Source organism: Devosia sp., assembly GCF_028290625.1.
Taxonomy (GTDB): domain Bacteria; phylum Pseudomonadota; class Alphaproteobacteria; order Rhizobiales; family Devosiaceae; genus Devosia.
Genome location: NZ_JAQGJM010000012.1, coordinates 1 through 114,089, shown reverse-complemented (window position 1 = coordinate 114,089; position 114,089 = coordinate 1). Strand labels below are relative to the sequence as shown.

The following is a 114,089-nucleotide window of genomic DNA, read 5'->3' as shown; positions in this document are numbered from 1 at the left end:
ATTGAACTCCGAATGCGGGCCGACATTGCCCTTGTCGTCCACCACCCCGCCCATGACGATCAGCCGGCCGATACGGCGGGCGGCGTCACCATGGTCGCGCAGCAAGAGGGCAATATTGGTGAGCGGTCCCAGCGCCAGGATATCCACGCTGCCGGCGTGACTGGCGCGAAGCTGTTCGGCCATCCAGAACGGCGCATAGCCATGCGGCTTGGCGAGCGGCTCGGGAAGCACGACGCCACCCAGCCCGTCATTGCCGTGAATGGCGGCCTCGTCGATGCCCGGTCGGGCCAGCGGCGCGGCGGCTCCGCAGATGACCGGAATATCCTGCCGGCCCAGCAACCCCAATAGCCGGCCGGCATTGCGCGTGGTGATATCGATGCCGATATTGCCCGCCACCGTGGTCAGCCCGAGTACATCGAACCGCCCGCTATTGAGCGCGAACAGGATGGCGACTGCGTCATCGAGCCCCGGATCGGTATCAATGATGACGCGATGGTTAGTCATAGAGCGGCACCAATGCCATTTCGGGGACCTTGACCAGACCCTTGTCGGTGATGCGGATTTCGGGGATCACCGACAACGGGATCAGGTTGAACCCCATATAGGGAATGGTGCAGCCGGCGGCGTCCCAGGCGGTCTTGAGCAAGCGGTTTTCGGCCGCCACCTCGTGTACGCGCTTGTCGGAGAGCAGGCCGGCGACCGGCAGACCGACAAAGGCCGTCACCTTGCCATCCTGCACTACGACAATGCCGCCCTTGGCCGCCTGGATGGTGGCGAGGGCCAGGGCCATGTCGGCCTCATTGGTGCCGGCGAGCAGGATATTGTGGCTGTCATGGCCAACGCTGGAGCCGACGGCGCCATTGCTCAGGCCAAAATCCTGCAGCAGGCCATGAGCAATGCCAGCGTTCGATTTGCCATGGCGCTCGATGACGGTGACGAAGCTGAGATTGTGCTTGGTGAGGATGCTCGACCAGTCATTGGCCGGCTCGATGGCGACCTTGCGATGCGGCAGGATGATGCCGGGCTTTTCGATGCCGATGGCATTGGCGACGACCGGCGCGGTGGGCAGCTCCGGGATCAGCTTGAGATTTTTCGGTGTGTGGACAGTGTTATAGGCCGCGTCCGGGTAGCGGTAGCGCTGGTTGAGCGTGTCTTCGAGGATCGGGGTGATCCGGCGGTGATCCACCACAAGTTCTCCGCCATACCAGGTGCTTTGCGGCTTCATGGAATCGTCGAGCAGCACCAGGTCGGCGCGGCGGCCACCACCCAGGCCGCCGATCTCGTCGCCCATGCCGAAGCGGGTGGCTCCGTGCAGCGAGCCCATGGCCCAGGCCTGTTCGGGGCGCATGCCGAGGCGCATGGCTTCGCGCGCCACCCAATCAAGGCCGAAATTGAGCAGGTCATCGGCGTCGCGATCATCGGTGCAGACGCAGAAGCGCTTGTGGCTGGCGCCGCGCTCGGTAATCGGCTTGATCGCCTCGACGATGGAATTCCACGGCGTCGCCGGATTGCCGCCGCGCAGGAACACCCAGATGCCGGCATCGACGAAATCGTCGGCAATATCGGCGTCGATGGCTTCATGGGTATCTGTGACGCCCGAGGCCGCATAGGGAGCGACGAATTCGCGGCCATAAATGTGGCCCGAGACCGGGCGGCCGCGCTTGAGCGCTTCCGCGATGATGGCATGGCTGCGTGGGTCGCCCATGGCGACGGGCACGAAATCCATCTTCTCGCCCAGCGCCACGGCTTCGGGCCAGTTGTCGAACAGGGCGCCGATCTTGTCGGGGGTCAGGTCGCCACCGGCGGTTTCCAGCTCCGGCGAGGTGGCAGGGACAGTGGAGGGCACGGTCAGGAAGATCGACAGCGGGGCAAGCCGCGCGTCTTCCAACATGGCTTCGACGCCGGCCACGTCCATGACATTGCCGATCTCGTGGCTGTCGCAGAAAATCGTGGTCGTGCCATTGAGCAGCGCCGCCTCGGCATAGGCGCAGGCGGTGACCATTGAGCTTTCGATGTGAATATGCGGATCGACCAGGCCGGGTGCGATGATGCCGCCCTTGGCGTCATAGACGGATTTTGGCGCGGGGCCCTTCTTGTAGGTGCCGGCCGGATGGACGGCGGCGATGCGACCGCCGACCAGCCAGATTTCCTTATCGGTGCTGATGCGCTCCGAATACGTCGAGAGCATGCGGGCGCCGGTGATGACCGTATCGGCTGGGGCGCGTGCGGCGGCGACGGCGGCGAGCGCTTGTGTCTGTTGCCAGAGTGGCGCGACGGAGAAGCGGGTTATCGGCATCAGATATGCTCCGGCTGCTGTCTTATCCACGGTGTCATCCCCGCGAAGGCGGGGACCCATCCTGAGATCTCGGGATGGGCCCCGGCTTGCGCCGGGGTGACATCGTGGGTGGGGTTGGCTGGATGATTGAGCTGCGTCATTCGGCAAACGCCGCCAATATGCGCACCCAGCTGCGGATGCCTTTGTGAAAGCTCGACAGGTCGTATTTTTCGTTGGGGCTATGGATGCGGTTGTCGAAGCGGGCGAAGCCGATCAGCAGCGAATCCATGCCGAGCCGCTTCTTGAATTCGCCCAGAATGGGGATCGAGCCGCCAGTGCCGGCGAGCGCGGTCTCGACGTTCCATTCCTCGGTCAGCGCGATGCGCGCCTTGGCGAGCAGCGCGCCATCAAGCGGCATCATTTCGGCCGGGGCGCTGGCATAGGCGCGAAAAGTCACCGAGCAATCGGCGGGCAACAGGCTTTGCACGAAGGCGCGGAAGATGGTGCAGATGCGGTCGGGGTCCTGCCCCGCCACCAGCCGGAACGACAGCTTGGCATGCGCCTCGGCGGGGATCACCGTCTTGATGCCGTCGCCGGTATAGCCACCCCAGACGCCGTTGATCTCGCAGGTGGGGCGGGCCCATACCTGTTCGAGCACCGAGCGGCCGGTTTCGCCGGCGGGGAGGGAGAGGCCGACATCGGCGAGGAATTTTTCCGCATCGAAGGGCAGGCGGTCCCATTGGGCCTTGATGGCTTCGGGCAGTTCGGTCACGCCATCGTAGAAACCTGGAATGGCGACGCTGCCATCGTCGGCGCGAAGCTTGCCGATAATGGTGCTCATCAGTTGCACGGCATTGCGGGCGGCGCTGCCGAACATGCCCGAATGCAGGTCGCGGTCGCCGGCGGTGATGGTGAACTCTTCCGAGACGAAGCCGCGCCACATGGTGGTGATGGCGGGCGTGTCGTGGTCCCACATATCGGTGTCGCAGACCAGGATCGTATCGGCCCGCAGGTCCTCGGCATTGGCCTCAAGGAACGGGGCGAGCGATGGGCTGCCGGCCTCTTCTTCGCCCTCGAACAGCATGGAAATGCGGATCGGCAGGGTGCCGGTCACGGCCTTCCAGGCGCGGCAGGCCTCGATAAAGGTCAACAACTGGCCTTTGTCGTCCGAAGCGCCACGGCCAAGGATGAAAGTCTCGCCATCGGGTTGTGGCGCGAGCGAAGGCTCGAACGGCGGCGTGGTCCACAGTGCGAGCGGATCGACCGGTTGCACGTCGTAATGGCCATAGAACAGGACATGAGGACCGGGGACTTCGGGGCCATGGGCCACGACCATCGGATGCCCCGCGGTGTCGCGGACGAAGGACGAAAAGTCCAGCGCGCCCAGCTCGTCGGCCAGCCAATGGGCGGCGCGGCGGCAATCGGGCGCGTATTGCGCTTCGGTCGAGACCGAGGGAATGCGGATGAACTCGAACAGCCGCTCGAGGCTGCGGTCGAGATTGGCATCGACGAAGGCCAGGGCGGCGGGAACGTCGCTCATTGCGGCGCCGCGTCGATGCGGGTCATTTCGACCTTGAACTGGTGGGCAATCTGGAGCGCGTCGCTTAGGGCCTTTTTCGGGTCCAGCGTCTGCATCTGCCGCTCGCGCAGCAGCCAACGGCCGGCCACCATAGTGCCTGTCACGTCGGTCGGCAGGGCGGCAAAGACCAGCATGGCGTAGGGGTCGTAAATGGGATGCAGGCGCGGCGCCGCGAGGCTGATGCGGATCAGGTCGGCCTGCTTGCCGGGCTCCAGCGAGCCGGTCTTGTGATCCAGACTCAGCACCTTGGCCCCCTCGATGGTGGCCATGCGGACCACGGCTGCCGCAGGCAAAGGCAGGCGCGATTTGCCGCGCAGCTTGGCAAACATCGACAGCGGCGCGAGCTGGGAAAACAGGTCCAGCGTATTGCCGCTCATTGGCCCGTCGGTTCCGATGCCGACGGGAACGCCGGCCTTGCGCAGCGACTCGATGCGGGGAATGCCGCGGCCGGCCTTGCCATTGGAGCGCGGATTGGTGGCGATGCGCACGTCCGCCTCGGCAATCAGCTCGATATCGCTGTCGCTCAAATGCAGGCAATGGGCTCCGACCAAGCCCGATTTCAACAGGCCCGACTGCTTGACCAGCTCGGTCGAGGAGGCGCCATAGGTCTCGCTGGCCCACTTCACCTCCATGTCGCTCTCGGCCAGATGCATCTGCACCACGACCTCGGGATGGGCATCCGACCAGCGCGCGATCTGCCCCATCATCTTGACGCCGACCGAGTAGGGCGCGTGCGGCGCGATCGACGGGGTGACCAGGGGATGGCCGGAGAACTCATCCACCAGGCGCTCGACCTGCTCAAAACCCTCGTCGAAGGTGGCATGGTCCGGCGCGTTGAAATCGGCCAGAGTCTGCCCAACCACGGCGCGCAGGCCGGATTCTGAAGTAACGCGGCCGACCTCGGTTTCGAAATAATACATGTCGGCGACAGTGGTGACACCGCCCTGGATCAGTTCCAGCGCCGACAGCGCCGAGCCGGCGCGCACCATGTCGGGCGTCACATATTTGCGCTCCAGTGGCAGGATATAGCGATAGAGCCGGTCGTCGATATCCTCCGCCAGCCCGCGGAACACCGACATTGCCATGTGACAATGGGTGTTGACCATGCCCGGCATGACGACATCGCCGCCGCAATCGATGACCTCCACACCGGGGAGCGTAGGCGGCGTACCGGAGCCGAGCGCGGTGATCGTGCTGCCATCGATCTGCAGCCAGCCGGTCTGGTGGGTGGTCATGGCTGGGTCGATCGTGAGCAGCCAGGCGTTGGTGAGGATTATGGTCATTCCGGCGCCAGGATTGTGCACTGCTCGGGGACCGGCACGAGCTTTGCCGCAGCCCCGATCTCCAGCGGGCGGGTCAGAGGGCCGTTGGCGGTGAGATGACCCGCGGGGGTGTCGCACTGATACTGGTATGCGCGGCCCAAATAGGTGCGCAGGCCAAGGGTGGCAGGGATGCCGTCTGCACTGGTCGTGACGGCGAGGCCATCGGCGCGGCAGGCGAGGGTGAAGGCATCGGGGATCGCGCCGAACTGGTCTTGCGACAGCGTCAGGCGCACGCCTCCGGCGGCTTCGGCGGTCACGCCCGCGCCACCACGGGCGACGACCGTCATCGGGATCAGGTTCTCGAACCCAACAAACCGCGCCACGAAGGCGTTGGCGGGGCGCTGGTAGAGGGTCTCGGGCGTATCGAGCTGCATGATGCGGCCTGCATGCATGATGGCGACGCGGTCGGAGATCGAGAATGCCTCCTCCTGGTCGTGCGTGACATAGACCGAGGTCGTGCCATTGGCGCGCTGCAGCTGGCGGATTTCCACCCGCATGTCGACGCGCAGCTTGGCATCGAGATTACTGAGGGGCTCGTCGAACATCAGCAGGGGTGGCTCGATGACCAAGGCACGGGCGAGGGCCACGCGCTGTTTCTGGCCACCCGACAGGGCGCCCGGCAGGCGGTCGCCGAACGGGGCGAGGCCGACGCGCTCCAGCATGGCGTTGACGCGCTTCGTCTTGGCGTCGCCCGAAATGCCGCGCTGCTTGAGGCCGAAGCCCACATTGTCGGCGACCGACAGATGCGGGAACAGCGCATAATTCTGGAACACCAGGCCGATATTGCGTTGATGGGCGGGCAGGCGGGTCAAGTCTTTGCCGCCCAGCTCGATCTTGCCCGAGGTAGGTTCGAGGAAACCCGCCACCAGCCGCAGCGTCGTGGTTTTGCCGCAGCCGCTGGCGCCCAGCAGGGACACCAGTTCGCCCTCGGCAACTTCGAGCGACAGGTCTTCCAGCACTTTTGTAGTGCCGTAATGCGCGGTGATCGACTGGATGGATAAGGCTTGGGTCACAGGATCACTCTATTTGGCAAAGAAGGTCAGGCCCAGCGTCCGCTCGACGGCGGCCATGACGGCGACAGTCAGCCCCATTAGCAGCACCGAGACCGACGCCACGGTCGGATCGAAGAACTGCTCCATATGGGCCAGGATCTGGATGGGTAGGGTGGAAATGCCCGGCCCGGTCAGGAAAATCGAAATCGACACGTCGTTGATCGAGGTGATGAAGGCCAGGATGAAGGCGGCGATGACGCCGGAGCGCACATTGGGCAAGAGGATCGTGAAGAAGGTTTTGAGCCGCGGCGAGCCCAGGCTGATCGCGGCTTCCTCGATGGAAAAATCGAACGCCGCCAGCGAAGCGCTGATGACGCGCACCACATAGGGCAGCACCAGCAGCGAATGGCCGAGCACCAGCGAGACGAAAATCGGCGCGTGGAACTGCGTGGCGACATTCTTGAGGAGCGAAAATCCCAGCACCAGCTCGGGAACCAGCACCGGCAGGATGAACAGCGTCGAGAGCCAGCCGGGCAGTTGGATGCGGTAGCGGTTCAGCGCATAGGCGGCCGGCACGCCCACCACCAGCGCGATGCCGGTGGAGAGAAACGCGATTTCGAGACTAGTGACGATGGTGCGGCGGAACGCCTCGATTTCGAAGATATTCTCGAACCAGCGCAGCGACAGGCCCTGCGGCGGAAAAGTCAGATAACTGGTGTCGCTGAGGGCGGCGCCCAGCACGATGACCAGCGGGCCGACGAGGAAGATGAACACCAGCACGGTCAGCGCGATCAGGACGGGGTGAATGGAGCGGGTCATCAGGTGGCCATCGGATTGAGGCGGCGGGCGACGCGGGTCATCAGCAGCACGATGGCGATGGTGATGACCACCATGATAGCCGCGATGGTGGAGGCCGAGACCCAGTCGAAGGTGACCATGGCCTGCTGATACATCAGCGTGCCCATCACCATCTGCGCTTCGCCGCCGAGCAATTGGGGGGTGGCGTAGGCGGTGAAGCTGCCGGTGAACACCAGCACCGCGCCGACGATCAGGCCGGGGACCGCGAGGGGCAGGATGACCTGCATGAAGGTGGCCGATGGCCTTGCGCCGAGTGAGGCCGAGGCCTGCAGGAGGTCATCGGGAATGGCTTCGAGCACGCCCACAAGGGTCAGCACCATCAGCGGTACGAACAGGTAGACCATGGCGGTGATCACTGCCCCCTGAGTGTAGAGCATGCTCAGCGGCTCCGCGATCAGGCCGGTCGACAGCAGCGCCGAATTGAGGATGCCGTTCTTGCCAAGGATGATCAGCCAGGCGAAGGAGCGCACGACCACCCCGGTCAACAGGGGAAACACCGCCGCGATGATCAGGATGGATTTGAGCCAGCCGGGCGAGCGCGACACCACATAGGCGGTAAGAAAACCGATGATCACCGATATGGCGGTGGTGGCCAGCGATACCTGGATGGTGCGCCACAACACGGTGCGGCGGAAGCCGCTGCCGAAAAAGCCGAGATATGGCGCGAAGGGCCCGGCGGCGGTGGCGAAGGTCGTCACGATGGTGGCGAGGACGGGCAGGATGAGGAAAACCACGACCAAGAGGGTCGCGGGAGTGCTCAAAGTCCAGCCGGCGAAGCGTTTCATGAAAAGACCTTACGTGATCGCCTGGGCATGTGGCCCGTAATTTTCACCGGGTCATCCCCGCGCAGGCGGGGACCTCCGTTTTCTTGTGGGCATCGGCTAACAGAGGTTCCCGCCTGCGCGGGAATGACTGCGTGGATGTGCGAAGCGCGGGGTCACAAGGTTACCCCGCGCCTTACGAACTAGCCGCCCAACAGCTCATTCCACTTTTCGATCCAGCCGGCCTTGGCGGCGTTCATTTTGACGTAGTCGACGCGCTGCAGGCCTTCGATCATATCGGCCCCATAGGTCCAGATCGCCGCCTGTTCGGGCGTCAGCGTCACCGACTTGACGGCGGGGGCATCGACGCCTTCCTCGGCCAACTTCTGCTGGATTGCGGGCGTCAGCAGGAAGTTGATGAACTGGTAGGCCAGCTCCGGCTCTGGCGCGCCGACCGGGATATTGACCGTGTTGACGGTGGCGATAGCGCCCTCCGACAGATCAGCCCATTTGGCGGTCGGCACGGCCGCCTGGATCTGCGCCAAGGTGAAGTCTTGCGCGATGGCGGTGGTGATTTCCCCGGTCGAGAACAGGTTGATCATCTCGGAGCCCGTATTGTAGTTTTTCACCACATTGGGCTTGAGCTCTTCGAGCGCCTTGAAGGCCCCGTCGGCGTCCGCATAGGCATCGACGCCCGCATGGTCGCCCGCCTTGATGACCGTCATCGGACCAGCCGTGGTGGTGATGCCCGGCAGCGAGATCGAGGAGGCGAGATCGGCGCGCCACAGGTCGTTCCACGATGTGATCGGGGTCGTCACCTTGGCGCTGTCATAGACGATGCCGACGCGGCCCAGCGTATAGGCCGGGCCATAACCGCCCTGCGGGTCCTTGGCGAGATCGTAGAGGCCGGCCAGGTTCGGGATTTTGGCCGGATCGATCTTCTGGAACAGGCCGGCCTCGATGCCGGTCTGGCTGAAGCTGTCGGACAGGTAGATGACGTCGACGCCTTCGCCATTGCGAATCTGCAGCTTATTCAGGCGCTCGCCGGCATTGCCGGTTTCGAACACTACTTCGCAGCCGCATTGGGCCTTGAACGGCTGGATCAGCAGCGCATCGAGCTTTTCACCATTGAAGCCCCACCAGGAGATGGTCAGGGTCTTGGTTTGAGCGAACGCGGGCGCGGCCATCAGCGCGGTGGCGGACAGCGCCAGCGCGATTGCATTGACCAGAATCTTCTTCATTGCGATTTCCTTTGCAGCCCGGCGGGCAGGCCAGGGCGATGCGGATTACGACGGCTTCCCGAACCCAGCCTATTTTTGTGGCGGCCCCCATTCAAGCCCAATAGTTGTGCTTTACAGTGCTACTAAAGCTCAAACCAAAGCCTGGATCACGCCATGACCGACGCCTTGCCCCCCGACCTGCTGATCACCGCTGACGACGAAGTGCGGATTCGCCAGCATCTGGCGCTGGTTGCGCTTGGCAAGGCCAAGGCGGACCGGTCATTGCGGGTGGGGCGGCTGCTCGATGTGCATGGGCGGCGTTGGCATGAGGATCAGGAGATCGTCATCTCCGGGCGACGAATCGCCTGGGTGGGTCCGGCGGGCGCCTATCCGGGGGAGGTCGGGGAACGATTCGAGGAGTTGTCGCTGGCGGCCGTTCCGGGGTTCGGCGAGGTGCACAAGCATATCGAATCGAGCCACCTGACGCCCGAATGGGAGGCGGCGCTAGTCATGCCGCGCGGCTGCACCTGGGTGTGCGAGGCCAGCCACGAATTCTCCAACGTCAATGGGCCCAACAATCTCGAATTCTGGCTGACGGCGCGGCTTGCCGGCTCGCCGATGAAGATTTTCCCGCTGCCCGGTTCGGCCGTGCCGCCCACGGCCTATGAGTGGGGGGGCGGCCATTTCGGCTATGACGAGCAGAAGAGTTTCCTCAAGCAAAGTCTGATGGTGAGCGGGCTCGACGAGGTCATGGATTGGCCGGCGATGTGGAACCCGGAGAACCCCTCGCATGAGCGGCTGTGGGGCATGATCCGCGCCACCTTCGAGCAGCGCGGCGTGGTCGAGGGCCATGCGGCCGGGATGCGAGGGATTGACGATATCAATGCTTTTGCGGCGGCCGGAATGGCGTCGGATCATGAAGCATGGACGCTGGATGAGGTCGAGGACAAACTCCGGCGCGGATTGTTCATGGAGATCAGGCCGCACTCATTGCCCGATATTGTGAGTGGATTGTTAGCAAAGGGGCACACCGATTGGTCGCAATTCGCGCTCTGCACCGACGACCGTTCCTGCACCGATACGCTCAAGCTCGGTGCCACCGATCACAATGTGCGGTTGGCAATCGAAGCAGGGCTGGCGCCCGAAATCGCCATCCAACTGGTGACGATCAATCCCGCCCGGCACATGCGGCTAACCCCCTGGGTCGGCTCGATCGCGCCGGGCCGGTTCGCCGATATGGTGCTGCTGGACGATGTGCCGAGCCTGTCTATCGCCAAGGTGTGGGCCGATGGCGAGCCCGTGTCGGAAGGCAAGAGTTTTTCAGGGCCGGTGCCGAAGATCGACTGGCCTGATTGGGCAACGAAGACGGTCAAAATCGATCGGGAAATGACCGCCGCCGATTTCGGCATTGCCGCAGAACCGGGCCGCGAGACCATGCAGGCGGCGGTGCTGCGGCCGTTCCATTGGGCCGATGACTTCATCACCATGGAATTGCCGGTTCATGACGGCCAAGTGCAGCGAGACGAGACGCGCAACGTCACCAAGTTCGCCATTGTGGATCGGTTTTCCGGCGAGGGAAAGACGTCAAAAATGTTCTGGCTCGGCACCGGGCCGCGCACGCCCGATACGGCGCTGGCGGCCTCGCTGGGGCATGACAAGCACAATATCTGGGCCGTTGGATCGTCCGACGCGGCGATGGCGACGGCGGTCAATGCCCTGCGCGATATCCAGGGTGGTTGGGCGCTGGTGCGCGAGGGCAAGCTGGTCGCCACGGTGCGCTATGAGGTCGGCGGGCTGATGAGCTGCCGCCTGGCGGAAGATCTGGATGCCGAAATGCAGGCGCTTTATGCCGAGGGCGCGAAAGTAGACTGGATGTATGAGCCGACCTTCTCGCCGCGGTGGTGGCCCGGTTTTCCTGAGCGGCTGGCATTTGCTACGCTGACCTGCGCGCCATGGCGCTGGGTGCTGGTGGCGCCATCGCCGCTGGCGCCGGAGGGGTTCGTGAACGTGGCGACGGGGCAGACGCATAAGATTGTGTGGTGAGGGGTCTCGTGCCACGCCCTCGTGGTTCGAGGCTCATAAGAATTCGCACCTCACCATGAGGACTACTAGATACTCACTGGTCTCTCAGCAGCCCTCATGGTGAGGTGCGAGCCCTTCGCGAGCCTCGAACCACGAGGGCGTGCCACGATGATGAGTAGGGCCCCGGCCTGCGCCGGGGCGACACCGAGTGTGGAGATATATCGCGGTTCTAGAACCGCCCAATCTCCGCTCGAACCTTCTCGATGAAGCCGGTCAGTTGCGCGGCGGAGTTGTTGTTCATGTCATAGAGCGCCAGATATTTCGGCGGCGTCGGCGTGCCAAACGTCACCCAGGCCCAACGCCTCGCCAGTCGGCGCGGCGGATCGCCCATCAGCATGGTGCGCCAGCGATTGCCGCCGTAGGTGGTGACGAAGGCGACTTTCTTGATGTGCTTCAGGTTGGGCAACAGCTTGCCGCGGTCGCCGCCGCCTTCGAGGATGAAGGAGACGCCGGGCAGGAAAACCCGGTCGAAATAACCCTTGAGGATGGCGGGATAGCCGTAATTCCACACCGGGTGGACGAACACCAAAGCCTCCGCCGCCATCAGCCGATCGACATAGGGCTTGATCGCAGGGGTCACATTGCCTGGCACCTCATGATAGTTGAGGCGCTCTTCGCGGCTGAGGACGGCGGAGAAATCCTCGTCATAGAGGTTGAGCGCGTCGACCTCATGCCCGTTGGCGGTCAGCGTTTCAACAACGGTGTTGAACAGCGTGCGGTTATAGCTGGTCTCGACGGGGTGGGCATGGATGACATGGACCCGCATCAGGCGGCATGGACCGGATTGAGGCCGTCGAACAGCCAGGCCTTGCCTGCGTTGAAATCGAAATCAGGATTCTCCCAGGCGATCATCTTGCCGGGATTGAGCATGCCCTTGGGATCGGCCTCCTGCTTGAAGGCAAGCTGCTTGCGGTCGGTCTTTTTCATCCCGCCTTCTTCCAGCGTATAACGGTGCGGATTGAACACCGCGCAGCCATTGTCCTCGTGGATGCGCACGATTTCGTCCAGCCGCGCCTCGGTGGTGTAGCGCACCATGGGGAGGCCGGCGAAGGTCACTTCGCCATCCTGCCGCGTCATCTCGATATGCATCGGCAATTCGTCGCCGAGCAGCGCGACAATCTTTTCCACATGCGCCAGCGTCGGATAGCGGGTCTGGAGGTACGTAATGCTCGGATCGGCCTTGAGCGCACGCAGCGTGGTGTGGTTCCAGGCCAGCTCGTAGATGGGGGGCAGGCGCTTGAGTTCTTCGGGCGACGCCTCATCGGCGCGATAGAGCATCTCGCCCTTATGGTGGCTGACGAACAGCGTCATCGCCTCGACCGCGACCGGCGCGACCATCAACAAAACGACCGACTGCCCATCCCTGATATACGGCTTGTGCCGGTTGAAATACGCCTCTGGGATTGGCGCGGCGCAAGGCGAAACTTCCTTGACGAGCAACCCATCCTGCAAGGCCACGGCCTGGCCGAACCGGCAGGCGTCGATGAAATCATCGAACCCCACCAGCATGTCGATCCATTCATAGCTCGTGGTCAGCGGCATTTCGGCTTCGACGATAATGCCATTGGTGCCGTAGGCGTGGGCAACCTTGAGAATGTCCTCGCCCTTGAGGTCCAGCTCACGCGGCTCCGCCTCGCAGGTGATCACCTTGAGGCCCAATATGCTCCCCAGCGCTCGCAACCCGCCCCAACGCACCGAGCCCACGCCGCCCGAGCCACCGGCGATGAAGCCGCCCAGGCTTGCCATGCGATAGGTCGAGGGATGGAACCGCAATTCGCCGCCGACGGCAGCCTTGGTCTGGTGGTCAATCTGTTCCAACACGGCGCCGGCTTGGGCGCGCACTCGATCCGGCTTGATCTCGAGCACCTTGTCCATATTCATCAGGTTGAGCATGGCGCCGCCCGCCAACGGCATCGCTTGCCCATAATTGCCGGTGCCGGCCCCGCGCGGCGTGATGGCGACATTGTGCTTATAAGCCGCCGCAAGCACCGTCTTGACCTCGTCATTGCTGCGCGGCGAGACGACGATCTCAGCGGTGACGTGATCGAGCTTCGCTTTCAGGATCGGCGAATACCAGTAATGGTCGCGGCTACGCTGCTGCACGATGCGGGGATGGTCCTCGACCGGGATATCGCCAAGGTCGGCGCGGAAGGCGGCAATGCTCATTGTGATCGTCCCATCAGGTCGTCGAGTTCGCGATAATCGGGCAGGGTGGTGTCGATCGGCATGCCCTTGCGGATGACGATGCGGTCGCTCTGCGGGCGGCTCATCAATTCGCTCCAGGCGCGGGCGCGGAAAATGACGAAATCGGCCGGCTGGCCAACGGCAATCGTCGCCTTGTAGCCGAAGTCGCCATGATCGGCTGGCGATGCCCCAACCGCCCGCACCCAGTCCCAGGCCTGCTCCTGCGGATGATCGAACTGCAGGATGCGCGCGCCCTCGCGGAACACTTCGGCACCATCCAGATCGCCATAGGCATAGAACGGGTCGCGCGTATTGTCCGACGCGATGGCCACCGTGGCGCCGGCCGCCTTGAACTCATTGAGCAGGGTGACACCGCGCCGGATCGGCGTGCGCACCGCGCCATTGCCGTTCTCGCGATCCTGCAAATAGATATTGCACATCGGCAGCGAGACGATGGCGATGCCCGCCTCCACCACCTTGTCGATCGTGGTTTTGACCGTCCGCTCGTCCTGAACCGTCAACACGCAGCAATGCCCGGCCATGACCTTGCCCTGGTAGCCGGTCTCCAGCACGGCTTCGGCCAGGTGCAGCAGGGCATGGGCGGCAGGGTCGCCGGTTTCGTCAGTGTGCAGGTCGAGATCGAGGCCAAGCTCACCGGCCTTGTTTACGACGTCCAGCATGGCTTCCTTGGAGCGATCAAACACCGCGACCGAACCGCCGAGCAGGCCGCCGGACGACTTGACCTGCCGGGCGATGGCATCCAGCGCCTGCGGATCGACCATGGTATCGGGGCCAATGATGGCGACCGCCTGCAGTTCGATGCGATCGGCCCATTTGTCGCGCATTTTTTCGAACAGCGCCCAGCTGATCTCGTGCTGTGGCGGCGCGGAATCCAGATGCGTGCGGATGGCGACGGTGCCGTGGGCATAGGCGCAGCGCAGGGAAAAATCCATGCGGCGCTCGACGTCTTCGGAGGCCCAGAGGTTTTCGCGGTCGGCGTGGACTGCCAGGAGAGCGCCCAGCCAGGTGCCGTCTGGGTTTTCCTTCCGCGGCCAGATATGGCCCTTGTCGAGATGGGTATGAATATCGACGAAGGCTGGCAGCACGAGGCCATTGTCGCAATCATAAACCGTGCCGCCACCCGGCGCGTCGATGCTGGGTTCGATGGCGGCGATTACGCCATTGACCACCGAAATATCACGCTTTTCCACGCGTCCGCCGCGCTGGCCCATGGCCGCGACCGGAATGGTCGCATTCTTGAGCACAAAGGTGCCGGTGGCGGAAAAAGACGACTTATCGGCCACGCTCAGTTCTCCCGCCGGATGGCGCTTTCGTGCCAGCGATGCAGCGTCAGCCAGGCGATGAACGAGGTCAGCCCATAAATGGCGATGCCGGTGCCGCACAACATAATCAAAGCCGCAAACATGCGCGGCAGGTTAAGCCGATACTGACTTTCCAGCAGCCGGAAGGCCAGCCCCGAACCTTGTCCTGCCGAGCCCGCGGCGAATTCCGCCACCACCGCCGCGATCAGCGACAGGCCGCCGGCGATCCGCAGGCCGGCCATGAAATACGGCATCGAGGCCGGAACCTTGAGAAACAACAGCGTCTGCCAGCTATTGGCGCCATAAAGCTCGAACAGGTTGAGCAGGTTATGATCGACGCTTTTCAGCCCTTGCACCATGTTTGAGAGGATCGGGAAAAACGCCACGAGGAAGGCGCAGATCATCAGCGCCGTTTGCGTGTCCGGCGCATAAATCAGGATCAGAGGCGCGATCGCGATGATCGGCGTCACCTGCAGGATGACGGTGAACGGCGACAGCGCCAGCTCCAGCCATTTCGATTGCACGATGATGATGGCCAGCGTCACCCCGCCGATCAGCGCAATCGCCAGCGCCATGACGGTGATGCGCAGCGTGACCCAGAGCGCCGGCCACAGCGTCGCCGAGTCGGTGAACAGCGCCACCGCCGCATCGCCGGGCCCGGGCAGGATATATTTGGGAATGCCATTGGCGGTGACGATCCACTGCCAGATCGCAATACCCACCGCCAGCGCCACCAGCGGCACCACTACCTGCAGCACTTTCTCGTTGTTCGACATGCGCGGTAGCAGCACGGCGACGGCGCTGTCCGTGCCTTTCTCGGCCGTGGCTTTGAGGTCGCTCATGGCTCAGCTCTCCGCCGATTGAATGGCGCCTTGCAGCGCGTCCGACACCTTCTGGCAATTGGCGCGGTAGAATTCGGAAACCCGATAAGCTCCGTCGCGCAAGGCCGGCTGGGCGATATCCAGATCGGTGAACACCTGCCCCGGCCGGGCTCGCATCACCACGATCCGGCTCGAAAGATACGCCGATTCATAGACCGAGTGGGTCACGAAGATCACCGTGATCCCGGTCTGCTGCCACAGCGCCAGCACATCGTCGTTGAGCTTCTGGCGGGTGATTTCATCGAGCGCCGCGAAGGGTTCGTCCATCAGCAACAGCTTGGGGCGGGTGACCAGCGCGCGGGCGATGGAGACGCGCATCTTCATGCCGCCGGAGAGTTCGCGAGGATAGGCGTCGGCAAAATCCGCCAGCCCGACGCTGGTGAGGTTTTCCATCACCTTGTCGCGCGCCTCGCCCTTACGCACGCCGCGCAGCTTGAGCGGCAGATACACATTGCCGAACACCGTTTCCCACGGCATCAGCGTCGGCTCCTGGAACACGAAGCCCACATCGCCCTCGGGCAGGCCGTGCGAATTGATCTTGGAACTGGGCCAGTCGATGCTGCCCGAACTGGCGGCGCCGAGCCCGGCAATGATGCGCAAAGCGGTGGATTTCCCACAACCCGAAGGCCCCAGCAGCGAGATGAACTCGCCACCGCGCACATCCAGCGACATGCCCTTGAGCGCCAGCGTGCCGTTGGAAAACACCTTGCTGACATTGTTCATTGCGACGACGAGGCGGCGCTGCGGAACGGCGGCCGAAGCCTCGGCTTCGGGGAGAGTCAATGTGGTCACAAGCAAACCCGTGTTAGGGCTAAAACGGCGCGGACAGGATTACCCGCGCCGATGGTTGGCAGATTATTTGGCGACAGCGAGGTCCATGCCGACGCCCTTGCAGACGAACTGGGTCGTATAGGCCTTGCTGATGTCGATGCCGGCCTCGTAGACGCCCGCCGCCACCATGGCGTCGTAGAATTCCTTCCACCGCGCGTCGGTCATGCAGCCAATGCCCTTGGTCTCGGCGTCGCCCGATACCACGATGCCGTATTCCTTCATCTTGGCGATGGAGAACTCGATCTGACCGTCGGTCATCTCGGGATTGTCCTTCTTGATCAGGTCATTGGCCGCCGTGTTGTCGCCGTACAGATAGTTGTACCAGCCGATGGCGGTGGCATCGACGAAGCGCTGCACCAGGTCGGGATTCTTGTCGACGATCTCCTGGCGGGTCTCGATGGTAGTCGAGTAGGGCGCATAACCACTGTCCGCGAGCAGAAAAATCTTGGGCGCCCAGCCGGTCTGCTTTTCGATCTCATAGGGTTCGGAGGTCAGATAACCCTGCTGTACCGCCATCGGATCGGCGATGAACGGCGCTGGATTGAACGTATAGGGCTCATACATTTCGTCCTTGAAGCCGGGGAACTTGGCCTTCATCCATGGCCAATAGCCGGCAAAGAAGCTGTCCTTGCCCATGATCAGCTTGGTGGCGGCCGTCAGGCTGCCCAGGTCGGTGAATGGCGCTTCGGGATGCGCCAGCAGCACCTGCGGGTCCTTCTGGAAAATCGAGGCGACGGTAATGCCGGGAATGCCCTGCTTGACGTCATCGATGGTGGACATGCCGCCCATGTAGAAATCGAGCTGGCCGGCAATCAGCAATTGCCCGTTGGGGGCCTGCGGTCCGCCCTGGCGGATGGTCACGTCCAGATTGTACTTGGCATAGGTGCCGTCGGCGACGGCCTGGTAATAGCCACCATGTTCGGCCTGGGCCAGCCAGTTGGTTCCGAAGGTGACCTTGTCCTGCGCGGTGGCTAAGCCCGTCAGGCCGCCCAGGACCATGGTGGTCGCGGCGGCCAGTGTCATGAACTTCATCTCGATCTCCAAAGCTCCCGGACTGCACCGTCCGGTCGTGGTGAATTCTTGTGCGCCTTTGAGGCATGCCCATTCTTTGCGTTATCTCAGGAGGATGGAAAGCTAAAAATGCGGCATTCAAAAATATTGCCTGTGTGGCGTGCAATTCGTCCGCAATGGGCTTGCAATCGATTTTAGTGCAGCTAACATTCCCGCCTCAAGGAACCACTCCTCATGGCCACGCCCCTCTCCCCGATAGATATTCACCCGCCCTTCGCCCCCTATAGCCACGGCATCAGCGTGCCTCCGGGCCAGCAACTGGTCTTCGTGTCCGGTCAATTGGGGATTGATGCCTCGGGCGTCGTGCCCGTCGATTGCGCCGGCCAGGCGCATATCTGTTTCGACAATATCGCCGCGGTGCTGCGCGAAGCGGGGCTCGGGCTGCAGCATGTTGTGCGCATCAACGCCTATGTCAGCGGCCGCGAGCACCTGCCGGCCTACATGGGCGTACGCAACACCCTGTTTGCCGCGCCGTTTCCGGCCTCGACCTTGATGATCGTCAGCGGCTTTGCCCGCCCCGAATTTGTCGTCGAGATCGAAGCCGTCGCCGCCGGTCCAATGAAGGAATGAGCATGCCGCGCAAGATCTGGTGGACCGACTTTTCCGCGTCCGACTTCGAGAGGATCGATCCCAACAAGACCATCGCGATTCTGCCGATCGCGGCGGTGGAGCAGCACGGTCCGCACCTGCCGGTGGGCACCGATACCATCATCAACCAGTCCATGCTGGACCTACTGGTCACCAAAATCCCCGACACCATGGACGTGGGCATCCTGCCGGTGCAGGCGGTGGGCAAGTCCAACGAGCATATCTGGGCCAAGGGCACCGTCAGCCACAAAGCAGGCAACCTGATCGATGCCTGGACGCAGATCGGGCTGGAGGTGGCACGCGCCGGGATCAAGAAGATCGTTTTCATCAATTCCCACGGCGGCAATGAGGAAATCATGGGCATCGTGGCGCGCGAACTGCGCGTCCAGGCTGGCATGCTCGCCGTCAAAAGCGGCTGGCGCTTTACCCCGCCCGGCGTGTTGACCGATGTCGAACGCCGCCATGGCATTCATGGTGGCGACTCTGAAACCTCACTGATTCTGCATTTCCGGCCCGACCTGGTGGATATGTCCAAGGCTGAAAACTTCGTCTCAATCGCCGCGCGCGACGAGGCCGAGTTCAAATATCTCCGCCCCACCGGCGCCTTCGGCCACGTCTATGCCTGGATCGCCTCCGACATCAATCCCGCCGGCGCCGTAGGCGACGCCACCCTCGCCACCGCCGAAAAAGGCCGCATCATCGCCGAAGCCAACGCAGCGGGAATGCTCGAAGTGCTGGCCGAGGTCGAGCGCATGCCGCTGCCGGGGATGCACTAAACCGCTACCGGCCCGAGGCGCTGGGCAATTTGAACACCTCGATAATGCGCATCATGGCCACCAGATGAGTGTTCTCGGCCGTCTTCGGTTCGCGGCATTTGACATGGGTAACCACGGTGAATCTCGCGCCATTGCGCTCACCCGAGGCCGCGAATTCCAGCCGCTGCCATTGCTGCGAATATCGGGCCCAGGTCACCGTGAATTGCATGCCCCAGCTTTAACCACCCTCCGACCACCGATCAAGGCAGCCAACCAGATCGGGTGGGGCGATATTTGGAAAATGGAGCGGGTGAAGAATAGCGCGCTCGATTTGCCTAGACTTTCCAGCCTTCGTCCCAGTTCTGAACGATGTGGCCGGGGGAGGCGGTGGTGTAGGTGCGCTGTGGGGGCACATAGTCGGAGGACCGAATGGGGCTTTTGATCTCCTCGGTGTTGAGCTGGCGCACCTGCTTGCGGCGGGCCGGGTCAGGGATGGGCACCGCGGCGATCAGCCGCTTGGTATAGGGGTGCTGCGGCGCCTTGAAGACCGCGGCGGCCGGGCCCATTTCGACGATTTCGCCCAAATACATGACGGCAACCTTGTGGCTCATCCGTTCCACTACGGCCATGTCGTGGGAGATGAAGAGGTATGAGAGGCCGAACTTCTGTTGCAGGTCGAGCAGCAGGTTCACCACCTGGGCCTTGATCGACACATCGAGCCCGGAGACCGACTCGTCCGCCACGATCACCTTGGGATTGAGCGACAGGGCCCGGGCAATGCAGATGCGCTGGCGCTGGCCGCCCGAAAACTGGGCCGGGTAGCGATTGGCCACGTCCGGGTCGAGCCCGACCTGTTCAAGTAGCTCGGCCACTTTGGCCCGGGCCTGGTCGCGGGTTCCCAGCCGGTGGGTTAGGTAAGGCTCGGCCACCGCATCGCCGACCCGTATCCGCGGGTTGAGGCTGGCAAAAGGGTCCTGGAATATCATCTGGATATGGCGCCGCATGTCGCGCATGCGTTCCTTGTCCAGTGCCATGATATCTGTCCCACCGATGGCGATCTGGCCGCTCTGCGGCTCGATCAGCCGCATGATGGCGCGACCCGTGGTGGACTTGCCACAGCCGCTTTCGCCAACAAGCGACAACGTTTCGCCCGGCTGTAGGTCAAACGAGACGTTTTCCACCGCATGCACCCGGCCATGCGTGCCGCCAAAAAATCCGTGGCCAAGATCGAAGCGCTTGACCAGGTTCTTCACCGACAGGGCCGGTTGGGCGGCGTGGTCGACAGTATCCGGCCGCGGTGCCGGAACACGCAAGATGCCGGTCTTTCGATCGACAACCGGAAAATGCTCGGGCTGGCCATTGCCCTGCATCGATCCCAGGCGCGGCACGGCCGCAATCAGCGTCTTGGTATAGGGGCTTTGGGCAGCCTCGAAAATGGCTTCGGTTGGCCCTTGCTCGACCACTTCGCCACCCAGCATCACCACGGTGCGATCGGCGATTTCGGCCACCACGCCCATGTCGTGGGTGATGAACAACACGCCCATCCCCTCTTCCTGCTGCAATTGCTTGATCAGTTGCAGGATCTGCGCCTGAATGGTCACGTCGAGCGCGGTGGTCGGCTCGTCCGCGATCAGCAATTGGGGCTTGCAGGCCAGCGCCATGGCAATCATGACCCGTTGGCGCATGCCCCCCGAAAGATTGTGCGGCAGTTCGTTGGCGCGATCCTTGGCGGCGGGAATGCGGACTCTGTCCAGCATCCTTATGGCTTCGGCGCGGGCCGCCGCATTGTCCATCCGGCCATGAATGATCAATGTTTCGGCGATTTGCTCGCCGACGCTGACGAGTGGATTGAGGCTGGTCAGGGCCTCCTGAAAAATCATGCCGATCTGCTGGCCACGAACCGAGCGCATCTGGGCTTCGGGAAGCGTCAGAAGCTCGCGCCCGCTCAGCCTGACCGATCCTTCGATGAGGCTCGATTGCGGGTCGAGAAGCCGCATGATCGAGAGCGCGGTGACGCTCTTGCCGGACCCGGATTCACCCACGACGCAGAGCGTTTCACGCGCCCCGATCTCGAACGAAATGCCTTTGACAATCTGGATGCGCGCGGCCCTGGTCTGGAAGGACGTTTTGAGATTGTTGACCGCCAGCACGGGCTGGGCCGGAGCCTGCTGCGGCGCGATGGCGGGGGCGATGCCGAGATCACTCATGAATTGCTCCTTGGCATCGCTATTGGGATGTCGACGGGTCGAGCGCATCGCGCACCGCGTCGCCGACAAGGTTGAAGGCCAGCACCACGAGGGTAATGGCGGCGCCGGCGCCGATGATGGGCCAGGGCGAGCCGAAGATATTGTTCAGGCCATCACGAATGATGTTGCCCCAGCTCGGATTGGGAGCCTGCGTGCCGATACCCAGAAAGCTCAGCGAGGCCTCGAGCCGAATGGCCGACGCCACCCACAGCATCATCAGCACGACGATGGGCGCCATGATGTTGGGGATGATGTGCCGGAAGATGATAACCGGTGTCCGCACGCCCACCGAAATGGCCGCCTCCACATAAGGCTCGTGCTTGACCGACATGGTCTGAGCGCGGGCGACGCGGGCAAAGCCGGGCACGAAGGCAATGGTGATGACGATAATGACGTTCCAGAAGCCGCCGCCCAGAACGGCCGCAATCATGATGGCCAGCAGCAGTTCGGGAAAAGCCAGCAGCAGATCGACGATCCGCGAGATCAGCCGATCGACGATACCCCCGAAATAGCCGGCAACGACACCGAGCGTCGTGCCGATCACCGCGGCGGAGAACGGTGAGATCAGCCCGAAGATCAGCGAATTGCGCGAACCGTAAATCATGCGGCTCAGCACATCGCGTCCGAACTGGTCGGTCCCCAGCCAGTTCTCCCAGCTCGGCATGCGATTGATCTTGAGCATGGACTGGGTGAGCGGATCGTACGGCGCCAGCACCGGCGCGAAGATCGCGACCAAGGCCAGCAGAACGATGATGACCACTGCCACGATGGTGCCGGGGCGGCCGAGCAACACAGCTTTGATGGTCTGGAAGATGTTGGGCTCGGGAGCCAGCAGGTGGGGTGAAGTCTCGGTGAGAATGGTCATCATTTCATCCGGATTCGAGGATCGACGACGATGTAGAGCAGGTCCATCAGCAGGTTGATCACCACCACGAACATGGCAAAGACCACCACCCCGCCCTGGATGACCGCATAGTCGCGTTCGGCGATCGCGCTGATCAGCAACTTGCCGATGCCGGGGCGATTGAACACCATTTCGATTGCCACCGATCCCGACAGCGTCGCCAGCATGCTCAGGCCCAGTCCGGTGGTCAGCGGCAGCAGCGCATTGCGCAGGCCGTGCCGGTAGATCACCCGGTTCTCCTTGGCGCCCTTGGCACGAGCGGTGCGCACATAGTCCTTGCTCAGCACCTCAAGCAGGGACGTGCGGGTCAGCCGGCCGATGAAGGCGGCCTTGACGAAGGCCAGCGTCAGCGCCGGCAGGAAGACGTGGTACATGCGGTCCACAAACCCCTCGCCGCCACCATTGATGGGAAACCATCCCAGGTTGAGCGAGAAGGTGATGAGCAGCAGCGCGCCGAGGTAAAAATCGGGAATGGCGTAACCGATCAGCGAGAACACGCGAACGCTGCTATCGGGCAGCTTGTTGCGGTTGGTGGCCGCAAACACGCCCAGGGGAACGCCGACCACCAGACCCATGAGCATGGCGACCAGGGTCAGCTCGATCGTATAGGGCAGGTTCTGCAGGATCAGCCCGACAACGTTCCGGTTGTTCATCATCGAGGTGCCGAGGTCGAGCGTGAACACGCCCCTCAGGAACGTGAAGAACTGCAGCCACAAAGGATCGTTGAGACCCATCTTGTCGCGAAACAACTGCAGCTGCTCGGGCGTAGCCATGTCACCAAGGGCGGCAATCGCCGGATCGCCCGGCAGGATGCGCATGGCAATGAAGACCAGCAGCAGCACCAACAATACCGTGGGCACCGCGTCAGCCAGTCGAAGCAGTAGATATCTTGCCATTCTTGCCTCCAGCGTGGCCTAGCACCGCGAGCAATGGCAGCGCGCCCCGTGGGCGCGCTGCCTGCTATCAGGCGACGCGACGCGCCTTGTTGAGCGACCAATAGGCAAAGCCGCTTTCGACCGGGAAGCCCAGATCGACGCGTGGATTGCGGGCGATCACGTAGCTCAGGGTGATGATCCCCAGGATTGGCAGATCCGTCAGGAGCTTCTTTTCGATCTCCTTGACGATCACCGTCCGCTTGTCGAAGTCGGGCTCGTCCTGCGCTTGTGTCAACAGATCATCGACGCCCGGGATGGTAACGCCATAATGGCTGAAATTGCCCTGTCCGGTGCCGTCCGCCTTGACTTCCGCCGCGGCCGAAACCTGCTGCAGGAAGACATTGAGCGGGATGGGCCCATAGCTCGACGAATTGAGCGGCATCGCATTCTTGTCGAGGCGGTTTTCGGCATGGAAGGTCGTGTGATCGATGATGTCGAGCGCCAGCGTGATGCCGACCGTGCGCAACTGCTCCTGGATGATCAGCATGATCGCCGAGTAGTCTTCGCGCTGGCTGGTATAGCAGGGTATCTCGACGCCGTTCGGAAAGCCGGCTTCGGCCAGCAGGGCCTTGGCCTTTTCCGGATCATATTTGTACTGCAGCTCGGGCGGCAGCTCTTCCTTGGTCACCGAACCCTCGAACCCGGAAGCGATGATGCCGACCATGGGCTTGGCCAGCGCGCCATAGGCGGAAGCCAATCCCTCATTGTCGATGGCATAGCGGATGGCTTGGCGAACGCGGATATCGTCCAGCGGCTTACGCGTCAGGTTGAGGTGCAGCATGTTGAAGCTACCCGGCGAGGTTGCGTCGAAGATCGTTTCCGCCGAACGTTGCTGCATCGTGGGAATCCAGCCCGGGGAGCGGACGCCCTCGATCATGTCCACCTGGCCCGAAGCAAAGGCCAGCGTGCGTGCCGTGGTGTCGGCGATGAACGAGACCACCACCTTGGCCGTTGCCGGCTGCTCGCCGAAGAATTCAGGATGGGCAGTCAGCGTTATGCCCTGGTTCTCGTTGACGCTTTCGACCTGGTAGACGCCGGTGCCGATCGGATCGGTGTTGAACCCGTCGCCCTTTTCCTCGAACGCCTTCTTGCTGAGGATCGAGGCCGTGAGCACCGACACGGCCGAGCCGTTGAACAGCGGATCGGGACGCTTGAGCGTAAACACGACAGTATAGGGGTCGGGCGCCTCGACGCCGGCAATGTTGCCGAACTGCACCTTGCCGCCGGTGACGATCTCGGGATCGAGATGGCGACCGAAGGTAAAGAGCACGTCTTCGGAGGTCATTTCGCCATAGCCTTTGTGGAACTGCACGCCCTGGCGCAGCTTGTAGGTCCAGGTCTTGGCGTCCGGCGAGCTTTCCCAGCTTTCGGCCAGGCTCGGCTCGAAATCCTCGGGCCGGACGGCGAACTTGCCATCCGGATTGCGCACCAGCGTGTTGAACACCTGGTAGATCGCCCAATTGTCACCACCGGTCAGGCCGGTTTGTTGTGGATTGACCCCGGTGGGTGCCCGCGCGGCGAGCGCAATGGTGATCACGTCCTCCTGGGCAAAGGTGGGGGCCACGTGTAGCCCGATGCCGGCGGCAGCGCCGGCAGCCCCGGCATTGATCAGAAAGCTTCTTCTCGACAGAGCCATAAGGTTTCTCCTCCCTTGGTGTGGCTTATGCGGAAATTGGTATGCTTCTCCGCTTGAGTTCTTCGGCATTGAATTGGGCGCCCAGGCCGGGCGCAGTCGGCACGTGGAAGAGCCCGTCGACCGGTTCGGACGGGTTGGTGAACACACTGCCGGCCCGTTCCCATCCGTCCGCCAGTTCGACTGGCTTGTTGAGATGCATGATGGTGGACAGCACGTGCAGGTTGGCCAGATGGCCCAACGATGGCTGCGTCTGGTGCGGCACCAGATCGACGCCATGGGCGTAGGCGATGGCGGCGCATTGCATGATGCCGGTAATGCCGCCCATCTTGACGATGTCGGGCTGCACCATGCGCACGCCGGCATTGATCAGGTCCTTGAGGCCCTGGAGCGTATAGGTCTGCTCGCCCGCCGAAACGGTGATGTCGAGCCGCTGGGCCACCTCGCCCATGGCGGAGATATGGTAGTGCTGCACCGGCTCCTCGAACCAGGTAAAGCCCAACTCCTCGAGTGCCCGGCCAACCCGCATCGCCCCGCCGACCGAATAGCCATTATTGGCATCGAACCCGAGCACGAAGTCGTCGCCCAGCGCCTTGCGCACGGCCTTGGCCTTGGCGATGTCGCCGGGAATATCCACGTCGAGCTTGGTGCGATCGCCATCCCAGCGGATTTTGACGGCAGCGGGCTTTTCCTTGGCAACCCGCCGTTCAACGACTTCTACCACCTGGTCGACCGTGCGCCAGGCATTGCCGCCCACGGAGGCATAGCAGGTCAGGCTGGTGCGCCACGCACCGCCCAGCAGCTTGTAGATCGGCTGGCCGAGCAGTTTGCCCTTGAGGTCCCAGAGCGCGATATCGAGCGCGGCCAGTGCGGCGGTCGTTGCCCCTTCCGGCCCCAGCTTGATGCATTTGTGATAAAGCGTATCCAGCAAGACGGCGTGGTCAAAAATGTCCTTGCCGATCAGGAACGGCGCCATGTCGGCGGCAATGATGACGAGGGAGGCACGCCCACCCTGCATCGGGGACGCTTCCCCCATGCCGAACTGGCCATCCTCGGTTTCGATCCGCACGAAAGCGGAGCGGTTATTTGGCTTGGTCTCGTCAAAAACTAACTGAAATGTCTCAACCTTGGTAATCTTCACTGCACGTCCTCCTCAGTGCCGCGCTGCTGGCTACCAGCTCACGGCGATATATTTGGTTTCGCAGAATTCCATGATCCCGTGATGGGCGCCCTCGCGGCCCAGCCCGCTCTGCTTGACCCCACCGAACGGGGCCGCGGGATCGGACACGAGGCCTCGATTGACACCGATCATGCCGCTTTCGAGGCGTTCGGAAACGCGCATGCCGCGCCCCACGTCGCGAGTGTAGACATAGGCGATGAGCCCATACTCGGTGTCATTGGCGGCCGCGACCGCCTCGTCTTCGCTGGCAAAGCTGGTGATGGCGGCAACCGGCCCGAAGATTTCCTCGCGGCTGATGCTGGCGGTTGCCGGCACATTGCTGATCACGGTGGGCGGGAAGTAAAAGCCTTCACCACCCGAGGCCTTGCCGCCGGTCAGCACTGTCGCGCCTTGCCCCACTGCGTCGTCGACCAGCCCACCGATACGGTCCACCGCATCCTGATTGATCAGCGGTCCACACTGGGTCTGCGCATCATACCCAGCGCCCACCTTCAGCGCCGCCATGCGCTGGACAAGTCCGGCGGAAAAGGCCTCCAGAATGCCGTCCTGCACGTAAAAGCGATTGGCGGCCGTGCAGGCTTCGCCGCCATTGCGCATCTTGGCAATCATGGCGCCGTCGAGCGCGGCGTCGAGGTCGGCGTCGTCGAACACAATGAACGGCGCATTGCCGCCCAGCTCCATCGAGCAAGAAATCACGGTATCCGCAGCCTCGTGCAGCAGCTTGCGCCCCACTTCGGTCGAGCCGGTAAAGGAGAGCTTGCGCACGCGACTATCGTGCAGCATGGCGCTGACGGTGGCGCCCGAACGCGACGTCGTCAGCACGTTGACAACGCCAGCGGGAACCCCGGCCTCGGCATAGATTTCGGCCAGCGCATAAGCCGTCAGTGGCGTTTCCGTCGCCGGCTTCAGCACCACCGTGCAGCCCGCGGCCAGCGCCGGAGCAATCTTGCGGGTGGCCATGGCGGCCGGGAAATTCCATGGCGTAACCAGGATCGATACGCCGATAGGCTGATGCTCCACCACGATCTTGTTGGCCCCGCTGGGAGCGGTGTAGATGTCGCCATTGAGGCGCACGGCCTCCTCGGAGAACCAGCGGAAGAACTCTGCCGCATAGCTCACTTCGCCCTTGGCGTCGCTGAGCGATTTGCCGTTTTCGAGGCTGATCAGCTCGGCCAGCATGTCGCGGCGGGAGATCATCAGTTCAAAGCAGCGGCGCAGGATTTCGGCACGCTGGCGCGGCGCCGTGGCAGCCCAGCCGGGACCGGCCTTGTGCGCAGCAGTAACCGCCGCCATCGCGTCTTCGATGCTCGCATCGGCGACCGAGGTGATCGTCTTGCCCGTCGATGGGTCGAGCACATCGATCCGGGCCTTGGCCGAGCCAGGCCGCCACTGCCCATCGATCCACAGATCCGACGGCAGCTTGGCCGGATCGAAGCTGAGGCCAACAAAGGGTGTGTGCTTGTTCATGCTGGTTCCTTGACTGTGCCGCGCAAGGCGGCGCGATCGCCCACGAAGGCGGCATTGACGAGTTGCGTCATGGATGCCGTGTCGAGCGGGCGCGGATTGTTCTTGATAAGGCGCGTCGCGCCCAACGCGGCTTCCGCCGTCCAGGTTAAATCTTCTTCGCGGAGGCCGAGATCCTTGAGGGTTTTCGGAATGCCCACTGCGGCGAACAGCGCAGCTACCGCGTCAATGGCCGCCGAAGCCTTCTTGGCCTGGTCCATCCCTGCACTCGCCACGCCCATGGCATCGGCGATCTCGGCCATTTCGGCCTCGGCGTGGGAGCGGTTGAACTCCAGCACATAGGGCATCATGACCGCCACCCCGGCCCCGTGCGGCGTGTGGGTCAGCGCGCCAACCGGATATTGCACCGCATGGGCGGCGGCGGTGCCAGCTGTGCCAAAGGCGAGGCCGGCAAGGGTCGCACCCATCATCAGCCGCTCACGGGCGCCATGGTCCGCGCCGTTATCATAGGCGGCCTTGAGACTTCCAGAGATCAGCCGGATCGCCTGCAGCGCGTACTGATCGGAGAACGCATTCTTGCCGACGAAGACATGCTCATGCACGGTCTGCGCATCCGCCGCGCGGCGCAGCGTGGTGAACGCTTCGATCGCGTGGGTCAGCGCATCGGCACCCGATACCGCCGTCAGTCCGGGGGGGCATGTATAGGTCAGCTCCGGATCGCAGATCGCCGTATGGGGAATGAGATGGGGGCTGGCAATTCCCACCTTAACGGCGCGGTCCGGATCGGCGATCACTGCGACGGGCGTGACTTCCGACCCCGTGCCTGCCGTCGTCGGCACCGCCACCAGCGGCAGGATTGGTCCTGGAATCTTGAACTCGCCATAGTAATCGGACGGCTGTCCGCCATGGCTGAGCAGCAGGGCAATCATCTTGGCCGCGTCGAGGCAACTGCCGCCGCCAACGCCCACGACGACATCGGCACCAAAGCGCTTGCCATGCTCGAGACCGTCGAGAATGCAGGAAGCCGGCAGTTCCGCGACGGTGCGGTCATAAACATCCACCGCAATACCCGCCTGCCGCAACTGATCGACCATGGTGTTGAACTCGACCGCGCCGGCGAACCGTTCGTCGGTCACCAGCAGCGCCCGCTTGCCGAGCGGTGCCACGTAGCCCGCCAACGCGGCCCGCTGGCCGGCGCCGAACACGAGATTGCGCGGCAAGCGCGATGCGGCAAAAATAGGGGTCATGATAGGACGTGCTGCTGTTGTTGAATGGGGCCATCGGCCAGTTGCTGAAGCCGCGCCCAGACGGGATCGGCGATGACTACGCCGTCCGTCAGTCGGGCGGCACGATTGGCCCGGCCGCGCTCACCGGGCACCAGCACCGCGTCGAACCCGGCGGCCGGTTCAGCCGAGCGGATAATGTCGAGATAGGCCGAGAGACCCGCCACGCGGGGCCCGTCGATGACGATGAACACATCGCCCTTGTTACACAGCCGAGTGGTGTCGAGCGTCCCATGCACATCGGTGCCCAAAGCGGCGCCCGAAAGGCTGGCCACCAACAGCTCGAAGGCCAGGCCCAGCGCATAGCCCTTGGCCTCGCCGAATGGCGCAATGGCGCCGCGTTTGGCCGCCTCGGCGTCGGTGGTAGGGTTGCCGTCGGCGTCGAGCGCCCAACCTTCGGGAATGGCCTGTCCCCGATTGGCGCGGTCGTGGATTTCCCCCATCGAGACCACGCTGGTTGCGGTATCCATCACGAACGGATCGGTTTCGCCGGTCGGAATGCCGATGGCTATGGGATTGGTGCCGACCAAGGCCTTGCGCCCACCCCAGGGATGAACCAGGGCCTCGCTGGTCGACAGCACGATCGCGGCCTGACCCTCGCGAGCCACCCGCTCGGCATACCAGGCGAGCATGCCGATATGCTGCGCATTGGCGACTGCCGCTATGGCAATGCCCGAATGGCGCGCCCGTTCCTGTATCCGGGCCAGCGCGGCGTTGGCAACGATCGGGCCCAGGCCCTGCCGCCCGTCGACGGCCAGATAACTGCTACCCTGCCAGGTGTGGATGCCCGTCACATGTGGATCGGCCAATCCGGCCTCGATCCGCTGCACGATGCGCTCCAGTCGCAACAGGCCATGCGAGGGCACGCCGCGCAGTTCCGCGTCGAGCCAGAGATCGACCTGGACCACCGCGCTGGGCGCAGGCACGCCCGCCCTGACCAGGGCGCGCTCGGCGGTTTGACGGATTTGATCGGCGGCAAGAAGCGGCAAGATATAAAATCCGATCGGATATCTGATTGAACCGGGCGGACTATGGTGCTATCGCAAAGGCACGTCAATAGCTGGTATGGAAGAAGCGATTTTGGTCATCAGTGAGAAGCGAATGGTGCCGTCGACACAGCTCAAGCGTCCCACGCGACTGGGCGATGAAGTCTACAACGCCATCTATTCGCAGTTGATGTCGCGCCAGATCACGCCCGGTGGCCGCATTTCGGTGGACCGGCTGGTGCGCGAACTTGGCGTCTCGCAAACGCCGATCCGCGAAGCCCTATCACGGCTTGAAGCCCAGGGCCTGGTGGTCAAGGCCCACCTCATCGGCTACAGCGCCGCCGACCAGCTAGACAGTGCGCGGCTTCATCAACTCTATGAGTTGCGCCTGCTGCTCGAGCCGTTTGCCGCGGGCCGGGCCGCACTGAGCATGACCGAGGAGGCGCACGCCGCCCTGATCAAGCTTGCCGGCGAAATGCAGGCCGGCGAAACCGGGCCACAAGTGGAGGCCTATAGCCGCTTCGCCCAACTCGATAGCGAGTTTCACGACCTGATCGCCCACGCGAGCGGCAATGAACTCGTGCAGGAGACGCTGGCAAACCTGCATACCCACGTCCACCTGTTCAGGCTGTTCTACCACGCCCGCGCCACTGCCGATGCCATTCAGGAGCACCAGCAGATCATCGAGGCGCTGATCCGCCGCGACCCGCAGGCGGCCGAAATCGCAATGCGCCACCACATCGAGCGCTCCCGCGGCCGCTTCGCCAGCGCCTTCTCGCGCTGATCGCCGACTGCCTCGCGCAGTCTCATAACAGCGGCATCTTCGTCAGCTATAAAGACCGTTCGACTTAGGGTGTCCGTCTCGCCGCCGCCCAGGCCGGAATTTTGCTTGCCGCCCGAGCGCCCACGATGGCATCCGCTAGTCCCGCCGCAATCACCGGACCAAGCTTGAAGCCATGGCCGGAACAGGCGCTGAGCACCCATCCGGCGCCGCCCATGGGCACCGGCTATGCGGTCTGGACCGGCATCGGCGCCGCCGGCAGCGCAATCCTCGGCACCGCCGTCCTGGGCGATTTCGCCGCGCCAATGCAGATCTGCTGCATTCTTCTCATCCTGGGCAGGGTCATTGGCCTGCGGCTGGTTTCTGCAGGCTGATCGACAATTCCAGGATGGCCTATCCCTCAGACGGTCCCGCCGGGGTCACTGTGATCAACTCCAACCCCGGAGATTATGAAGCGCGATAGCGCCTCCAAATAACCGGCATCGGCCTTCTCGCGGGGAAACCATCGGCCGGGCTCCGGGCTCGTTCGAAGCCTTCGTGGCGAAAAACGCCGCGCTGTGGAAGGTCTCATGATCGAGAGGCGCCGGCGCCGAGGCGGCTCTCGACGCTAGCGCGTTCCCGCAAGGACGTTCAGTTGATGCTGATGCGCCGTGTTACCTGACCGTTGCTTTCCCAATAGGTATGCTTTTTCGCAATGATCGGATCGTCCATCGCCGGCTGGACCATTCCGGCCGTGTCGAACGCCCGCGAGGTCACGGTGTGTTCGCCCGACGGTGGGCTGGGCCAGTCGAGCGACCAGATTTTCCAGGCATGGTCTGCCGTTTCGCTCTCATCCACAGTCGCGGGTGACCATGGTCCGTCATCGATTTGGACTTCGACATGATCGATCGGCGCGCCCCAGGCCGCCCCGACGATCCGATAGTCCGAACCGACCTGGGTGACCCGTGCCGGAGCCGATTTCAGGCGGGCGCGGCCGACCGAGGTTTCGGCCCATACGGATTCGCCGTTATGCTCCTCCTCGCGGATGGTGACATAGTCGCGGCCCATCAGCAGGCTGGTGAAGCGCCGGTCGCGCAGTTCGATGCGTTTCAGCCATTTGGCATTGGCGATCCCGTACCAACCCGGCGCGATCAACCTGAGCGGAAACCCGTTGGCTGCGGGCAGGGCCTCGCCGTTCATTTCGTAGCAGAGGATGTTGTCGGGGCTCATGGCATCTTGCAGCGACATGCTGCGGGCGAAATTCTGGGTGAATTTCATGTCGCGGATTTCGATCTCGCCGGCATCCGCGCCCCAGAACACCACCTCGATGCCCTCATCGAGTACCCCTGCTTCCTCGAGAATCGGGGCGAGCGGTGTTCCAGCCCATCGGGCATTGCCGATGCCGCCGGTGAAGAAGGGAAACCCATGATTTCCCGAGCATTCGACGGTGAACACAACCTCCTGGCGCGGGCGGGCCATGATGTCCTCCAGCGTCAGGCTCAAGGGCTTTTTGACCAGCCCGTCCACGTCCAGCTTCCAGGCGGCCTGATCGATGATCGGCCGGTCGAAGTGGGAGATCGAGAAAAACTTGTCATTGGGGGTGATCCAGGAATCCAGATCCTCCCAGACCAATTGCGTCTGTACGCCTATCGGCTCGAGATTTTCCGTGGGCTGATCGAGCCAGGGAATGACGGTTTCGCCTTGCCGCAGCGGAAACGCATAGGCTTGGGACGACTGCAGCAAGGCCACGGCCGTCAGCGCGGCGCTACCCTGGATGATAAAATCTCTACGTGCGATGTCATGCATGATTGCGTCTCCTCCGGTATCGATGATCCAATTTGCGATGCCCCGGCGAGCGTTGCTAATGGGCCGGTCGAACGTTCTGGTTCACGCGGAACAAGTTCCGTGGATCGAACTTGGCCTTCAGCATGGCGAGCCTGGGATAGTTGTCGCCATAGGTCGCGCGCAGCCGCTCCTCGCCTTCGTCGTCCATCATGAAGTTCGGATAGCCGCCATCAAGGTTGTATTGGTGGACGTCCTGCCAATAGGCCCGAGCCCAGGTCTTGAGGGCACCGGCTTGGCCTGCGTCGGGGGCGATCGCGGCGATCACCATCGACCAGGTGGCGTCGCGGCAGTTCCAGGCCGTGTCGCCCTTCGCCTTGCGATGCACCGCGCCGTCGATCGGATAGAGGTGCATGAGGCATTCGTCGGTGGGTGCCTGCGCAATATGGGCGATATGAGCCTCGATGGCCGCATCCGGCAGCGCTTTGACGAAGTCCCCTTTCCAGTACCATTGCAGGCCCTTGGGATAGAGGGCGTCGAACATGCTCTGCAGGGCAGGATATGGCATCGGTCCAGCCCAGTCGAACAGCGGCGTTGGCAGGGCCTGGCGTACCGCGTCGACGGCGGCCTTGGCCTCATCGCCATTATGGGCGGCAAGGAGGATGCACATCCGCTTGCCCCAATGCTCGCGCGGAAACGGCTCCCCGCTCGGGATCGTCTGCAAGCCCAGCCAGATGCAGAAGTCCTCGGGTGCGCTGGCCTGGAACTGGCGATACCAGGCCATGACGGTGGCGGCTTCGGACAGGTCGAAAACGATGGGTCCGCCATACACATCCTGGGCTGGATGGGTGCGGAACAGAAAGCTGGTCACCACGCCGAAATTGCCGCCACCACCGCGCAGCGCCCATAGCAGATCGGTATTCTGCGCCTCGCTGGCCGTCACGAAGCTGCCATCGGCAAGCACCACATCGGCCTCGATCAAGCTGTCGATCGTCAATCCATATTGCCGGCTGAGATAACCGTGGCCGCCACTCAGCGTCAGGCCGGCTACCCCGGTGGTCGAAATGATGCCGAACGGTACGGCCCGGCCGAATGCATGGGTCGCGTGATCGACGTCGCCAGTGGTGCAGCCCGGCTCGACGCGGACCGTGTTGTCGGCGGGGTTCATGCGCACGCCCTTCATCATCGACAGATCGATCACCAGCCCATCATCGACACTGCCAAAGCCTGGTCCATTGTGGCCACCGCCCCGGATGGCAATGGCGAGTTCGTTGTCGCGGCCAAAATTGACGGCCTCGATGACGTCGCCGACGTCCGAGCATCGGGCGATCATCAATGGCCGCTTGTCGATCATGCCGTTATAGAGCTTGCGGGCCTCCTCGTAGTCCGCATGCCCGCCATCGAGCACCGCACCGCGATGGCCCGCTGCAAACCTGTTGATCGTTTCGGTGTCCATGGCCTTTCCTCCTCCTCCGGCAGGCTCTCGCCGGCGTGATGCTAGGCCCGGGGCAGCGGCCGCAAAATGCCCGATCGTCCCGTTTCATTGCTCCGGCGTCCTGCCCTGCGGCAGTGCCGGGGAGGCTGCGCCTTGTCCCGGGACCCATTGGGGGATAGTTTGCTAGGGTTGGAGGGGTTGGCGCGTCAGAAGCCGGGGCCCTTCCATCGGAGGCCGGAGACCATGGATGTTCTCTCCGATGTACTCGCGGCGGTGCGGCTGACCGGCGCGATCTTTTTCGACAACACTTTTCGCGAACCCTGGGTGGCCGAGACGCCCAAGGCCTCTGCGGTTGCGGCTTCTGTCATGCCGACTTCGCAATATGTCTTCTTTTTTCACACCGTCATCGAAGGATCATGCTGGGCCGAGCTGATCGATGGCCCCGACGAGCCGCTTCGGCTTCATGCCGGCGACATCGTCGCCTATCCCATGGACGATGCGCACGCTCTGTGCTCGACGGTCGGGATGCGGGCCAAGCCGGACCTGGCGGTCTATCATAATCCGATCGACAGGCAGCTTCCCTACATCGTCAATGATGGCTCGGGCGCCGGCACATGCCGCTTCATCTGCGGCTATTTGGGCTGCGATATCAGGCCATACAATCCATTCATCAGGTCGTTGCCGCGGGTCTTGCACGGGCGGGGGACGGCCGCGCAAGGCTGGCTCATCGATCTGGTGCACCACGCCGTTTCGGAAACCCAGGGCCCCCGCCCTGGGGGAGAGATCGTGCTGGCCAGGCTTGCCGAGCTGCTTTTCGTCGAGGTGATCCGCCAGTATGTCGATACCCTGCCGGCGGAGTCGCGCGGCTGGCTTTCGGGCCTGCGTGACCCGCAAGTCGGTCACGCCCTGCGCCTCATCCATGGACAGCCCCTGGAGAACTGGACCCTGGAAAGCCTGGCGCGGGCCGTCGGTTCGTCCCGCTCGGTCTTTGCGGATCGTTTCGCCCACTACACGAGCGACACGCCGATGCTGTACATCGCGCGCTGGCGCATGCAACTGGCGGCCCGGCGGTTGGAGAACCCGGCGATCAGCATTGCGCAGGCGGGCGCCGAAGTGGGATACGAATCCGAGGCCGCATTCAACCGCGCCTTCAAGAAGCTGGTCGGATTACCGCCCGGCACATGGCGAAAGGGCCGCCTTGCTTTGGCTGCGGTCAGCCCGGTGCTGCGGTCTCGGCCCGATTAGACATCAAGGGGTTCGACTGGCCTTGGCTCTACGCTGGTTGGCGGCGAGCAGGGCCAGTGCGACACCGCCGAGAATGCCCGCCGAGGAAAACAGCAGCCGGCCAGTCAGCTGTTCCCCGATAAACACCACGCCGCCAGCAGCGGCAATTGCCGGCACGGTCAGTTGGATAAACGCGGCGCTGGTCCGGGTTAAACCGGGCAGCACGGCGTACCATATTGCATACCCCACCCCGGAGGCGACGGCTCCCGAAGCGATCGCGTGGGCTAGCCCGGCCGTTGTGCTTGTGTGCGTCATGTTTCCCGCGATTGCCAGCACCACGGCAATTGGCAGGCATCGGATGAAGTTCCCCGCCGTATCATCCAGCGGTGCCCGCGAGCCGCGGCCCATTACCGAGTAAGCCGCCCAGCACAGCCCCGCCCCAACCATCAACACAGTGCCCAGCAATGGAGGCGCCACCAGTCCGGGAGCCACGAGGAACACAAGGGCCACAAGGGCGACGCCCAATCCGAGCCACTCCGGCACACTCGGCCTGTCGCCTTTCAGAATAGCCCAGGCCAGCATGCCGATCTGTACACTGGCGAACAGGATGAGGGCGCCGGTTGCCGCGCCGAGCATGAGATAGGCGATCGAGAAGGCCAAGGCATAACCAAGCAAGGCCGCGGCGCCCCACCAACTGCCGCTAACCACCATCGCGAAACGGCCGGTCTTGGGCCTCCGAACATAGACGATTGCGGCCAGTGTGACGGCCCCGGATATGAGACGCACGCTGGTATAGCCCATGGCGCTCATATCGCCCGCTCCAAGCGCCAGCCGCGCCAGGACCGAATTGGCCGCAAACGCAATCATAGCCACCGTCGCGAGCACTGCGACTCTCAACGCTTGGTTCCTTTGCTGGCCCGAACCGCAGCATAGCTCGGCGATACAAACGGGGCCAGCAGCAGGCCGGTTTGAACTGCGGTCGGCGCAACGGCGCTCATTGCTGCCGCGGCGACTATTGGGCCGGCGGCGGGGAGAAGGTGGCGAGATAGGCGATGACGTTGGCAACATCGTCGGGGTTGCGCAGCCCGGTGAAGCCCATGGTCGAGCCATTGACCACGCTGCGCGGCTTGGTGATGAACTTGCTGAGCGTCTCGATATTCCAGACCACGCCAGCCAGGCCGGCCTCAATCATGGCGTCCGAATACTTGAACCCCTCGACCGAAGCCGCGGGCCGGTCGATCAGGCTGGCGAGCCCAGGGCCTTGCTTGGTGCTTTCATCCACAGTGTGGCAGCCGGCGCATCTGTCGCCGAACATCTGCTCGCCCAGCGTCACGTCGCCCTGGGCCAACGCCCCTCCGGCACTCACCATGAGGGCGGCAATTGCGATCGCAGTCCGAACCATCTCACGACCTCCCTGATTGGCCTCGCGACCGAAATCAGCTCCCGGACCGTCGGGTCATCACGGAGCAATATAGAACAACCCGGCACAGTCACCAAGACCGCGTTGCCAGGGCCGCACCGCCTCGGGTGTCCTCCCCCGAGGGCCAAATCGCCCCATGTCGTCCGCGCGCATGACAAGCAAGGCCGCAGGTCCGTGACAGGATGCGTCAGATGCCAATGTCAGGAGGACGCAATGGACATGTCCAGCCTCATCGCCGCCAACATGCCAGCCAAGTCCACTCCGCCGCGGATGGATGCCAAGGCTGAGGACCGGTATTACGCCAGCCAGCTTGAGCTGCCGCAGCCGAATTTCAGAGTGCTGGGGTCAATCGCCATGACGGCGGTGGCGATCCTCATCGTTATCGGCACCTGAGCCAATCCATGCAGCGCCAGACCGGCAGTGCTATGGTGGGAGCCGACATTTTCGGAGGTCGCGGCATGGACGGCAGCGAGGATGACAGGGCCGCGATCCTTGCAGTGCTTCGCGCCGAGACTGAGGCCTGGCTGCAGCGGGACTTCGAGGCCCTGGCCAGCCATTGGGTGCAGTCGCCACAAACCCGACGGATGGAGGCGTTTGCTTCCCTCGGTGTCCGCGTTGATGAAGGCTGGGACGCCATCGCCGCGCGGCTAAAGAAAATCGTCGAGCGATTTCCCGAGCAGCAGCCCTTTGCCGGTCGCGTGCGCTGGGAAAAGGTCAATGTCGTGGTCAATGGTAACATGGCCTGGGTGACCTATGACCAGATCGGCAGCGATACCGGCGAGGATCGCAAGCGCCAGCTCAAAATTCTCCACCGGATGGATGGCACCTGGAAGATCGCCTGCATGGTGCTGATGGAAAGCAATATCGAGGAGCAGACTTGTCCACTCATCGAGGTCGACGCCGATGCGCGCATCGTCTGGATCAACCGTATGGCACGCGAACGCATCGGCGACCACGAGGGGCTCGTCATCTCCGCCGACCATCTGCGCGCCCGCCGGCGCGACCGCGATCCAGCATTACGGGAGGCGGTGCATTTAGCTTTTGACGAATTGCAGAGCCAGCGTCCGCTCAGCGTCGTACCAAAGCAAGCCTGGGCCGTGGCACTGGGCGAGGATACGGCAGGCGTGCCGCTCCATTGTTGGGTTTTGCTTGAGGACGGCAAGACGTTAGTGTCGTTCGACGATGCCCAGACTTTGACCCGCCGGATCGAGAGAGCGCGGGAAATCTACGGTCTCTCCCCGGCCCAGGTCCGGCTCGCCCGGCTCATCGTCGAAGGTCACGACCTCGCTGTCGCGGCAGATCACCTATCCGTCAGCGTCAATACGCTCCGGACCCAGTTGCAACGGATCTTCGACAAGACCGGCGTCCGCAACCAGGCGGCGCTCGTTCGCAGCCTGCTCAGCGTTGACGTACCAACTGGGTAGCGTCGACGCCCCTTCCTAATCGCCGCTTCGCCAGCCGGATCAGACTTGCGGGGCGGCGTCGATCAGCTTTGTGCGGATGCGTCGGGAGAGGTTGTCGATCACCGCCACTGTCACCAGGATCATCAGGATGATGAAGGCGGCCTCGTCCCAATTGTTGATACGGATGCGGTCGGAGAGTTGCAGGCCGATGCCACCGGCCCCCACAATGCCAAGGATCGTCGCGGAGCGGACATTGCCCTCGAAGAAATAGAGCAAGTGGCTGAGCATCACCGGGAAGACCTGCGGAAACACGCCCAGCCGCAGCGTCTGCACCGGGCTGGCCCCCGCCGAACGGACACCCTCGATCTGCTTGCGTTCGACATTCTCGATAGCCTCGGCAAACAGCTTGGAGAACACCATCACATCCGACACGGCGATCGCCAGCACGCCCGCAAAGGGGCCCATGCCCACGGCGCTGACGAAGATCAGGGCCCAGACCAGGCTATCGATGCCGCGCAAGGTATCGAAGCCGCGCCGCAGCGAGAAATGAAACAGCCAGTTGGGAACCACGTTCTTGGCGCCGAGAAAGCCGAGCGGCAGCGCCACCACGGCCGCCACGACCGTGCCCAAAAAGGCCATGGCCAGCGTTTCCATCATCGCATAGGCGTGCTCCCAGAAGACGCCGCCATCGCTGGGCGGCCACATGAAGCGGACGAGGAAACCGAGCTTGCCCAACCCATCCCAGATACGGGTCGGCGAGGCGTTGATCCACCAGAGGCCGAAACCCAGCAGGGCGAAGCAGGCGGCCCACAGGCCCCAGTCGCGCAGCCGCGCCGCGAGTGGGCGGGTAAACACCTGAGGGTGGGCCTGCTGGAGGGCCTTGAGGCGGTCGGCGGAAATGGCGGTGGTCATGGTCATTGCCCCTTGCCCAGATCGTGCCCGATCAGGCGATGGCGGATGGATTCGCAGGTGATGTCGATCACCGCGGTCGTGGCGATCAGCAGCAGCATGATGGCGCTGATATCGGGATATTCGAACTGGCGGATGGCGAGGTAGAGATCCTCGCCGATGCCGCCGGCCCCGACCACGCCGAGCACCGCGGCGCCGCGCACATTGATCTCGAAGCGCAGCAGCAGATAGCTGGCATAATTGGGCAAGGCCTGTGGCACCACGGCCAGGCGCATGATCATCGGCCAGGAGCCGCCCGCGGCGCGCACACCGTCGATCGGGCGCTCATCGACGTTCTCGTTGACCTCGGCAAAGAGCTTGCCCAGCGAGCCGGCAGTATGGACGGCGATGGCCAGCACGCCGGCGAAGGGGCCGAGGCCGAAGGCGTAGACAAAGATCAGCGCGAACACCAGTTCGGGCACCGTGCGCAGGAACTCCAGGGTGCGGCGGCTGATGAAACACAACGCCTTGTTGGGCGCCAGATTGCTCGAGGCGAAAAAGCAGAGGGCGAGCGCAACCACGCCGCCAAGCACGGTGCCGACAAAGCTCATCAGCACGGTTTCGACCAGCAGGCGCAGCCAATAGCGAATGCCCCAGTACCACTCGGCGATATCGGCGCCCAGGGTTTCCCAGCGTAGGGTGGGGAAGGTGCCGTAGATATAATTCCATGCCTTGGGCAGGCCGTTCATAAGCTTGGACGGGTTGAAGTCGCTGACCTGCATCGAGCCAACCACTGCACCGGCGAACAGCACGAGATAGAGCAGCGTCCAGAGCCCCCGCGTGCGGCGTTCGGTCTGGTAGCGGTGCTCGAAATCGGCGATCCGGCTGCTGCTGGTGCCGGCCAGGGCGTGGGCATGGGTCATTGCGTACACTCCAATAAGCAATCGGCACGGAACCGCTGGGGTCCGTGCCGATCGAGGGTTTGGCTTAGTTGGCGTTAGCGCGACGCTGTTTAGCGTTGTATTCGGTGATAGCGATCACATCGAGATAGTCTTCGTGCTTGGCCGGGGCATAACCCTTGGAATTGCCCGAAGTGTAGGCTTCGAACGCTGCCGGATCGGCCTCGGGGAAGGCGAAGACGGCGTTGGTGAACGCGGTCTTGAGCTCTTCGGGCAGGTCGGTGCGCATCACCGTCGGCGAATTCGGAATGAGCGGCGAGGTCCAGATGATGCGGGTGGAACCGGCCGGGATCATGCCCTTTTCCACCATGCGGGGAATATTGCCGCTGTGATCGTTGGTCTGGTGGGTCGCAACAGCCTCGAAGGTGCCGGCGAGCAGGGCGATGACGCTCTGCTCATGACCGCCCGAGAAGGCGGTTTCGCTGAAATATTCGTCGGCGCTCGTACCCAGCACGGTCGAGAGATAATAGGACGGAACCGCATAGCCCGAGGTCGAATTCGGATCGGCAAAGGCGAAGGATTTGCCCTTGATGTCTTCGAGCGTCTGGTAAGGACTGTCGGCACGTACGGCGATCACCGAATAGTAGCCGAGGGCACCTTCCTTATCGCGCTGCACCGCGACGGGAGTCACGAGGTCGCCCATCACTTTGCGAGCGAGGGCATAGTTGGCCGGGCCGATCGAGGCGAACTGGATCTGGCCGGCGCGCATGGCTTCGATGACCGCCGCATAGTCGGTGCCGCGCACGATGCTGACCGGAACGCCGAGCGTGCGGCTCAGGTAGTCGGCATATCCCTGGGTGCGGGCGATGGCGTCGGTCTCGTTTTCGCCCGAGGAAATGCCGATGCTGAGTTCGGGATACTGCTGCTTCCAGTCCTGGGCGAGGGCAGGGGAGATGATGGCAGCCGCCATCACTGCGGCCGCAATGGTGCGGCGCATGAACATGTTCATGATCGTAGGCTCCGGGGGTTTATGTCGTCGGGTTATGACCGCCGCTAGTAAGCAGCGTCGGCCAATTGGGGTTGCTTGGCCGCTGCCGGGATTGGCAAATGTGCGCCCAAGGTCGAAGTCAGGCTTTCTTCCACGTCGGCATCGCCGGCGTCGCCATAGATGCTCTGGACGGCCTGCCGCGTCAGCGTGTCGGGCGAACCGTCGAACACGACCTTGCCCTGCGCCATCCCGACGATGCGATCGCAATAGGCGCGCGCCGCATCCAGAGTGTGAAGATTGCAGATGACCGTTATCCGGTCCTCCTGGTTGATCTTGCGCAGGGCCTCCATCACGAAGCGGGCATTGCGCGGATCGAGCGAGGCGATGGGTTCATCGGCCAGGATCAGGCTCGGGTTCTGGATCAGGGCCCGGGCAATGGCGACGCGCTGCTGCTGGCCTCCCGAAAGGGTATCGGCGCGCTGCAGTGCCTGCGGCAACAGATCGAGCCGGTCGAGCGCCAAGGCGGCGGCGGCACGATCCTGCGCCGAAAAATGCTTGAACATCACCGGCAAGGTCTTGGCGGTGCCGATGCGCCCGATCAGCACATTGGTCAACACGTCGAGCCGGTTGACCAGGTTGAACTGCTGGAAAATCATGGCGCAGCGGGCACGCCAGGCCCGCAGGTCGCGACCGGCGAGCGTGCCGATATTGGTGTTCTCGAACAGGATATCGCCCTGCCCGGTGGTCGCCAGACGATTGATCAGGCGCAGCAAGGTCGACTTGCCGGCGCCCGAGCGACCGATGATGCCGACCATCTGGCCGGGTGGGAAATTCAGGGAGACATTGTTGACCGCGATGGTCTGGCCGAATGTCTTGGTGATCTTCCGCAATTCAAGCATGGCTCCACCTTCCGCAAGATAGCTGTTCTTCAGGCTTGGAGGTCCGTTCCTATGAGCGGACGATAGTTGGCTTGGATGACAGCGTTAACTCATTCGAATGACATCATGGTGACGAACCGGATTGCCGGGAGCCACGCTACCATCGGAATAGACCATGACGCCGTTGCAGAAGGTGGCGCGGATATGGCCGACGCCGGAGCTGTCGGCAACGATGAGGTCGGCGCGCAGGCCCACGGCGATTTCGCCGCGATCCTCAAGACCGAGCGCTCGCGCCGGATTGCGCGTGGCGAGGCGCGCCGCACCCGGAAGCCCGTCCGGGTCGGTTTGAGCCAGGACGAGCACGGCCGGCAGCATGGCCGAGGGGTGATAGTCGGCCGCGAGGAGGTCGAGCAGGCCCGCGGCATGAGCTTCGCGGGCGGACAGATTGCCCGAATAGGAGGTGCCGCGCAGCGCATTGGGTGCGCCCATGGCGTTGACCATGCCGCGGGCCTTGGCTTCGCGGGCGGCGTCCAGCGTCACCGGGAATTCGCTGATGCTGGCGCCCAGCTCCTGCATCTGAGCGACCTTTTCCACGGTGTCGTCGTCATGGCTGGCGAGCGGCACGCCGTGCAGGGCGCAATATTGAGCCATGGTCCGCAGGGTTGCGGTGAGATCGCCGGCGGTTTCCTTGCGATCGCGGATGCGCTGTTCGAGATTGGCCTGCGCCTGCTCGAGCGTAATGCCCTTGGACTTGGCGAGGTTGGCCGCCTGCAGCGGCATGTCGCGATATTGGCCCTGGCCCGGCGTATGGTCGCACAGCGAAATGAGATCCACCGAGCCTTCGGCGATCAATTCCTTGACCACCGACAAGGCGGCGGGAAACGTCACTTCGAAGCGGGCATGGACGCGATGATCGATCAGCAGGTTCGCCTTGTGGGCGCGGATCGCCCGGATCATTTCGCTGGTGAAATCGTAGGACCGCATGTGGCCATAGGTCGAGCCCGGGCTGAACGATACGGCGGCATAGGCCGTGGTGATGCCGGAATTGGCGAGCTTGCGGTCAAGATCGCGCAGACCCATTTCCATCGGCATGCGCACACCCGGGCGGGGCTCGATCTCGCGTTCGATCATGTCGCCATGCATGTCGATCATGCCGGGCAGCAGGATGAGGCCATTGCCCACGATATCGGCCTCGGCCACGGGGGTTTCGCTGATCTCGGCGATCAGGCCATCCTCGATGCGCAGGGCACCATGCGGGATCAGGCGGTCGGCAAGGACAATGCGAAAATCAGACAGCCACATGGGTCAGCTCGTTGTCAGCGGAAACGGGATGGGTTGCGAGGTCAATCTCACGATCGATAAGGTCGGTGACGTCGCCGGGGTGGTGGAAGACGCCGATGATGGCGACGCCGGCGGCCTTGAGATCGTCGAGGCGCCGCACCAGCGCCCGGCGCGCGCCGACGTCGAGCGAAGCGGTCGGCTCATCGAGCAGCAAAAGGCGCTGGGGTAGGATCAGCGCGCGGGCCAGATTGACCTTCTGCTGTTCGCCGCCCGAGAAGGTGCTCGGATAGGCGCGCCACAGTTCTTCGCGGACGCCGAATTCGCCCAGCCAATGGCGAGCCTGATCGAGCGCCTCAGCCTGCGACTGACCGGCGAGACGCAGTGGCTCAGCGACGATATCCTGCGCCGCGACGCGCGGGCGGGCGTTGAGGAACTGAGTGACGAAGCCCATTTCCTGGCGGCGCAGCAGGGCGATATCGACATCGGCGGCTCGGGCCAGGTCGATGGTGCCGAGCTTGGACTGATACCAGATATGGCCGCCCACCGGCAGGTAGCTGCGCCAGAGTGTGCGCAGTAGCGTGGACTTGCCGGCGCCGTTGCGGCCCTTGAGCAGCAGAAATTCGCCGGCGCGCAGGTCGAAGCTGATGCCCTCGAAGGCATGCAGCATGCTGTCGAGATGGAACATGCGGAAGGTCTTCGTCAGGCCTTCGACGCGCAGCAGCGGTAGGGTTTCTGGCGTTTGCATCGTGGGTCCCTAGAGCTTGGCGTGAACGAGTTGCTGGGTATAGGGGTGCTGGGGATCCTGGAACACCTGATCGGCCAGGCCCCGTTCCACCACCTCGCCATGGCGCATGACCAGCACGCGGTCGGCCATGGTGCGGATGACGCCCAGATCGTGGCTGACCAGTACCATGGTGATGCGACGATCCCGCTGCAGGCGCTTGAGCGTATCGAGCACCAGTGCCTGCACGCTGACATCAAGCCCGGTGGTCGGCTCGTCGAGCAGCAGCAGCGCCGGTTCGAGCGCAATGGCCTTGGCCAGCTGCACACGCTGCTGCATGCCACCCGAGAGTTCTGCGGGCCGCGCATCCATGCGGGCCAGCGGGAATTCGGAAGCGTCGAGCGCGTCCCGCGCCTTGCTGCGCAGCACGTCGAAGCTGCGTTCGCCGGCGATCAGCAGCCGTTCGGCGACATTGCCGCTCGAGCTATGGCGCATCAGCAGGCCCTGATGGGGATTCTGGTAGACAATACCGATGTGATGCGCGCACAGCATGCGTCGCTGGTAGCGATCGAGAGCGAAGAGGTTGTCGTCATCCTTTCCGGGGAGTTGCAGGCGATAGTCGCCCTGGTCCGGCGTGTCCTCAAGGTTCATCATGCGCAACAGGGTCGATTTGCCGGAGCCGCTTTCGCCCACTATGCCCATGACTTCGCCGGGATAGACGGTGACATCCACATTGCGTAGCGCCCGCACGCTGCCGTAAGTCTTGGACAGGCCGCTCATGGTCAACAGCGCTTCGGTGCGCATCAGTTGTGGTGGCAGCAGCGCGGCTGGCGCAGAGGTCATATCGATGCTCATGCCGAAAACTCCCCGTCCTGATACCAGGTAGCGCCGATTTCCACTGGTTCGCCCTCAGCCCGGCGGATGGCCTTGATGCCCAGATTGCTGTCGGACACTTCGAAGGCCGAACCGCCGTGATCCTGCGGAATCTCGTTCATGAAATAGCCCGATATGCCCGAGCGGCGGCAGACCAGATCGGCGTGATCTTCGACCCGGTAGGGCCGATCGGAGAAGACCAGCGGCTCGACGCGGGTATAGGGCGGTACGGCATGCAGGCGCTTTTCGCGGCCAGCCGAAAGGAACGTCAGGTGCTTGGCCATGTGCAGCTTGGGCACGTCCCAGCGCGGAATCGGCGATGGCGTCATCACGTGGCGGCCATTGACCAGGCTCGGATAGGCGGCGCCCTGCATGATGCGGCCCTTGCGAACGATCTGCTCGTAAAGCGTCAGCCACAGCCGGCCGTAGTCGGCATCGGCATGCATCTGCCGGGCGATCGACATATTGGGTTCAACGCCGCGCAAAGGTTCCGGATTGGGCACCTGCAGCACGAGAATCTGGTCGGCGCCGAGGGTTTCCTCGGGCACGCGATGGCGCGACTGGATGATGGAGGCCCCGAGGGTATCCCAGGTTTCGGTGGCGCCCGAGACGCGGCTGATGAAGCGGCGGATCGAGGCGGCGTTGACACCGTCATCGGCGCCCTGGTCGATGACCTTGATCGTCGAGGCCGGATTGACCAGCGTCAGCGTGACCTGCAGTCCACCCGTGCCCCAGCCGCGCGCCATCGGCACTTCGCGGCTGGCATAGGGCATCTGGCAGCCGGGCACGGCGATGGCCTTGAGCATCTTGCGGCGCAGTTCGCGCTTGGCGGAGGCGTCGAGAAAGCCATAGCTGGTCGCGGCCCAGGGCTTGGTGAGTGCGGAAAGGCTCATTCTGCGGGCTCCGTCTGGCGTTCGGTTGCGGCTTCCGGCGCAGGCTGGGCGGATGCGGCCTTGGCCTTCGCATCGCGCATGGCGTCGAGTACGGACTGGAAGGTCACATAATGGGGCAGCTTGAAGTGGATGCAGAAGCCGGAGGCTTCGACTGGCTCCGTGTGATAGAGGTAGAATTCCTCGTGCACGGGCGAGCCGACCGGCGCTTCTGCCGAATTGAGATCGAGCGTCGCGGCGGCGATCACCTTGACCTCGTTCCAGCCGAAGGTCGCGGCAAAGCCCAGCTCCAGATAGCCGCCCTTTTCCTTGGACGTCACTTCGGCCTGGCTGACCCGCACCCTGCCTGCCGAGAACGGCGTGCCGTTTGGGTGGCGGACCACCACTTCGGCTTCGGCGAGGCGCAGTTCGTTGACCGTGGGATGGGCGTTGCCATAGCCGCGCATGGCCGCATATCCGAGGGCCAGCACGCCGCCGGTTTCCGCGCGTGCCAGGCTTTGCAGCCGGTGTGCACGCGAGGCAGGGAACAATAGCGGTTCGCGGGTAAGATCGGGGATGTCGTCGGGCGCAATGGTCGGCTCGGTGGCAGGCGCCACCAGGCCCTGTTGCCGCTGCCAATCGGCGAGCGACGGCTGCCGGGCCGGCGCAGGCGTCGCTGCCGCCTCGACCGCGGGCGGAGTGTAGGGCTTGCCTTCGAGCACGTCGGTTGCCAGCAGGCGATGGGAATAATCCAGCGTCGGCCCGAGAATCTGACCGCCAGGAATATCCTTGAAGGCGGCCGAGATGCGGCGTTGGGTGAGAAGGTCATCCTGCCGCACCGGCGCTGCCACGGCGAGGCGCGGCTGGGTGGTGCGCCAGGCGCGCAAGACCAGCACGGCTTCGGAAAGTTCGCCGCCGGTCTGGGCCAGCGCCAGGGCGGCCAGTTCTTCACTGTAGAGCGAGGCTTCGCCCATCACGCGATCGACCAGATAGGGCATGGATTGCTGGATAGAAGCAACGCGCGCGGCGTCGATGGTGCCCAGGTCCTGGCGGAACAGGCGCTCGGCCTGGTCGATGGCCTTTTCGCCACCGCGGGTTGCCACATAGGCCATCAGAGCACCTCTATCTGGGTCGAACGGGGAATGCCGATGACCGCTTGGCCATCGACGAGCAGCAGGTCGAACCCTTCGGGATAGGCGCAAAGCCGTGCCCGCATGGCCCAGAATTCGGGGGGAAGAGCGATCATCATGTCGCGGGCGCCGTCGATGCCGGGGCCGGTGAAGCGCAGCCGCTGGCCGGCGCCATGGGCGACCTGTGCCACCAGCGTGGCGCCGTCGTCGGGATAGAGCGCGCTGCCGCAGCGGATGGCGTCCAGCTCGGAGGCCGCCCCGGTTAATTCGCCAAGAAACAGATGATCGGCCATCGCCAGGTCTACGGCCAGTACCGCGCCGGTGTCGGCGATCATCGACGCCAACTCGACGCTATCGGTATAGGCCGCGCATTCGCGGTCGATCAGGGCCTCGACGATCGGCGCCAGGCCCGGTTCGGGCAGCTCGCGCACCTCGCCGGGGCGGGCCATCGACCACATCAGCGCTTCGAAAGTGGCATTGCACCGCGCTTCGGCGGCGTCGGGAGCGGCTACGGTCAGCATCAGAAAGTCTCCATTTCGACGCGCGTCGCCTCGACCCGGCGCATGCGCTCCGCATCGAGTTCGGCCAGATGCATCCGCTCGGTTTCGATGAAACCCTGGATTGCGTCCGCGTTCGGTTCTGCGGCCAGCGCAAGGTCGACCACGGCCATCGCCATGGCGCGTTCAAGATCGCGGCCGGTGATCATGCCGTAGCCAATGCGGCCCGTGGCGTCGGCGATGTGGGCCTCGCTCACCAGCACTTCACCGAGGTGAAAATCGACATTCTCGACCGTGTCGCGCATCGGCACCATGACCAGACCGGTGCGGTTGGCGATCACCGTGATCTCGCCCAGCCCATCCAGCAGGCCCTCGGCCAGCGCCTTGAGCCGCTCCGGCCGTGCCCGCGCCAGCAGGCTGAGGGCATCGCCATGGCCGGGCCGATCCTGCCCGTTGCCGCCATTCGCTTCGTTAAACATCGTCGGTCCTTTCGCTCGGCATGCCGCGGGCTTCGGCATTCTCGAAGGTGAATTGCACGCGATCACCGGCCCAGGCCGCCTCGGAAAAACCGATGGGCGCGCCATTCATGTCCACGTCGGTCTTTTGCACGATCAGCACCGACTGGCCCGGCCGCATCATCAGCAACGAGGTCTCGTGCTCATTGGCGATGCGGGTGAAAATCGTCGTGCTCTGCCGGCGATAATCCTCGATGCCATAGGTCTTGTAGATCGCGGTGAGCGAAGGGGTAGTCTTGCGGCGCTCCGAGATATCGGGAAAGCGCTCGACGTCGTGATAGGTCCAGCCCAGGCTGATCGGCAGGTCATTGGCAAAGCCGCGCCAGGACCGCGCCGTCACCAGAGCATCCGGCGCCAGCTTGAGCGCGGCGGCCACGCGCGGGCTGGCCGGTATCTGCATTTCCGAAATGGCCTGGCCGGAACCGGTCAGGCCTTGCGCCATCAGGTTTTCGCGGAACCGGGTGCGTGGGCCGACGACATAATTGATCAGCGGCGCGCGCTCGACGAAGGTGCCGCGACCGTGCTCGACACGCAGCTTGCCTTCCGCCACCAGCGCAGCCAGGGCGCGGCGCAGCGAATGCCGTCTGGTATTGTAGAGCAGGCAGAGTTCGGGCTCGGACGGCAGCTGTGCGTCCGGCGCCAGATGACCGGCAGCGATTTCCGCGCTAATTCTGTCCCGCGTGGTTTCCCACGACTGTCCACGACTATGCATAACGCCCGCTTCACTCATTCGGATGAGTTGGAAACTAGACGCGGCGGGTGACACTCAAATGACGGGAAGAGGCGTTTTTGAAAATTGCGGCGCGAAACGCCGAGCGGAGACACGCGACGTCCGCGCCGCGACGCAAATAGCGAGCGTTCGGCTTTCTCACGACCGGTAGGGGGCTGCCGTTACCGCCAGGTCCAGGTCATGCTGGCGGTCAGGGGCGCGCCCGGGCCGATGACCTTGGGATTTGGCATGTTGATCGAATTTGGCGGCGCGGTCCAAGGCTCGATACAGACCCCGGCCTCCTCCATGTCGTAGATGATCCAGTCCTGGCAGTCCGAACTGACCGTCAGCTCCAGCTCGCCCGGCCAGCGCACGACCGGATCGGCACGCAGATCGCGGAAGCAATAGTCCCAGGGCCGCGGCGCCGGGGCAGTCATGGCGCCGCTCGGCAGGCCGCTCTCGTCATTGGCCCACATCGTGCCCGGCTGCACATCGAGCTGCAACTCCGCCGAAGCGGGCGTGCCGGCGAGACGCCGCACGAACCAGGGGTGCCAGCCGATAGCCACCGGCATCCGCTCGCGGGCATGAACCTCGATCTGGAAATCAGCGCGTCCAGCGCTGAGCTGCGTCCGCTGCACCACCCGGCACGGCCAGGGCCATAGCGCGCCGAGCTCGATGCTCATCTCGCCATCTCCGGTCACCTGCCAGGGCTTTTCCGTGACCAGGCCATGCAAGGCATTGGGGCCATTATTCGCCACGAACGGATAGCTATTGCCCTCCCAATTCAACTGCGCATTGCGCAACCTGCCGACCCAGGGGGCCATCACGAAACTGCCGAAATGGAACACGTCCGCGCCGTGCTGCACCATCAGTTCATGCTCGCCCACGCGGAACGACGTCAGCCGCCCGCCATCCTCGGGATCGAAGGAGGCCGAGCATCCCTCGGCTGTCAGATGCATCTTGTTGCTCATTGCGCCGTCCATCCTCCATCGATCACAAGCACCGTTCCGGTCACCATCCTGCCCGCCTCCGAGGCCAGGTAGACGATCGCCCCGGCAACGTCATTGGTCAGCGCGAATTTGCCGAGTGGTATCTTGGCCAACACCGACTCCTTCATCGCCGGCTCGTCGAGGATCGGGGCGGTGCCGGGCGTATAGATGAAGGTCGGCGCCAGGGCATTGACGGTGATGTCGTGCTTGGCCCATTCGACGGCGAGCGTCTTGGTCATCATGTTCACCCCGCCTTTGCTGGTGCAGTAGACTGCGGCATCCGGCAGGGCGACCAGGCCGCCCTGCGAGCTGATATTGATGATGCGCCCGCCCTTGCCTGCGGCGACCATGGTGCGCGCCACCGCTTGGCTCATGAAGAACATGCCCCGCAGGTTCACGCCCATCATCTCGTCCCAATCGTCCTCGCTGACGTCGAACGCCGCACGGGCAAAGCCCAGCCCGGCATTATTGACCAGAACGTCGATGCGGCCATGCTGGGCGGTGATTGCCTCGACCGCGGCATTGATGGAGCCGACATCGCTCACATCCAGAAGCCGCGGATGGACGGTGTAGCCGCTCTCCCTGGCTTCCGCCGCGATGGCGGCCAGATCGGTATCCGTTCGCGCGGTGGGCACGACTACGGCGCCGGTTTCCGCCAGCAGGATCACGAGCTCCCGCCCTATGCCCTTGGAGGCGCCGGTGACGACCGCCACACGGCCACGAAGGTCGAAACGCGCCGCTGCGCTGCTTCCCGATACCAAGTCTGTCAAGATAAGCCCTCTAATGAAATGGCGATGCGAACGGCCCGGTCAGCCCTGCGCCACGAGCTGGGTGATGTGCTCGATATCTGCGTCGGCGCTTGAAAACTGCCCCATGACCCGCCCGCGGGCCAGCACCACGACTGTGTCGGCGACGGAAAGCGCCTGCGCCAGATTATGCATGATCAGGATCACGGCCTGGCCGGCGTCGCGGGCGCGCCGCACCTGGTCGAGCACCTGTTCGGTCTGTCGCACCGCAAGGGCGGCGGTCGGTTCGTCCAGGATCAGGCAGCGCGAGCCATAGGCGATGGCCCGGGCGATCGCGACCGCCTGCTTCTGTCCGCCCGACAGCGTGGCGGCCGGATCGCTGAACCGCCGGCGCAGGTCCACGCCCAGCGTTGCCAGCGCCTCGCGGGCAACGGCCTCGGCCTTCCTGGCGTCATAGATGCGGAACGGCCCAAAGCCCTTCACCGGCTCGTTGCCGAGCACCATATTGCGCGAGATCGACATCAGGTCGCAGACCGCAAGGTCCTGGAACACGGTCGAAACGCCCGCGGCCCGCGCATCATGGGCGCCGCGGAATACCACCGCCTTGCCGTCGACCTCGACGCTACCGGCGGTAGGTCGGTGGACGCCGGAAAGGACCTTGATCAGCGTGCTCTTGCCCGCGCCATTGTCACCAAGCAGGGCCAGCACCTTGCCGGCATGGGCCTCGAGGGAAATGTCGCGTAGCGCCGTGACCGACTGGAACGCCATGGTGACGTTGCGCAGGGCGATGACCGCGGCGCTCATGATGCCGCTCCCTTCGAAGCTGGGCTGGGTGCCTCTGGCGGCGGCATGGAGGGGCGCATGACGAAACGGGTGATCACGGCGCGATTGATCAGCACAGCGACGAGCACCACGGCGCCCAGGAAAATGTTGACCCAATATCCCTGCAGCCCGACCAGCAGCAGCCCGTTAGTGACCATGGCATACATGATGGCGCCGAGCACAGTGCCGATCACGCTGCCATAGCCGCCGGTCAACAGCGTGCCGCCGATCACCGTCATGGCGATGGCGATCAGTTCCCAGCCGGTACCGCGATTGGCGTCGATCGAGGCATATTGCACCGCCGCAATCACGCCCGAGAGGGCGGAGGTAAAGCCCGAAAGAGTGAATAGCGTCACCGTCGTGCGCGCCACGGGAACGCCGAGATTCCTGGCCGCGGTCGGGTTCTGCCCGATGGCGAAGGCCCAGTTGCCCATGCGCGTGCGCAACAGGAACAGGGTCGCCAGGATCGCCACCACGATGAACCAGAGCAGCGACATGCGATAGCCGAACAGCAGCTTGCCGGCGATGATCTGGGTATATTCATCGGGGAATTTCACCACGACCGGGAAGCCGCTGGTCTGCATCGTCAGGATGCCGCGATAGATCAGCGAGGTCGCCAGCGTGATGATGAACGACGGCAGCCCAGTCTTGACCTGGATGATGCCGTTGATGGCCCCGAGTGCGGCGCCGAACGCCAAGGCGCAAACCAGGGTCAGCGCGGGCGGCAGGCCGAGCACATTGCCGAAATAGTAAAGCGCCCATCCGGTCAGGCCGACAACGGTGCCGACCGAGAGGTCGAAATGGCCGGCAATCATCAGGATGGTCACGCCCACCGCGACGATGCCGTATTGCCCGGCGAGGCTGGCGACATTGATGCCGTTGTCGTTGCTGAGGAACAGGTCCGGACGCAGAACGGAAAAGACCGCGAAGGCCACGACGAGCCCGGCCAGCGAGGCAAGTTCGGGGCGGCGCAAGCCGTCCCGAAGCAGGCCGGCAACCCCGCCCATGGAGCCCGATGGGGCGGATTTGGTTGGGGTCGCCTCAGCCACGATTACCGAACTCCCGCTTCAGCGAGGCCGGCGACAGCGGCAGCATTGGCGCTGTCGACGATCTGCGGACCGGTCAGGAAGTAGTTGGACTGCACCAGCCCATAGCGAATGTAGTGGACCAGTTCGAGTACCGAGATATAGCCACGCCACCAACCCTGCTGGTCCATGGTGAAGTCGAGATCGCCCGCCTGGATCATGGCGACGAGCTCGGGGCTCACGTCGAAGCCGGCGGCCTGCAGTGGCCGGTCCACGGCCTTCTTGGCGGCAACGATGCCGGCCGTCGCCGGTTGGCCGGTCGCCAGAACGGCGTCCACGTCGGGATGCGAGCGCAAATAGGCTTCGGTGATCGAGGCGGTCTTGCCCGGATCGAGGTCGCCGGCGACATGGTCGTAGGTCACGCCCTTTTCCTGGGCGATCTGTTCCATGCCAGCGCAGCGCGCCGTCTGGGTGCCGTCACCAACGCTTTCCTGCACGCAGATCAGCGACTTGGCCCCCTTTTCGATGAAGCGGTTCGCCGCCATCTGGCCGGCGGCATATTCGTCGGCGCCGACCCGCGATACATAGACGTCGTTGGGATCGCGCAACGGCTGGTCCTTGACGCTGGGAGCGGGATTGAAGGCCACCGCGATGCCCTTGCTGACGGCGTCCTTCGCCACCGCATCCAGATCGCCGATCCCCAGGATCAGGATGCCATCGGGCTTGGCCGCCATGGTGGCATTGATCTGGTCGATATAGGAGGCCAGGTCGACGCTCTGCGGATAGACGTATTTGATGTCCACACCCAGATCCTTGCCCGCCTGCTGGGCGCCATTGTTGAGCACCCGGAAGAAGCCCGAGCTTGGATCCGCCAGACCTTCGACATAGATGGTGAGCCGCTTACCGCCGGTCAGGTCGCCGGGATAGTTCGCGGTTTCCTGGCCAATTGCTCCCAGGCAGGAGGATACGATCATCGCGACTGACGTCGCGGCTAACAGAATATGTCTCTTTGACATTATGCACCTCGGAATCCGTTCGCTTGGCGCACCATTCCACGCATCTCGGTAGCATACCGGAGGCGCACGATGCGTTCCAATTTAATACCACTTCGGTACAAGGCCACGCCGATCCGGTCCCCACAAGTGCGCAATCTGGCTAATTGCACAGCAATTGGATTTGTATTGGTATATGTGTTTTGCCGTAGCTAGGTGGTGGCCTCGGCTAAGGTGCCCGGAGGGCTGCCATCGGGCGCGCCCTGCAGTTCTGGCGCCCCAGCGCTGATTGTCTGCCACCCGTGAGCGTCACGCCACGGACGGGCATCCACGATGGGCTGGGCTTTCAGGGAAATGCGGACTAGCGGGCTTCGGCTATCCGGGCCACGCAAGGCCCCGGCTACCTTGCGGGTGGTAATGCCAGATCCCGCGTTTTATCTGTGGAAATCGATCGGCGCCGGAACTGTCTTTTCGGCCGCCCATTTTGGCTCAGGTATCCCCGTCAGTGACGCCTCGGGTGTCACAGGGAGATTTTTGGAGCGGGTGAAGGGAATCGAAAGGGCATCGTAACTAGCTGAGTTAAAACAACTAAATATCATGATAGACGCTTCATACCGTGCTAGATACCGTAAACCCGCTTGACCGCCCTTTTTCGGCTAGACGTCGTGTTAAGAGCGAGGCAAATTCCAAGCGTTGTTCCACGGGAATTGTTAGTATGCCACCCCTTGGCCGTGCGATGTCGGCGATGCAAACCGAGCTTATGGTTCGGAGGTTTCCATCCTATCTGGGTCCGGTCGAGGAATACGTTGATAGCGTGAACGAAGACCAGATCGATGCATTGTCCGATAGCGATCTAGATGCACTTTTGATTGAATTCGGCGACTGGTTAGCTCCCACAAGCCGATTTCTGGATATAGTTTCTCTCGACACTGTGTCGGTGACGACAGAGGGAGAAGCAGGTGATGAAGATGCTCAGCTGCGTCGACGACTGCAAGTATTGCTTTCGCAAATGAGCATCTACAATGACGAGTTGAGCTATCTCAAGTTCGATGAGTTAAAAGTCCGGTATGACGCCCAGCGTCTATCGGACCTCGCGGAGCTCGAACAGGGCGCACTTCTTGAAGACCGCGGCCGCTTTTTTAATCATGTTGAGGCTGAGGCGGACTTCAGTTTTTGGCAGGGTATGGCGGTCTGGAGTCCTAGTGAGGCGTCTGCGCTGATTCTCGGCAAAGATCCGAGGAAAGTGAATGAAAAGGCGTTCAAACGCCAAAAGCTGGATAAAAACTCGTCGCCGTTCATCTATGAATTTTTCCGCCTGAGAGAAGCGATTTTGAGGGCCGGTCAAGCAAACAAACTTCCCGCTATGGCAGGCCCTAAAGAGGTTGCGTTGTGGGCCTCACGTAACAAAGCGCTTAGGTCGGAAGAATTTACAGTCTGGGCGGACCATTTTGAGAGCGCGCGGGCACCAAATACCGAGGCCGACGACTTAACGACCAGCGAGCGGCATAGCATGTACAAGCTTATTCTGGGTTTGGCGGCCGCTCACTACGGCTATTTGCCAAAAAATCATCTCGACGAACGAAACGAGGTCTATTCCGCGATTACGGACGACATTAACTTGTCCGGCATGGGCACCGACATAAAAACGGTCCGCGGATATCTAAAGGCCGCTGCTGAGTGGGCCTATCATCAAGAAATTAGACTGTCTCAACCTGCTCCGGAAAAGCTGCGAGGGAAATCCCGAGGGAAGCGCACAATTCCCTGAGAATGTCGTTCACTTGTGTCCCCGCCAACAAGCCGTTGGACGGAGATACACTATGAAAACCTGCATTGAGCCTACTTGCTTGCCGCCGCCGATTGCCTTGCCTCCAACTGGCTTTCTTCGCCAGTCTGTAGTGCTCGACTTGATTCCCTGGAGCAAGTCTACCCTGTGGAACCGCGTCGCAGCGGGCCAGTTTCCTCACCCGGTTCCGCTCGGCCCCCGTTTGGTTGGCTGGCGCGTGGAAGCCGTGGTTGCCTACATTCAGTCGCCCACTGACTGGGAGGCGGCCAATGCCTAAGGACACTAAGCCAAAAATTGGAGCCCCGATCAAAGCATCCAAGGCTCAGAAGCCTCCCGCGTCAGTGGAGTCTGTGTTCCTCCCGAAGTCGTCAGATTTGACCGAGGACGGTGGCCCTGTCTCTGTTTTGAAGTCAGCGAATGCGGACTTCTCGGATCTCGGTGGCAACTACCGCGCCAAGCTTCATGAGGCTCTTGCCCGCGTGTATGCAGTGGCGTTGTTCTTTGACCGTAATCCGGATGCTTGGCAGGATTTTTGCCGCGATCCGACTTGGGCGACCTTCAAGGGTAAGCCGCCGACCGTGATTGACACCACCGACAAGCTCCAACCCACGGTCAGGTTTGCGGTGGGGTTCGAGCTTCCCACTGCCAGCAAGACGGCGAGCAAGTACTACGCTGCGCTCGCATACCCTTATCAGACAGGGGTGCCAGCATCCGACATTGCTGCGTACCTGGAAACCGGCGGGGGTATCGAAGAACTCGCGGCGAAAGCGGCCAGGAAGCGTCGTAACGGCACATTGGATCTCAACGCGCCGCCGATGGTGAGCATCCTTGCGCCGCTGGACGAACCGATGCGCGAACTCTTGCGCGCCGCTCCTTCCAAAGGCGTCAAATTCAAGCTGTCCGTCATCAAGACGGATGGCATCGGCGAGATGGAAATCAAAATTCATCGCGTGTCGTCCGACAAGAAGACGTCTGCTAAACCTTTGTAATACCCAATTTTCACAAATAAACTGCGCCCCTCAGCTATTGGGCAGTCAAGCAAATTGCCTGACTGCCCAACCTGACGGCCGCGTAATAAGGAAACGAACTATGCGCCGCAATCCCCACCTGAATATGTTGGAATCTGTACGCCATCATGTAGGCCGCGATAACCAGCTCAAGAACTATATGACGACCAAGCGGGGTCGTCCCGCCATCGATGATGCCTCTGCCGACACGTTGAAAGACTCGGCCGCCCTGTCGCTTAAAGCGAATGCCACATTGGCCCGCATCGAATTTGCGCGCGCGCTCTCCCGTCAGGTGGAGAAGCATGCAAAATCGATGAGTTTTCCATCTTTTGTTACCTTGGCCCCATCGCAATTCGCTGTTCCGATTGCCGAGGCATCGCGCTTCGATGTGGGCAAGCTCATCGAGTGGGCCAAGAAGGCGTTGACGTGCCGTAACCACATCACGTTTGTGGAGGCTGCGCTCTACACCAACTACCAAGCCCAGCGCGGTGGTGCGATGGGGGCTGTGCACTGGCACACCCATTCGATTTGTTGGGGCGGTGACGAAGAGTTCGACGACGAGCAGATGTTATTTGACCTGATCGAAGCGGGCGAGCAGCCGTTCATTCCAGGTATTCGCCTTTATCATCGCCGCCTGCTCAGTGCAGCGACGGTGGTGGGGCGGACCATTTACATGGCAAAGGCCCCGTTGAGCGAATATCGCGTCTACGCTCAGACCGAGGAAAAGACCGACCCCCGTACCGGCGAAATGTTCAAGACGCCAACTGGACAGTACATCCAGAAAAAGCGGGCATTGCGGCCCGGTGATGCATCGCTGTTGTGCCGCATCATCGGCACGAAGGATTTGCCGTCATTGACCTTAGCCAAGGGCGAGGGCGAGGAACTTCTGAAGACGGCAACCGAGAAGGCGCGGCTCAAAATTGCTAAGATTCTGAGCTCGCTGTCGACGGAAGGAGCGATGGCCAATGTTGCCCCTGAAAAGTCATATTTTGACTACGCGGGCAACGGGTCTGGCTGGCGACGGGGCTAGACATTTGCATGCTCTTGATCTGATTAAGTGTTATGTTACAATGACTTAACGATGCACACCTGCAATTCAGGCGCAACGTTACTCAACCCTAGGCCACCGGTACCCCCGGTGGCCTTCTTGTTTAAGGAGATAGAAGATGACGGCCGCACATGCTCAAGCCCGCCTGCCGCTTGACGATACCGACTTGCCCGCCCTGATCGTTCTGGGCCGCGATGACACCAACAAGCCTCACGCAGCTTGGTTCGACCAGACCGAAATCAGCGGCGCGACGGCAGCTGCATTGCTCATGGCTATGATGGCCCTACCGGTGACCACCGACGACGTACGTGCTCTCGCCGACAAGCTACCCCACGGCCGCCTATTCGGGTCGGGTAAGGCGTTCGTGCCGTTCGTGAAGGCAGCGACCTATGACGCCTTGGTTGCGCACGTTCCTGTCGCCCAACAAATTCGGCCGTTGCGCATCGTGAAGTCCGAAGCTGAAGGCAACGAGTCGCCCGCCAACCCGGCTGACAGCAAGCCGGTTGACGCATCACTCGCGGCAAAGAGTGGCGACAGCCCGATTACGGTGCCGCAGGACTGGTCGAAGGTTGGCCCGGGCTGCCTCGTGCTAGCGGTGTCAGATAACAAAGCTGACGGCTGGTACGAGGCGGTGATCCTTAAGGCCAAGGGGAACACTTCGTTCACGCTGCGGTGGCGCGACTACCCCGACGAGGAACATATCGAACGGCCGCTGAGCGGCATCGCGTTGCTGCACCCGACGCGCTCGGCCACCGATTGACTTGGAGGCGGGTCGGTTCACGCTGACCCGCATACCACCATGACAGCACTCGTCCCCAGACGCGAAACTGTTGAAGTATGCCGACTGAACGACGCTCTGCGACGCACTGGAGCAGGCGGTAAAACCATGCTCACACCCGGCGTTGCGAACCTCACCGATGGGCAGCGTGATCAGATTCTAACTGCCGTGGCAGACTTTTCCGACTTTAGTGAACGCAACGATCCTTATGGCGAGCATGACTGCGCCATTGTGGACATCGACGGTCTGCAGGTGTTGTGGAAGATCGACTACTACGACCTGAGCCGCTTAGCCCATAGCCCGAACCCGGCCGATCCCGACGTGACATGCCGGGTGCTGACGATCATGTTGGCGGACGAATACTGATGCGCGGCCTACTTCGGTTTGCGGCCGGGCTTCAGGTTTTGCGGAGATTCTTCACCAACCTCAGGTTTCTGAACCAGCTCAACCAAATCAATGGCAAGCGCATCTGCCAATCGCTCGAGCAGGTCGATGCTAGCGCTGACGGTTTGGTTCTCTATGCCGCTGATGGACGTGCGGTTGACCTGCGCATCGACAGCCAAATCCTCCTGCGTCACACCCCGCAGGGAGCGCAGCCTTCGAAGATTCCAAGCAATGCGATTGCGGCCATCCATTGGGCGCAAGCGAGCAATTTCGCGCGCGGAAAACCATCGGATATATTCGACATATTGCGATCACCTGTTGTATTGGTGATCGGCATAAACCGGAAAGGCTGCAAGTGCGGGTCGCGATCATAATTCTTGGGCTATGCCTCGGCATCGGCGTTGCGGTGCAATCCTTTATCGTCGGTAGCGCCGCTTCGTTCACCCGCAACGAAGCGATGTCCGCTGCCAGTTCATCAGGGATAATTTCCGCCCTGTTGCTTGTTGTCGGGGCGGCCTTTGCTTTCAGCTTGCCTCGGGCATCAATTGGCTTGTTCGGCCTAGCGGCCTTTCTCGCGATACAGGCCGGGTCAACGTCGCAGTTCCACGACCTGCGCGTGTGGGGTTTCGTCGCCGTGGCGTTGACGGTGATGTCCTACTTCGGCGATCGTGAACTGCGCGCACGCCATCCAAAGGCATTGCAGAAGGAGCGTACCGCCTCTTTGCTGGGTGGGACGACACAGCCTTCAACTGGCGATGGCACTGGATGGAGAGGGCCACTCTTCGGTAACTACCAACAGCCGCCCGCGGACGCGGTCGAACAAGCTAACAGCACCTCGAGCAAGATCGACGCCGCTCCAGCACCGCGCCGCTCACCTACGGCGTCAACCGATGTTGTCCACACCATAGCGCCGCCGCCAGTAGCCGACGTATCGCTCGTCGATCAAATCGAGCGGCTAGCCGCGTTGAAGGCCACAGGGGCCATCGACGAGGCGGAATATCAAACCCTCAAACTGAAAGTGATTGACGCTAGTCATCATTGAACACGGACCAGGCCGATGAAATCCCAATGGAATGCGCTAATTGCCTTTTGCCTGATCGGCACGGCCGTCATGCTTGCAAGTGTGGTCACCGTATCGGCATCCCCACCATTTGCGCCGGTAGACGCGAGTTTTTCAGGGACGAGCTTTAGAGGTGTGGCGCTGGGACAGTCCAGGGCCGAAGTCGAAGCAGCGCTCGCCGCCAACGGCATGCGGTGTTATTCACCCGAAGAAATTGCTCAGGGCGGCAGTGTGCCGATTGAAAACGTTACCGGGGAATATTCTACTTGTCGTATAGGCGCGGACGAGGAGTTGACGCCGTTTAACCTGCAAATCCTTATGAACCTGCGGCTTAACGTCGATCTGGGAAACGGCAAACCGACTTACGCCGTTTCTTTCATCAACGATGTTGCATCGGAACTGGCGCTCAGCCCACTTTTCTTTAATGCCGATACGATGGCACCGTCCGATTTTGCACAAAGCATCGTTGATAACTATCCGTTGCCGGACGGATTGGGAGCGGGAACGGATGGGTGGGTGGGGCATACGGCGAATGGCGAAGTCGTTACGTTGCGCGTCGATAGCAGACACGGTGTAACCGTTTTTGTTGAGCGCGCTACCGCAGGGAATACTCCGACCTTTAACTGACCGGCGGACGGGTTCAACACCCGTATAGCGACTTCTGAAAAGCGCTTAGAAATTTCAGCGGCCAAATTTTCGACCGCTTTTGCGGACACCGACCCAAGGCATTTGAGCTTCGGCCGCTTGCTGCCGTGATAGTTGCAGCGCCGCAGCTTCTTCCATGCCCAATGGTTTGAAACCCGCGCTATGCGTTCCGGCAAACCCCGACGGCTTGCTGGCGTGCCCAAGCGAAAACGTTGGGCGATACCAACCGCAGATTGAGCAGTACAGCCGGTCCGCGAGAAGATCGCGCCCGGCATAGAAATCGAAGTGCCAGCCGACATGCAGAGCCAGCAGCTCAAGCCGCAATTGCGCATCGTGAGAGCACACCCAATAGTGGCTGCAGAACGCGGTGATGGTTCGCCCGCTGATGCGAAAGTCATCAAGGGTCGTGGCTGACGCGGGTAAGATCATGGCCGGTCAATGGAAGTTTCGGCCAACCGGCATGGCCATGGCTGCCTTGCGGGCTTGAAGCTCGGCATACTGGTCGCGTTCTCGCGTGCGGCTGCCATGGGGGCCGGTTTTGCCTTCGTCGGCGCGAGCAACCACCGCCTCGCCAATATCGTGGCCGTTGGCGATGCTGACGAGCTGGGGCGTTAGATCGATGAACTCTCGGGCAATGACGTGGACAACCAACCCTTCGCGTTGAAGCTGGCCTTTCACCGCCATGACCCGAGCGCCTAGAACCACGGCGCGGCTAGCTTCGAACACCTTGGGCCAGACAATGATATTGGCGAGGCCGGTTTCGTCCTCAAGGCTGGCGAAGATGACGCCGCTCGCCGTGCCGGGGCGCTGGCGAACGAGCACGAGGCCCGCGACAGTCACCATGCGACCCGGCGGCAATGTGCGCAGATCGTCGGCGACCACTATGCCGCGCCGCTGTAGGTCTTCGCGCATAAAGCTGATTGGGTGGGCTTTCAGCGACAGCGACAGCGCACGGTAATCGTGGATGACCTCTTCGCCCGGCGGCATGGGTGGCAGGTTGGCGTCGGGCTCATCCCGGAGGCTTTGTTCGCCTGCTGCCCGAAACAGCGGCAGCGTATCTGCGCCGAAGTTGCCGACCAGGCCCATGACGGCCCATAGCGCATCGCGCCGGTTCATGCCGATGGACTGAAAGGCATCGGCCATCGCCAAGCTTTCGAGCACCTTTGACGACAGGCCGGTGCGCAGCCAAAGGTCCCGTACGCTGTCGTAGCCGCCGCGCCGCCGCGCCACAATCATGTTGGCATGGTCGATGCTGAGACCCTTGATGATCTTAAAGCCAAGCCGCACGCCACGGTTGCCCCAGATGTCTTCTCGCATCTCGGAATGGCGCGGCGCGATGGTGTCACCAGCGATGTTGCTGTGCTCCATTACCGCCTCAAGGTCGGAGAAGTTGATATCGACCGGGCGGATATCGACACCGTGCTCCTGGGCATCGCGAATGAGCTGCGCGGGGGCGTAGAATCCCATGGGCTGGCTGTTGAGTAGCGCCGTCAGGAACACATCCGGGTAATGGCATTTGATCCAGCACGAGACATACACGAGCAGCGCGAACGAGGCGGCATGACTCTCGGGGAAGCCATACGAGCCAAATCCCTCGATCTGCTGAAAGCACCGCTCGGCAAACTCCCGCGTGTAAGCCTTTTCGGCCATGCCCTTGAGGAACTTGTCGCGAAACGCACCGACACCCCCGGTGCGCTTGAAGGTCGCCATGGCCCGGCGCAATTTGTCGGCCTCGCCGGGCGTGAACCCAGCGCCGACAATGGCAATCTTCATTGCCTGTTCCTGGAACAGCGGAACACCATAGGTTTTCTTGAGGACGTGTTCCAACTCAGGCGACGGATAGCTGGTTGGCTCCAACCCCTGCCGCCGCTTCAAATAGGGATGCACCATGTCGCCCTGAATCGGGCCGGGCCGGACGATGGCAACTTCGATTACGAGGTCGTAGAACTCGCTGGGCCGCAGCCTTGGCAGCATCGACATCTGGGCGCGGCTTTCAATCTGAAACACGCCAACCGTATCGGCGCGGTGGGTCATCTTGTAAGTGCGCGGGTCTTCCTGCGGCACCGTAGCAAGCGTCAGGGACAGGTCGTAGTGCTGCTGCAACAGGTTGAAGCTGCGACGGACGGCGCTGAGCATGCCGAGCGCCAGCACGTCCACTTTGAGGATACCAAGTTCGTCCAGATCATCCTTGTTCCACTCGATGACCGTTCGGTCTTCCATGGCCGCGTTATGAACTGGAATGAGATGGTCGAGCCGGTCGCGGGTGATGACGAAGCCGCCGGAATGTTGGGACAGATGGCGCGGAAAGCCCTGCAATTCCGTCGCAAAGGCCATAACCATTAGGATGGTCGTGTCGTACGGGTCTATTCCCCCTTGACGGATGCGCTCGGGGTCAAAGCTGCTGTCATACCAGCCCCAGCTTAAGCCGCTGAGCTTGTCGATGGTGTCGGTTGAGAGCCCGAACGCCTTGCCGACCTCGCGTACAGCCCCCTTCGTGCGATAGGTGATGACGTTCGCCGTGAGCCCGGCACGATGGCGTCCGTACTTTTGGTAGATGTATTGCATCACCTCTTCGCGGCGCTCGTGTTCAAAGTCGACATCGATGTCTGGCGGCTCGTCCCGCTCGGTTGAGACAAAGCGCTCAAACAACAGGTCTACCAGCATGGGATCGACCTCTGTAATGCCGAGACAGAAGCACACTGCCGAATTGGCAGCCGATCCACGCCCCTGACAGAGGATGCCGCGCTCTTGCCGGGCGAAGCGAACGATGTCCTGCACGGTGAGGAAATACGGCGCGTACTTCATCTCGGCGATCAGGGCCAACTCGTGCACCAGTCCCTTACTGACCTTATCAGGAACGCCATTGGGGTAGCGCCAGGACGCGCCTTCATAGGCCAGTCGCTGAAGCGTCTGTTGTGCGGTCTCGCCGCTACCAATGGTCTCTTCAGGATAGTTGTAGCGCAGCTGGTCGAGGCTGAAATCTATGCGGGACAGGAACCGAACCGTCTCGTCTATGGCTTCGGGATACTCAACAAAGAGCAGCGCCATTTCCTCGCCGGACTTAAGGTGTCGCACCTGTGCTACATCTCTACGGCGGCCGAGGTTGTCCAGCGTCACGCCCAGCCGAATGCACGTCAGAACATCATGCAACATTGAGCGGTAACCGACATGGTAGATGACGTCATTCATCGCCAGCAACGGTACGCTCGCCATCTGCGCCAGCTTGTGAAGACGGTCAAGCCGCTCTTGATCATCGCCCCCGAACGGAAAGTTTGCCCCCAGCCAGACCCGCCCCGGACATGCCCGAACAAGCTCCTTCAAAACGCGATAGCCCTCACGCCCATTAGTGCGGTTGAGCAAAACGATGCAGAGCTGGCCTTCGGCGTGACCCAGCAGATCGGCAAACTGCAATGAGCATTCGCCTTTGGGAGACCGGCGCTTACCAAGCGTTAGCAGAGCGCAGAGCCGCCCATACGCATCGCGGTCAGTGGGATAAATTACAATATCGGGAGTGCCATCGTCGAAGATGATCCGCGAGCCCACAGCAAGCTTGAAGTTAGGGAAGTCTGCCTTGATATCGCGAGCGGCGGCATAGGCCCGCACCACGCCTGCAAGCGAATTGTGGTCACAGATGCCTAGGCCACTTAGCCCCATGGCCGCAGCAGTGGCGACCAGTTCATAGGGATGGGACGCGCCGTGCAGGAACGTGAAATTAGTGGCGCAAACCATCTCGGCATAGGGTGGTGCAGTCATATTCGGGCTCTCTTGACCCCAAGCGGCCAAGAGAACATAAAGGGAACATTGCGGCAGCGAGAGTCAATGGTTGAACATGCAGAACTATAAATTTGATCCCTTGACCCTCCTCGAACCGGTCAAGGCAAGAGTGAATCAGGGACCCACCCGCGGTGGCTATGATATCGTCGTTTATGGGATCGACCCCAAGACGTTGACCGTCGAGAGTATGGTTTGCGCCTATCTTGAAATCATGTGCGGAGACGAGTCGGACGAGCTTGGCGTTTGGATACGCACCGGTTGGGAAGAAATCCGCATCTATGAAATCGAAGTTCTGGGTACCGACGATGAGCGCAGGATCATCGATGAAATGATGGGCATCGCCGCAATGATGCGCCGGGCCGCACGGTACAAATAGCAATAGCCACTAGTGGTAGCCGCACCGAGCAATGCGAGGGCAGATGGCGGAGATCAACACGGCAGATGACGACGGTGTGGGCGTGTCCGCGACAGTGCGCAAAATCGTGCACGTCGACATGGACGCCTTTTACGCCTCCGTTGAACAACGCGATAATCCCGAGCTACGCGGCAAGCCGGTGGCGGTGGGCGGATCGCGCCAGCGCGGAGTAGTGGCGGCTGCCAGCTACGAGGCGCGCGCGTTCGGTGTGCGCTCGGCCATGCCGTCGGTCACCGCTCAGCGCAAATGCCCGGACCTGATTTTCGTCAAACCACGCTTCGACGTCTATAAATCGGTATCGGCCCAAATCCATACGATCTTCGCAGAGTATACGCCGCTCATCGAACCGCTGTCTCTGGATGAAGCCTATCTTGATGTGACCGACAACCTGATGGGCATCGCGCTGGGCACCGAGGTTGCGCAGCGGATCAGGCGGAAAATATTCGAAGCCACCGGCCTGACCGCTTCGGCCGGGATCAGCTACAATAAATTCCTGGCCAAAATGGCGTCGAGCCAGCGCAAACCAAATGGTCAATTCGTCATCCCGCCCGGCAAAGGTGAGGCGTTTGTGGCCACGTTGCCAATTGGCAAGTTCTACGGCGTTGGACCGGCGACCGCCGAGCGGATGCAGCGGCTCGACATCACCAATGGCGCTGAGCTGAAAACCAAGTCGCTCGGGTTCTTGCAGCAGCAGTTCGGTAAGGCAGGATCGTACTTTTACTGGGTCGCGCGTGGCGTCGATCATCGAGCCGTCCATAATGACCGGATTAGGAAATCCGTCGGAGCCGAAAATACTTTTGCCACCGACCTGTCAACGCTGTACGAGGCGCGAGTGGCGCTGGTGCCGATCATCGAAAAAGTCAGCCTCCATTGCGACAGTAAGGGCATTGCCGGACGCACGGTAACGCTCAAGGTCAAGTATGCAGATTTCGAGCAGATCACCCGCAGTCGGTCAGTAGCGGTTGCGGCACGGACGGCAGAGGAGATCACTTTGGGCATTGAACCAGCACTCAATACCCTGTTCCCAACTCGGAAGGGGATTAGGTTGCTCGGGGTGACTCTGTCAGGGCTGGTGGACGCAGCACGCGAGGGCGCAACTCCAGATCAGATGGTTCTGGCACTCTAAGCGGCGCGCGACTTTTAATTTGCAAAAGCGTAGGTTGGCTTCGACCCAATTGCAGCCATAGACAGCCCACTCTGCCAATGACCGCCTCTGGCCCAAGCGAACATTGCAAGGCGTTGGCCAAAGTGCGACTTTAGTTATGGCTGCTAGCGCGCTATTCGCGCCGTGTTCGTTTGTCTCCTTGAGCGCAAAGGCTCAACTAGCATTGGGCACGCCTCATCAAGTTTGAGTAGTCAGGACAAGCGGGCCAACTGGCGCGAGCGCGTCAGCTTGTGGTGTGGGCATTGGCGTTGTTAGGGGGGATCTATGAATTTGGCGGTGAGTCTGCATCGGCGACCCATCTCTAGACGGTGGAATGTAGCCCCGCGCTGTTGCAAAAACATCCGGCGCGGGTAGATCTTGAGCAGGGAGCAATGATGTCACTGCTAGACGATCTCATATCTACGCCGCAGAGAGAGCAGGGTGGAAGCATCGCCACGGAGCGATTTGATTTCCAAGCCTGCTGGGGTGTGTCCCGAATCCTAACGCTGCACTCGACAGGCGACGACTACGCTGTCGCGTTCGAATTTCACGATGACATCGTCGTACTCGACAGTGCTACCGCCCCAACGTCCGCAACATTCTACCAACTTAAAACCGATGGGAAATCTACCTGGACGCTGCCGCGCATCGCGCGACGTGGGACGAAGGCGGGTCAAAAGACGGCTTCGATTGCCGGGAAGATGTACGACAACAAAGTCAAATTCGGCAGCAGCACGAAGGATTTGGTGCTCGTCAGCAACGCGGCTGCCACTTTTCCAGTCGGCCCGTTCAATGGCGCTGGCGAAAAAGAGTACAAGAAATTTCTCGCTGACATGAAAAGCGAGAACGTCTTGTTCGACGAGGCGGACGGTTCGCTATTTCGATTTGAGCAGGCGCATTTTTCGCTAAGTTCATACGAGTCCACGCTTCTAGGGGAAGTGGTCTCCTTCATTATCGAGCACGGCAAGCTGCACGAATGCAATTACAAGGCATTTTACCTGACGCTGCTCGACTACTGCAAACGGCGATCAAAGACGATGTCGGAGGTGCCTGACTTGCCTTCGCTGCTTCGCGCCAAATTCGTCACACGAAGCAATCTCACGTCTTGGATTGAGGGGTTTGTAAAAGAGAGCAGGTCGAGACCAAAGTGGTCCGACGTTGTGACCGACCTCGCCGGGTTCGCGCCAACGGCAAAAAGCGCGCTTAAGCGAGAATGGGACCGATACGAGCAGCAAAAGATGGCAGTTCTTGACCTTCCCACGTTCGAGTTCAGAGAGGTTGTTCGGCGGTGGATTGCGAGCCTAGGAAGCAGCGCGGACCCGATGGCGACAATTCTTTCCAACGCGGTCGCTGAACTCGGGGCATCGCGCCCGGCCCAAACCATCACCGCAAGCGCGGACTACATAAAAGCGGTTGTGCTCTATGAGTTCTATTCGCAATGAACAGCGATCAGTTCCGTTTCTTCATCCGCAACATGCGGCGAAAGCAATATGAAAAGCTTGAGATTCAAGGAATTAAGGCTCCTGTCGAGGTTGGAGGGCAAGGCGAGGCGCGTAGCGTTCCATCCGCGACTGACGGTGATAGCGGGAAAGAATGACACCGGAAAATCGTCGCTGATTAAGTCGATCTACTGGTCGTTCGGCGCTGAGCCTGCCGTGATTCACCCACGCTGGAAGAGCGCGAACGTTGTTTCGGCGATGACATTCTCAGTTGATGGTGAAGAGTACACGATTGTACGGTTCAGGCGTTCTTTCGCTGTGCTGAACTCAACGGGCGACCTACTATTGCGCGCGAACAGCGTAACCAGGGAGCTGGCTCCCTTCCTTGCGGAGCTACTGGATTTCGGTCTGGTGCTGACCAATCGGGAGAACGTGGCGACTATCCCTCCCCCAGCATATGCTTTCCTACCGTTCTACGTCGACCAGGATGCTGGGTGGCAGAATGCCTTCGCTTCGTTTGGCTCGCTTGCCCAGTTCCCAAACTTCCGAACTGACGTAACGCATTATCATACTGGTATCCGGCCAAACGAATTCTACCGTCTAAAAGCGCGTCAACGTGAACTGGAGTTGCAGGTTGAAGATGCTCAGGCCGAACGGAAGGCACTGCAATCCGCCGTAGACAAAGTCAACGAAACTGCGGACTCCCTCGGCCTGGAGACCCAAACAGGTCAGTTCGAAGAGGCAATTGGGCTGCTCCTAACAGAACTCGCCGCCTTGAGGGACAAACGCAGACAGGCGGCCTCCGACCTTGATGGGCTGATAGCACGGCGTACGGTTCTTGATCACGAGATAGCCATTGCTAAGCGCGCTCTCGAAGAGCTGGACAAGGATTATAAGTGGGTAGGGAAGGTCGATGAGGACCAGATCATATGCCCAACTTGCGGAACGGTTCATGAGAACTCGTTTCTTAGTCGGTTTGCAATTATTGACGACCGTGAATCTTGTCGTGACTTCATCCTCACCACCACCCAGGAATATGAGCGCCTAGGACGCGACATAGCCACAGCGAGAAAGGTGGTCGCGGACGTCGAGCGCGATTTGACGAAGGTGGCCGAAGCTCTGAGTGTTCGTCGGGGTGACGTGCAATTGGGTGAGGTGCTGCAATCTGAGGGGCGTCGAGTAGCCGGAGAAATCCTCGTGCAGCGAGTTCGCGACTTTAACCAAAGCATCGCGGACCTGAACGATTCCCTGACGTCCATAGCCGAGCGGCTCAAAGCGATCTCCGACAAAAGCAAGCGGCAGGAGATTGAGCAGTATTACTTCACCCGGATGAGCGCGAACTTGACTCGTCTCAACGTAAAGACGGTGCCACTGAGCACCGTCGAGAAGATCGATTGCAAGGTCAGGGACACGGGCAGCGATCAACCGAGAGCGCTGCTGGCATATGATTTCGCCGTGTTAGACACGATACGACGATACTCCACCTCATTCATCGCGCCGATGGTAATCGATAGCCCGATCCAACAAGATCAGGATGATCAGAACGCTCGGTCAATGTTAGAGTTCATTGCCGAAAAGGCTACTTCAAATGAGCAGGTGGTGCTCGGAACGGTCTCCATGCACGGTGTTGATATCGGCGATGGTTCCCTCATTGAATTGACCGAAGAGCTAAGCCTCCTTCGAGCCGCCGACTTTGAAGAGATAAACGGCGAGTTCAACGTGTTTTTCGATGCAGTGACCTGATCGACCCTATCTTTGAGCTCGAGCCGGGGAGCCTCCTTGATCGCCGTCGCTAGCAACGGGCCGGTTTTGGCGCAGTGCGGACACTCACTATCGACCGCTTTTGGCGCAAAGCGGGCGCTGGAAGCCGGATTGCGGTCAGTCGGCTTTCCACCCCGTTGGAGACGTAGCTAATGCTCCACGCCCGGCCCGTCGCCGGTGCGATCACCACGTGCGACAATGATCAGCGCATCGTTCGGCAACGGGCGCTGCAATGCCTTGGCTTCGGACCACGGTGCGCTCAGCCACACATTGCGCTCTTCCTCGGTGGTCAGTATGACGGGCATCGCTTTTGGATGAACCGGAGCGACAATTGCGTTTGGCTCACAGGTCAGAAACCCAAAAATATCGTTGGTGCTGACGCCTTCCTTGACCTTGCGAACGCTCGTCCACGTCGTCCAAACCCCGGCAAAGAACGCTAATGGCCTGCCCTCGCCCAAGGAAAACCAAACCGGCGAGTGTGATCCATCAGCAAGCGCTTCGTTCTCAGAGAAGCTGGTCATCGGCACCAGGCAACGCGATTCGATGCCCGTCCACCGTCGCCAGTGAGGACTGTCCAAATTGCGCAGATTGGTGACACCTGCATCGGGCTCCGATTTCAGCAAAGCCTCGAAGTCGACTTCCTTGCCCTTGGCAGTCAGTTTGTCGGCGCGCCTCTGGGCATTAGCCTTGATGATGTTGAATGCGGTCGGCATGCCCCATCTCGCCTTTGTAAGTTGGCGTCCGCCATCCCAGTTGCGGATGATTGGGGCGGCATAATCGGGGAATATCCCGCGCTGCGGCTCAAGATTGCCGATGCTGTCCAAGATCGACAATTCACGGTTGAGATCAATCAGCGCCTGCCGATTGCTTGTCATGCCGTAGAGGGTGCACATCTAGTTGGCGTCCAATTTGCGCTCGGAGATGGTGAGGTCGATTTTCTCTTCGATTTCCTCGAAAATCATCACCACGATCAACCGGCGTTCGCCGTCGGTGTCCCCAGCCAGAGCGGGCACTTTGATTTTGAAACGTCGCAGCAAATGATCGGATCGAAGCGAGAAGCCGCACCTGAACTCGATGAAGCCCGCTTCGCTCCAAAAGTCGACTAGGAAAGTGTCGAGATATTGCACATAGCGCTCAGACAACTCGGCGCTTAGCTGGTCTACGAAGTCCTTCATGACCACCTCCCTCAACGAAGATATCCCTCAAATCCTCGCCCGCCAATGCTGGCCTATGCTCGCAATAGAAGGAGATGGCTATGAGCAAAAATGGGCGAAATGAAAAACGGAAAGTCGTCGCAGGCTTCCTCAACGGAGCGGCTGTTGCATTCCTGATCGCGGGCTGCGTAACGCCATTGCTAACGCACGATCCTCGATGGTGGGTGCCGATCTTGGCGTTTGTCGTCGGATCGCTCGCCCATGTCGGCGCAATATCGGTGGTCGGCGGCTTGGAAGACTGATCGGACTGGCTAAACATAGGGGCGCGTCACGAACATGGTGCCGGGCAACCCGCCACAATGTGAGCACCGTACGCCCGCTCGAAGGGCCTCCACCGCGTCCCTGTCAGGACCATAGATATCCATCAGCTTTTGAAAATCCACGGCCTGCCTGTTGCCGCATCCACCCATGCAGCCCACTGTCACATGCATCCCAGCGACGATGTATTCGCTAAGCGTCAAGATGGGCGCGATTGGTTTGATCAACTACACCACCACTCGTCGCCATCCGGCCAATGCCGCGCCAGTCGCTCGCTAATCAAGATATCGCCGACATCGCGCCCGCCGACTCTGACAGTTGCCAAGGTCCGTTTGCCAGTTCCGTCCAAGCCGAATGTCTCCACCGTGAATGCGTTAGTGTTCAGGAGATCAAGCAAGCGTGCACTCGCCTGCTTGGCTAATGCCACCTCTGCCGAACCCCCACAGATCGCCGTGTAGGGCTCAGGTGTGTCGTAGGATTGAAGGCGCAGATTTTGCCCCTCGAACCAAATGGTGTCGCCGTCTACTATGCAGGTGTACCGGGCCGAACCACACATGGTGACCTTGACGGTCGATTCAACAGCAACCCCCTGCTGCGCCAACGCCCGTGCGGCATCACCCTTATCTTCGCGCGCCCCAGATATGAGCGCGGATATTCCACCTACAAGAAGAACAATGGCAAAAAACGGACCTGCCAGCTGCCGCCGGTGGCGACGAGAGAGTAGGGCTCCGCGGGATCGACGAGCTGGCAAAAGCCTCAAGGCAAGGTCTCACAAGCAATTCCATCATTGTCTCGATCTAACCTGTCGGGATCGCCAGGGCCTTGCGCATCGAAGTAAGCCTGAGCTTCCTCTTGCGATCGAAAGTCTTTGCAGTCCATGTCCGCCAGAGCCAACGTTGGCAAAGCAAAAGAGCCGAGCATTAGCCCGCTGGCAAATGTAGTAATAAATTTTCTCATGAAATCCCCCTGCTCAAATCTTGCAATAAGGGCAGGTAGAGTCAAGCAGCCGCGCCAAGGGATCAATCAGCGATAGTTATGACTGAGGCGCATTACCTCGTCGGCTCTGGCCGTCTCTACAGTTTCGAAGCCTGCCTCTTCAACGAGGTCCACGGCCATTAAACGCAAATGGGTTCGTCTTCGACCGCAGATGGCATTATCCGAATATGGAGGAGCTTGGAGCGTCCGGGTGGGCAATCATTTGGGAATGCCCTGGCAGCCATACGCGTAGATGCTCCCACATTTGATTGCAGCAGGAAAAAAGGGCCATCGCTTCGACGTCATCACTCGCACCGAGCGCGTGTAGTAGCTGTTCCGCAAGCAGACCCTCGGCTCTTGCCCTTTCCAAAACAGCATACGCCGAGGCGGGGTCAACACCCGTTGCAAAGAAGTTTTTCAGGCTTAGCAGCGCATCACGGAAAACGACCAGGTAGGGATCGCGCTCATCAGGAGCGGTTATTGGGCAATCATATCCCCACCAGACAGAGCCATTTGCAGCGAACACCTTGCCTAATTCGTTGGCAGTAAGGCAGGCCCAACTGAAAACCCTATAGCCCTGCAGAAAAACTGCGTCGGCTGTCGTTAGCGCTTCCTCCTTGTTGGTGTCTTTCAACGCGGTCGACGATCCATGAGCCATTGCAAAGATTTGCTTGTCAGACGGGTTGCCCTGAAGCTCGGAGTGGAGACGCGCACGAGTTGCGTGGTCGGCAAATATCTGAACATCGCCTTGTGACACCATGTGCAAGGCAACCGCATGATTGGATGCGGTTTGAGAGTCGCTAGAAGGCACGAAAAAAATGGTCATTTGTTTGCCTGTCGCGCGATAAGATCGCGGGCAACTCGCAACAGTTCCGTTGCATATTGATTTCCGAGCGGTGTGCCCTCGGCAATAGCTTTGGCCACCTCGCCTGCGTTTAGACGCGTGCCTGTCATGGTCTTCCAGACGACTTTTGATTCAGGTAGTTCACGCAACAATGTCGAGACGACGTCACGGGTATCGGAAAGTTTGCTGACAGGAAATTCATAGTCCAAGTCAGAACCGACCAACTTCGTGATGCCCTCAACGAACGCCCTAAGAGAAGGCGAGCGTGCCGCCGCTACATCGACATCGAAATTTCTGCCGAATGGATAGTTTCTGGTCGATCCAAAGACGTTCATTGCAAACTGCTTCGGATACGGAATCGTCTCGGGTAGGGGTGCACGATCGATCATATCGCTGGCACGTTCATTGCGAGCAGCACTCTTTGCAAAACCGGGGTCAGCGAAAATCCAAGCTTCGATTGTCGGTACCGCGCAAAATACGTCGATCGAGGGATCACCCAATTGCTGACGTGCCAACGCCCTCGAGTCCGCAACGCTGGCCTCATCGGCGTCGACAAGAGCAACGTATTTGTGGTCGTGGTCGTTCACCAAACTACGGACATAAGTCGCAATATTTCGCTTGCCGCCCAGGGACATGATGTCGATCTGTGCTTTATCTCGCAAACCCAACGCGTCGATCACTGTCATGACCATCGCATGGTCCGTAGGACCTTCCACGAGTACGGTCAGTTGGAAGTTCGTCATCAAAGTGATCCAAGAATTGGAGGTAGGCAGCTTCTGCCAAGAGTTGCATGTGCCAGAGAACACCACATGACTGGGCTAAGTAAACTGTCCTCGGCGACTTTCGCACTGCATGTGACTTAACCGACGCCGAGCTCGTTTGGAGCACCTGGCCACCTCGGTCCTCTCCGACCGCGACACGAGATTGCCGCCATTCTGAGAGTGCGGTTGAACGACTGATTTTGGTCTGCTTTCGCTCGCATTCTGTTGATTAGCTGCCAGACCGGTTTCCACCCCGGTCCGGTCAGTCTGCAATCGACCCACTGTGGTCGTTCGCCATGCCCACACTGGCCGCGTCACTTCAGGGCACACCCTCGGGTGACGTAACGTCTCCGCTCTAGTGCGCGTAACATGGAGGTCAAAAGCGATCAAAGGTGACAGTGGCGTACTGAGCCTAAAGCCTGAAGTGACGGCTGATTGCTAACTGCCGACGCAGCTCGTGGATGATCATGCATGGAAAAGCCAGCAATTGGTACGTAGGCGACGGCAACCACCTTCGAGACATGCAGTTGTAGCGCAATGCCCCGCTATTATTTCGATATTAGAGAAGGCCAGGAAACCGTCACAGACGACGAGGGCACGGAGTTGGTCGATCTAACGATGGCCCGCCTGGAAGCTGCCAATACAATTACTGAGTTGGCGAACGATCATATTCCCGGTGATGGACCTCAACACTACATATCAATCATCGTGCGCGATGAGACCGGAGCAGCGGTCATAAAGATGGATTTGGCGTTCGATACTAAAGTGCTTATTTAAGCGTGCCGTGAAAGCTTGCCCGGCCTTAAGTTAGTCTGGACCGCCAGCTTTTGGGCAAGCTCACGCCAAATCCCTCCAGACGTGTCCGAGCAGCCTGCACAACGCTATCGTCAAAACTGTCGGCATATTCCAGAACGATATATTCGCCTGTGAACTCTGCCATGCCAGCGTTCATCACGGCGAGGAAACCTGGTGTAACGTCCTTGGCTGTCGCCCAATCAGCAAGCGCCACGAGAGGCCCGTTCGTCTCGATCTTCTTGCGCACCCGGGTTTCGCGTTGGGCGCGGCCCAGCTTGATTTTGAGTGTTTCCTCGTATGCGGTCACGACCTGCCAGAGCCGCCTTACCAAGGGGTCGGGATGGTTCGCACCACCCAATTCGAAGATGCGACGCAGGCACAGGCGGGCGAGACCTTCCTCGTTTCGATCCAGAGCGTTCTGCATTAGCACCCGAATGCGCTTCGGGTCAGTCATCGTGGATGGATCGGCTGCCATGTGCACCTCTGCAATACTTCCACATAGCACGCGTAGTCGGCATGGGGTGCGTCGTGCGTCCGTGCCCGGCGCAACTAATCTCGCAACCCTCCCGCACCCAGCTCCGACCAGTCCAATTCCGCCTCAAGGGTTCTGAATGCCTCGTCGCCGATCTTGCCGCTGATGCGAAGCTCGTCTGATCGAGCGCGAGCGGCATCGAGCACGGCTCGCCGAAGGGCATTACCCGGCAACTCATCCAGAGGTATTTCCTCGGCTGCATTTGCAGGCTGCCGCATCTGGTATTCGCGACGCACCTGCTCGGCTTCGTCACTGCTATCCGACGCAATGGCGGCAAGTCCGGCAGCATAGACGTCCGCGCGCGCCCAACTGACTTCGGTCGCCACCGGATCGTCACTCGGAAGTTTTAGCGCCAGGATCAAGGGACCCAATGTCAGACCCTGTACCACGAGTGTGCCCAACACCGTCACGAACGCGCATAACAGGAGCACGTCACGGTGTGGAAATGGCGTACCGTCTGCGAGCGTCAAGGGAATGGCGAAGGCGGCCGCTAAGGTTACGATGCCGCGCATGCCAGCCCATGACAATACCGCCGACCCTTTCAGCGTATCAGCCAAAGGCACCCCATGCTTGGACGGATCGAGGTGCAGGCCGCGTACGACGATGCTGTACCCGAAGACCCATGCGAACCGGACGATCACGACACAGGCCAGCACAGCGACTGCCGTCATCAGATTTCCGGTGCGCTGTTCGGGTGGGAGACGCTCCCAAATTGGTCCGATCTGCATGCCGATCAACATGAAGGCAAAGGCGTTAAGGACGAAAACGACGGTTTCCCACACCGCGAAGGTAGGGACCCGCATACGCGCGGCCGTGTTCAATCGTCCAAAGCGGGCCACAACCATGGCGTTGGCCACTATGGTCAGAATTCCCGACAATCCAAGATACTCAGCCAGCGTCCACAGCCCAAACGTCATGACGAATTGAGAGATGACTGCTGTCGGTACGTCCTTGAAGATGCGCCGCATGAAGCGCTGGAACAGGAAACCGGCCCCGCCCCCGAGGGCCAGGCTGCCGACCAAAGTTATCGCCAGCTCGGGAACGAACTTCGCCGTTTCCATCCCGCCCGTCATCGCTGCGACAACTGCGAACCGGTAGATCAGCAAGGCACTCGCGTCATTGATCAGGCTTTCGCCTTCTAACACCATGCGCAATCTATGCGGCATTGGCAGCTTGCGCAGAACGGCCGACGCCGCCGCCGCATCCGGTGGCGCGACGATTGCGCCCAAAGCGATTGCCACCGGCCAAGTCATATCTGGCACGAGCCATTTGACCAGCACGGCGACTGAGATCGTCGAAACGACAACCGCGAACAAGGCGAGGCCCACCAGTGTTCGCCAGTTCCGCAGCAAATCCCGCGGCGAGGAGTCGTAGGCGGCGTCGAGAAGAACCGGGGCAACGAACAGCGTCAATGCCAGCCGGGGATCAAGGCTCCATTCTGGGCCAACCGGCAAGAATGCCAATCCTGCACCGCCCAGCGCCAGCAGCGATGGGTATGGCAGAGAAAGCCTACCAGCCAGCGCCGACAGCAAGGCTGCACCAAGCAGCAGGATGATGACCCATTCAAACGTTTCCACGCTGCCCCCAAAAGCATTCGTCAGTTTACGAACATAGACGGCCCGACGAGGGAGCGCCAAGTCTACGTTGACATCGACTATTGGCGACAGCGTAGCCTCAGCCTTCAAAGCATGAGGTGACACATGGCCCGCATCGGGTACGCACGAGTGAGCAGCATCGACCAAGACCTCGAAATCCAAATTGCCAAGCTCAAGGCAGAAGGCTGCGAGATCGTTCGATCAGAGAAAATTTCGGGCGGGAGCCGCGAGGGCCGCGTCGAACTGGAAACGGTGATCCAGTTCCTGAGACCGGGCGATGAGCTGATCGTCGCTCGGCTTGACCGGCTGGGGCGCGACACCCGTGACGTGTTGAACCTGATCCACGAGTGCGAACTGCGCCAAGCATTTGTGACCGTTCTGGACCCGCATGTGTCAACACGCGGCGAAATGGGACATGTGGTTTTGACGGTGCTAGGCATGGTGGCGCAAATGGAGCGGCGCTTCATTAAGGAACGGCAGCGCGAGGGCATCGCTCAAGCTAAAGCCCAGGGCGTGTACAAGGGGGGAAAGCGGCGGATCGACCGCGAACAAGTTCGAGCTCTGCGCGCTGCGGGTTTGGGCCCATCGGACATAGCGGCGCAAGTTGGGTGCTCACGAATGCAGGTCTATCGAATGATCGCGGACAACTCCGCCCCTTGATCCCGCCAAATGCTAAATTCGTATCACGCCCGTTTTTGCCAGTCGCCTACTACTCCCCAGCCGGTCCGGGCTAAATAACCGGAGGAGAAGGTTCGTTGCTGGAGACAGCCATCTAGCATTCGCGTCAGAAAACCAATGTATTGGAAGGCCGATGCTCGATGAGTCTTTCAATGACCAGCGCCATACCCGATGAGTTGATCCAAGCAGTTCGTGAGGGACGCGTCGTCCTGTTTCTCGGTTCCGGAGCGTCTCGTGGGGCTACAGGGTTTGCCCGAGGAGATCAGGTCCCCGATGGCCAGGGCCTTGCAAGAATACTAGCCGAACAGTTTTTAACCGCTGACTACACGTCGCTTAGTTTGAAGCGGGTCTACGACTTAGCATGCAATCGGCGAGATGTTCGAACTGTTCAGCGATTCTTATACGAGATGTTCGACCCCCTACAACCTGCGGATTTCCATCGATTGATTCCTACTTTCAGCTGGGCTGGGCTGGCGGGGACGAACTACGACCGGGTCATCGAGAAAGCGTATGACCTGCAGTCGAATGCAGCCCAGCGGCTTTCGGTGAACACTAAGGACGGCGATGGAGCAACCGATAGGGTTGGTCCGGACGGGGTGCTGTACGTGAAGCTCCATGGCTGCATTAGCAGACACGCGGAGATCATGCCGCCTATGATCGCGAGCACGGAGCAATTTATAAAATACGAAGACGGGCGTGTGGGGCAGTTTAAAACATTCATGGAATGGGCCAGCAAACACACGCTTGTCTTCGCTGGATACAGCTTCGATGACGTGAACCTGCGAGAGCTACTCCAGTCTATAATATCCGAGGGTGAGAACCGACCGCGACATTATATTGTCAATAAAGGCGTGCTCGATTTAGAGGCTGACTATTGGCGTGAGCGCAGAATTCATGCAATCGACAGCACATTCGAAAACCTTCTGCACGCGTTCGACCTAGCCATTCCACCAAGTGCTCGCAAGCTTGGCTCTTTGACGGATTCAAATGGTACAACCTTTCGACGCTTTATTTCCAAGGCCAGTAGCAGGGAAAGTCAGGCCCTCTCACGGTACCTAGACGCGTTGATCGAACATGTGCCACCCGAGTTGGATCCACCGCAGGTCGACGCTTCCAGGTTCTATAGTGGTTTTGACCTAGGCTGGGCCCCTATTGCTGCTCATCTCGACATCAAGCAGCCTGTTGTGGATGAGGTGCTGCATGAGCATATTTCTGGATCAGTACGCGCCACTTCCAAACCGATTGTCTTGATTAAAGGACACGCAGGTTCGGGTAAGACGGTTGCCCTTCGGCGCATCTGCTTTGAAGCTGCGAAGAAACTGGAAAAAGTGTGTTTTTTCGTAACCAGAAAGCATCAAATCGACGTAGACCGGTTCACAGAAATATTTTCACTGACGAATCTTCCGATATTTTTGTTCGTGGATAATATCGGCTCCCACAAAGGCAAGGTTATTGAACTAATAGCCAAAGCTTCGGCGCTGAAGGCGCATCTTGTCATAGTAGCGACGGAGACATTTGCGACTTGGAACACGTACTGCGCCGAACTCGAGCCTTACGTCGGAGAGGCCAAGGAGATGAAATATCTCTCGGAAGGCGATATCCATCTGCTAGTTGATAAGCTGACCGAGCACAATTCTCTGGGCACCCTAAAGGACGTACCGCCAGAGGAGCGAGTTTCCCACCTCCGTCATAAATATGGCCGACAGTTATTGGTCGCGCTGCTGGAATCTACACACGGAAAGCCGCTCGAAGAACTAATTATACAAGAGTATAGGGATATTGGCTCCCCTGAGGGACGCCTACTTTATCTGGATATTTGTTCCCTTCACCGATTTGGCCCACCTGTCCGTGCTGGCCTGATATCTCGTATCCACAACATCGACTTTGCGGATTTTTCTGAGCTCTTCTTTCGCCCTCTTGAGCAAATAGTGATGCTTAGAGAGGACCGACGTTCTGGTGACTTCGTTTACGAAGCGCGGCACTCATTCATTGCCGATGCAGTGTACCAAGGCGTGCTTAAAAACGAAGACGAGCGCTTCGATTCAATCGTTCGAATTATTAGCAAGCTCAATCCAAACTACTCTTACGACTTGGAGGTGTTGGGTAAGCTCGTCAGAGCTGATGCGCTTGGTAACGCCATCAATAACCCGGCCAAAATTCGTCAGGTATACGACGTCGCGGAGGCATCGCTTGGGCGACGCGCGGTAGTCATGCACCAGCGCGGAATTTTCGAGCTTCGGCAGGCGGGACATATTGCGCAACTGGACGTGGCGGAGACTTTTTTGAGCGCTGCTGATGAGATGGAGCCCTTTAACAAATCCATCAAACATTCTTTGGCCGAGTTGGATCTGCGGCGCTCGCGAATGGCCGTCGAACCGGCTGAAAGGGCCTCTTGGAGGAGGAGCGCTGTCGCTCAAGCAAGCAAGCTTCTCTCGAAAAGCTCTAGCGCATACCCACACCACACACTGCTCAAAGCGTCGATCGACGAAGTTGAAGAGGCATTAGGAGCTCTGGAACGCGATCCCAGTGAGGCTGCGACGTTGACACTCGGCGAGTCGATCGCACACGCTGAATTGGTTCTAAAGAGAGGGCTCCAAGCATTCCCGAACGAATCGATCCTGCTCGCCGAAGAGGGAAATCTTTCAAATGTTCTGTCCCAGGCTTCCCGTGCCGAGAAAGCATTTGAAAAGGCGTTCGAAGCAAACCCACGCAGCACTTTGATCGCCAAGCGCCTTAGTCGCGTCAAGCGGGCAAAGGGGGAATTCGGAGCTGCAGCCCATATTTTGCGCACCTGCTTGGAGTTCAATCCTGGGAGCCAGGACCTGCATTATGACTACGCAATGACCCTGCTGGAAGAAACGCCAGATGCGTCGCAGGAATCCAGCGAGACTCTTCTCCACCATCTGCGTCGCTCTTTCACGCCGGGCGACAAAAGTCGCCAAGCACAGTTTTGGTATGCTCGTCAGTTAGCAATTTCGGGGTATGGGGAAGATGCCAAGGAGTTATTTGACAAACTTTCCTCCGCAGCCGTCCCATTTAGTGAGAAAACAGCGGTCAGAGGCATAATTAAAGACCACGGAGGGGACCCCGAACTGTTCACTGGATCGGTCGTCAGCCTTGAGGAAGAATATGGCTTTGTGCGTTGCGAGAGGTTTGGTTTCAACGCATTCTTTCTCACGCAAGACGTGCCCTCGCACGACACCGAGTTCCTCGCGGTAGGCGTACCGATGAGATTCAACGTCGGCTTCACCCTGAGGGGTCCGGTTGCGCAGAAAATCTCCCTGTAGTTGAAAGGCGACACCGGACCCAGCATAAATTGGTTCTAGCCCCCGAAAGCGAGCTATACTCACCGATCCATCCGGGTCTTACGACAGCTACCAGTGACGAGGCGGAGCAAGTGCGGCCTCTGACTGCCGCCGACAATGACATTGTAACATCAGGCTTTAGGCCATTCGAATTACTGTCACATAAAGCCGTAAACGCCCCTGATGTTACGTGCAGCGGATTTTAGCCGTTACGTCACCCGAGGGTATGCCCTAATGTCGCTACTCTCATAATCAGTCGCGATCGTTTCCCATAATATCCAACTTTTTATCGCGACCAGGATACCACAATTAGCTAACCTCCCGAGAAAAGAGGGGCAGAAACTGGTCACGATAAAAAAGCCTTCAACAAAAGTGCTAGGGCGCGCGCGCGTTCACGTGGTCCTATTTCACGGCCTCGGGGGCGGTGCGGAAGACACTTGGATTTCAGGAACTGGCTCCGAGGCAGAGTTCTGGCCAAGTTGGCTTGAGGACGACCTTGGCGACGTCGCCGTTTGGAGTGTTGGGTATCCGGCAGCGAGATCGCACTGGAAGGGGGTTGCAATGTCGATTCCTGATCGTGCGAGCAATATTCTTCCGAGACTTCTTGCGACGCCGGAGCTGGCGCGGGGAACCCTAGTATTAGTGGGCCACAGTATGGGCGGCCTCATAATCAAAGAGATGCTCAGGCTTGTGGAAAGCCAGTCGCCCTTTGACAATCGTACGTCGGATTTTGAAGAACGTGTCCGAAAAACTGTGTTTATCGGCACACCGCATTTAGGATCAACTTTTTCCACTTTGGCGGTCAAAGTTGGTCTCCTCTACCGCCCCTCACCCGCGACCCGCGGGCTGTCGAAAAACGATACACATCTTCGGACACTGAACAGCTGGTTCCGAAACTATGCCACGCAGCATAAGTTGAGCGTTCTCGGACTAGGAGAAAGCCAACGAACGCTGTGGGGACGGATCGTAACTGTTGACAGCGCAGACCTTGGTCTTCCATCGCCCGCAAAATTCTTTTTATTGGACGATGACCATTTCTCAATAGTCGCACCAAAGGACCGTTCTGCAGATGTCTATGTGCACTTAAGAGATTTCGTGGAGACAGCGGTTCTTGGTAGTCACGGACGCGTCACAATAGTGGACGGACTTGCCGAAATTGGCGCTGGAGTTGGAGACGTTACTGTAGGCATCAACAAGATTCTTGATGCGCTGCCTCAGCTAGTTAATTTCGATAAAGCGACGCTTCAAAGCGGGGCTAGCAACGCTGTTGTGACAAGCGAGCTGCGAAATCGAACTTGGGCCATGCGCCGGGCGCGCTTCAGTGACGGTTACGACTTAACTGCGGAGGCTTTACGCCTCAGACAAGACGTGATGTCGGGAGAGCTAGCAACGGCGGACCGGGACGTTCGCAGACAAGGTTTAGCGTGGTGCGCCCGTGTTCTATCCGCACGTGACGTCGCAGCGGCCCAAAAGGCGCTTCAAGAGGCCAATGCACTAGGAAGTGGAGAAGAAAATGTTATTGCCTTAGCATTTATTTCATTACACCAAGATGGAAATAGATCTTCGGCGCTCAGTCAAATTGCTGGCCTGAATAGTAAGATGTCCCGCTCCGCTTCTCTGATAATTGCAGGTCACGAGCTCACCCCAGCCGAATGCATAGATTGGTTCAGCCAGACACATTGGGCTTTTGAGGACTTAGATGCGGACGGCAAGTTCATTCTTGAACAGAAGCGGCTTGAAGCGGGGCAAGTTGAGGATTGCTTGGCCGATGCCGAGTTAGTAACGGAAGATGACTTTGAGGATTGTCCTCTCCTGCTCGCCACTGTTGCGGCTGTGAACTTAGCGAAAGCCCTCCCTGAAGAGTTTCGGTCGGCGGTATTTTCGCATCAACGGTTTGAGATTGACGACATAATTCTTGCAGGCGATGCGAGCTCAATGGCCCATCGCCGTAGGGCGCAGCGCAAATACGAACAAGCTGAAGTTGCATTTCGAACCATCGGAAGCCTCCGCATGGCAAACATTGTTTCCGATTATGCGCTGTGGCTTGCTCTTCTTGACCCTGCCCGTAGGGCAATCGCAAAAGCGCAGCTTGAGGCAAGTATGAAGGACCAGAGGCATTCGCTTAGGCGATTGCCCATCGCCTTACAGTTTGGCCTCGATATCGACCCCGTGGCGGCGGAGCGCGAAATTGAGGCAGCATCGGCGATTTCCGGTGGCACTTCTGTGGAGGCGGCCATCGGCCGGTTTGCAATCGCAAGGACGAAGAAACCCGACGACCTTGCGGCATATCTGTCGACGCATCGCATTCAATTGGAGGAATACTACACCACCGAATTTCTTACAGCGGTAGAAATTCAGGCGTTAGCGCGAGCAGGCAAAGCGGACGCAGCATCAAAAAAGCTAACGATCTTGCGTAGTGTTGGTGCCCCCTCTTCGGCCGTGACTGCACTCCAACGTTTCATTGACGAAGCTAAGGGCGCAGACCCGGTAGAGTCGAGGGAGGCCCAGTTTAGGGAGACGGATACCCTTCCAGCGCTAATGAGCCTAATAGAGATACTGAAGGAACGAGAGGACTGGACTAGGCTTGTCCCTTTTGCTGAGGCCCTAGTCCGGAGGGCCCCGACAATCCCGAACACCCTCTTGCTTGCTCAAGCACTCTATCAGGTGTCGCATTTTGAAGAGCTGGACGGGCTGGCCCAACAATACCCCGAATTCATTGAGTCCTCTTCCGACCTCGCGGGCATAATCGCTTGGGGTTACTATCGGTTGGGACGACTTACTGAGGCCAAAACTACGGCTTTATCGCTGGAAAAAAGCTTACCAACTGTACGCGCCCTGCTGACCAACATCGCAATTGCGTCAGGTGATTGGAATGCCGTGAGCGCAATGATCGAGGACGACTGGGTTAGCCGTGAAAGCAGATCGGCTGAGGAACTTCTGCGCGCTGGGCAACTGGCTCACCACGTAGGCTCGCCACGCGCGAGGGAGCTTGTTGAACAAGCAGCGCTCGCAGCACAGGACGACCCCGCAATTCTCATAGCCTGTTACACTGAGGCATCGAGTGCCGGATGGGAAGAGACGCAACCCGTCGGCGATTGGCTGAGAACGGCGATCGAGCTATCGGGGGAAGACGGCCCAGTACAGCGATTTGACATTCAAGATTTGTTAGATATGCAGCCCGACTGGAACGAGAAAGAAAGGAAGGTCTGGGAGGCGGTCTCCAGTGGTAGTGTCCCGTTGTTTGGCGCGGCAAATGCGCTGAACCAGACCTTACTACAAATCTTCCTTCTGCCCCCGCTGTTCAACCTAACTCAGCCCGATATCAGGCGGCGATCGATAGTCCCCGCCTTCAGTGGTGCGCGCTCTAAGTCAGCCGTCAATCGTGGGACGGCGGCATTTGATCCCACAGCACTTCTATTGCTCAGCATGCTCGGTCATCTGGCAGAGGCCCTCGATTATTTCGACGAAGTTATAGTACCACATACAACGTTAGGCTGGCTTTTAGCGGAAAATCGGAAAGTTGGTACGGGACAGCCTAGCAGAGTGCGGGCGGCTGTGGACCTTCGGAAGATGGTCGACGCTGGGCATCTCAAATCTTTTCTTGGTGTTAGCAACCCAACTGGCAATTTGGAGCAGGAAGTTGGCTCGGACCTAGCCTTATTCCTTACAGCGGCAGCGAGTGCTAGTAGCACTGCTACTCAACACGTAGTCGTGCGTCCGTTCCCCGTACATCGACCCAGAAGCCTTATGCGCGAAACGGTTGACCTCAGCACCTACTCAGGAGTGTTGGCGGGAAGCTGGGAAGTCGTCTCGGCATTAAAGGCACTCGGTCATCTCACATCATCCGAAGAAGAAAAAGCGCTAGAATATCTTTCGCAGCACGAACCACGTTGGCCTAATCCAACGCAAATCGCGCGAGGCGCAGTACTATATATAGATAGTCTCGCCGCGAACTACTTACAGCACCTCGGGTTGCTCGATCGGCTAAGGTTCGCGGGATTTACAGCGATAGTCAGCGAAAGCGATATCGAACAGGCAGATTTGTTGATCCGGCAGGCGTCTTTTGTGGATTCGACTAGAGACGTGATTGAGGACGTCCGCAGTAACCTTGCACAGCGAATTCAGTCGGGGAGAGTCAGGTTGGGGATTGCCCGCCGCCAGGAAAACGACGACGCCCTGTCGTTCGAAAATCATCCGAGCAACTCTCTATTAGAGATCGCTAAACAGGTAGACGTCGTGGTGATTGATGACAGATTTTTCAACCAGCACAATTGGATGGAGTCGGAGGGCAGGAAGCCGATCAATACGTCACTCGAGGTTCTTACTGCGCTGCACAACGCCGGTCATCTGACCAAGGCAAGCTTGAATGATGCAAGGGCCAAAATGCGTCGGGCCGGGTTCGCGATGGTTCCTATCACTCCTGAGGAGCTTCTAGAGCTTCTGGAGGGGGCCCCGGCCAGCGACGGCACCCTTTCCGAAACCGCCGAGCTAAAGGCGATCCGGGAATCATTGCTACAATTTAGAATGAGTGACGTCCTCCAACTTCCGCGCGAACATCCATGGTTTGATGAGCTAAACCTCGCTCTAGTGGGAGCACTGCGGGCCCAATGGAAAGAAGGAGTGGATTTCAAAAACGCAATCGCCAAGTCGAATTGGGTCCTCGGCCTTTTCGATATCCGTCGTTGGGCTCATCGCATGCAGCCGGATCATCTGAGTTCGTCGGAGCGTTATCAAGCGCAGCTACAGCTTTTGATGATGTTGCCCGACGTTGGCGACGAAGTCCGAGCAAAGTACTGGAATTGGGTTACCGACGTCGTCCTCCGGCCAATCCGCGATCGTGACCCCGTCCTGTTCCACAACCTCCTCGATGGCATTGCAAGCCGCATCGACGCAGCGCTCTCCCAAACCGAAAACACTGAGGAGGACGCATGACCTCCGAACATCACGCGATACTGGCTGACGGCCTCTTGAAGCTATTCCCACCAATAGTACAAAGCGCTTTTCTCGACCGACCCGAATTTTTAGAGTCTCACGGCTTGCAGGTCCTTGCGAGAGTGGAATTCGGTGAGGGCATGCCGTCATTTGAACGCCGTGAGTTATTTTCGGCTATTCGTGAGGTATATAAATCCGACAGACAGATAATCGTGAACGACATCAGTGGCGATAACTACGAGGTTCAATTATCTGCGGACAAACAGCGGCTGCTTCTAATATCGTCTGAATCTGGCGAGGTTGGTATTCCATCTTTTTGGTTTTTGAACGGAAATGATGTTGACCGTCTAGATAGATTTGACCTCGCGATCGATGAGTACGCGCTTCAAGGCGCGGAGGCGGTTCGTTGGCGCGAAAGAGTGGAGATTGGTATTGCCGACGATGATGTCGAAGGCCTGCTGGCCTTTTTTCGTCAGGCTCCGGAAAGCGTTTGGGAAGCAATCAAATCTGATATCGCTGCCGGGCGAGGAACGACGTCAAATCTGGTGCCACAGTCCATAACCTACTTTGAACAACTTATCGGTAATTACCGGGGCACGAGTACGCTCAAGGAGTACATCGATAGAGTATTGCCTCCTCATCTGGATGCAATATTAGCGCGGGGAGGTGAGTTTGCTCTTTCGCGCACGCTCGTTCTTTGCGCTCATTCCTCGATATCAGAGGCGATTGGTCCCAAACTGTCGCTCGACCTTGTGGTACGTCATTTCGCGGAACTTGCACGCTCTGGCGACCGCTTGTCGCAGCTAGGCGCGATAGAGGTGGGCATTCGTTTGCTGGCCACCGAGCCTGGGTTGGAACTGCCTCTGCTGCAAATGGCGCAACTGATCGTCGAGGACGATCCGGCGGATGCGAGCGGCCGCCTTAGTTTAATTAGCGCCCTAACCATATTCGTTGACGGGGAGCTGTCGCGGTTAGGCATATTCGAGAATGAGGCACCTTTCCTGCGTCGCCTCGCGGCATTTTCTCATGCAGCAGCGGTAGAAAGGCAATTGATCGCAGCTGGCGTGGACATGGCAGACTTTTCGAGGTGGGCAACTGCAGCACGCGGTCAACGCTACTTCTTACAGACACTAACCGACCTCAGGTTAGAACCTCGATGGCTCCCTGATTTTATCAGCCCTGAGCAATTGAAGGCGGAGTTTGTTTCGAGATTAGCAGGAGCAGCGGACAGGCATCGCACTTCCATACCATCGGGAAAGTTAAACGATTTCTTGTTCAGCACCGACGTTGGGCGGTTGCGGGCTGCAATGGCTTTTCCATACTCGTATCTACCCGGTCCCTTGGAAGGTGGCTTAGACAGTCCAGCTCCGCTCCCGGACGAAATCTCCGAGCAACTCAGTCAACTGGCACATGCCGAAGAAATCAACGAGGGATCGCTCGCGGCGTTCGTCAACACAGTATTGATTTTCCAAATTACCAAGCATCAAACGAAGTTGGTCACAGAAGCTCTTAGGCGCGTTAAGTACGAGGTCGTTCAAATGGATAACGACGCGAAAACATTTAACCTACTCAGCGGTTTAGCCGTTGCTGCTGCCGTAGCCCGCGACACAGAACTTGCTGGTGAGCTAAGGATTTTGGCGAGAACTCTGCGGCGTCGAGCAGGCGCACATATTGACACCGACAGCAGCTTGAGAATCGCACTTATCGCTTCGGCATCGGAAGTCGACCTTGGCCGGTGGTCTGAAATGGTGGGGCAATGGCTGACCGAGTTGGGCTATGAGGAAACGAACTCTGAGTTGGCTGAGGCAATGCACGCGCACATCGACGAGCTATGCAAAATAAGCCCCGTCCTTTGGCGAACGTGCGCGAGAGCCCAAGCTGCCTTCGAGGCCAAGATCGCTTTGCTTCCCTGAACACGCAATCATCATGCAGGATGGCCACTCCTGGAGCCTTCCAGCATTCGGCGTTCGCTCATGAAAAAGCTTGCGGGACAGCGCCATCGCGCCGTTATCGAACCTGTTGTTATGCGAGAAATTTTAAACGGTCCTCCTGCCTTCTGCTTGTAACTCGACCCGGCAAAGCGTGGCACGCTCGGACAAATGTGGGGCAAAAATGGCAGGCGCAGGCGCACCGGGAGCCCGCACTTCAATAAAATCAAGCAGTTACGAGGAAAAATGGCGGAGAGGGGGCATTCGAACGGCTAGAGAACGGTTGGAATCGTCATACGCGCGGTGTCTAGCAGGTCGGCCCACCATTGCATCAGATGAACACGTTCCTCCCAATACTGTGCGCGATTATAGGTTCGACGAACCTTGCCCTTATCGAGATGCGCAAGTTGCATTTCAATGGCGTCGGCGCTGAAAATGCCAGACTCGTTTAGTGTGGTGCTGGCGGTTGTGCGGAAGCCATGAGCGGTGTGCTGGTCGTGGGTAAACCCCATTCGCCGCAATGCCGAGTTCATGGAGTTTTCTGACAGCACGGATTTTCCCGACATCATCGAGGGAAACACAAAACTTCCAGCGCCACTTAATGGTCGCATCTCCTCAAGCAGGGCAATTGCTTGCGTCGACAATGGCACGTCGTGGGGGCGGCGCATCTTCGCCTTACTTGCGGGAATAGTCCAAATCCGCGTTGCTGCGTCAATCTCTGCCCACTCCAGCAGCCGCGTTTCACTCGGTCGGGAAAAGCAAATGGCCTGCATCTTTAGCAGCCCGGCTAGGCTGGGCCAGCCTTCGTAGCCATAGATTGCTCGCATTAAGCCCCCCACATCCTCCGGCTTGGTGAGTGCAGGGTGGTTAATTGGAACGTGGCGTTGCAACGCGCCGCGTAGCGCGAAGGTCGGATCATTTTCAGCGCGCGCACTGGCAATCGCGTACCGGAATACCCGGCCAATGGCAGCCCGTGTCGCGAGGGCGCTTTCCACTCGACCGCTGAGCTCGATTTTCCTCAACACATCGAGCACGTCTTTTGGCGAGATGTCGGTTATCGGACGAGCGCACAGTTCGGCGGCAAGGACCTTCATCATCCACTCATTCTTGGCCAGCGTTGCCTCTGCGCGTTTATCCCGCTTGAGCTTGGCCAAGTACTCGTCGGCAATGACGCCGTAGGTGTTCCCATTGGCTGCAAGCGCGGCAATTTTGTCCGTGCGCCTAGCGACCGACGGGTCGGTACCCGAAACCAACAGCCTCTTAGCCTCATCCCGTTTTGCTCGAGCATCGGAAAGGGTCACAATCGGGTAAACGCCGAAGGTCAGTGTCTTTCGCTTTCCCAAGTACGAATAGTCCATGCGCCAGGACTTCGTGCCGCTGGTTTGAACGGCGAGATAGAGGTTTCCCCCATCGGACATTTTCTTCAGTTTAGGGCCGGGTTTCGCGTTTCTTACTGCGGTATCTGTGAGGGCCATTACGGTATCAACATTGGTCGTCGGGCTTTGATACCGTTCGTCATACCGTAAAAAATGCTGGCTGTAACGGTATCTTGCTGGACGACCCTACACGCGCGCGAGGGCGATGTTGACTGAAATGCCTGCGTTTCTGGCGATTTTTGAGGGCTGTTGGACGACGCTGGACGGGTCGTTGGAGCGGGTGAAGGGAATCGAACCCTCGTCGTAAGCTTGGGAAGCTTCTGCTCTGCCATTGAGCTACACCCGCGAGCGCCTCTTGATGCTTGAAATGGGGCAGGGCGTCAAGCCTGACGCGATGGCAGGCGCGATCAATACGCTTGACAAGCCTGCCTATGGCCGATCCGACTGGCACCAGGGTCGGGGGATCGCGAAATGGCTCAGGATTGGGCGGCCGAGATGTCCGCGTGCGGTGATCTGGCGGCGGTCAAGGCAGTCTTTGTCGCCGGGATTGAACCGTATGGCTATACTGCCGGGGCGTGCGGCGCGTTCGTGCCGGCTGACCGGGGGCCGGAGACGCATTTTTTCTTTCAGCACTGGCCGGAGACGTGGATTGCGCTCTATCGCAGCCGCAGTTTTCATCTGGCCGATTTCAGCGTCTCCGAGGCGCGCCGCCGCATCGCGCCTTTCACCTGGCAGGACGCCAAGGCGCAACGCCAGTTGACGCGGCCCGAGCAGGACCTCGGGGAAACCGCAAACCAGTGGGGGTGGACCGATGGCCTCTCCGTGCCTTTTCACGGGCCGGGTGGTTATCTGGGCCTCGTGACCATGGCTGGCGGGCGCCGGCTGACCGCCACCGAGCGCGACACCATGCACCTGCTGGCCTTTCATGCCCATGAGCGCTGCCGGGCTCTGGCCGGGGTCTCCGCCTTGCCCGTCCCGACCGCCCCCATGACCATCCGCGAGCTGGAATGCCTGCGCTGGGTCGTTGCCGGCAAGACCGACGGCGAAACCGCCACCATCATGGGCCTGTCGCGCGAGACCGTGAAGGGGCATGTCGACAGCGCCCGCGCCAAGCTGGGTGCGCGCACCCGGCCCCAGGCCGCCGCCCGGCTGGTTCTCGCTGGACTGAGCTAGGGCAATCGCGCCCCCTACCCCCTTATAGGGGGATGACGGAGGGTTAACTTTGCTTAACCATTTGCTCCAGGACCGGGGGCGGTCCGGAGGGAGCACCGATCATGAACAGCAGGGTTTTCATCATCGCGGCTATTGCCGCATCCATCGCCATGCCGGCCTTCGCGCAGAACGACGTCTGCCGCGACCAGAACGGCAATGTCGACCAGAACCTGAGCCAGGGCTGGCAGCAGTTCCAGGCCAGCGCCGATCCACAGGCGATGCAGCAATTGACCGGCGTCTGGTACACCGAAATCCCCAACCAGTTCAGTCCCGGCCAGGTTGCCCAGCGCTATACCACCTTTGAGCCCAGCGGCCTGTTCACCACCCAGACCCGTGTCTGCGCCAATGGCCAAATGTGTTCCGATTATCCCGGCCACGGCTTCTGGGCGTCCCAAATGCAGAACGGCGTGCTCGTCACCTTCTCGATCTTTTCCGATACCCAGGTGACCAATTACTGCTCCATCACCCAGGCCCAGTTCAACGGGCCTAACATGATGCGCGACCAGAACGGACAAGTGCAGCAGCGTGTGCAATAGCGTCGCGATCCCACTGGCATTGGGGGGCCGCTGTGCGCCATAGTCCCGCGGAATGAGGGGATGAATTACCATGCAGCAGCCAAGTTTTGATTTGAGCGGGCAGGTCGCCCTGGTGACTGGCGCCGGCAGGGGCCTGGGGCGGGCGATTGCGCTGGCCTTGGCCAATGCCGGTGCCGACGTAGCCTTGGGCCTGCGCGATATCGCGGCCGATGGCGGATTGGCCGATGAAATCGCCGGCCTCGGCCGCCGTGTGCTCAAGCTGCAGATGGACGCGGCCAATCTCGATCAATCGCGCGCCGCGATGGACGAGGCCATCGCCACGCTGGGCCGCATCGATATCCTGGTCAACAATGTCGGCGGCGGTGGATCGCAGGGTCCGGTGGAGGATTTCACCGAGGCGGTCTTCGACGAAACCATCGGCATCAACCTCAAATCCTCGTTCTTCATCGCCCAATATGCTGGCAAGCACATGATCGCCAGGGGCAGCGGGCGCATCATCAATATGAGCTCGCAGGCCGCTTTCGTGGCGTTACCCGGGGAGGCGATCTATTGCCTCGCCAAGGCGGCGGTCTCGCACATGACCAAGTGCATGGCCGTCGAATGGGGCCAATACGGCATCACCGTCAACGCCGTCGCGCCCACCTTCATCGCTACCCCCGGCACCGCACCGGCCCTGGCAGATCCAGTCTTCAAAGCCGATGTCGAGGACCGTATCGCCGCCCTCCATCGCATCGGCGAGCCCCACGAAGTCGCCGGCGCCGTCGTGTTCCTGGCCTCGCCCGCAGCGTCCCTGATCACCGGTCAGACCATGCTCATCGATGGCGGCTGGACGGCGCGCTAACCGGGCTAGATCATTGCCACGCCCTCGTGGTTCGAGGGTCGTAAGAACTCCCGCCTCACCATGAGGGCTACGCGAGCACTGAATTCAAGTAGTCCTCATGGTGAGGTGCGAGCTCTTCGCGAGCCTCGAACCACGAGGGCGTGGCACCATGCTCTGGTGAGGCTCTAAGGCAGATACGGCTTGAAATGCTTCGACAATTTCAGCGTCTGCGCCTGATAATTCGAACCCAGCGCCGAGCCATAAAGTCGATCTGGCGGCTCGGCCAGCTTTTCATAAATCAGCCGCCCGATGGTCTGCCCATGCCCGAGCAAAAACGGCACTTCGCGGCTGCGCACTTCCAGCACCGCGCGGCTGCCCGTGCCTCCGGCCGCCGAATGCCCAAACCCGGGATCGAAAAATCCGGCATAATGCACCCGGAATTCGCCCACCAGCGGATCGAACGGTACCATTTCGGCGGCATGGGTCGGCGGCACGTGCACCGCCTCGTCGCTCACCAGAATATAGAATTCATCCGGATCGAGGATCAGTTCATCACTGCCCCGATTGGTCAGCGGTTCCCAGAAATCCAGCACGTCGAGCGCCGCCTTCTTGTCGACATCCACCACCGACGAATGCCGCTTCGATCGGAACCCGATCAGCCCATTGCGGTCGGCGCCCTTAAGGTCGATCGACAGCGCCACCCCATCATCCACCGGCCGGTGATCGCCGAACACTAGCGTCTGCTGCCGATGCAGCGCCTGATGCTCCGCCACCGTGAGCTTGGTATCGCCCGAGCGAAACCGCATCTGGCTCAGCCGCGAGCCCGTCCGCACCAATATCGGAAACGTGCGCGGGCTGACTTCGAGATAAAGCGGCCCATGATAGCCGGCCGGCATCTGGTCGAACCCCCGAGCGCGGTCGCCGATGACGCGCGTGAACACATCCAGCCGCCCCGTCGAACTCTTCGGATTAGCCGAGGCACTCACCGCGTCCGGCAGCGCCAAGCTCTCCTGCAGCGGCACCAGATACACGCAGCCACGCTCCAGCACCGCGCCATGCTTGAGGTCGATCTCATGCAGTTTCAGCGCATCGATCCGCTCGGCCACCGAATGGCTCGGCCCGGGCAGGAAGCTGGAGCGCACGCGAAACGCCGTGTCCCCCAGCCGCAGATCCAGGCTCGCCGGCTGCACCTGGTCCACATCGAATTCGCGCGTCGTGGCGATTGCGCCCTGCTGGCGCAAGACCTCGATCAGCCGCGCCGGAAAAATGCCCTGCGGCCAGGCCTGTTGCGTGCTCATAGCGATCTGTCCCGCATGCCGATGCTTTCCCCTATCAATCCGCGCAATTGACGCCAAGCGACAAATGGAATTACATCCCGATCAGTGGTGATTTGGCCGGTCTGGTTGCAGCCACTTTAAATAAATTGCTAAGAGACCGTTCAACCGGCCGCATGTTTGTGGGCCGGTTTTTTTGTTTGAAGGCATTCCATGTCCAAGGCCGACAACCCCCTCAACGACCCCACCAAGCGCGCGCCCGAAACCCTGCTCGTGCATGGCGGCGACAAGCGCACCGCGTTCAACGAGACCTCCGAGGCGCTGTTTCTCACCTCCGGCTACAGCTATCCCAGCTCCAACCACGCCGAGCGCCTGTTCAACAACGAGATTCCCGGCGCGCACAATTACTCGCGCTTCGCTAATCCCACCGTGGATATTTTCCAGGAACGCATGGCGCTGCTCGAAGGCGCCGAAGCGGCGCGCGGTTTTGCCAGCGGCATGGCGGCGGTTACCAACGCAGTGATGAGCCAGGTCAAGGCCGGCGACCACATCGTCGCCGCCCAAGCCCTGTTCGGCGGTTGCCGCTTCGTGGTCGAAGATTTCATGCCGCGCTGGGGCGTCAGCTCGACGCTGGTCGATGGCCGCGATCCGGAAAACTTCGCCCGCGCCATGCAGCCCAATACCAAGGTCGTGTTCATCGAAACGCCGACCAATCCGACGCTCGAGCTGGTCGATATCGCCGCCGTCGCCGACATCGCCCACGCCCATGGCGCCAAGCTGATCGTCGACAACGTCTTCGCCACGCCCTTGTACCAGAGGCCGCTGCAACTCGGCGCCGACCTCGTCACCTATTCGGCCACCAAGCATATCGACGGGCAGGGCAGGGTGCTCGGCGGGGTCGTGCTCGGCAGCAAGGAACTGATCACCGGCGACGTGCATACACTCCTGCGCCAGACCGGCGCCACCCTGAGCGCCTTCAACGCCTGGGTTCTGCTCAAAGGCCTCGAAACCCTGCCGCTCCGCGTCCGCCAGATGACCGAAAGCGCCGCCAAGATCGCCGAAGTCCTGGGCAATCACCCCAAGATCAACCGCGTCATCTACCCGCACCACAAGTCCCACCCGCAATACGACCTCGCCAAGCGCCAGATGAAGGCGGGCTCGACGCTGCTGGCCATCGACGTCAAGGGTGGTCAGGAAGCTGCATTCAAGCTGTCGGACTCACTCGCCGTGATCCTGATTTCCAACAATCTGGGCGATGCCAAATCCATCATCACCCACCCCCGCACCACGACGCACCAACGCCTGACCGAGGAAGTCCGCCTGGAAACCGGCGTGACGCCGGGCCTCCTGCGCCTCTCGGTAGGACTTGAGGCGAGCGATGATCTGATTGCGGATTTGCTATACGGGCTGGATCAAATCTAGCCGAGCGGGCGGGCCTCCCTTCACCTCGCCCCTCCGGGGAGAGGTCGGCGCGCAGCGCCGGGTGAGGGGGCCTTTACCGGGTGAGGTGCCTGCGGAAGGCCCCCCACCCGCCCCAAGAGGGTCGACCTCTCCCCGGAGGGGCGAGGTGAAGAGTAGCCTCGCCAACCCCAGCAAACTCGGCCATAAGAACGCTGTTCTCATCCAAGGCAATGGCGTGCGGCCCATGCGTTTGATCGTCGTTCTGATAGGCCTACTTGCGGGCATGGTGTCAGCCCACGCCCAGCCCATCCCCTATCACGCCGATCCAAGCGCCCGCGAAATCCTGCCTAACCTCGCCCCCGTACCGGCCATCCGCTTCCTCACCACCGCCGATTTCCCACCCTTCAACTTCCGCGATGCCGGGGGCGAACTGATCGGCTTCAATATCGATCTGGCGCGCCGCATCTGTTCGGAGGTCAATGTCGCCTGCACCGTGCAGGCCTGGCCGTGGGAACAGGCGTCCAACGCCCTGGCCGACAATCAGGGCGACGCGTTGATCGCCGGGCTAGACATGTCCGCCCAAAACGGCGCCAAGTTCGATTTTTCCAGCATTTACCTGGCTCTGCCCGGCCGCTTCGTCACCCGCGCCAGCGATATCGCCGCCTTCTCGACCGCCGCCCTCAACGGCAAGACCGTCTCCGTCCGCACCGGCTCGCGCCATGAGGAATTCCTCAAGCGCTACCTGCCCGACGTGAAGATCACCGGCTTCCCCAGCGAAGTCGAAGCCCTCGCCGCCGTACAAAACAACCAGGCCGAAGCCTTCTTCGGCGACGCCATGCGCGCCTCGTTCTGGCTCAACGAAAACCTGACCTGCTGCGGCTTCGCGGGCGAGCCTTATTTCCGTCCCGACCTGTTCGGCAAAGGCCTCTCCATCGCCGTCCCCGCCGGCCACGACGCCGTCCGCCAGGTCATCGACTGGGCCCTCATCAAGCTCAAGAACAAGGGCACGCTCGACGAGCTCTACCTGCGCTGGTTCCCGGTCGGTTTTTACTGAGGGCCACCGTCGCTCAATCGAAGCACAATTCCTCCCCACCCACTGCTCTTCCCGCGGACTTGATCCGCGGGCCACTCTCAACGCGGCATGCGTTCTGAAAGGCCCGCGGATCAAGTCCGCGGGAAGAGTCGAGGATGGGGATGATCTGCCGGTAGGCTACCCCGGCATCCGCCGATGCCTTGCCCGCGCCGCGGTTTCGATCGCCGCCGTCACCAGCCGATCCAAATCCATCTTGTCGCGCATCAGCTCCAGAAACCGCAATTCCTCCTGCGTCAATTGCAGGTCCACCGCCGTAATTTCCACCACCAGCGAATACGCCGTGTCCTGCAATTTCTTCGGCAGCGCCGCAATCGCATCGTCCACCAATTGGTCCAGCCCATCGCCATTCAGCTTGTCGACACAGTCATTGGCGACAGCGCCCAACCGATCCCGGTCAAACCCCTCGAACACCGGCAGCCGCCCGACCAGCGTTTCGATACGGCGCAACTCCTTGTCGCTCATCGCCTCGTCGGAGGAGGCGGCGACGACCATCAACTGGATCAGCGCATCGTGGGCGGCGGTGGACATAAGGCAATTCCCCTGAGTGAAGGCCGATACATAGGCGCGCTGCGCCATTTGGCAAGCGCTGCCAACATTGACGCCCGGCCCCCCAAATGCAACACACCAGCCTTCACCTTATCTCGAAAGGGCTGTCCCTTGTCTGCTCCGCTCCCCGCTCTCGATCCTGCGTTTTTCGACGCTGCCCAAACTGCCCGCGCCTGGCCGTTTGAGGAAGCCAAAAAGCTGGTCGCGCGGATCGAGAAAACCGGCAAGAGCGAGGTCCTGTTCGAGACTGGCTACGGCCCCTCGGGCCTGCCCCATATCGGCACCTTCGGCGAAGTCGCCCGCACCACCATGGTGCGCACGGCCTTCCGCCTCTTGACCCGCGACGAAATTCCCACGCGCCTCTTGGCCTTCTCCGATGACATGGACGGCTTCCGCAAGGTGCCGGGCAATGTGCCCAATCAGGAGATGATGGCCAGCTTCCTCGGCAAGCCACTGACCCGCGTGCCCGATCCGTTCAGCAACGAATATCCTTCGTTCGGCGCGGCCAATAATGCACGCCTGCGCGCCTTCCTCGACGGCTTCAACTTCAACTACGAATTCGCCTCGTCGACCGATTACTACACCTCGGGCAAGTTCGACGAAGCCCTGCTGCGCATGCTGACCGTCTATGACGCCGTCATGGACATCATGCTCCCCAGCCTGGGACCCGACCGCCGCGCCACCTATTCGCCGTTCCTGCCGATCTCCAAGGTCAACGGCAATGTGCTGCAGGTGCCTATGGTCGAGATCAATGCCAAGGCCGGCACCATCGTCTATATCGACCCCGCCGATGGCGAAAAGTACGAGACCACCGTCACCGGCGGCGCCGTCAAGTGCCAGTGGAAGCCCGATTGGGCCCTGCGCTGGTTCGCGCTCGGCGTGGACTACGAAATGGCCGGCAAGGACCTGATCGACAGCGTCAAGCTGGCCAGCCGCATCGTCACCGCGCTCGGCGGCAACCCGCCCGAAGGCTTCAACTACGAGCTGTTCCTCGACGAGGGCGGCCAGAAGATTTCCAAGTCCAAGGGCAATGGCCTGACCATCGACGAGTGGCTGACCTATGCCGCTCCGTCGAGCCTGGGCCTCTACATGTTCGGCAAGCCCCGCGCCGCCAAGCGCCTGCACTTCGACGTCATCCCGCGCGCGGTCGACGATTACTACAGCTTCGTTTCCAGCTACCACGCCCAGACCCCCGCCGAGCGGCTGGAAAACCCGGCCTTCCACGTCCATTTCGGCGCCGTGCCGAACCCCGACGTGCCGCTGAGCTTCGCCCTGCTGCTCAACCTCGTCTCGACGGCCAATGCCGAAGACACGACCGTGCTCTGGGGCTTCATCTCGCGCTATCTCAAGGGCGCCACCGCCAAGACCCACCCCGAGATCGATAGCCTCGCCGGCTACGCGGTGCGCTACTTCAACGACAAGGTGAAGCCCACCAAGATCTATCGCGCCCCCAGCGACCAGGAACGCGCGGCTCTCCAAGACCTCGCCGACCAGCTCGCCGCCCACGAAGGCTCGACCGACGCCGAAATGCTGCAGAACCTGGTCTTCGAAGTGGGCAAAGCCCACAATTTCGATCCCCTCCGCGCCTGGTTCGGAGCCATCTACGAAGTCCTCCTCGGCCAGGCCCAAGGCCCCCGCTTCGGCTCCTTCATCGCCCTTTATGGCGTGGCGGAAACCCGCAAGCTGATCGACACGGCCCTGGCCGGTAAACTGCTCAAGGCCGAATAGGGCTACTCTTGCTCGCGCTGGACCGACGCCATACTATTGGCGCTGGTCCAGCACGGAACTCTGCAATGCCCCGCAAATATCTGGTTACCGCCCAATGGGATGAAGCGGCTGGCGTCTGGGTCGCGACCAGCGAGGATATTCCTGGTCTCGTCACCGAGGCGGCGACGTTGGACAACCTGCTTGGCCGGGTGACCGCTGTTGCTCCCGAACTTCTGGCCGACAATCGCGTCGCAGACGCCACAGCCGGCATTATCGATATCCATATCCTATCCGAACTCGACCCAGCCGCGTCAGCCGCCGAATAATGGTTCGCGGCTTTTACGCCCAGATCGTGGACGCTCTGCGTATCGCCAATTGCACCCTCAAGCGCAAACAAGCCGGCATCGATCGCCGTTTCTAGACGTCCGCCGCGTCCGCCTCATGCTCCAAGATATCCCCCGGCTGGCACTCCAGAAACCGGCAGATCGCGTCGAGCGTATCGAACCTGATGCCCTTGACCTTGCCCCCCTTCAGCAGCGACAGGTTAGCCTCGGTAATGCCGATATACTCGGCGAGGTCCTTGGATTTGACATTGCGCCGCGCCAGCATGACGGCAAGATTGACCTTGATCCCCACCCCGGTCACACGAACTGACTGTTTTCTTCGGCAATGGCCGCGGCCTTCTGCATCGCCCATCCGAGCGCGGCGATGGTGGCGGCAAACAGCGCCATGATCAGCGTGTCACTATCGAACTGGATGATCAGTTGCCGCTGCCCCGCGGGGGCGTTCCAGCTCAGCAAGATGCTCAGCAGCATGGCGCTCACCGGCTTGGCGACAACGCTCAAACCCATGCCGATGGCAAAGTCGCGCAGCCCGGCAATGCCCCTGGCCACGAACGGCCGCCCCTGCGCGAATTCGGTAAAACAGGCACGCACCCGCACCAGCCCCCAGCTCAGTGGCAGTACGGCCAGCAGGCTCAGCCCGGCTGCGCCCAGCCGTAGCGGCGCATTCAGATCGCCCAACGCCGTCGGCGCCATGCGCATGGCCTGCGCCAGATCGTCAGGCGCCACCGTCAGCCAATGCCCGATCATCCCCAAAGGCAATAGTGCCGCCAGCGCAGTGGCCGCCACTGCCAAGACGCGAAACAGCAGAGCCGTACGGCCGTCGACGGCGATCCCGGCAACGGGGGAAAACAGCGTATCCATCGGTGGGGCTTTCGTATCGATCATCAGAAGAGCTCCTCAGCTGCCCCGATTTCTAGCCAAGAAATTATTGTTTGACAATAACAAAAATCTGCAAAATAACGTTGTCTTGTTGTTTTACGATAAGGAAACGCAATCAATGAAATCCATTTCCCTCTACGCCGTGGCCATCATCCTGGTCCTCTCCATGGCTCCCGCATTCGCGGCTCCCTCCACCAGCAAGGGGCAGATTTCGGTGGCCCAGGTGCTCGAACTGCTGGAAAAATCCGGCTCCGACAGTGCTGCCCGCAACGCCGTTGTGGCCTATCTGGCTGGTGTCGGCGAAACGGCAGGACTGCTGATGGCCGACGAAAGAGTGCAGCGCGCCGGGCTGCTCAACTGCCAGACGGCATTGAGCCTCGCCGATACCAATGTGGCCACTGCACTCAAGGCCGCCGCTCCCGATCGCGCCGGCCGCGAGCAAATTGCGGCCACTCCGATCATCTTGATCGATATGTTCGCCCGCGCTGGCTGCACCTGACGCAAACGTTTGGGCGAGCTACTGGCTCGCCCAAATAATCCGGGCGATCCACTCGATCTCGCTCATCTCCAGCACCCGCGGCTCATACGCAGCATTGAGGGAATGCAGCTCAACCTGCTTGGCGCTCTGGCGGGCGAGGATCTTGGCCATCACCTCGCCATCGCGGGTCTTGACCACGACCCGGTCCCCACGCCGCACCTGCTGGGTCGGCGACACCACCACGCGGTCCCCCTCGCGATACAGCGGCTCCATGGAATCGCCGTGGATTTCCAGCGCATAAATCCCCGCCTCGCCCGGCGTCGGCAGTGCAACTTCGTCCCAGCCTTGCCCGACCGGAAACCCCGCGCTATCGAAAAACCCGCCCGACCCAGCCTGCGCCAGCCCCAGCAAAGGCACGGTGCGCATGCTCGGCGCATCGGAGATTTGCATAAATGCCCCCGTGCCATTGAGAAAAGTGTCAAAACTCTCCCCGGTGGCATCGAGAATCTTGGAAATGCTCTCGGTCGACGGCCAGCGTTCCCGCCCATCCTTGCTGACACGCTTGGAGACGTTGAACGCCGTCGCGTCCAGTCCGGCGAGCTTGGCCAGCGCCGACACGGAATGACCCTGCCGCCGCGCCAGCGCGTCGATACCATCCCAAATGGCTCTATGTGACAGCATGACCGGATAATCCGAACAGGAAATCAATCTTATATGCGGAATTATATCCTATTTAGGCCCATCTCCCCCCATTGTAAAGCCCGCTCGCCGACTGCCCGCTTGCGCACCTATCGGCCCGCCGCTAGGGTCCGCCCATGACCAATTTAGACCTGATCTACAAGATTGCCACCGAGGCCATCTACGCCCCCTCACGCGGCGCGGCCAGCTTCCCCGGCATGCCCATCGATGCCAAGGACGGCTATCTGCACCTGTCCACCGCCCCCCAATTGGCCGAAACCCTGCGCCTGCATTTCGCCGGCCAATCCGACCTCGTCCTGCTCGCCGTGCGCAGCGTAGACCTGGGTGAAAAACTGGTCTGGGAGCCCTCGCGCGGCGGCCAGCTTTTCCCCCATTACTATGGCGCATTGCCGCTATCCGCCGTCGCCTGGGAGGCGCCGGTCAGCGTCGCCGCCGATGGCTCCTGCGTGCTGCCCGAGGCGGTTCAATGATTTTCGCGCCGCTTTCGCCATTGCTGCGCCTGCCGCTGGTGCAGGGGCTCAGCCAGCAGGCTCTGCTGAAAATGGATGCCGAAACCGCCCACGGCGCCACCATCACGGCCTTGCGCCTGGGTCTGGCCCCCCATCAAAACCACCCCGATGCGCCCGAATTGCGCACCTCGCTCTGCGGCCTCGACCTGCCCAATCCCGTCGGCATGGCCGCGGGCTTCGACAAAAATGCCGAAGTCCCCCGCCCGCTGGCTCAGATGGGTTTCGGCATGGTCGAAATCGGCACTGTCACCCCGCGCCCCCAGTCCGGCAATGCCAAGCCGCGCCTGTTCCGCATCATGGGCGCCGAGGGTGTCATCAATCGCATGGGCTTCAACAATGAAGGCCATGACGCCGCCTTCGCCCGGCTCAAAGGCCAGCGCATTCCCGCGGCCCTCGGCGTCAATATCGGCGCCAACAAGGACAGCGAGGATTTCGTCGCCGACTACGTGCTGGGCGTCAATCGCTTCGCCGACCTGGCCGATTACCTGACCGTCAACATCTCCTCGCCCAACACCCCGGGCCTGCGCAACCTCCAGGGCGACGAAGCCCTGCGGCGCCTCTTGGGCGACGTGCTCTATGCCCGCGCCAAAGCCAAAACCCGCGTGCCCGTCTTCCTCAAGATCGCCCCCGACCTCGACGAAGCCGCCCTCGACGCCATTGCCAAGGTGGTCCTCGCGACCGACCTCGATGGCCTCATCGTCTCCAACACCACCATCACCCGCGACACCGTCGCCGGCATGGAGAATGCAGCCGAAACCGGCGGTCTCTCCGGCAAGCCCCTGTTCGATCTGGCCACCCAGCGCCTGGCACAAACCCGCCTGCGCGTCGGTGACCTGCCGATCATCGGCGTCGGCGGCATCCACTCCCCGCAAAGCGCGGTGGCCAAAATCCAGGCTGGCGCCAATGCCATGCAGCTCTATTCGGCGCTGGTCTTCGGCGGGCTCGACCTGCTCGACCGCATCAAGCGCGGCCTTACGGCTGCGGTTCGTGCCGAGGGCAAAACCAATATCAGCCAACTCGTGGGTAGCCACACGGCGGAGTGGGCGGCGGGTAAAATCCAGCTTTAGTATTTGCGCCTATTTCCCCCCACCCACTGGCCTTCCCGCGGACTTGATCCGCGGGCCTCTCACCGCTTGTGCCGGGTTGAGAGTGGCCCGCGGATCAAGTCCGGGGGAAGGTTGGTGGGGGATGGCAAGGGAAAAAACCCGATCTATTTGCTGTAGGATGGACCCTGGCCTGTGCCGGGGTGACACCGTGAATCGGACGGCCTCGATGCAATCCCTTCACTCAGGCCCCTTACCCCGTAAACAGCCCCGCCTTCTTCCTCTCCAACGCCCACCAATAGATCGCGCCTCGGGCGAGGAACCACACATGCATGGCGGCCCACAATCCAAGATTGCCGAACAGCGGCTGCAGGATCAGCGCGGCAATGAGGAACACCATCAGCGAGATCACCATGCCGTCGCGCATGACAGTGTTGAGCGTGGTGCCCACCAAAATCCCGTCGAACACGAAGGCCGGCATGAAGCTCAGCGCACACAGCGCCGCGATCCACAGATAGTTCATCGCCTCCTGCCGCACCGCCTCATTGGTGGTCATGAAGCCAAGCACAGTCGGCCCGCCGAAATACCACAGCAGCCCCAGCCCGCCCGCCAGGATCAAACCCCATTGAAAGCTCAACCCATAGGCCCGGTCGAACGCCGGCCGCCAGTTGGCGCCCACCGCCTTGCCGCTCAATTGCTCGGCCGCCTGCGCGATCCCGTCGAGAAAATAGCCCACCACCATCAACAGGTTCAGCAGCAGCGCATTGGCCGATAGCGCCACCTCGCCCATGCGCGAGCCTTGCGCCGCAAACCACGCATAGGCCCCCATCAGCGCCAGCGACCGGATCATCAGGTCGCGGCTCAGCCCGAACATGCGCTTTAGCCCCGTGGCATCGAGCAATTCGCCCGGCTTGATCAGCCGCAGCATGGCGGCCAGCCCGCCATAGTGCCGCGCCACCAGCACCAACCCCACCAGCGCCGCAATCCCTTGCCCCAGCACCGTGCCCAAGGCCGCGCCAGGCACGCCCCAACCCAGGCCATAGACGAACCAGATGCTCGCCAGGATATCCACGCCATGCAACAGCATTTGCAGCATCATGCCGGTGGTCGCGGCCGCGCGGCCATAAAACCAACCGAGCAGTGCATAGTTGATCAGCGCGAACGGCGCCGACCAGATGCGATAGCGGAAGTAATCCCCGAGCGCCGCCGCCACGCCCGGCTCTGGTGCCAACAGACTATTGGCCGCCCACAGGATGGGCCAACTCAGCGCAATCATCGCAATGCCAATGCCCACCGCCAGCACCAGCGCCCGCGCAAAATGCAGCAAGCCGTCGCGTGGATCGCGCGCGCCCACCGATTGCGCCGTCAGTCCCGCCGTGCCGATGCGCAGGAAATAGGCCATCGAGAAAATCACGTCGAACACCAGCGCGCCCAGCACCAGCCCACCCAGCAGCGCCGCATCACCCAGCCGGCCGATCACCGTAATATCCACCAACCCCACCAGTGGTTCGGTGATGAAGGCGATCGAGGCGGGCAGGGCGATCTTCCACACATCGGCATGGCGCACCTGGAATGGATATTGCGGGCGCGCGGCGTCTGGCGTGGTCATTGATCACTCTGGGGAATCGAAGGGGTCACCCTGTCTAGCAAGTTGCGGCGACTGTCGCGAGGCTTGGATCAGGGACACACATGCAGCTCTTGCCGATCTTCGTCCGAGGCAAACCCCATGCCCCAGCTGCGCATGCTGAGCAGTACCGGCTCGAGCGAGCGCCCAAGCTCGGTCAGTTCATATTCAACCCGCGGCGGTACTTCGGGATAAACGATGCGGTTGATCACGCCGTCCCGTTCCAGTTCGCGCAATTGCAGCGTCACCATGCGCGCGGTGGCATTGGGCACCATCCGGCAGAGTGCGTTGAAGCGCAATTTGCCGTCGAGCAGGTGAAACAGGATCACCGGCTTCCACAGGCCCCCGATCACCGAAAGCGTCACTTCCACCGCGCAACCGGTGCGGCCGGCCTTGCGGCGTGGGCGGGGCAGGATAGGGGTGCTATCATTCATGATAGTACATGTTCTCTTTGTACGTACTGTTCGTCGATGCATCAAAGACCTAGTTAGGCTGGGAAACAAGAGGAACGTGCAAATGAAAGCTGCCTGGTATTCCACCAAGGGTCCCGCCCGCGACGTCTTGCAGGTCGGCGAATTGCCCACGCCAACGCCCGCGCCCGGCGAAGTGCTGATCCGCGTCCGCGCCTCGGGCGTTAATCCGTCCGACACCAAGGGCCGCAGCGGCAATGGCGCCCCGGCCTTCCCCCAGGTCGTGCCCAATCAGGACGGCGCCGGAGAAATCGTCGGCGTCGGTTCCCCCGAACTCGAAGGCCGCATCGGCGAGCGCGTCTGGTTCTATGAATCCCAGCTTGGCCGCTGGAATGGCTCCGCCGCCGAGTTCACCACGCTCCCCGCCCACAAGGCCGTTCGTCTCCCCGATGGCGTCAGCTTCGAGGAAGGCGCCTGCCTCGGCATTCCCGCCATGACTGCCCATCGCTGCGTTTTCGCCGATGGCCCCGTTACCGGCAAAACTGTGTTCGTCTCCGGCGGTGCCGGCGCCGTCGGCCGCTACGCCATCCAGTTCGCCAAGCATGGTGGCGCTCGCGTGATCGCCTCGGTTGGCAATGATGAGGCCGCGGCATCCGCCAGGGCCGCTGGTGCCGATCTGGTCCTCAATCGCCACACCGATGACCTGCCGGCCCGCATTGCGGCCTTCACCGGCGATCCAAAGGGCAGGGGCGTCGACCGCTTCGTCGAAGTCGCTTTCGGCGCCAATCTCGACCTGATCGCCAAGACCCTGGCGCCCAATGGCGTCGTCGCCACCTATGCCAGCGATGCCGTGCCCCAGCCGACCCTGCCGTTCTGGCCGATGGTCTTTCTCGATGCCACCATCCGCTTCGTGCTGGTCTATGTGATGTCCGCCGAGGCCCATAAGGAGGCCGCAGAGGGCATCACCGCCGCCTTGCAAGCCAACCAGCTCACCCATCAGATCGGCCGCGTCCTGACCCTCAACGATATTGTCGCCGCTCACGAAGCCGTCGAACGCGGCGACCTCGGCAAGACCGTGATTACGCTGGGCTGAGAGTTCCGACCCAAATTCCCTCCCCCTGGCGGGGAGGGAAGGACTTCACCTACTTGCCGTCATATCCCGCGCAAATCTTCGCCGCCTGCACTTCTACATCGCGCGGATCGAGTGTCGCGGTAGGATTGTCGCGTTCGATGCCTGCGCCGATCACCCCGACACACTGGCTGAATTCCGACGGTCGCGCCGTCACCGCGCCAGCCACGATCACCGCACCGACGATGATCGCCAGCGCCACCAGCCAGTGCTGCATTCAGCCCTCCACGATCAGCGCGATCACCACGTCGGCGCGATCCTTCGACGCACTCACCAGATCGAAATTCGGCATATCCGTCCGCTCGATATGCGCGCGGTTGCGCTCCTCGGTGAACAGCCCCGCCTCGGCATGGCGTTTCAGCAGCCGCGCCTTGACCGTCTCGCGGTCCACATCGATGAACACGGCAAAGTCCAGCAGCGGCTTGACCCCCGCCCATGGCCCATCGGTCAGCAGCAGGTAATTGCCCTCCACGATCAGCACCCGCACATCGGGCAGCACCGTGAAGGCATTATCCACCACGTCTTCGATCTGCCGCGAATAGCCCGGTCCCATCACCGCCGAATTGGCATGCTTGAGCCGGTGCAGGAAGCTGACGAATTCCGCCCCCTCGAATGTATGCGGCGCGCCTTTGAAATCCACCGTCCCCAGCGCCTCCAGCTTGGCATGGCGCATGTGGAACCCGTCCATCGGCACCAGCGCCGCGCTGCCCACCTTGGTGGCGTTGAGCATCGTCACCAGTTCCGCCGCCAGCGTCGATTTGCCGGCCCCCGGCCCCCCCGCAATGCCGATCGCGATGCGGTGCCCCGCCGCGCTTTCCATCCTCAAGATATGGCTGACCAGAAGCGACAGCGCCGATTGCGGCGTCAGTTGCAAACGCTCAGTCATTACCGCCGCCGCGACGTCAGGCGCAGCACCAGCCACACCGGCACCACGATCACCGCGCCCGTCACCACATAAAAGCCAAAGCTGCGGAGCAGGCCGGTGCTGTCGCGTAAGGCATCATGCACCAGCTCGATCGCGCCATTGACCAGGCTCTGTGGATTGACGCCGAATACCGACATCAGAAACCCCACCACCAGCGAGATCAACACCAGCCGCACGATCAGCGCGCCCGGCCGGTCGCCCAGCAACCACTCCAGTTTCGAAGGCCGCTCGCGTTCCGTCATTTGCTCGCTCATCGTGAACCTCCGTGCCGCTTTGTGTGTTGAACACGATCATATAGGCTCTTTGATGATTTGCAGAAGCCCCCGGCGTCCAGCGTGAGCCTTCCCCCCATCATCGCCGACTGGTTCGCAACCAAGGGCTGGTCGCCCCGCGCCCACCAGCTCGACGTCCTCGCCAGTTGGGAGGCAGGCGCCTCGGCCCTCTTGATCGCCCCCACCGGCGCCGGCAAGACCCTGGCCGGTTTCCTGCCGACGCTGACCGACCTCATCGACAATCCCGGCCACGAGGGCCTTCACACCCTCTATATCTCCCCCCTCAAAGCCCTCGCCGTCGACGTCGCGCGCAACCTCACCATCCCCATCACGGAGATGGGTCTCAAGATCAAGGTCGAGACCCGCACCGGCGACACCCCCGCCAGCCGCCGCGCCCGCCAGCGCATCGATCCGCCGCAGATTCTGCTCACCACACCCGAACAGATGGCCCTGCTGCTCAGCCACCCCGAAGCCGCCCGCATGTTCGGCTCGCTCAAGCGCATCGTCCTCGACGAACTCCACGCCCTCGTCACCTCCAAGCGCGGCGATCTGTTGTCCCTCGCCATCGCCCGCCTGTCGATCCTGGCGCCGCAGATGCGCATCACCGCCCTCAGCGCCACCGTTGCCCGGCCCGACCTGCTGCGCGACTGGATCGGCCAGCCCGCGCCGCAAGCTCCCACCCATCTGCTGACCGCGGACGGCGGCGCTCAACCCACGCTGTCGATCCTCCAAACCGACGAACGCCTCCCCTGGGCCGGCCACTCCGCCAACTACTCCCACCGCGCCCTCTACGACACCATCAAGGACCACAAAACCACGCTGCTCTTCGTCAACACCCGCAGCCAGGCCGAAATGCTGTTCCAGGGTCTCTGGGCCATCAACGACGACATGCTACCCATCGCTCTGCACCACGGCTCGCTCTCGGTCGAACAACGGCGAAAAGTCGAAGCCGCCATGGTCGCCGGCAACCTCAAGGCCGTCGTCTGCACCTCCACCCTCGATCTTGGCATCGATTGGGGCGATGTCGATCTGGTGGTTCAGGTCGGCGCCCCCAAGGGCAGCTCCCGCATGCTCCAGCGCATCGGCCGCGCCAATCATCGACTCGATGAACCATCCAAGGCCATGCTGGTCCCCTCCAACCGTTTCGAAGTCCTCGAATGCGAAGCGGCGCTCGAAGCCGTCGCCGAAAATCATCAGGACAGCGAAGACCCCGTTAAGGGCGGCTACGACGTGCTCGCCCAGCACATTTTGGGCATGGCCTGCGCCGCCCCGTTTTTCGCCGACCATCTCTATGCAGAAATCCAGCATGCCTGGCCCTACAAGGACCTCCCGCGTGCCCAATTCGACCGTATCCTCGATTTCGTCGCCACCGGCGGCTATGCCCTCCGCGCCTACGAACGCTATGCCCGATTGCGCAAAACCGACGAAGGCATGTGGCGCATCGCCAATCCGCAAGTGGCCCAGCAATACCGCCTCAACGTCGGCACCATCGTCGAAGAACCCATGGTCCGCGTTCGCCTCGTCCGCAGCCGGGGCTTCAAAAAAGGCCAGACAACCGGGCCTATTGGCCGCGGCGGCCGCGTCTTGGGCGAAATGGAGGAATACTTTTTCGGCACGCTGGCGATTGGCGACACCTTCATGTTCGGCGGCGAGATCGTCGCCTTCGAGGGCATGAAGGACAATGAAGTCTTCGTCAGCCGCGCCCAATCGGCCGATCCGAAAATCCCCTCCTATATGGGCGGCAAGTTCCCGCTCTCGACGTACCTCGCAGAACGCGTCCGTCGCATTATGGACACCCCCGACGACTGGCACAAACTGCCCGACCCGGTCAGCGACTGGCTCCGCCTGCAGCAATTCGCCTCTGTCGTGCCCAGTCGCGACAGCTTGCTCGTAGAAACCTTCCCGCGCGGCGCACAGAACTACATGGTCTGCTACCCCTTCGAAGGCCGCCTCGCGCACCAGACCCTGGGCATGCTGCTCACCCGCCGCCTCGAACGCGCCCGCGCCCGCCCGCTCGGCTTCACCGCGTCCGAATATGCCCTCGCCATCTGGGGCCTCGGCGATCTCTCCGCCCTGATCCGCACCGACCGCCTCTCGCTCGATGACCTTTTCTCCGAGGACATGCTGGGCGACGACCTTGAAGATTGGCTCGATGAATCCGCCCTGATGAAACGCACCTTCCGCAACTGCGCCATCATTTCCGGCCTGATCGAACGCCGCCACCCCGGCAAGGAAAAGACCGGCCGCCAGATCACCATGTCGTCGGACCTGATCTACGACGTGCTCTACCAGCACGAGCCCGACCACATCCTCATCCAGGCCACCCGCCGCGACGCCGCAAGGGGCTTGCTCGATATCGAACGCCTTGGCCACATGCTCCGCCGCATCCGCACCCACATCGTGCACAAACCGCTGGACCGCATCTCGCCGCTCGCCGTCCCGGTCATGCTCGATATCGGCAAGGAGCCGATTTTTGGCGAGGGCCGCGAATCTGCTATGGCGGATGCTGCCGACGAATTGATGCGCGAGGCCTTGGGCGGGCAGTGAGCCAGATACTATATCAAGCCGAGATCACGGAGACTCCGATCTTGCGCTTTGCCGGACATGTGTTTCAGCCTCTGCCCTCCGGCGCGCTCTATTGGCACGCCCAGCGCACGCTGTTGGTCGCCGATCTGCATCTGGAAAAGATGAGCTCCTTCGCCCGCCGCGGCCAGATGCTCCCGCCCTACGATACCGGCCTCACCCTCAAGCGCCTCGATGCCGATTTGCACAGCACCGGCGCGCAACGCCTGGTTTCCCTCGGCGATAGCTTCCACCGCGACGAGGGCACGACGACCCTCTCCGATGCCGACCGTGCCCGGATCGACACTATGACCGACCTGGCCGAATGGCTCTGGCTGTCCGGCAACCACGATCCCAAGCCGCACGTGCTGGGCGGCCAATGCCTGCCGCATCTGGAGCTCAACGGCCTGACCCTGACCCACGAACCCCGCCGTGGCGCAACCAACCTCGTCGCCGGCCACCTCCACCCGGCGGCCCACATCTACCTCGAAGGCCGCGCCACTCGCCGCCCGTGTTTCGTGCACGACAATCGCTTGCTGATCCTGCCGGCCTACGGCTCATCCACCGGCTCGATCAACATCCTGTCGCCGGCCTTTGTCGACCTGTTCCACTGGGCCAGCATCGAAGTCACCATGCTGGGTCGCGACCGACTCTATCCGATCAGTCCCAGGCGATTGGTGCGGGGCTGATCGTGCCACGTCCTCGTGGTTCGAGGCGCCAAGCGGCGCACCTCACCATGAGGACTACTGGGAACTCGATCTCTAGTAGCCCTCATGGTGAGGTGCGAGCTCTTGCGAGCCTCGAACCACGAGGGCGGGCACACCGCTCCTACCGCTTGAACAGCACCCCACCCAGCCAGCCAGTAAACAGCGCCAGGATCACGCAAACCACCCCATACAGCAGCGGCTGCTGCACTGACGCCAGCGCCAAAAACCGCTCAAACCCGATCTTGCGCACCGCAAAGCCCTCGGATTTCCGCGCGATGATCTGTCCGTCCTTGAACACGTAAGTGAGCGCGATATAGGGCCCCGGCGGCGCGTTGCTCGGCAGCGTCAGGCGCGCCGAGTAAGTGTTGTCGGACAGGAAGTTGACGCCGTTCTCGTTGACGCCGAACAGCCCCTGTTCGGTCATCAGCCGCACCAACTGCCGCCCGAACACCGCCGTCTTCCACCACCCGGCATTGTTGGGCACCAGCGTGTGCGACTCCGGCAGGATGAATTGCGTGGTCAGCGTGGTGATATCGGTGATGTCGGCCAGCCGGTCGCTTGCCAGCACATGGAAATAGCTGGGAAATTTGCGGAAGGTGACCTGGTCGGTATTGAGCCAGATGCCGAAATTATGCGTCATCTGCCGCGCCGTACGGTCGGCCGTCGGCCCCAGCACCACGACTATGACCTGGAACGGTCCATCGACGAATTTCTGCTCGGCTCCCGCATCGGGCGCGATCGAGCCGAAAAACGTCATCTTCTCGCCGTCGAAGCTCGAGGTGATTTCGATCTCGTCATTCGACATGGTCGACAGCAGCCGGTCGCCCAGCGCCGGCGTCGCCAATGCGCCGAGCAGCGCCAGCGCGCCGAGCCAGCGCCGCCAGGTCACGACCCGGCTCCCGTACCGCTGACCACCATGCTGAAGGCATCGGCCGGCGCCAGCACCAGCGTCAGCCCGAAGCGGATCGCCACCGCCAGCACCAGCAGCGCCAGCAGCCCGCGCAACTGTTCGCCGCGCAATTGCTTGCCGGCCGAAGCGCCGAACTGCGCGCCCGCCACCCCGCCCACCATCAGGCTGAAAGCCAGCATGATATCGACGCTCTGGCTCTGCACAGCATGCAGGATCGTGGTCGCCGCCATCATCGCCACCACCTGCAGCAGCGAAGTGCCGATGACCACATTGCCCGGCACCCGCAGCAGGTAAACCAGCGCCGGAACCATGATGAAGCCGCCGCCAATGCCGAGCAGCGAGCCAACAAAGCCGATGAATAGCCCGATGATCAGCACCGGCAACACGCTGATATAGAGCTTGGATTTCTTGAACCGGACCCGCATCGGCAGGCCGTGGATCCAGTTATGCTGGTTGGGCAAGCGCTCGCGCACCACGATGCCGCTGCGGCGCTTGAGCAAAGCGCGCGTGGATTCAATCAGCATCAGCACGCCGATAAAACCCAGCAACACCAGGAAGCCGACCGCGATCACCAGGTCGAGTTGCCCCGCGTCGCGCAGCAAGTCGAACGTGGCCACGCCCCCAAAGGCCCCGATAATCCCCGATAGCACCAGATAGAGCGCCAGATGCATGTCGATGCCGCCACGCCGGTAATGGCTGAGCGCGCCCGAGGTCGAGGCCGCCACCACCTGGCCCGTCACTGAGGCCACGGCCACGGAGGTGGGCACGCCTGAAAAGATCAGCAGGGGAGTCAGCAGGAACCCGCCGCCGACGCCAAACAGGCCCGACAGGAAACCGACCGCCGCTCCGATCCCCACGAGAAAGAAGAGGTTTACGGACATCTCGGCAATCGGCAGATAAATCTGCAAGACCTATTCCGTTCAATGCGTTCGAGGGCGGCTTTACGCCGCCATTGCGTCACCACGAAGACGAGGATAACGCCCACAGCCTTAAATTGCTTTAAGGGCCTACGTCCGGTTTATGCCGCTGTCAAATCATCATCGGAAGGCGCTGCAAGAAGGCGTCGCGCACCGGCGCCGCCGCGTCAATTCAAACCGGTTGACTGCCCAGCACGGCCAGCAGTCGCGGATTGATCGCGCCGCTCTCGGTCATGCCCGTCGCCCGCTCGAAGGCCTTGATGGCCTCGGCGGTTTTCGGCCCGGCCAACCCGTCCGGCGTGCCGATGTCGTAACCCAGCTTGGCCAGCGCGAGCTGCACCCGGGACACCACATCCTTGGTCTTGATGGTGTCGCCGGGGCTGAAGGTGGCCGACCAGGTCCCGATCGGCGCGAAATTGGCCGCCAGATCGATCGGCTGCGCCTTCCAGGCGGCGACTTCGTCGTTAAGCCGCTTGACCACGTCGGCGGTCAGCGAGCGGGCCATATCGTCGCGGGCCTTGCCGGCATCGGCATCGCCACTGCGTGCCGCCAGCGAGAACCACTTGTAGGATTCTTCCAGGTTCTGGTCGACGCCCAAGCCGCGGGCATGCAGCATGCCCAGGTTGAACTGGCTGTCGGTCATGCCCAGGTTGGCCGCCCGCTCGAACCATTCGGCGGCGGTTTCGAACTGCTGGTCGCCCAATTGCCCACTGGCATAAAGTGCCGCCAGATTGTGCATGGCCATGCGATTGCCGGCCTCGGCGCCGCGCTGATACCAGAGCTTGGCGACTTCGAGGTCCTTGTCGACCCCATTGCCCACTTCATAGAGGTTGCCCAGCCGATATTCGGCCGGCACGAAGCCCTGCGCGGCGGCCCGCTCGTACCAGGTCGCGGCAGCCTTGTAGTCCTGGGCGAGGGCGCGGCCCTCGGTATAGATGGCGCCGATTTCAAACTGTGCCCGCGCATCGCCATTGGCGGCGGCCTGGCGCAGTTCGATCGGACCGACCGCCTCAGGCGCCAGTTCGAAGGTGACCGGTGTTGCCGGGGCCGCCGGAATGCTGGCGGTGGTTTCCGGGTCGGTCTGGTTCGGCACCTCGATTGGCGTGATCCGTCCGGCGTCGCCCTTGGCCATCAAGGCGGGCGGCATCGGCGTAGTGTCCGGTGTAGCGAATGTCATCGCCACCCGCGAGCCGATCGAGCCGACTGCCGTGGCATCTATCGCGCTGTCGCTGGGGGCACCAGCATCGCTCAAATCGCCGCTATCGGTGTCGCTCGCTGGCTCGGTGTTCAATGGAGCGGGCGCGGGCGCCGGCTGTTCGATAGTGCTTTCGACGGCCTGAGGCGGGGTCTGGCTATTGGCCGGCGCCATCCGCTGCAGCACCAGATTCAGCGCCAGCATAGAGGTGGCAACCAGCACCGCAGCCAGCAGCAGCGGCCGCCGATAGCGTACGAGGAAACTCTGTGGCTCGATCACGGCGCCATCGGCATCCAGCATCGGCTCGGGCGCCGGCTTGGCCTGTTTCGGCTGCTTGGCAGCCTTCGGTGCCTTGGGCTCCTTGACCGGCTTTTGTTGCTTGAGCTCGGCCGGCGCCAACACTGGCTCCACCGGGGCATCGCCATTCGGCCGGGGCGGCATCACGCGCGCCAGGGCCTTGCTGATCAGCGAATTATTGTCGGCTACAGTGGCCTGCGTATCCTGCTTGGCGCGCTGCGCCCGCCGGGCTGCGGCCACGAAAGTGCTGGTGCTGGTCTGGTTGAGCGGGGCCTCGGCCTGCACCTGCGCCAAGGCACGCTCCGGCTCCGGCGCGAACGGATCGCGGCCCGCGCTGGCAAAGCTCGACTGCGGCTGCGGCGGCCGCTCCACGGCATTGGGATCGTATATAGGCTTGGCCGAAACCTCCGGAGCCACCGGCTCGCTGGCCATGCCCGGATGGGCCTTGCGCGGCCCGTTCTTGGCTTCGAGCGCCGTGCGCACCGGCCCGGCATCCTTGAACCCCGGATCGGTCAGCGGCGCATCGTCCGCCGGATTGGTCGGCATAATGTCACTGCGCGGCGACACGTCGGTGCTGCGGCGATCGAGCGCGTGCAGCATGTCATCGAGCGCCGAATTGCTGGCAGCGGCCTTGGCCGGCCGCTCGGCTTCGGGGGGAATGGCAGCGGCTTCGAGCCGGGCAAACGGGCGCTCCTGCCGCTGCGTCAGCGCCGTCTCCAGCCGGGCCAGCCGTTCAGCAGTATCGCGGCCAGCAGTGTTCAGCAGCGCCGACATGCGCTTTTCGAACACGTCGATCGTGGCGTCGGTCATCACGGGGGCAGGGGCCGCCGCATTGGATTTGGCCACGGCCAGCGACGTGCGTTCAGCCACCATCGCCGCCAAGGCGTTATAGTCCGGCTGGGCGGCGGGCTCGTCATGCGTCGAATACAGCTTGGCCAGCCCATCGAGCTGCGCACCGGTTTCGTCCATGCGCGACATCAGCAGCTTGAGCTGGTTTTCGATCTGCCCGGTTCCGGCATCGCCGCTCGGCGCCGCCAGCTTTTCCGACAGCGCATCGAGCTGGCTTTCGATCCGCGAGAAGCGCGGCTCCATGCCACTCATCACCGCATTGCGCAGCGCCAGGATATCTTTCTTCAGCCCGTCCACATCGCCATTGGCGGTCTCGAAGCTGCCGATGCGATCGGCCAGCGCATCGACCTTGCTCATCAGCGTGCTGGGCATGGCTTCGCGGTCACGCATCGCCTGCGTGAAGCCGGCCATTTCCGAGGTCAGCCGCTCAAAATCGCCCGACGACAGGGCCAGGTTCTTTTCGATCGAGTCGATCCGGTCATAAACATTGCGCACGCTCTTTTCGATCGTGGCCATCGCCGGAGCCAGCGTATCGCCGACGACGGGCAGGGCTTCGGCCCGGTCCTCGCGCACGATTTCGCGTTCCATCTGCGTGGCCTGCAGTTCGGCAAGCTTGCCGACTGTGGCCGAGACATCATCGAGCCGCTTGTTGATGGTCGACAGATCGACCTTGGGCGCATCGCCGATCATGCGGGCCAGGGCCGCGATCTGGGCCTCCAGCCGCTTGACCTGGCCGGTTTCGCCCACGGCGCCGGCCAGCAATTCCACCACATGGGTCAATTGCTCGACCTGGTTGGCGACTTCGCGCACGCTGCCATTGCTGGCGCGCTGCGACTTGAGATCGCCTTCGAGCCGCTCAAGGCGTCCCGAGAGTCCCCCCACCAGCGCATTCAGCTCGCGAAATTCGGGCATGTCCGTGGCCCGGCGTCCCAGCGCCGCAACGGGCGCGGAAAACTGGCGGCTGCGGATTTCGGCGATCGCCGAGCGGAGCTGATCGTCATCCGCATCGACCATGTCTTCGGTTTCGTCGCGGTCGCTGAAGCGGTCTACCGCGCGCTTGACCGTGCGCAGGGCCTCGCGCCGCCGTGCCGAAGGCTCGGGCGCCCCGCCAACCTGATCGCGCAGGCTCCGCACCCGCTGGGACAGTCCCTCAAGCGCCGGATCGACGCGCTCGGTTCGAGTATAGCGCCCTTCCACCTGATCGAGCAGGGCGACGAGTTCGCCACGCAACGCCTGCCAGTCACCCGTATTGAGGTCCTGGTCAGCGTCGGCATTGTCCGAGATGGGGAAGGCGCGGGCCATGATGAGTCCCATTCGTGTGAAACAGCATACCCCGGCGACTTCGCACGAAGGTATGAGGGTCACTCTTGGGAATTTATGGTAAAGAACCCGTTAAGTATCGCCGCAATATGCCCAAACGCTGGCATCAACTGTGGAATATGGTTCGCTTTTGCGCCGCGGACACGCCAAATATCGGGCATAATGCGTATGCCGACACGCTGCCGGGAGAAGCTTTGCCATGACGCGCCGCCGCATTATCATCGTTGACGATCACCCCCTGTTCCGCGCCGCATTGCGCCAGACCCTGGTGGGTGGCGACGCCAGCGTGACGGTCGAGGAAGCAGGCGATCTCGCCGGCCTGACCGCCGCGCTGGAAGCCGATCGCGATTGCGACCTGGTGCTGCTCGATCTCAATATGCCCGGCGTGCGCGGGTTTTCTGGCCTGCTGCTGCTGCGCGCCCAATATCCCGATATTCCGGTCATGATCATTTCGGCGGTCGAGGATGGCACCGTGGTGCGCCGTGCCTTCGAGCTGGGCGCCGCCGGCTATCTGCACAAATCGGTCGGCCCCACCGAAATCCGCCGCTCCATCGAAACCGTCCTGTCGGGCGAAGTCTTCATCCCCGAAGGCATGACCGTGGCCGGCGAGGACAAGCACACCGCCCTGATGCGGCGCCTCTCCACCCTGACGCCCCAGCAGGTCCGCGTGCTGATGATGCTCAGCGACGGGCTGATGAACAAGCAGATCGCCTATGAGCTGACCATTTCGGAAGCCACGGTGAAGGCCCACGTCTCCGCCATTCTGCAAAAGCTCGACGTCGACAGCCGCACCCAAGCCGTCATCGCCGCCGCCCGCATCGAGGAAGGCCAGTTCGAAGCCCTGTTCTCGATTGGCGCTGAGAAGGCCTAGGGCGTCATCTCCCAGCCCTCAAACGTGGATTGAGTTCAACAGCATGGCTTGAATGCATCGCGCACACCTTCATGGTTCGAGGGTCGTTCCGCTCGTGCTTCACCACGAGGACGACTGGACCCAAGCATTACAAACCGCGTCTCTCAGTAGCCCTCATGGTGAGGTGCGAGCGCTTGCGAGCCTCGAACCACGAGGGCGCAGCACCATGTTCCCCCACCCGCTGTTCTTCCCGCGGGCTTGACCCGCGGGCCGCTCTCAACACGGCACAAGCGGCGAGAGGCCCGCGGGTCAAGCCCGCGGGAAGAACGGTGAAGGAGTGGGGTATGGAGCATCACCCCCACCCAGCCTCCGCCCTCAAGGGGGAGGAGTCTTCCTGGGTGGGGACGTGATCGAGTCCCATCAAAGTAACGTCTGAACCCGATCCCGCCCCAGGAGTGGCGCGATCTCCTCCCCCTTCCAGGGGGAGGCCGGGTGGGGGTATCGTTTCGCGCAAAACTATCGCGCCTCTCGCCTTGCTTGGCACAACGCCTACCCACCCACGGTGTCACCCCGGCGCAGGCCGGGGCCCATCCTGAGGTATCACCCCTGCCGCAAGGTCATCGCGAAACCACCTATCCTGCCACGCCCTCGTGGTTCGAGGGTCGCTGCGCTCCCGCCTCACCAAGAGGACTACTGGGGCAAAGAGATCTATTGAGACAGCGATACCCGATGAAACGCCGCAATTCCCTCAGTAGCCCTCATGGTGAGGTGCGAGCCCTTCGCGAGCCTCGAACCACGAGGGCGTGCCCCAATCTATCCCCCTTCTCCCCACCCCCAAAACCTCCCGCATACTCCCCCCGATATCTCCACAATGGCTGCGGGTTCGCGACGAACGGCCGTGGGGAGTTTGGTGGGAGGGGAATGCGGTCGCGCGATCCCTGGGCCAGCGCGA

Annotated in this window: 108 protein-coding genes, 1 tRNA gene and 1 riboswitch (1 of these 110 running past the window's edge); of the genes, 40 read left to right on the top strand and 69 right to left on the bottom strand. The window is 61.4% G+C overall.

Annotated features, from left to right (window positions below; translation table 11 throughout):
* From JWR51_RS06400 to JWR51_RS06365, 8 genes are all read right to left on the bottom strand, one after another.
* A protein-coding gene (locus tag JWR51_RS06400; RefSeq protein ID WP_299745253.1) for a nucleoside hydrolase crosses the window boundary here: on the bottom strand, positions 1–504 show its 5' portion. 387 nt of this gene lie to the left of the window's left edge; the window shows 504 of its 891 coding nt (coding positions 1–504); its start codon is at positions 502–504; its stop codon lies beyond the left edge, outside the window.
* On the bottom strand, positions 497–2,299 hold the full coding sequence (locus JWR51_RS06395) for an adenine deaminase C-terminal domain-containing protein (protein ID WP_299745578.1): 1,803 nt from the start codon (positions 2,297–2,299) through the stop codon (positions 497–499). The genes JWR51_RS06400 and JWR51_RS06395 overlap by 8 nt, the downstream gene beginning before the upstream one ends.
* Positions 2,300–2,432: 133 nt before the next feature.
* Positions 2,433–3,815: a M20/M25/M40 family metallo-hydrolase gene (locus JWR51_RS06390; protein ID WP_299745251.1), complete on the bottom strand. Its 1,383-nt coding sequence runs from the start codon at positions 3,813–3,815 to the stop codon at positions 2,433–2,435.
* Positions 3,812–5,137 carry an amidohydrolase gene (locus JWR51_RS06385; RefSeq protein WP_299745248.1) on the bottom strand — a complete coding sequence of 442 codons (1,326 nt, stop codon included), beginning with the start codon at positions 5,135–5,137 and terminating at the stop codon, positions 3,812–3,814. Before JWR51_RS06385 ends, JWR51_RS06390 begins: the two co-directional genes overlap by 4 nt.
* A complete protein-coding gene (locus JWR51_RS06380) occupies positions 5,134–6,189 on the bottom strand; it encodes an ABC transporter ATP-binding protein (protein WP_299745245.1) in 1,056 nt (351 codons plus the stop codon). The genes JWR51_RS06385 and JWR51_RS06380 overlap by 4 nt, the downstream gene beginning before the upstream one ends.
* A 9-nt stretch (positions 6,190–6,198) precedes the next feature.
* Positions 6,199–6,990: an ABC transporter permease gene (locus JWR51_RS06375; RefSeq protein WP_299745576.1), complete on the bottom strand. Its 792-nt coding sequence runs from the start codon at positions 6,988–6,990 to the stop codon at positions 6,199–6,201.
* Entirely contained in the window at positions 6,987–7,811 is an 825-nt protein-coding gene (locus JWR51_RS06370; RefSeq protein ID WP_299745242.1) for an ABC transporter permease, read from the bottom strand. Before JWR51_RS06370 ends, JWR51_RS06375 begins: the two co-directional genes overlap by 4 nt.
* Positions 7,812–7,990: 179 nt before the next feature.
* Positions 7,991–9,028: an ABC transporter substrate-binding protein gene (locus JWR51_RS06365; RefSeq protein WP_299745240.1), complete on the bottom strand. Its 1,038-nt coding sequence runs from the start codon at positions 9,026–9,028 to the stop codon at positions 7,991–7,993.
* Between the two features lie 153 nt (positions 9,029–9,181).
* On the opposite strand from JWR51_RS06365, the gene JWR51_RS06360 reads away from it, so the two are divergent.
* Positions 9,182–11,050, top strand: coding sequence for an adenine deaminase C-terminal domain-containing protein (locus JWR51_RS06360; RefSeq protein WP_299745237.1), 1,869 nt, complete (start codon positions 9,182–9,184; stop codon positions 11,048–11,050).
* 208 nt (positions 11,051–11,258) lie between these two features.
* Here JWR51_RS06360 and JWR51_RS06355 read toward each other — a convergent pair whose 3' ends face one another.
* The 6 genes from JWR51_RS06355 to JWR51_RS06330 form a co-directional block, all read right to left on the bottom strand.
* Positions 11,259–11,855 carry an NAD(P)H-dependent oxidoreductase gene (locus tag JWR51_RS06355; protein ID WP_299745234.1) on the bottom strand — a complete coding sequence of 199 codons (597 nt, stop codon included), beginning with the start codon at positions 11,853–11,855 and terminating at the stop codon, positions 11,259–11,261.
* Positions 11,855–13,255: an FAD-binding oxidoreductase gene (locus JWR51_RS06350; RefSeq protein WP_299745231.1), complete on the bottom strand. Its 1,401-nt coding sequence runs from the start codon at positions 13,253–13,255 to the stop codon at positions 11,855–11,857. Before JWR51_RS06350 ends, JWR51_RS06355 begins: the two co-directional genes overlap by 1 nt.
* On the bottom strand, positions 13,252–14,577 hold the full coding sequence (locus tag JWR51_RS06345) for a cytosine deaminase (RefSeq protein WP_299745228.1): 1,326 nt from the start codon (positions 14,575–14,577) through the stop codon (positions 13,252–13,254). Before JWR51_RS06345 ends, JWR51_RS06350 begins: the two co-directional genes overlap by 4 nt.
* Positions 14,578–14,579: 2 nt before the next feature.
* Positions 14,580–15,371, bottom strand: coding sequence for an ABC transporter permease (locus JWR51_RS06340; RefSeq protein ID WP_299745574.1), 792 nt, complete (start codon positions 15,369–15,371; stop codon positions 14,580–14,582).
* A 69-nt stretch (positions 15,372–15,440) separates the two neighbouring features.
* Positions 15,441–16,199, bottom strand: a complete 759-nt coding sequence (locus JWR51_RS06335) for an ABC transporter ATP-binding protein (protein WP_299745572.1) — start codon at positions 16,197–16,199, stop codon at positions 15,441–15,443.
* 132 nt (positions 16,200–16,331) lie between these two features.
* Positions 16,332–17,330, bottom strand: coding sequence for an ABC transporter substrate-binding protein (locus tag JWR51_RS06330; protein ID WP_299745570.1), 999 nt, complete (start codon positions 17,328–17,330; stop codon positions 16,332–16,334).
* Positions 17,331–17,552: 222 nt separating this feature from the next.
* Here JWR51_RS06330 and JWR51_RS06325 point away from each other — a divergent pair, with 222 nt between their 5' ends.
* Both JWR51_RS06325 and JWR51_RS06320 read left to right on the top strand, forming a co-directional pair.
* Complete coding sequence (locus JWR51_RS06325) at positions 17,553–17,948, top strand: RidA family protein (RefSeq protein WP_299745225.1); 396 nt, start codon at positions 17,553–17,555, stop codon at positions 17,946–17,948.
* Positions 17,945–18,742: a creatininase family protein gene (locus JWR51_RS06320; RefSeq protein WP_299745223.1), complete on the top strand. Its 798-nt coding sequence runs from the start codon at positions 17,945–17,947 to the stop codon at positions 18,740–18,742. Before JWR51_RS06325 ends, JWR51_RS06320 begins: the two co-directional genes overlap by 4 nt.
* A 4-nt stretch (positions 18,743–18,746) precedes the next feature.
* Here JWR51_RS06320 and JWR51_RS06315 read toward each other — a convergent pair whose 3' ends face one another.
* The 9 genes from JWR51_RS06315 to JWR51_RS06275 all read right to left on the bottom strand — a co-directional run bounded on the left by JWR51_RS06315 (position 18,747) and on the right by JWR51_RS06275 (position 29,355).
* A complete protein-coding gene (locus tag JWR51_RS06315) occupies positions 18,747–18,950 on the bottom strand; it encodes a hypothetical protein (RefSeq protein WP_299745220.1) in 204 nt (67 codons plus the stop codon).
* 106 nt (positions 18,951–19,056) lie between these two features.
* Positions 19,057–20,928 carry an ABC transporter ATP-binding protein gene (locus JWR51_RS06310; protein ID WP_299745217.1) on the bottom strand — a complete coding sequence of 624 codons (1,872 nt, stop codon included), beginning with the start codon at positions 20,926–20,928 and terminating at the stop codon, positions 19,057–19,059.
* 19 nt (positions 20,929–20,947) lie between these two features.
* Entirely contained in the window at positions 20,948–21,832 is an 885-nt protein-coding gene (locus JWR51_RS06305) for an ABC transporter permease (protein WP_299745214.1), read from the bottom strand.
* A complete protein-coding gene (locus JWR51_RS06300) occupies positions 21,832–22,767 on the bottom strand; it encodes an ABC transporter permease (RefSeq protein ID WP_299745211.1) in 936 nt (311 codons plus the stop codon). The genes JWR51_RS06305 and JWR51_RS06300 overlap by 1 nt, the downstream gene beginning before the upstream one ends.
* A 67-nt stretch (positions 22,768–22,834) precedes the next feature.
* Positions 22,835–24,442: an ABC transporter substrate-binding protein gene (locus JWR51_RS06295; RefSeq protein WP_299745208.1), complete on the bottom strand. Its 1,608-nt coding sequence runs from the start codon at positions 24,440–24,442 to the stop codon at positions 22,835–22,837.
* A gap of 25 nt (positions 24,443–24,467) precedes the next feature.
* On the bottom strand, positions 24,468–25,580 hold the full coding sequence (locus tag JWR51_RS06290; protein WP_299745206.1) for a mandelate racemase/muconate lactonizing enzyme family protein: 1,113 nt from the start codon (positions 25,578–25,580) through the stop codon (positions 24,468–24,470).
* A gap of 30 nt (positions 25,581–25,610) precedes the next feature.
* Positions 25,611–27,086 carry an NAD-dependent succinate-semialdehyde dehydrogenase gene (locus tag JWR51_RS06285; RefSeq protein ID WP_299745204.1) on the bottom strand — a complete coding sequence of 492 codons (1,476 nt, stop codon included), beginning with the start codon at positions 27,084–27,086 and terminating at the stop codon, positions 25,611–25,613.
* Positions 27,083–28,330: an iron-containing alcohol dehydrogenase gene (locus JWR51_RS06280; RefSeq protein WP_299745202.1), complete on the bottom strand. Its 1,248-nt coding sequence runs from the start codon at positions 28,328–28,330 to the stop codon at positions 27,083–27,085. The genes JWR51_RS06285 and JWR51_RS06280 overlap by 4 nt, the downstream gene beginning before the upstream one ends.
* Positions 28,327–29,355 (bottom strand): Ldh family oxidoreductase, encoded by a 1,029-nt coding sequence (locus JWR51_RS06275; protein ID WP_299745200.1) that lies wholly within the window; start codon positions 29,353–29,355, stop codon positions 28,327–28,329. The genes JWR51_RS06280 and JWR51_RS06275 overlap by 4 nt, the downstream gene beginning before the upstream one ends.
* Before the next feature lie 112 nt (positions 29,356–29,467).
* On the opposite strand from JWR51_RS06275, the gene JWR51_RS06270 reads away from it, so the two are divergent.
* Both JWR51_RS06270 and JWR51_RS06265 read left to right on the top strand, forming a co-directional pair.
* On the top strand, positions 29,468–30,136 hold the full coding sequence (locus JWR51_RS06270; protein WP_299745198.1) for a GntR family transcriptional regulator: 669 nt from the start codon (positions 29,468–29,470) through the stop codon (positions 30,134–30,136).
* A 164-nt stretch (positions 30,137–30,300) separates the two neighbouring features.
* The gene (locus tag JWR51_RS06265; RefSeq protein WP_299745196.1) at positions 30,301–30,507 is read left to right on the top strand and encodes an SMR family transporter; all 207 of its coding nucleotides are present in this window, start codon (positions 30,301–30,303) and stop codon (positions 30,505–30,507) included.
* Positions 30,508–30,763: 256 nt separating this feature from the next.
* Here JWR51_RS06265 and JWR51_RS06260 read toward each other — a convergent pair whose 3' ends face one another.
* Together JWR51_RS06260 and JWR51_RS06255 are read right to left on the bottom strand one after the other, a co-directional pair.
* Positions 30,764–31,918: a sulfite oxidase gene (locus JWR51_RS06260; RefSeq protein WP_299745194.1), complete on the bottom strand. Its 1,155-nt coding sequence runs from the start codon at positions 31,916–31,918 to the stop codon at positions 30,764–30,766.
* 55 nt (positions 31,919–31,973) lie between these two features.
* Positions 31,974–33,350, bottom strand: coding sequence for an FAD-binding oxidoreductase (locus JWR51_RS06255; protein WP_299745192.1), 1,377 nt, complete (start codon positions 33,348–33,350; stop codon positions 31,974–31,976).
* 222 nt (positions 33,351–33,572) lie between these two features.
* On the opposite strand from JWR51_RS06255, the gene JWR51_RS06250 reads away from it, so the two are divergent.
* Positions 33,573–34,574 (top strand): AraC family transcriptional regulator, encoded by a 1,002-nt coding sequence (locus tag JWR51_RS06250; protein ID WP_299745189.1) that lies wholly within the window; start codon positions 33,573–33,575, stop codon positions 34,572–34,574.
* A gap of 3 nt (positions 34,575–34,577) precedes the next feature.
* Here JWR51_RS06250 and JWR51_RS06245 read toward each other — a convergent pair whose 3' ends face one another.
* Together JWR51_RS06245 and JWR51_RS06240 are read right to left on the bottom strand one after the other, a co-directional pair.
* Complete coding sequence (locus JWR51_RS06245) at positions 34,578–35,420, bottom strand: DMT family transporter (RefSeq protein WP_299745186.1); 843 nt, start codon at positions 35,418–35,420, stop codon at positions 34,578–34,580.
* A gap of 145 nt (positions 35,421–35,565) precedes the next feature.
* On the bottom strand, positions 35,566–35,955 hold the full coding sequence (locus tag JWR51_RS06240) for a cytochrome c family protein (RefSeq protein WP_299745183.1): 390 nt from the start codon (positions 35,953–35,955) through the stop codon (positions 35,566–35,568).
* Positions 35,956–36,186: 231 nt separating this feature from the next.
* Here JWR51_RS06240 and JWR51_RS06235 point away from each other — a divergent pair, with 231 nt between their 5' ends.
* Positions 36,187–36,366: a hypothetical protein gene (locus tag JWR51_RS06235; protein WP_299745181.1), complete on the top strand. Its 180-nt coding sequence runs from the start codon at positions 36,187–36,189 to the stop codon at positions 36,364–36,366.
* Between the two features lie 8 nt (positions 36,367–36,374).
* Positions 36,375–37,397, top strand: a complete 1,023-nt coding sequence (locus tag JWR51_RS06230; RefSeq protein ID WP_299745180.1) for a helix-turn-helix transcriptional regulator — start codon at positions 36,375–36,377, stop codon at positions 37,395–37,397.
* A 39-nt stretch (positions 37,398–37,436) separates the two neighbouring features.
* On the opposite strand, the gene phnE (JWR51_RS06225) is transcribed toward JWR51_RS06230, so the two are convergent.
* The 17 genes from phnE (JWR51_RS06225) to JWR51_RS06145 all read right to left on the bottom strand — a co-directional run bounded on the left by phnE (JWR51_RS06225) (position 37,437) and on the right by JWR51_RS06145 (position 52,180).
* Positions 37,437–38,288 (bottom strand): phosphonate ABC transporter, permease protein PhnE, encoded by an 852-nt coding sequence (gene phnE / locus JWR51_RS06225; RefSeq protein WP_299745177.1) that lies wholly within the window; start codon positions 38,286–38,288, stop codon positions 37,437–37,439.
* Between the two features lie 2 nt (positions 38,289–38,290).
* Positions 38,291–39,187 (bottom strand): phosphonate ABC transporter, permease protein PhnE, encoded by an 897-nt coding sequence (phnE, locus tag JWR51_RS06220; RefSeq protein WP_299745174.1) that lies wholly within the window; start codon positions 39,185–39,187, stop codon positions 38,291–38,293.
* A gap of 64 nt (positions 39,188–39,251) precedes the next feature.
* On the bottom strand, positions 39,252–40,172 hold the full coding sequence (gene phnD, locus JWR51_RS06215; protein WP_299745171.1) for a phosphonate ABC transporter substrate-binding protein: 921 nt from the start codon (positions 40,170–40,172) through the stop codon (positions 39,252–39,254).
* 44 nt (positions 40,173–40,216) lie between these two features.
* Positions 40,217–41,050 carry a phosphonate ABC transporter ATP-binding protein gene (gene phnC / locus JWR51_RS06210; protein ID WP_299745170.1) on the bottom strand — a complete coding sequence of 278 codons (834 nt, stop codon included), beginning with the start codon at positions 41,048–41,050 and terminating at the stop codon, positions 40,217–40,219.
* Positions 41,051–41,134: 84 nt separating this feature from the next.
* A complete protein-coding gene (locus tag JWR51_RS06205) occupies positions 41,135–42,331 on the bottom strand; it encodes an alpha-D-ribose 1-methylphosphonate 5-triphosphate diphosphatase (RefSeq protein WP_299745167.1) in 1,197 nt (398 codons plus the stop codon).
* The gene (locus JWR51_RS06200) at positions 42,318–43,055 is read right to left on the bottom strand and encodes an ATP-binding cassette domain-containing protein (protein ID WP_299745164.1); all 738 of its coding nucleotides are present in this window, start codon (positions 43,053–43,055) and stop codon (positions 42,318–42,320) included. Before JWR51_RS06200 ends, JWR51_RS06205 begins: the two co-directional genes overlap by 14 nt.
* Positions 43,056–43,064: 9 nt before the next feature.
* Positions 43,065–43,886: an ATP-binding cassette domain-containing protein gene (locus JWR51_RS06195; RefSeq protein ID WP_299745161.1), complete on the bottom strand. Its 822-nt coding sequence runs from the start codon at positions 43,884–43,886 to the stop codon at positions 43,065–43,067.
* The gene (locus JWR51_RS06190) at positions 43,883–44,797 is read right to left on the bottom strand and encodes an alpha-D-ribose 1-methylphosphonate 5-phosphate C-P-lyase PhnJ (protein ID WP_299745159.1); all 915 of its coding nucleotides are present in this window, start codon (positions 44,795–44,797) and stop codon (positions 43,883–43,885) included. The genes JWR51_RS06195 and JWR51_RS06190 overlap by 4 nt, the downstream gene beginning before the upstream one ends.
* The gene (locus JWR51_RS06185; protein WP_299745157.1) at positions 44,794–45,885 is read right to left on the bottom strand and encodes a carbon-phosphorus lyase complex subunit PhnI; all 1,092 of its coding nucleotides are present in this window, start codon (positions 45,883–45,885) and stop codon (positions 44,794–44,796) included. The genes JWR51_RS06190 and JWR51_RS06185 overlap by 4 nt, the downstream gene beginning before the upstream one ends.
* A complete protein-coding gene (phnH, locus tag JWR51_RS06180) occupies positions 45,885–46,424 on the bottom strand; it encodes a phosphonate C-P lyase system protein PhnH (protein ID WP_299745155.1) in 540 nt (179 codons plus the stop codon). Before phnH ends, JWR51_RS06185 begins: the two co-directional genes overlap by 1 nt.
* Positions 46,424–46,879: a phosphonate C-P lyase system protein PhnG gene (gene phnG / locus JWR51_RS06175; protein WP_299745152.1), complete on the bottom strand. Its 456-nt coding sequence runs from the start codon at positions 46,877–46,879 to the stop codon at positions 46,424–46,426. The genes phnH and phnG overlap by 1 nt, the downstream gene beginning before the upstream one ends.
* Entirely contained in the window at positions 46,872–47,627 is a 756-nt protein-coding gene (gene phnF / locus JWR51_RS06170; protein ID WP_299745149.1) for a phosphonate metabolism transcriptional regulator PhnF, read from the bottom strand. Before phnF ends, phnG begins: the two co-directional genes overlap by 8 nt.
* 179 nt (positions 47,628–47,806) lie before the next feature.
* Positions 47,807–48,595: a hypothetical protein gene (locus JWR51_RS06165; protein WP_299745146.1), complete on the bottom strand. Its 789-nt coding sequence runs from the start codon at positions 48,593–48,595 to the stop codon at positions 47,807–47,809.
* Positions 48,592–49,383, bottom strand: a complete 792-nt coding sequence (locus JWR51_RS06160; protein WP_299745143.1) for an SDR family oxidoreductase — start codon at positions 49,381–49,383, stop codon at positions 48,592–48,594. The genes JWR51_RS06165 and JWR51_RS06160 overlap by 4 nt, the downstream gene beginning before the upstream one ends.
* 39 nt (positions 49,384–49,422) lie before the next feature.
* Positions 49,423–50,163, bottom strand: a complete 741-nt coding sequence (locus JWR51_RS06155) for an ATP-binding cassette domain-containing protein (protein ID WP_299745140.1) — start codon at positions 50,161–50,163, stop codon at positions 49,423–49,425.
* On the bottom strand, positions 50,160–51,230 hold the full coding sequence (locus JWR51_RS06150) for an ABC transporter permease (RefSeq protein ID WP_299745137.1): 1,071 nt from the start codon (positions 51,228–51,230) through the stop codon (positions 50,160–50,162). The genes JWR51_RS06155 and JWR51_RS06150 overlap by 4 nt, the downstream gene beginning before the upstream one ends.
* A 2-nt stretch (positions 51,231–51,232) precedes the next feature.
* Positions 51,233–52,180, bottom strand: a complete 948-nt coding sequence (locus JWR51_RS06145; protein WP_299745134.1) for a substrate-binding domain-containing protein — start codon at positions 52,178–52,180, stop codon at positions 51,233–51,235.
* 832 nt (positions 52,181–53,012) lie between these two features.
* On the opposite strand from JWR51_RS06145, the gene JWR51_RS06140 reads away from it, so the two are divergent.
* The 6 genes from JWR51_RS06140 (at position 53,013) to JWR51_RS06115 (ending at position 57,180) form a co-directional block, all read left to right on the top strand.
* The gene (locus JWR51_RS06140; protein ID WP_299745131.1) at positions 53,013–53,963 is read left to right on the top strand and encodes a hypothetical protein; all 951 of its coding nucleotides are present in this window, start codon (positions 53,013–53,015) and stop codon (positions 53,961–53,963) included.
* A 52-nt stretch (positions 53,964–54,015) separates the two neighbouring features.
* Complete coding sequence (locus JWR51_RS06135) at positions 54,016–54,258, top strand: AlpA family phage regulatory protein (RefSeq protein WP_299745128.1); 243 nt, start codon at positions 54,016–54,018, stop codon at positions 54,256–54,258.
* The gene (locus JWR51_RS06130; protein ID WP_299745125.1) at positions 54,251–54,970 is read left to right on the top strand and encodes a hypothetical protein; all 720 of its coding nucleotides are present in this window, start codon (positions 54,251–54,253) and stop codon (positions 54,968–54,970) included. The genes JWR51_RS06135 and JWR51_RS06130 overlap by 8 nt, the downstream gene beginning before the upstream one ends.
* Before the next feature lie 100 nt (positions 54,971–55,070).
* Positions 55,071–56,018, top strand: a complete 948-nt coding sequence (locus tag JWR51_RS06125) for a hypothetical protein (RefSeq protein ID WP_299745122.1) — start codon at positions 55,071–55,073, stop codon at positions 56,016–56,018.
* A gap of 136 nt (positions 56,019–56,154) precedes the next feature.
* Positions 56,155–56,796, top strand: a complete 642-nt coding sequence (locus tag JWR51_RS06120) for a hypothetical protein (protein ID WP_299745119.1) — start codon at positions 56,155–56,157, stop codon at positions 56,794–56,796.
* A gap of 126 nt (positions 56,797–56,922) precedes the next feature.
* The gene (locus tag JWR51_RS06115) at positions 56,923–57,180 is read left to right on the top strand and encodes a DUF3768 domain-containing protein (protein WP_299745116.1); all 258 of its coding nucleotides are present in this window, start codon (positions 56,923–56,925) and stop codon (positions 57,178–57,180) included.
* 8 nt (positions 57,181–57,188) lie between these two features.
* On the opposite strand, the gene JWR51_RS06110 is transcribed toward JWR51_RS06115, so the two are convergent.
* The gene (locus JWR51_RS06110; RefSeq protein ID WP_299745114.1) at positions 57,189–57,449 is read right to left on the bottom strand and encodes a helix-turn-helix transcriptional regulator; all 261 of its coding nucleotides are present in this window, start codon (positions 57,447–57,449) and stop codon (positions 57,189–57,191) included.
* 104 nt (positions 57,450–57,553) lie between these two features.
* On the opposite strand from JWR51_RS06110, the gene JWR51_RS06105 reads away from it, so the two are divergent.
* Positions 57,554–58,240 (top strand): SHOCT domain-containing protein, encoded by a 687-nt coding sequence (locus JWR51_RS06105; protein ID WP_299745111.1) that lies wholly within the window; start codon positions 57,554–57,556, stop codon positions 58,238–58,240.
* A gap of 15 nt (positions 58,241–58,255) precedes the next feature.
* A complete protein-coding gene (locus tag JWR51_RS06100; protein WP_299745108.1) occupies positions 58,256–58,885 on the top strand; it encodes a hypothetical protein in 630 nt (209 codons plus the stop codon).
* Between the two features lie 54 nt (positions 58,886–58,939).
* Here the strand turns inward: JWR51_RS06100 and JWR51_RS06095 are convergent, their stop codons facing one another.
* Together JWR51_RS06095 and JWR51_RS06090 are read right to left on the bottom strand one after the other, a co-directional pair.
* Positions 58,940–59,332 carry a hypothetical protein gene (locus tag JWR51_RS06095; RefSeq protein ID WP_299745105.1) on the bottom strand — a complete coding sequence of 131 codons (393 nt, stop codon included), beginning with the start codon at positions 59,330–59,332 and terminating at the stop codon, positions 58,940–58,942.
* A gap of 6 nt (positions 59,333–59,338) precedes the next feature.
* Entirely contained in the window at positions 59,339–62,656 is a 3,318-nt protein-coding gene (locus JWR51_RS06090; RefSeq protein ID WP_299745102.1) for an error-prone DNA polymerase, read from the bottom strand.
* Positions 62,657–62,732: 76 nt separating this feature from the next.
* On the opposite strand from JWR51_RS06090, the gene JWR51_RS06085 reads away from it, so the two are divergent.
* The 4 genes from JWR51_RS06085 (at position 62,733) to JWR51_RS06070 (ending at position 67,418) form a co-directional block, all read left to right on the top strand.
* Positions 62,733–63,053, top strand: coding sequence for a hypothetical protein (locus tag JWR51_RS06085; protein WP_299745099.1), 321 nt, complete (start codon positions 62,733–62,735; stop codon positions 63,051–63,053).
* A 43-nt stretch (positions 63,054–63,096) separates the two neighbouring features.
* The gene (gene dinB / locus JWR51_RS06080) at positions 63,097–64,218 is read left to right on the top strand and encodes a DNA polymerase IV (RefSeq protein WP_299745097.1); all 1,122 of its coding nucleotides are present in this window, start codon (positions 63,097–63,099) and stop codon (positions 64,216–64,218) included.
* Positions 64,219–64,631: 413 nt separating this feature from the next.
* Complete coding sequence (locus JWR51_RS06075; protein ID WP_299745095.1) at positions 64,632–65,678, top strand: dsDNA nuclease domain-containing protein; 1,047 nt, start codon at positions 64,632–64,634, stop codon at positions 65,676–65,678.
* Positions 65,679–65,726: 48 nt separating this feature from the next.
* Positions 65,727–67,418: a hypothetical protein gene (locus JWR51_RS06070; protein WP_299745092.1), complete on the top strand. Its 1,692-nt coding sequence runs from the start codon at positions 65,727–65,729 to the stop codon at positions 67,416–67,418.
* Positions 67,419–67,585: 167 nt separating this feature from the next.
* Here the strand turns inward: JWR51_RS06070 and JWR51_RS06065 are convergent, their stop codons facing one another.
* Both JWR51_RS06065 and JWR51_RS06060 read right to left on the bottom strand, forming a co-directional pair.
* Complete coding sequence (locus tag JWR51_RS06065) at positions 67,586–68,329, bottom strand: SOS response-associated peptidase family protein (RefSeq protein WP_299745089.1); 744 nt, start codon at positions 68,327–68,329, stop codon at positions 67,586–67,588.
* Positions 68,330–68,611 (bottom strand): hypothetical protein, encoded by a 282-nt coding sequence (locus JWR51_RS06060; protein WP_299745086.1) that lies wholly within the window; start codon positions 68,609–68,611, stop codon positions 68,330–68,332.
* 80 nt (positions 68,612–68,691) lie between these two features.
* On the opposite strand from JWR51_RS06060, the gene JWR51_RS06055 reads away from it, so the two are divergent.
* Positions 68,692–68,892: a hypothetical protein gene (locus JWR51_RS06055; RefSeq protein WP_299745083.1), complete on the top strand. Its 201-nt coding sequence runs from the start codon at positions 68,692–68,694 to the stop codon at positions 68,890–68,892.
* Positions 68,893–69,664: 772 nt separating this feature from the next.
* Here JWR51_RS06055 and JWR51_RS06050 read toward each other — a convergent pair.
* The 3 genes from JWR51_RS06050 to JWR51_RS06040 form a co-directional block, all read right to left on the bottom strand.
* On the bottom strand, positions 69,665–69,865 hold the full coding sequence (locus JWR51_RS06050) for an excalibur calcium-binding domain-containing protein (protein WP_299745081.1): 201 nt from the start codon (positions 69,863–69,865) through the stop codon (positions 69,665–69,667).
* Between the two features lie 196 nt (positions 69,866–70,061).
* On the bottom strand, positions 70,062–70,709 hold the full coding sequence (locus tag JWR51_RS06045; protein WP_299745078.1) for a hypothetical protein: 648 nt from the start codon (positions 70,707–70,709) through the stop codon (positions 70,062–70,064).
* Positions 70,706–71,470, bottom strand: coding sequence for a TOPRIM nucleotidyl transferase/hydrolase domain-containing protein (locus JWR51_RS06040; RefSeq protein WP_299745076.1), 765 nt, complete (start codon positions 71,468–71,470; stop codon positions 70,706–70,708). The genes JWR51_RS06045 and JWR51_RS06040 overlap by 4 nt, the downstream gene beginning before the upstream one ends.
* A 555-nt stretch (positions 71,471–72,025) precedes the next feature.
* On the opposite strand from JWR51_RS06040, the gene JWR51_RS06035 reads away from it, so the two are divergent.
* A complete protein-coding gene (locus JWR51_RS06035; protein ID WP_299745074.1) occupies positions 72,026–72,265 on the top strand; it encodes a hypothetical protein in 240 nt (79 codons plus the stop codon).
* Positions 72,266–72,290: 25 nt separating this feature from the next.
* Here the strand turns inward: JWR51_RS06035 and JWR51_RS06030 are convergent, their stop codons facing one another.
* Complete coding sequence (locus tag JWR51_RS06030) at positions 72,291–72,758, bottom strand: hypothetical protein (protein ID WP_299745072.1); 468 nt, start codon at positions 72,756–72,758, stop codon at positions 72,291–72,293.
* Positions 72,759–72,832: 74 nt separating this feature from the next.
* Entirely contained in the window at positions 72,833–74,392 is a 1,560-nt protein-coding gene (locus tag JWR51_RS06025) for a sodium:proton antiporter (protein WP_299745070.1), read from the bottom strand.
* Between the two features lie 123 nt (positions 74,393–74,515).
* Between JWR51_RS06025 and JWR51_RS06020 the strand changes: the two genes are divergently transcribed.
* From JWR51_RS06020 to JWR51_RS06005, 4 genes are all read left to right on the top strand, one after another.
* Positions 74,516–75,070, top strand: coding sequence for a recombinase family protein (locus tag JWR51_RS06020; RefSeq protein ID WP_299745067.1), 555 nt, complete (start codon positions 74,516–74,518; stop codon positions 75,068–75,070).
* A 170-nt stretch (positions 75,071–75,240) separates the two neighbouring features.
* Complete coding sequence (locus JWR51_RS06015; RefSeq protein ID WP_299745064.1) at positions 75,241–78,375, top strand: SIR2 family protein; 3,135 nt, start codon at positions 75,241–75,243, stop codon at positions 78,373–78,375.
* Positions 78,376–78,765: 390 nt separating this feature from the next.
* Positions 78,766–83,325: a hypothetical protein gene (locus JWR51_RS06010; protein WP_366525554.1), complete on the top strand. Its 4,560-nt coding sequence runs from the start codon at positions 78,766–78,768 to the stop codon at positions 83,323–83,325.
* A complete protein-coding gene (locus JWR51_RS06005) occupies positions 83,322–85,238 on the top strand; it encodes a hypothetical protein (protein ID WP_299745058.1) in 1,917 nt (638 codons plus the stop codon). The genes JWR51_RS06010 and JWR51_RS06005 overlap by 4 nt, the downstream gene beginning before the upstream one ends.
* A gap of 287 nt (positions 85,239–85,525) precedes the next feature.
* On the opposite strand, the gene JWR51_RS06000 is transcribed toward JWR51_RS06005, so the two are convergent.
* Entirely contained in the window at positions 85,526–86,728 is a 1,203-nt protein-coding gene (locus tag JWR51_RS06000) for an integrase arm-type DNA-binding domain-containing protein (protein ID WP_299745056.1), read from the bottom strand.
* A gap of 173 nt (positions 86,729–86,901) precedes the next feature.
* A tRNA-Gly gene (locus JWR51_RS05995) sits at positions 86,902–86,975 on the bottom strand.
* A 125-nt stretch (positions 86,976–87,100) separates the two neighbouring features.
* On the opposite strand from JWR51_RS05995, the gene JWR51_RS05990 reads away from it, so the two are divergent.
* The 3 genes from JWR51_RS05990 (at position 87,101) to JWR51_RS05980 (ending at position 89,218) form a co-directional block, all read left to right on the top strand.
* A complete protein-coding gene (locus JWR51_RS05990; protein WP_299745054.1) occupies positions 87,101–87,802 on the top strand; it encodes an autoinducer binding domain-containing protein in 702 nt (233 codons plus the stop codon).
* 101 nt (positions 87,803–87,903) lie between these two features.
* The gene (locus tag JWR51_RS05985) at positions 87,904–88,377 is read left to right on the top strand and encodes a hypothetical protein (protein ID WP_299745052.1); all 474 of its coding nucleotides are present in this window, start codon (positions 87,904–87,906) and stop codon (positions 88,375–88,377) included.
* A 70-nt stretch (positions 88,378–88,447) separates the two neighbouring features.
* A complete protein-coding gene (locus tag JWR51_RS05980; RefSeq protein ID WP_299745050.1) occupies positions 88,448–89,218 on the top strand; it encodes an SDR family oxidoreductase in 771 nt (256 codons plus the stop codon).
* Between the two features lie 164 nt (positions 89,219–89,382).
* Here JWR51_RS05980 and JWR51_RS05975 read toward each other — a convergent pair whose 3' ends face one another.
* Positions 89,383–90,495: a 2'-deoxycytidine 5'-triphosphate deaminase gene (locus tag JWR51_RS05975; protein WP_299745048.1), complete on the bottom strand. Its 1,113-nt coding sequence runs from the start codon at positions 90,493–90,495 to the stop codon at positions 89,383–89,385.
* Positions 90,496–90,569: 74 nt separating this feature from the next.
* Positions 90,570–90,647, top strand: a riboswitch (SAM riboswitch).
* Positions 90,648–90,684: 37 nt separating this feature from the next.
* Between JWR51_RS05975 and metZ the strand changes: the two genes are divergently transcribed.
* Positions 90,685–91,893 (top strand): O-succinylhomoserine sulfhydrylase, encoded by a 1,209-nt coding sequence (gene metZ, locus JWR51_RS05970; protein ID WP_299745045.1) that lies wholly within the window; start codon positions 90,685–90,687, stop codon positions 91,891–91,893.
* A 223-nt stretch (positions 91,894–92,116) separates the two neighbouring features.
* Complete coding sequence (locus JWR51_RS05965; RefSeq protein WP_299745043.1) at positions 92,117–92,926, top strand: transporter substrate-binding domain-containing protein; 810 nt, start codon at positions 92,117–92,119, stop codon at positions 92,924–92,926.
* Positions 92,927–93,082: 156 nt separating this feature from the next.
* Here the strand turns inward: JWR51_RS05965 and JWR51_RS05960 are convergent, their stop codons facing one another.
* A complete protein-coding gene (locus JWR51_RS05960) occupies positions 93,083–93,493 on the bottom strand; it encodes a tellurite resistance TerB family protein (protein WP_299745040.1) in 411 nt (136 codons plus the stop codon).
* A gap of 129 nt (positions 93,494–93,622) precedes the next feature.
* On the opposite strand from JWR51_RS05960, the gene JWR51_RS05955 reads away from it, so the two are divergent.
* Together JWR51_RS05955 and JWR51_RS05950 are read left to right on the top strand one after the other, a co-directional pair.
* Complete coding sequence (locus JWR51_RS05955; RefSeq protein ID WP_299745037.1) at positions 93,623–95,239, top strand: lysine--tRNA ligase; 1,617 nt, start codon at positions 93,623–93,625, stop codon at positions 95,237–95,239.
* Between the two features lie 65 nt (positions 95,240–95,304).
* Positions 95,305–95,544 carry a DUF1902 domain-containing protein gene (locus JWR51_RS05950; protein WP_299745034.1) on the top strand — a complete coding sequence of 80 codons (240 nt, stop codon included), beginning with the start codon at positions 95,305–95,307 and terminating at the stop codon, positions 95,542–95,544.
* Between the two features lie 91 nt (positions 95,545–95,635).
* Here JWR51_RS05950 and JWR51_RS05945 read toward each other — a convergent pair whose 3' ends face one another.
* Positions 95,636–95,854, bottom strand: coding sequence for a helix-turn-helix transcriptional regulator (locus JWR51_RS05945; protein WP_299745567.1), 219 nt, complete (start codon positions 95,852–95,854; stop codon positions 95,636–95,638).
* Between the two features lie 5 nt (positions 95,855–95,859).
* Entirely contained in the window at positions 95,860–96,447 is a 588-nt protein-coding gene (locus tag JWR51_RS05940; RefSeq protein ID WP_299745032.1) for a DUF2975 domain-containing protein, read from the bottom strand.
* Between the two features lie 112 nt (positions 96,448–96,559).
* Here JWR51_RS05940 and JWR51_RS05935 point away from each other — a divergent pair, with 112 nt between their 5' ends.
* Positions 96,560–96,940 (top strand): chlorophyllide reductase, encoded by a 381-nt coding sequence (locus JWR51_RS05935; RefSeq protein WP_299745030.1) that lies wholly within the window; start codon positions 96,560–96,562, stop codon positions 96,938–96,940.
* A gap of 18 nt (positions 96,941–96,958) precedes the next feature.
* On the opposite strand, the gene JWR51_RS05930 is transcribed toward JWR51_RS05935, so the two are convergent.
* Positions 96,959–97,600 carry a helix-turn-helix transcriptional regulator gene (locus tag JWR51_RS05930; protein ID WP_299745029.1) on the bottom strand — a complete coding sequence of 214 codons (642 nt, stop codon included), beginning with the start codon at positions 97,598–97,600 and terminating at the stop codon, positions 96,959–96,961.
* Between the two features lie 134 nt (positions 97,601–97,734).
* Between JWR51_RS05930 and JWR51_RS05925 the strand changes: the two genes are divergently transcribed.
* Both JWR51_RS05925 and JWR51_RS05920 read left to right on the top strand, forming a co-directional pair.
* Positions 97,735–98,088, top strand: coding sequence for a DUF952 domain-containing protein (locus JWR51_RS05925; protein WP_299745027.1), 354 nt, complete (start codon positions 97,735–97,737; stop codon positions 98,086–98,088).
* Complete coding sequence (locus JWR51_RS05920) at positions 98,085–99,194, top strand: quinone-dependent dihydroorotate dehydrogenase (RefSeq protein ID WP_299745025.1); 1,110 nt, start codon at positions 98,085–98,087, stop codon at positions 99,192–99,194. The genes JWR51_RS05925 and JWR51_RS05920 overlap by 4 nt, the downstream gene beginning before the upstream one ends.
* A 229-nt stretch (positions 99,195–99,423) precedes the next feature.
* Here the strand turns inward: JWR51_RS05920 and JWR51_RS05915 are convergent, their stop codons facing one another.
* Both JWR51_RS05915 and JWR51_RS05910 read right to left on the bottom strand, forming a co-directional pair.
* Complete coding sequence (locus tag JWR51_RS05915) at positions 99,424–100,779, bottom strand: MATE family efflux transporter (protein ID WP_299745023.1); 1,356 nt, start codon at positions 100,777–100,779, stop codon at positions 99,424–99,426.
* Positions 100,780–100,847: 68 nt separating this feature from the next.
* Positions 100,848–101,228: a winged helix-turn-helix transcriptional regulator gene (locus tag JWR51_RS05910; protein ID WP_299745021.1), complete on the bottom strand. Its 381-nt coding sequence runs from the start codon at positions 101,226–101,228 to the stop codon at positions 100,848–100,850.
* Between the two features lie 82 nt (positions 101,229–101,310).
* On the opposite strand from JWR51_RS05910, the gene JWR51_RS05905 reads away from it, so the two are divergent.
* Positions 101,311–102,297 (top strand): NADPH:quinone reductase, encoded by a 987-nt coding sequence (locus JWR51_RS05905; protein WP_299745019.1) that lies wholly within the window; start codon positions 101,311–101,313, stop codon positions 102,295–102,297.
* A 49-nt stretch (positions 102,298–102,346) separates the two neighbouring features.
* Here JWR51_RS05905 and JWR51_RS05900 read toward each other — a convergent pair whose 3' ends face one another.
* The 3 genes from JWR51_RS05900 to JWR51_RS05890 are packed head-to-tail and all read right to left on the bottom strand — an operon-like array spanning position 102,347 to position 103,512.
* Positions 102,347–102,550 (bottom strand): hypothetical protein, encoded by a 204-nt coding sequence (locus tag JWR51_RS05900; RefSeq protein WP_299745017.1) that lies wholly within the window; start codon positions 102,548–102,550, stop codon positions 102,347–102,349.
* Positions 102,551–103,219 (bottom strand): nucleoside/nucleotide kinase family protein, encoded by a 669-nt coding sequence (locus tag JWR51_RS05895; RefSeq protein ID WP_299745015.1) that lies wholly within the window; start codon positions 103,217–103,219, stop codon positions 102,551–102,553.
* Positions 103,219–103,512, bottom strand: coding sequence for a DUF6460 domain-containing protein (locus JWR51_RS05890; RefSeq protein ID WP_299745013.1), 294 nt, complete (start codon positions 103,510–103,512; stop codon positions 103,219–103,221). The genes JWR51_RS05895 and JWR51_RS05890 overlap by 1 nt, the downstream gene beginning before the upstream one ends.
* Before the next feature lie 81 nt (positions 103,513–103,593).
* Between JWR51_RS05890 and JWR51_RS05885 the strand changes: the two genes are divergently transcribed.
* Together JWR51_RS05885 and pdeM are read left to right on the top strand one after the other, a co-directional pair.
* Positions 103,594–106,077 (top strand): ligase-associated DNA damage response DEXH box helicase, encoded by a 2,484-nt coding sequence (locus tag JWR51_RS05885; RefSeq protein WP_366525553.1) that lies wholly within the window; start codon positions 103,594–103,596, stop codon positions 106,075–106,077.
* Between the two features lie 41 nt (positions 106,078–106,118).
* Positions 106,119–106,781, top strand: coding sequence for a ligase-associated DNA damage response endonuclease PdeM (gene pdeM, locus JWR51_RS05880; RefSeq protein ID WP_299745008.1), 663 nt, complete (start codon positions 106,119–106,121; stop codon positions 106,779–106,781).
* A gap of 139 nt (positions 106,782–106,920) precedes the next feature.
* Here pdeM and JWR51_RS05875 read toward each other — a convergent pair whose 3' ends face one another.
* The 3 genes from JWR51_RS05875 to JWR51_RS05865 all read right to left on the bottom strand — a co-directional run bounded on the left by JWR51_RS05875 (position 106,921) and on the right by JWR51_RS05865 (position 112,269).
* Positions 106,921–107,688 (bottom strand): TIGR02186 family protein, encoded by a 768-nt coding sequence (locus JWR51_RS05875; protein ID WP_299745005.1) that lies wholly within the window; start codon positions 107,686–107,688, stop codon positions 106,921–106,923.
* A complete protein-coding gene (locus JWR51_RS05870) occupies positions 107,685–108,617 on the bottom strand; it encodes a sulfite exporter TauE/SafE family protein (RefSeq protein ID WP_299745002.1) in 933 nt (310 codons plus the stop codon). The genes JWR51_RS05875 and JWR51_RS05870 overlap by 4 nt, the downstream gene beginning before the upstream one ends.
* Before the next feature lie 181 nt (positions 108,618–108,798).
* The gene (locus JWR51_RS05865; protein WP_299744999.1) at positions 108,799–112,269 is read right to left on the bottom strand and encodes a peptidoglycan-binding protein; all 3,471 of its coding nucleotides are present in this window, start codon (positions 112,267–112,269) and stop codon (positions 108,799–108,801) included.
* Between the two features lie 217 nt (positions 112,270–112,486).
* Here JWR51_RS05865 and JWR51_RS05860 point away from each other — a divergent pair, with 217 nt between their 5' ends.
* Complete coding sequence (locus JWR51_RS05860) at positions 112,487–113,158, top strand: response regulator transcription factor (protein ID WP_299744996.1); 672 nt, start codon at positions 112,487–112,489, stop codon at positions 113,156–113,158.
* Positions 113,159–114,089 lie beyond the last annotated feature (931 nt).

Coding starts and splice junctions, on each gene's coding strand:
- JWR51_RS06315 (WP_299745220.1), bottom strand. CDS start 18,950: ATGCAATTCACGGTGACCTGGGCCCGATATTCGCAGCAATGGCAGCGG.
- JWR51_RS06110 (WP_299745114.1), bottom strand. CDS start 57,449: ATGGATGGCCGCAATCGCATTGCTTGGAATCTTCGAAGGCTGCGCTCC.
- JWR51_RS06255 (WP_299745192.1), bottom strand. CDS start 33,350: ATGGACACCGAAACGATCAACAGGTTTGCAGCGGGCCATCGCGGTGCG.
- JWR51_RS06115 (WP_299745116.1), top strand. CDS start 56,923: ATGCTCACACCCGGCGTTGCGAACCTCACCGATGGGCAGCGTGATCAG.
- JWR51_RS06060 (WP_299745086.1), bottom strand. CDS start 68,611: ATGAAGGACTTCGTAGACCAGCTAAGCGCCGAGTTGTCTGAGCGCTAT.
- JWR51_RS06245 (WP_299745186.1), bottom strand. CDS start 35,420: ATGATTGCGTTTGCGGCCAATTCGGTCCTGGCGCGGCTGGCGCTTGGA.
- JWR51_RS06030 (WP_299745072.1), bottom strand. CDS start 72,758: ATGGCAGCCGATCCATCCACGATGACTGACCCGAAGCGCATTCGGGTG.
- metZ (WP_299745045.1), top strand. CDS start 90,685: ATGTCCAAGGCCGACAACCCCCTCAACGACCCCACCAAGCGCGCGCCC.
- JWR51_RS05890 (WP_299745013.1), bottom strand. CDS start 103,512: ATGAGCGAGCAAATGACGGAACGCGAGCGGCCTTCGAAACTGGAGTGG.
- JWR51_RS06295 (WP_299745208.1), bottom strand. CDS start 24,442: ATGGCTCTGTCGAGAAGAAGCTTTCTGATCAATGCCGGGGCTGCCGGC.
- JWR51_RS06390 (WP_299745251.1), bottom strand. CDS start 3,815: ATGAGCGACGTTCCCGCCGCCCTGGCCTTCGTCGATGCCAATCTCGAC.
- JWR51_RS06075 (WP_299745095.1), top strand. CDS start 64,632: ATGTCACTGCTAGACGATCTCATATCTACGCCGCAGAGAGAGCAGGGT.
- JWR51_RS06250 (WP_299745189.1), top strand. CDS start 33,573: ATGGATGTTCTCTCCGATGTACTCGCGGCGGTGCGGCTGACCGGCGCG.
- JWR51_RS05910 (WP_299745021.1), bottom strand. CDS start 101,228: ATGAATGATAGCACCCCTATCCTGCCCCGCCCACGCCGCAAGGCCGGC.
- JWR51_RS05950 (WP_299745034.1), top strand. CDS start 95,305: ATGCCCCGCAAATATCTGGTTACCGCCCAATGGGATGAAGCGGCTGGC.
- JWR51_RS06285 (WP_299745204.1), bottom strand. CDS start 27,086: ATGAACAAGCACACACCCTTTGTTGGCCTCAGCTTCGATCCGGCCAAG.
- JWR51_RS06370 (WP_299745242.1), bottom strand. CDS start 7,811: ATGAAACGCTTCGCCGGCTGGACTTTGAGCACTCCCGCGACCCTCTTG.
- JWR51_RS06270 (WP_299745198.1), top strand. CDS start 29,468: ATGGTGCCGTCGACACAGCTCAAGCGTCCCACGCGACTGGGCGATGAA.
- JWR51_RS05985 (WP_299745052.1), top strand. CDS start 87,904: ATGAACAGCAGGGTTTTCATCATCGCGGCTATTGCCGCATCCATCGCC.
- JWR51_RS06205 (WP_299745167.1), bottom strand. CDS start 42,331: ATGTGGCTGTCTGATTTTCGCATTGTCCTTGCCGACCGCCTGATCCCG.
- JWR51_RS06125 (WP_299745122.1), top strand. CDS start 55,071: ATGCGCCGCAATCCCCACCTGAATATGTTGGAATCTGTACGCCATCAT.
- JWR51_RS05935 (WP_299745030.1), top strand. CDS start 96,560: ATGAAATCCATTTCCCTCTACGCCGTGGCCATCATCCTGGTCCTCTCC.
- JWR51_RS06055 (WP_299745083.1), top strand. CDS start 68,692: ATGAGCAAAAATGGGCGAAATGAAAAACGGAAAGTCGTCGCAGGCTTC.
- JWR51_RS05925 (WP_299745027.1), top strand. CDS start 97,735: ATGACCAATTTAGACCTGATCTACAAGATTGCCACCGAGGCCATCTAC.
- JWR51_RS06185 (WP_299745157.1), bottom strand. CDS start 45,885: ATGGCCTATGTGGCAACCCGCGGTGGCGAAAAGGCCATCGACCAGGCC.
- JWR51_RS06065 (WP_299745089.1), bottom strand. CDS start 68,329: ATGTGCACCCTCTACGGCATGACAAGCAATCGGCAGGCGCTGATTGAT.
- JWR51_RS06070 (WP_299745092.1), top strand. CDS start 65,727: ATGAAAAGCTTGAGATTCAAGGAATTAAGGCTCCTGTCGAGGTTGGAG.
- JWR51_RS06095 (WP_299745105.1), bottom strand. CDS start 59,332: ATGATCTTACCCGCGTCAGCCACGACCCTTGATGACTTTCGCATCAGC.
- JWR51_RS06045 (WP_299745078.1), bottom strand. CDS start 70,709: ATGACCATTTTTTTCGTGCCTTCTAGCGACTCTCAAACCGCATCCAAT.
- JWR51_RS05960 (WP_299745040.1), bottom strand. CDS start 93,493: ATGTCCACCGCCGCCCACGATGCGCTGATCCAGTTGATGGTCGTCGCC.
- JWR51_RS06320 (WP_299745223.1), top strand. CDS start 17,945: ATGAGCATGCCGCGCAAGATCTGGTGGACCGACTTTTCCGCGTCCGAC.
- JWR51_RS05900 (WP_299745017.1), bottom strand. CDS start 102,550: ATGCAGCACTGGCTGGTGGCGCTGGCGATCATCGTCGGTGCGGTGATC.
- JWR51_RS06000 (WP_299745056.1), bottom strand. CDS start 86,728: ATGGCCCTCACAGATACCGCAGTAAGAAACGCGAAACCCGGCCCTAAA.
- JWR51_RS05965 (WP_299745043.1), top strand. CDS start 92,117: ATGCGTTTGATCGTCGTTCTGATAGGCCTACTTGCGGGCATGGTGTCA.
- JWR51_RS06260 (WP_299745194.1), bottom strand. CDS start 31,918: ATGCATGACATCGCACGTAGAGATTTTATCATCCAGGGTAGCGCCGCG.
- JWR51_RS06365 (WP_299745240.1), bottom strand. CDS start 9,028: ATGAAGAAGATTCTGGTCAATGCAATCGCGCTGGCGCTGTCCGCCACC.
- JWR51_RS05915 (WP_299745023.1), bottom strand. CDS start 100,779: ATGACCACGCCAGACGCCGCGCGCCCGCAATATCCATTCCAGGTGCGC.
- JWR51_RS06165 (WP_299745146.1), bottom strand. CDS start 48,595: ATGAGCAACAAGATGCATCTGACAGCCGAGGGATGCTCGGCCTCCTTC.
- JWR51_RS06085 (WP_299745099.1), top strand. CDS start 62,733: ATGCAGAACTATAAATTTGATCCCTTGACCCTCCTCGAACCGGTCAAG.
- phnD (WP_299745171.1), bottom strand. CDS start 40,172: ATGAACATGTTCATGCGCCGCACCATTGCGGCCGCAGTGATGGCGGCT.
- JWR51_RS05930 (WP_299745029.1), bottom strand. CDS start 97,600: ATGCTGTCACATAGAGCCATTTGGGATGGTATCGACGCGCTGGCGCGG.
- JWR51_RS06200 (WP_299745164.1), bottom strand. CDS start 43,055: ATGCAAACGCCAGAAACCCTACCGCTGCTGCGCGTCGAAGGCCTGACG.
- JWR51_RS05975 (WP_299745048.1), bottom strand. CDS start 90,495: ATGAGCACGCAACAGGCCTGGCCGCAGGGCATTTTTCCGGCGCGGCTG.
- phnC (WP_299745170.1), bottom strand. CDS start 41,050: ATGCTTGAATTGCGGAAGATCACCAAGACATTCGGCCAGACCATCGCG.
- dinB (WP_299745097.1), top strand. CDS start 63,097: ATGGCGGAGATCAACACGGCAGATGACGACGGTGTGGGCGTGTCCGCG.
- JWR51_RS06230 (WP_299745180.1), top strand. CDS start 36,375: ATGCAGCGCCAGACCGGCAGTGCTATGGTGGGAGCCGACATTTTCGGA.
- JWR51_RS05990 (WP_299745054.1), top strand. CDS start 87,101: ATGGCTCAGGATTGGGCGGCCGAGATGTCCGCGTGCGGTGATCTGGCG.
- JWR51_RS06005 (WP_299745058.1), top strand. CDS start 83,322: ATGACCTCCGAACATCACGCGATACTGGCTGACGGCCTCTTGAAGCTA.
- phnE (WP_299745177.1), bottom strand. CDS start 38,288: ATGACCACCGCCATTTCCGCCGACCGCCTCAAGGCCCTCCAGCAGGCC.
- JWR51_RS06335 (WP_299745572.1), bottom strand. CDS start 16,199: ATGAACAATGTCAGCAAGGTGTTTTCCAACGGCACGCTGGCGCTCAAG.
- JWR51_RS06355 (WP_299745234.1), bottom strand. CDS start 11,855: ATGCGGGTCCATGTCATCCATGCCCACCCCGTCGAGACCAGCTATAAC.
- JWR51_RS06360 (WP_299745237.1), top strand. CDS start 9,182: ATGACCGACGCCTTGCCCCCCGACCTGCTGATCACCGCTGACGACGAA.
- JWR51_RS06155 (WP_299745140.1), bottom strand. CDS start 50,163: ATGAGCGCCGCGGTCATCGCCCTGCGCAACGTCACCATGGCGTTCCAG.
- JWR51_RS06145 (WP_299745134.1), bottom strand. CDS start 52,180: ATGATCGTATCCTCCTGCCTGGGAGCAATTGGCCAGGAAACCGCGAAC.
- JWR51_RS06330 (WP_299745570.1), bottom strand. CDS start 17,330: ATGACACTGGCCGCCGCGACCACCATGGTCCTGGGCGGCCTGACGGGC.
- JWR51_RS06310 (WP_299745217.1), bottom strand. CDS start 20,928: ATGAGTGATCTCGGCATCGCCCCCGCCATCGCGCCGCAGCAGGCTCCG.
- JWR51_RS06035 (WP_299745074.1), top strand. CDS start 72,026: ATGCCCCGCTATTATTTCGATATTAGAGAAGGCCAGGAAACCGTCACA.
- JWR51_RS05895 (WP_299745015.1), bottom strand. CDS start 103,219: ATGACTGAGCGTTTGCAACTGACGCCGCAATCGGCGCTGTCGCTTCTG.
- phnG (WP_299745152.1), bottom strand. CDS start 46,879: ATGTTTAACGAAGCGAATGGCGGCAACGGGCAGGATCGGCCCGGCCAT.
- JWR51_RS06195 (WP_299745161.1), bottom strand. CDS start 43,886: ATGAGCATCGATATGACCTCTGCGCCAGCCGCGCTGCTGCCACCACAA.
- JWR51_RS05860 (WP_299744996.1), top strand. CDS start 112,487: ATGACGCGCCGCCGCATTATCATCGTTGACGATCACCCCCTGTTCCGC.
- phnH (WP_299745155.1), bottom strand. CDS start 46,424: ATGCTGACCGTAGCCGCTCCCGACGCCGCCGAAGCGCGGTGCAATGCC.
- JWR51_RS06340 (WP_299745574.1), bottom strand. CDS start 15,371: ATGTCGAACAACGAGAAAGTGCTGCAGGTAGTGGTGCCGCTGGTGGCG.
- JWR51_RS05980 (WP_299745050.1), top strand. CDS start 88,448: ATGCAGCAGCCAAGTTTTGATTTGAGCGGGCAGGTCGCCCTGGTGACT.
- JWR51_RS05940 (WP_299745032.1), bottom strand. CDS start 96,447: ATGATCGATACGAAAGCCCCACCGATGGATACGCTGTTTTCCCCCGTT.
- JWR51_RS06050 (WP_299745081.1), bottom strand. CDS start 69,865: ATGAGAAAATTTATTACTACATTTGCCAGCGGGCTAATGCTCGGCTCT.
- JWR51_RS06090 (WP_299745102.1), bottom strand. CDS start 62,656: ATGACTGCACCACCCTATGCCGAGATGGTTTGCGCCACTAATTTCACG.
- JWR51_RS06325 (WP_299745225.1), top strand. CDS start 17,553: ATGGCCACGCCCCTCTCCCCGATAGATATTCACCCGCCCTTCGCCCCC.
- JWR51_RS06300 (WP_299745211.1), bottom strand. CDS start 22,767: ATGGCAAGATATCTACTGCTTCGACTGGCTGACGCGGTGCCCACGGTA.
- JWR51_RS06280 (WP_299745202.1), bottom strand. CDS start 28,330: ATGACCCCTATTTTTGCCGCATCGCGCTTGCCGCGCAATCTCGTGTTC.
- JWR51_RS06190 (WP_299745159.1), bottom strand. CDS start 44,797: ATGAGCCTTTCCGCACTCACCAAGCCCTGGGCCGCGACCAGCTATGGC.
- JWR51_RS06235 (WP_299745181.1), top strand. CDS start 36,187: ATGGACATGTCCAGCCTCATCGCCGCCAACATGCCAGCCAAGTCCACT.
- JWR51_RS06040 (WP_299745076.1), bottom strand. CDS start 71,470: ATGACGAACTTCCAACTGACCGTACTCGTGGAAGGTCCTACGGACCAT.
- JWR51_RS06305 (WP_299745214.1), bottom strand. CDS start 21,832: ATGACCATTCTCACCGAGACTTCACCCCACCTGCTGGCTCCCGAGCCC.
- JWR51_RS05905 (WP_299745019.1), top strand. CDS start 101,311: ATGAAAGCTGCCTGGTATTCCACCAAGGGTCCCGCCCGCGACGTCTTG.
- JWR51_RS06100 (WP_299745108.1), top strand. CDS start 58,256: ATGAAATCCCAATGGAATGCGCTAATTGCCTTTTGCCTGATCGGCACG.
- JWR51_RS06015 (WP_299745064.1), top strand. CDS start 75,241: ATGACCAGCGCCATACCCGATGAGTTGATCCAAGCAGTTCGTGAGGGA.
- JWR51_RS06020 (WP_299745067.1), top strand. CDS start 74,516: ATGGCCCGCATCGGGTACGCACGAGTGAGCAGCATCGACCAAGACCTC.
- JWR51_RS05920 (WP_299745025.1), top strand. CDS start 98,085: ATGATTTTCGCGCCGCTTTCGCCATTGCTGCGCCTGCCGCTGGTGCAG.
- JWR51_RS06240 (WP_299745183.1), bottom strand. CDS start 35,955: ATGGTTCGGACTGCGATCGCAATTGCCGCCCTCATGGTGAGTGCCGGA.
- phnF (WP_299745149.1), bottom strand. CDS start 47,627: ATGCATAGTCGTGGACAGTCGTGGGAAACCACGCGGGACAGAATTAGC.
- phnE (WP_299745174.1), bottom strand. CDS start 39,187: ATGACCCATGCCCACGCCCTGGCCGGCACCAGCAGCAGCCGGATCGCC.
- JWR51_RS06120 (WP_299745119.1), top strand. CDS start 56,155: ATGACGGCCGCACATGCTCAAGCCCGCCTGCCGCTTGACGATACCGAC.
- JWR51_RS06350 (WP_299745231.1), bottom strand. CDS start 13,255: ATGAGCATTGCCGCCTTCCGCGCCGACCTTGGCGATATCCCGGTCGAG.
- JWR51_RS06385 (WP_299745248.1), bottom strand. CDS start 5,137: ATGACCATAATCCTCACCAACGCCTGGCTGCTCACGATCGACCCAGCC.
- JWR51_RS06130 (WP_299745125.1), top strand. CDS start 54,251: ATGCCTAAGGACACTAAGCCAAAAATTGGAGCCCCGATCAAAGCATCC.
- JWR51_RS05865 (WP_299744999.1), bottom strand. CDS start 112,269: ATGGCCCGCGCCTTCCCCATCTCGGACAATGCCGACGCTGACCAGGAC.
- JWR51_RS06135 (WP_299745128.1), top strand. CDS start 54,016: ATGAAAACCTGCATTGAGCCTACTTGCTTGCCGCCGCCGATTGCCTTG.